Origin of the sequence: Pseudomonas sp. LS1212, from assembly GCF_024741815.1 — a bacterium.
Lineage (GTDB): Bacteria > Pseudomonadota > Gammaproteobacteria > Pseudomonadales > Pseudomonadaceae > Aquipseudomonas.
Genome location: NZ_CP102951.1, coordinates 4,102,046 through 4,213,677 on the forward strand (window position 1 = coordinate 4,102,046; position 111,632 = coordinate 4,213,677).

A 111,632-nucleotide genomic window follows, 5' to 3' on the forward strand; every position below is an offset into this window, starting at 1 on the left:
CGCCGCTTCGAATTCCAGATCACGGGCCAACTGGTACATCTTCTCTTCCAGCTGCTTGATGCGCCTGGCGATCTCGCCAGGCGAACGCAGCTCGTTCTCGTAACGAGCAGCCTCCTCCGCAGCCTTGGCCATGCCCTTGCGCTTCTTGCTGCGCGAACCGGGTACGGTGGCGCCTTCGAGAATATCGGCAACATCCTTGAACACCCCCTTGGGCGTGATGCCGTTGGCCAGGTTGAAGGCAATCTGCTTGTCGCGACGGCGTTCGGTCTCGCCGATCGCCCGCTCCATGGAGCCGGTGATGCGGTCAGCGTAGAGAATCGCCCGGCCACTGAGGTTACGCGCGGCACGGCCAATGGTCTGGATCAGCGAGCGCTCGGAGCGCAGGAAGCCTTCCTTGTCCGCATCGAGGATGGCCACCAGCGACACTTCCGGCATGTCCAGGCCTTCGCGCAGCAGGTTGATCCCCACCAGCACATCGAAAGTCCCCAGGCGCAGATCGCGAATGATTTCGACCCGCTCCACGGTATCGATATCCGAGTGCAGGTAGCGTACCCGCACATCATGGTCGGCAAGGTAGTCCGTGAGGTCTTCGGCCATGCGCTTGGTCAGCGTGGTGACCAGCACGCGCTCCTCGAGCGCAACTTTCTTGCGGATTTCCGAGAGCAGGTCGTCGACCTGGGTAGTGGCCGGGCGGATCTCCACTTGCGGGTCGACCAGACCGGTCGGCCGCACGACCTGCTCGACCACCCGCCCCGCATGCTCGGCTTCGTAAGGCCCGGGCGTTGCCGAGACGAAAATGGTCTGCGGGCTGACGCCTTCCCATTCGTCGAAGCGCATCGGCCGGTTGTCCAGCGCCGACGGCAAGCGGAAGCCGTACTCGACCAGGGTTTCCTTGCGCGAGCGGTCGCCCTTGTACATGGCCCCGACCTGCGGAACGCTGACGTGGGACTCGTCGATCACCAGCAATGCGTCGGCCGGGAGGTAATCGTACAGCGTCGGTGGCGGTGCTCCCGCCGGACGACCGGAGAGATAACGCGAGTAGTTTTCGATGCCGTTGCAATAACCCAGTTCGAGAATCATTTCCAGGTCGAAACGGGTGCGCTGCTCCAGGCGCTGGGCCTCGACCAGCTTGTTGGTGTCGCGCAGGTATTCAAGACGCTCCTTGAGCTCATCCTTGATCCCCTCCACCGCCTCCATCAGGGTTTCCCGCGGCGTGACGTAGTGGCTCTTGGGGTAGAAGGTAAAGCGTGGCAACTTGCGGATGACTTCACCGGTCAGCGGATCGAAGGCCGAGATGTTTTCCACCTCGTCATCGAACAACTCGATGCGGATGGCTTCCAGGTCCGACTCGGCCGGGAAGATATCGATCACATCGCCGCGCACCCGAAAGGTCGCCCGGGCGAAATCCATGTCGTTGCGGGTGTACTGCAGGTCCGCCAGGCGCCGCAGCAGCGCGCGCTGATCGAGCCGGTCGCCGCGATCGACGTGCAGCACCATTTTCAGGTAGGTCTCCGGGCTGCCCAAACCATAGATACAGGAGACCGTGGTAACAATGATCGCGTCCTTGCGCTCGAGCAACGCCTTGGTCGCCGACAATCGCATCTGTTCGATATGGTCGTTGATCGAAGCGTCCTTCTCGATGAAGGTATCGGAAGAAGGTACGTAGGCTTCAGGCTGGTAGTAGTCGTAGTAGGAGACGAAATACTCGACGGCGTTGTTCGGGAAAAACGACTTGAACTCGCCATACAGTTGCGCCGCCAGGGTCTTGTTCGGCGCCAGCACCAGGGTCGGTCGCTGCACCTGGGCAATCACGTTGGCAATGCTGAAAGTCTTGCCCGAGCCAGTCACCCCAAGCAGGGTCTGATGCGCCAACCCCGCGTCGATGCCTTCGACCATCTGGCGTATCGCTTCGGGTTGATCACCGGCCGGCTGGAAACGGGTAACGAGCTGAAACTCGGACATAACGAACCTCTGATTTCATCCTGACCGCCAGCAAGGCAGCACAGCGATGAGAAATTTACCGACGACCCCGGCCGCCTGTATTTATAAACAGTATTTATACCCAGGTAGTGCCATGAAACTCCAGTTTAATGAGCGCTTTGTATACATTGCCCGACCGACTGGTCCGAATAAGACTAACGGTCGAAAAATAATCGCAAAAAGCCCGGTAAAACTTCTCGCCACCTGTCGCCGTAGAAGACTAGCCTCTCTATACTAACTCCCCGTTTGCGCACCGCTCTAGTGCATCCGGCTGGAGCGATGTGACCCTCTCTTCATTCTCCATTCAGAGCCACGGTAAAAATGAGCCTGTTTTCCGCTGTCGAATTGGCACCACGCGATCCTATCCTCGGCCTCAACGAAGCATTCAATGCCGATACCCGCACCAGTAAAGTCAACCTGGGGGTCGGTGTTTACTGCAACGAGGAAGGCCGTATTCCACTGCTGCGTGCAGTGATCGAAGCCGAAACCACTCGCGCCGCCCAGCACGCCTCGCGCGGCTACCTGCCGATCGACGGCATCGTGGCCTACGACCAGGCCGTGCAAAAACTGCTGTTCGGTGCTGATTCGCCACTGCTGGCAGCCGGCCGCGTCATTACCACCCAGGCCGTCGGCGGTACCGGCGCACTGAAGATCGGTGCAGACTTCCTCAAGCAGATCTCGCCAAACGCCGTAGTCGCCATCAGCGACCCGAGCTGGGAAAACCACCGCGCGCTGTTCGAAACCGCCGGCTTCCCGGTACAGAACTATCGCTACTACGATGCCGCCAGCCACGATGTAAACCGCACCGGCATGCTCGAAGACCTGAATGCCTTGCCGTCGGGCTCGATCATCGTCCTGCACGCCTGCTGCCACAACCCGACTGGCGTCGACCTGAGCCCGGCCGACTGGCAGAACGTCCTGGACCTGATCAAGGCCAAGGGCCACATCCCGTTCCTGGACATGGCTTACCAGGGCTTTGGCGATGGCATCGACGAAGACGCTGCCGCCGTGCGCCTGTTCGCCGAATCGGGCTTGAACTTCTTCGTCTCCAGCTCCTTCTCCAAATCCTTCTCGCTGTATGGCGAACGCGTCGGCGCCCTGTCGATCATCACCGACTCGAAGGAAGAAAGCGCTCGCGTGCTGTCGCAAGTCAAGCGCGTGATCCGCACCAACTACTCCAACCCGCCAACCCATGGCGCCAGCATCGTCGCTGCCGTGCTCAACAGCCCGCAATTGCGCGCCATGTGGGAAGCCGAGCTGGCTGAAATGCGCCTGCGCATTCGTGGCATGCGCAACGAGATGGTCGAGCGCCTGGCGCAATTGGCCCCCGACCATGACTTCAGCTTTGTCGGTCGTCAGCGCGGCATGTTCTCCTACTCGGGCCTGACCGCCGAACAGGTTGCCCGCCTGAAGAACGAGTTCGGCATCTATGCGCTGGATACCGGCCGCATCTGTGTAGCCACGCTGAACAAGAGTAATATCGACGTTGTAACCAAAGCCATCGTTCAAGTGCTGTAAGGCTGGCAAGGAGGGGAAGTCAGCCAAGGCTTGACTTCCCCTTACCAATCAGTAACATAGGCAACAGATTCCGCGATAGCTCAGTCGGTAGAGCAAATGACTGTTAATCATTGGGTCCCAGGTTCGAGTCCTGGTCGCGGAGCCACATTCCAAAGCCCCACTTGTTGGGGCTTTGTCGTTTCTGATGATCTGAAAAATCATCCAGCGCTCGCCACTTGAGCTTTCGGCTGCTCCTCCAGCCGCTCCCAACCCAGACAGGCCAACGCCAAGGTTCTGGGGACGACTTCGCGTCCATTGCTGTAACGGCTGATACTGCGAGGTTTTACACCAAGGGCATTTGCCGCCTGATCCAACGTCATGCGATGGCGGGCGCGCCAGGCCATGAAAATCCGGGTGTTTTCATCCTTCGCTGCCTGCACCAATGCGTCAAGATAAAGCGTGTCGACCCCAATCTGGATGTCCAATGCAGGCCACTCGACCGTCCAACCATTGTCGCCCAGCACAACATCGTTAAATGCTGTGCCATTGAGTGGCTTGAGGCCCTGGCACGTTTTCAGGTCATAGCTCATGTCCAGCTCGAATTTCTGACCATCGACAAATGTCAGCTCAAGTTTGGCGTCAGGGAGAGCTTGCACAGCCTGTAGGCGCGGTCGCTTCATCGATGCCATTTCTTCCACTCCTTCAAAAGTTCGGCCTGGTTAGCCTGGACCCAGGCCAAAGCCTCATTCAAGACTGCAGCAGGTGCCCTTCCTGCTACAACCTCGACAACCTCCAGGCTGATCATAACGTCCACTCCTCCGCCCGTCAGATGAACATGCGGAGGAAGATGGTCCTTTTCCCGCAGCTCAATGCGGTATTTTTCCCGGAGACGGTGTTTGGTCGACATTCGGGGATGGTATCGCCAAATTGGCGATACAAACAAGATTCACCCATTTCATAATGTGAACGAGTGAAGCTCCCACCACTCAGAGTCAGGCAGGGTCCAGGCTAATCGGGAAGAATTCACCGCCGCTGCGAACGCCCAGCCAGTGCTGGCCATCGATCTCGCGCACCTCTGCCAGCTCAACCAGCTGGTAGAACACATTGCGGTGAATCAACGCTTCGAGATTGGTGCGCACATGCACGTAAGGCGACGGCTCTTGCGTCTGCGGGTCGATGACGAAACGCATGGGGTGCTCGCCACCCACCTCGACCTCTTCGTCGACATTGGTGGTGAAGCGCAAGCGCTGCCCTTCGCCCTCGCCCTCGACCTGCAGGCTCACAGCAACGAAAGGGGCATCATCGACCTTGATACCAACCTTCTCGACCGGGGTGATCAGAAAGTAGTCGTCACCGTCACGGCGAATGATGGTGGAGAACAATTTGACCATCGGCTTGCGCCCGATCGGCGTCCCCAGGTAATACCAGGTCCCGTCGCGAGCGATGCGCATATCGATATCACCGCAGAATGCCGGGTTCCACAGATGAACGGGCGGCAGCCCCTTTTCCGACTTCGGAATCTGCGCCAGCAAATCATTGGCGTTGCCCGCACCACTCATACCCTTCTCCTTAGCGACTCATACCCAATAGGCTACGAGCGTAATCCTCAAGTGGCGGGCCAAGCAAATCCTCGGGCCGGTCATCGTGAAACGTCAGCAAACCGCCGCGGCTGCGAATTCGAGCCGTATCGATCAAATAACGGGTATTGGTTTCGATCAGCATCAACTGGATCACGCCGCTATCGATGCCCAACCGGTCCACTGCCTGCTGATCGTACCAGTCGTCGCCGTTGCTGATGCGGTCATCGGCCTTGGCGAAACGGGCGTAGAGCAGATAGTGCGCACCGGCATCACGCGCCTCGTTCAGGGCCGCTTCCAGGCCCAATGGCGCCCTGGCGCGACGCACCAGCGGGAAGTATTCGACAAACCCCTTGAACGCTTCCTCGGCCACCACGTTGGGGCGCGGATAAGCACCGCCCGGGGGTGCAAATGCGCCCTGGCCGATGAAAATGAATGAGTCAGGTTGCAGGCGCAACGACATGGCGCGCTGCGTGTCACTGTGATCAAGCAGACCGGCATCGCTCATATGATAACGGGCACCCTCGCCCAGATCGCTGACGTTCATGCAGCCGCCCAGCGACAGCAGTGCCAGCAGCAAAACCAAGCTTCGCATCTTCCCTCCAGAGGCCGGTGACGGAAAACCGGCGAATAGCCCCCGGATGCAGCTTTTGCGCCAGTTAGCCCCCGATGATTTTCATCACCGTCGCGCCGCCCGAAAATGCAACTTCCTGCTTGTCACCGAGCGCCTTGACCAATAGCCCCTGCAACGCGGGCAGGGCCTGATGGCGAGGCTTGTCGAGCAAGTCACCGACATAATGCCGGTTGCTCGAAGAGAGACAGCCATGCAGCCAGCCAGTAGAGGACAGGCGCAGACGCGAGCACGTCCGGCAGAATGGCACGCTTTCATTGGCGATCACGCCGAAGTAACCCTTTCCAGGAATCTGGTAGCGCAACGCGGTAGCGTCGACCGGGGCATCGGCCTGAAGGTACTCATGATGCTCGCCAATGACCTGAAGCAATTGTTGCAGGCCAACGAATTGCTGCAGAAATGCATTCGAATCGCTGGCCAGGTGCCCCATGCGCATCAGTTCGATGAACCGCAATTCGTACCCGCGCTCAAGACAGTAATCAAGCAGTGGCAGCACTTGATCGAGGTTCTGCCCGCGCAGCGGCACCATGTTGACCTTGATCTTGATACCCGCCGCACTCGCCTGCGTCATGCCGTCGAGCACGGTGGCCAGGTCGCCGCCCCGGGCAATGCTGCGAAAGGCCGTGGGATCGAGGGTATCGAGGGAAACATTGAGCCGCGCGATGCCTGCATCCACCAGCACCGGCAGCTTGCGCAGCAACAACTGGCCATTGGTGGTCAGGCTGATATCGTCCAGGCCCAGCACCGAGACTTCCCGCATGAAGGTTTCAAGCTTGGGGCTGACCAGCGGTTCACCGCCGGTAATGCGCAGGCGTTCGATGCCGGCCGCCTCGATCAGGTACGCGACGCCGCGGGCCATGGCCTCGGCCGACAGTTCATCCTGCGCAGCAACCAGGCGCTTGCCATTGGGCACGCAATAGGTACACGCATAGTTGCAGGCGGAGGTCAGGCTGACGCGCAAATTGCGAAAACGCCTGCCTTGTCGATCGACGATCATGGGGGACTCCGGCATGGGAAAAATCGGACATGCAAAACCTGACTCAAAAATCAGGTTTTTGCAAGCCTCATACCTGAGTATATTCCTGAGGGGCCCGACCCCGTAACACTATAGCCGGGCGAAATACTTCAACTGCCGGAGGTATCGGTATCGCGCTTGCGCTTGTTGCCCATGCGCACACCAATGTCCATCAGGAACTGGAAGAAGCCTTCCTGATCTTCCAGCACATTGCTCCAGAACGGCGAGTGGTAAAGCGCCACGGCGCCATGCACCAGCGCCCAGGACGCGCAGTAATGGAAGTACGGCGGCACATCCTCAAGCTTGCCTTCGCTGATCCGCCCCTTGATCAGCTGGGTCAGACGCTCGAAGTTCGATGCGCGGATCTTGTGCAGCTCCTCGACCATCTCCGGCACCTGATTGCCCTTGACCACCTTTTCTTCCAGGCGATCGAACAGGCGATAGCGTTGCGGGTCGCGCATGCGAAACTCGAAGTAGGCGCGCGACAAGGCCTCCTTGTCGCGATCGACATCGGCAGAATGGAGCAATTCGTTCAAGTCGCGCTCATAATCGAGCATCAGGCGCAGGTAGATCTCCGCCTTGGACTTGAAATGCTTGTAGATCGTGCCTTTGCCGATACCGACTGCATCAGCGATCATCTCGACGGTGACGCTGTCTTCACCTTGATCGAGGAACAGCTTGAGTGCGGTATCGAGAATTTCTTGCTCACGGCGACGAAACTCACGGACCTTACGAGGTTCTTTCTGCATAAGAGGGACTGGATCAAAATCGAAGCCGGGTATTATGCCTAACTTGCGCCAAAATGCACGGATCATCCGACCATGTCTATGTTTCACGATGAGTTTGAACAGGCCAGCGGCCTGCGTTATCTGAACCACGCAGCGGTGGCTCCCTGGCCAAAACGCAGCAGCGACGCGGTCCGCCGCTTCGCCGAGGAGAACGTTTTACTGGGCGCCAGGGACTATCCAGACTGGATGGCGATGGAGCAACGACTTCGCGAACGCTTGATGCGGCTGACGAATGCACCGTCGACGGATGACATTGCTCTGGTCAAGAATACATCAGAAGCGCTTTCTTTCGTAGCCTTTGGCCTGGACTGGCAAGCGGGCGACCAGATTGTCATCAGCGATGAAGAATTCCCTTCCAACCGCATCGTTTGGGAAGCCCTTGGCAACCAAGGGGTGAAAGTGGTTCAGGTCAGCCTCAAGGGTGACGATCCGGAAGCCGCGCTGCTCACCGCCTGCGGCCCGCAGACCCGGCTGATGTCGATCAGCTCGGTTCAATACGCCACCGGTCTGCGCCTGGACCTGCCGCGCCTTGGCCAGGGCTGCAAGGAACGCAACGTGATGTTCTGCATCGACGCCATCCAGCAATTGGGCGCCCTGCCCTTCGACGTGCAGCTATATCAATGCGACTTCGCCATGGCCGATGGTCACAAATGGCTGCTGGGGCCGGAGGGGCTGGGGGTGTTCTATTGCCGTAGCGAGGTGCGCGCGCAATTGAAATTGAGCGAGTTCGGCTGGCATATGGTCGAGCACATGGGTGACTACGACCGTACCGAATGGGAACCGGCCCGCAGCGCCCGGCGCTTTGAGTGCGGCAGCCCCAACATGCTGGGCGCCAGTGCGCTGGAAGCCAGCCTGTCGCTGTTCGAAGAGGTCGGTATGGAGAACGTCGCCGCAGCGCTGGGCGAACGGGTTCAATGGCTTTACGACGGCTTGGGCAGCATCCCCGGCGTCATCATTCACAGCCCACTGAATCCTGCACGCCGTGCCGGAATTGTCTCATTCAGTATCGATGGCATTGATAATCGGCAGGTATATGAGCAGCTCAAGCAGGAACAGGTGATTTGTATCCCGCGCGGCCATGGAGTGCGCTTTTCTCCTCATTTCTATACCGATAAGCGCGTGATCGACGAAACTATCGCCATTGTGAAAAAGATTGCAGAGCAATGAGTGCTCAGCAGCGGCGCACGTATTCCAAATCTGTTTAAGAAACGAGCAGCACTGAGTGGAATAGCGCCAATCATGACCAATACTTGAAGTGTTGACGCGCCATACCCCCCAAGTGACGCGTCAACAAAGGTGTCAAAGGACAGCACACCTTTGTTTTACTCCTAATGGTCTTAACCCGGATTCACCCCCCAGAACCCGGGTTTTTTTTGCCTGCGATTCAGCAGGGCCTGGCAACCATCGCTCGCGGCCTCAGATCCGTGCCTGCGGGAACAAGCGCTTGAAGTTGGCCGTGGTCTGTTCGGCGAACCGCTCATAGGGTTCACCCCGCAGCATCGCCAGGAACTCCGCCACTTCACGGACGTACTGCGGCAGGTTCGGCTTGCCCCGGTAGGGAATCGGGGCGAGGTAGGGAGAGTCGGTCTCGACCAGAAGTCGATCGGCAGGTACCTGCCGCGCCACATCACGCAAGGCATCGGCATTGCGGAAAGTCACAATGCCGGACAGGGAAATATAAAATCCCAGGTCCAGTGCCGCCTTGGCCATGTCCCAGTCTTCGGTAAAGCAATGCAGGACACCCGCCTGCACCAGACTGGCCTCGCGCAGCAGCGCCAGGGTATCGGCGCGGGCGCCACGGGTATGGACGATGACTGGCTTGCCGGTCAGGGATGCCGCGTGCAGGTGCAGACGGAAGGATTCCTGCTGCAACTCGGCCGCTTCCGGCTCGTAGTGATAATCCAGGCCGGTTTCACCAATGGCGACGACGTGCGGATGTTCGAGCTCGCGCAGCAACCAATCGAGCGCCGGCGCAGCACCGGGTTGCAGATCGAGCGGATGCACTCCGACCGAACAGTCGACGTCCGCATAGCGCTCGGCCAGCCCCCTGACTGTCGCGGCGTTGTCGGCGCTGACGCCGATGCAGAGAAAGTGACCGACACCGCGCGCGCGTGCGGCATCGAGCGCGGCATCGAGCGAGCCGGCGTGTTCAGTGAGATCGAGACGATCCAGGTGACAATGGGAATCTACAAGCATGGATGGAATGACATCTACATCAGGTGAGAAGGACGATCAGCGCTGACCAGGCAACGCCGACCAGGACACCAGCAAAGCTTCGAGCAAGAGCACGCGATTGAGGTTGGCCTTGGCCAGTACCTTCTGGCGCTGAGCGAGAATCCAGTCCTGGATACTCAACACCTTGTCCAGCTCGCTCTTTTGCGCCAGGTACTGCACCACCTTGCGCATGTCGCTCAAGCCTAACCCCTCCTCATCCTGCGTCAACTGATAGCGCAGCACCAGGTTCGACCAATCGCAAAACCAGTCGAACAGCAACAACAGCGCAATGCTGTTCCAACTCTCGGCCAGCTGACTCGGCGACGCCTGCTGCTTGAGGAGTTTTTTCACCCCGTCGACCACGGCCGCCCGCTGCTCGCGCACGCCCTGGGCCTTAAGGCTGACAGCCGCCAACGGCGAGCCCGCCGCCAGGGTCAGCAACTCGAGGCGCTCCTGCTCGTCGCAGTCGGGCAAGGCACCGGCCAGCCATTGCAGGCTCTGGGCCTGCCCCGGCAAAGGACAGGCCTGCTGCACGCAACGGCTCTTGATCGTCGGCAACAAGCGGCTGGGCTGATGACTGACGAGTAGCAACACGGTATTGCCTGAAGGCTCTTCCAGACTCTTGAGCAGGGCGTTGGCGGCATTGATGTTCATCGATTCGGCCGGCTCGACCAACACCACTTTGCGACCACCCAGCTGCGCCGTCTGGACCACGAAACCGACCAGGTCGCGGACCTGATCGACCTTGATCGCCTTGTCCGCCTCCTCCGGCTCCAGCACGTAGTTATCCGGATGACTGCCCGCGGCCAGCAGCATACAGGACTTGCACCGGCCACAGGCCTGCAGCCCTTGCGGGCTCTGGCACAACAGCAGGGCCATCAGGCGTTCGGCCAGGGCGCGCTTGCCGATCCCCTGCGGACCGTGCAGCAGATACGCATGGGCATGCTGCTTGCGTCCAGCCAGGTGCTGCCAGACGTCAGCCTGCCAGGGATAGGCTTCAGCCACGGTACAACCCCTGGATTTCCGGCAGCAGCGCATCGAGCGACCGCTGGACTTCGGCCAGTGGCAGGGCGGCATCAACCAAGCGGTAGCGGGCGGGGTGCGCTTCGGCACGCTTGAGGTAGGCAGTGCGAACCGCCTCGAAGAACGCTCGCCCTTCCTGCTCGAATCGATCCAGTCGACCGCGAGCCGAGGCACGCGCCAGGCCCACTTCCACCGGCAAGTCGAACACCAGGGTCAGATCAGGGCGCAATTGGCCCTGGACGAAGGCCTCCAGCGTGGCGATGCGCTCTTGAGAGAGACCGCGACCACCGCCCTGGTAGGCATAAGTGGCATCGGTAAATCGATCGCAAAGCACTATCGCGCCACGGGCCAGCGCCGGCCGGATCACTTCGGCCAAATGCTGGGCACGCGCGGCGAACACCAGCAAAAGCTCAGTGTCGGCATTCATCCGCTCGTCGCTGGGGGCCAGCAGCAATTCACGAATCCGCTCCGCCAGTGGCGTACCGCCGGGCTCGCGGGTCAGCACCACATCGATACCGACAGCGCGCAGATGCCCGGCCAGGTATTCGCGATTGGTGCTCTTGCCCGCACCTTCGGGACCTTCCAGAGTAATAAACAAACCGGTCACAGGCAGTCCTTGATCTTGATCATTGCGGGTTCTGTTCGGCGCTTTCAGCCGGTTCGGGGGCAGGTTCGGGCTTTTGTTCAGATTCCGGCGCTTGTTCGGGCGCCAACGTTGGCTCTGCTGCCGGAACCGGAGCCGGAGTCGACTCCGGTGCTGGTGCTGGTGCCGGCTCCAATTCCAGTTCTGGCACCGATTCCGACTCCACCTCTGGCTGCACCCCGGGCTCTGGCTCGGACTGCTGCAGCGGATCCACCTGCCGTGCATCGGGCTCAGTCATCGGCCCGGGACTTGAGCGATAATCGGCGCGGCGCTTGATCTGGAACTCGCGCACGGCTGAATTGTGCTCATCCAGGTCGTCCGAAAAGCTATGCGAGCCGTCACCGCGCGCGACGAAATAGAGCGAACTACCAGGCGCCGGATTCAAGGCAGCATGAATCGCCTCGCGCCCCGCCATCGCAATGGGCGTCGGCGGCAGGCCGGCAATCATGTAGGTATTGTAAGGCGTGAACTCGCGCAGGTCGGCGCGGGTCAGCTTGCCGTTATACCGCTCGCCCATCCCGTAGATCACGGTCGGGTCGGTTTGCAGCAACATGCCGATCTGCATGCGACGCACGAACACACCGGCAATCTGGCGACGCTCCCGAGGGACACCCGTCTCTTTTTCGACCAGCGACGCCATGATCAACGCCTGATACGGCTCGCTGTAAGGGGCGTCAGGCGCCCTGGCACTCCACTCCTTGGCCAGGACTTTCTCGAGGCGCGAGTAAGCCTGCTGGAGCAGGTCGGCATCGGTCATGCCTCGCACGAACCGGTAGGTATCAGGGAAGAACCGACCTTCGGGAAAGACGCCACGGTGGCCAAGCTTGTCCATCACCTCAGTATCACTCAAGCCGCTGAGCGTTTTTTCGATCTTCTCGTGGCCGGCCACGGCCGCGCGAACCTGACGGAAGGTCCAGCCCTCGACCAGAGTCAAGTTGTACTGGACCATTTCGCCGCGCTGCCAGACCCCGATCAGATCCCGCACACTCATTCCCGGCGTCATGCGGTACTCACCCACATGCAAGGGCGTCCCGGCAAGATTGAATCGCCAGTACAGGCGCAGCCAGAATGCGTCATCCAGCACCCCCTGAGCCTCCAGGCGGTAGAACACTCGAGTGGGTGTCGTGCCGCGGGGCACTTCAAGCAGTTGCTCCTGAGGGACAACCAATGTCTGTTCCAGTGCCGAGTGCATTTTCCAGGCTGATAGCCCCAATGCCAGGCCCGCCAGAATCAAACAGGTCTCCAGCAGCACCAAGAATTTACGTCTCACAAATCAAACATCCAAAAGCACGCGGGCAATGCGTTGCAGTTTACGGGTGAGCGGACCCGCCGACCAGTTCAGAGATGTAAATGCTCGCACCGGCCAGATGCCATAAACGCTGTTGCAAACAAAGACTTCATCGGCCTGTTCGAGATCCTGCAACACGCAGTCACCAATTCGTACTGCAATACCTTCGCGGGCTGCGGCCTCCAGCAGCGCCGCACGCATGACGCCAGCCACACCGCAGCGACTCAGGTCGGCCGTGAGCAACGCACCGTCCTTGACCAGAAACAGGTTGCTGTAGACGCCTTCGATCAGCCGCCCCGAGGTATCGAGCATCAGCCCCTCGGCATGCTCGCTGTCGCGCCACTCGGCACGGGCCAGCACCTGTTCAAGTCGATTCAGATGCTTGAGCCCCGCCAGCAACGGCTGCTCGGCAAGCCGAGTGGTGCACGGAAAAAGTTTGATGCCTTCCAGCGCATTGGCCTGTGGATAACTTGCCGCAGGATTGGCCTGGAGGATTCGACGGGCACTGGACAGCGGGTCGACGGCATAGCCGCGCTGACTGTCGCCGCGGGTCAGAATCAGCTTGAGGACACCCTCGCCCATGAGGCCAGCGTAAGCACAAAGCTCACTACGGACCAGGGCCGGGTCCGCAGTGATCGCCAACCGCCTGCAGCCTTCTGCCAGCCGCTGCAGATGCAGCTCCAGCAACAACGGCTGGCCTGCCTTGACGAGGATCGTCTCGAACAGACCATCGCCGTAGGCCAGCCCGCGGCTCTTGAGCGCTATCGCGTCCGCCGGCTGGCCATCGACCCAGCTTTGCATCAACCGGCGAACCGGCGCAATACCAGCGAGCCGTTGGTGCCACCAAAACCGAAGGAGTTCGACAGCACCACATCGATCGACATGTTGCGAGCCTGGTGCGGTACGAAGTCGAGGTCGCAGCCCTCGTCCGGCTCGTCCAGGTTGATGGTCGGCGGAGCGACCTGGCCGTTGATCGCCAGTACGCTGAAGATAGCCTCCACCGCCCCGGCAGCGCCGAGCAGGTGACCGGTCATCGATTTGGTCGAGCTGACCGCCAGCTTGTAGGCATGCTCGCCGAACACCGACTTGATCGCCGACACTTCTGCCAGGTCGCCGGCCGAGGTCGAGGTGCCATGGGCATTGATGTACTGAACCTCGCCAGGGCTCACGCCCGCATCGCGCAAGGCATTGGTCATGCAACGAGCAGCACCGGCACCGTCTTCGGGCGGCGAGGTCATGTGATAGGCATCACCGCTCATGCCAAAGCCGACGAGCTCGGCATAAATGGTCGCACCGCGTGCCTTGGCGTGCTCCAGCTCTTCGAGCACCAGCGCACCGGCACCGTCCGACAGCACAAAGCCATCGCGCCCCTTGTCCCACGGGCGGCTGGCGCGGGTCGGTTCGTCATTGCGCGTCGACAGTGCGCGCGCAGCACCAAAACCGCCCATGCCCAGGCCGCAGGCGGCCATTTCGGCACCACCGGCAATCATGACGTCGGCTTCGCCATAGGCGATATTGCGCGCCGCCATGCCAATGCAGTGAGTACCGGTGGTACAGGCTGTGGCAATGGCGTAGTTAGGCCCCTGAACGCCCAGATGGATGGACAGGAAACCGGAAATCATATTGATGATCGAGCCAGGCACGAAAAACGGCGAAATACGCCGAGGCCCTTGCTCGTGCAAGGTACGGCTGGTTTCCTCGATATTGGTCAGACCGCCAATACCCGAACCCATTGCCACACCGATACGCTCACGGTTGGCATCGGTCACTTCGAGGCCAGCGTTACGCACGGCCTGAAAACCGGCCGCCAGGCCGTACTGAATGAACAGGTCGAGCTTGCGAGCTTCTTTGACCGACAGGTATTCCTCGACCTTGAAGCCCTTCACCGAGCCGCCAAAACGGGTGGTATAGGCAGAAAGGTCCGTATGCTCAATCAGACCAATGCCACTGCGGCCAGCCAGAATGCCCTGCCAACTGCTCGGCACGTCCGTGCCCAGTGGCGACAGCATACCCATACCGGTGACCACGACGCGTCTACGCGACACAGCACTCTCCTTATTCTATGGACGACACTTCACATCTCATCTAAAGAAAAAACCGCACGCCAGCAAAGGCAGTGCGGTTTTTTCCATGACAAGAAGCGACGATTACAAAATCTTACGCCTGGTGGGACGTAACGTAATCGATAGCAGCTTGAACAGTAGTGATCTTCTCAGCTTCTTCGTCAGGGATTTCGGTCTCGAATTCCTCTTCCAGAGCCATCACCAGCTCAACGGTGTCAAGGGAATCGGCACCCAGATCTTCAACGAAGGAAGCGGTGTTGACTACTTCTTCTTCTTTAACGCCCAGTTGCTCGGCGACGATTTTCTTGACGCGTTCTTCGATGGTGCTCATACCTTGTTTTCACTCCTAATGGACATATGTCAGGCAGCTGGCCGGTGTGTAAGTTTATAGAAAGAGTTCGGCATTTCAAGCTGAAAGCGTTGCTCCTTCCTCACACCCGCCCGCTGACTAGAATTTGATTGCAGCTTTATAACGGATTTTAGACAGCTCGTATGACATTTTTTTGAAGCAATCCGTCACATTTGACTACATGTACATCCCACCGTTGACCGGGATTGTAGCGCCGGTCACGTAGGCTGCTCCTTCCGATGCCAGGAAAGCGACCACTTTCGCGATCTCTTCGGCCTGGCCCAGACGGCCCAGCGGAATCTGGACTTGCAAGGCTTCACGCTGAGCCTCGGGCAGTTCACGGGTCATGTCGGTATCGATGAAACCAGGCGCTACCGAGTTGACTGTAATTGCCCGAGAGCCTACTTCACGCGCCAGGGCGCGGCTGAAACCTTCCAGGCCCGCCTTGGCCGCAGCATAGTTTACTTGGCCGACGTTGCCCATGGCACCCACCACCGAGCCGATACTGATGATCCGCCCCCAACGCGCCTTGGTCATGCCGCGCAGCACACCCTTGGACAGGCGGTACAGACTATTGAGGTTGGTATCGATGACATCATTCCACTCGTCATCTTTCATGCGCAGCATCAGGTTATCGCGGGTGATGCCGGCATTATTGACCAGAATGGTCGGCGCGCCGAACAGCTCCTGGATCTTGGCCAGGGCCGCAGTGACCGACTCATCGCTGCATACGTTCAGCTCCAGGCCGGTACCTTCGATGCCATGCTCCTTCAGGGTCGCAGCGATACGCTCCGCACCCGAGGCCGACGTGGCGGTACCCACGACGATGGCGCCCATGCGCCCCAACTCCAGCGCAATGGCTTGACCAATACCGCGGCTCGCACCGGTGACCAGTGCAACTTTACCTTGCAGACTCATGCAAGCTTCTCCTGATTCAGGCCCGCGCTGCACGAGCGGCAGCGAAAGCGTCTGGGGTATTGAGGTTATCTGTCGACACGCCTTCGGCGCAACGCTTGTTCAGACCTGCAAGCACCTTGCCAGGGCCGCACTCGACCAACTGGGTAGCGCCCTTGGCGGCCAGCGCCTGGACCGACTCGACCCAGCGCACAGGTTTGTAGAGTTGTTCAAGCAGGTCGCGCTTGAGGGTTTCCAGATCGGCCGGCACATCAGCACTGACGTTTTGAACTACAGGGATCTGTGGCACCTGCCAGTCGATCGCCGCGATGGACTCGGCGAAACGCTCGGCCGCCGGACGCATCAGTTCACAGTGGGACGGCACGCTGACCGGCAACGGCATGGCACGCTTGGCACCACGAGCCTTGCAGCCTTCGATGGCGCGCTCGACCGCAGCCTTGGCACCGGCGATCACCACCTGGCCCGGCGAGTTGAAATTGACCGCGCTGACCACTTCGCCTTGTGCCGCTTCGGCACAGGCGGCCACGACATCAGCGTCGTCCAGGCCGAGGATGGCAGCCATGCCGCCCTGCCCGGCCGGTACCGCTTCCTGCATCAATTGGCCGCGACGCTCGACCAGCTTGACTGCGTCAGCCAGGCTTACGCTGCCTGCGGCGACCAGCGCGCTGTATTCGCCCAGGCTATGGCCGGCGACAAAGGCTGGGCGCGCACCGCCCTCGGCCAACCACAGACGCCAAAGCGCAATGGAGGCGGTGAGAATGGCCGGCTGGGTTTTATCGGTTTGATTGAGTTGCTCTTCCGGGCCTTGTTGGGTCAATGCCCACAGGTCATAACCCAAGGCCTCGGAGGCTTCTTTGAAGGTTTCGAGAATCAGCGGATGCTGAGCACCCAACTCGGCGAGCATGCCGAGAGATTGCGAACCTTGACCCGGAAAGACGAATGCGAGGGATGCAGACATGTAACAAGCCCCTAATGATCTTGTCGACGGAGAGATGACGAACAGCCAGGCTGAACGCAAGTAATTGAACGTTGGATGGCTATTTTTTCGGGACGGTCACATTTACGCGCCTCAAGCAGGATAGCCTAAAGCAACAGGTCCTCCAGACGGCCGTGCAGGCGTTCGGGCAGGTTTTCCTGAATCTCGATCACGGCCCGCTCGATGGCACTCTGAAAACCCTGCACCCCTGCTGCGCCATGACTCTTCACGACAATGCCCTGCAAGCCGAGAAAGCTCGCGCCATTGTGCCGCGCCGGGGCCAGATCGGCCTTCAACCGCTTGAGCAAGGGCATGGCCATGGCACCGACCATCCGCGCCGCCACACCACTTTTGAACAATGCTTCGATACGCGCCGCGATCATGGTCGCCAGCCCCTCGCTGGACTTGAGCAGAATATTGCCGACGAAGCCATCGCACACCACCACATCCGCCTCGCCACGATAGAGCCCATCACCCTCGACGAAACCGATGTAGTTCATGCCGCGCGCATTCTGCAACAGACTGGCCGCCAGCTTGACCTGCTGATTGCCCTTGATGTCTTCGGTGCCGATGTTCAGCAATGCCACGCGCGGGCGAACGATGCCCAGCGTCTCGGCCGCCACCGACCCCATGACGGCGAACTGGAACAGGTTTTCGGCACTGCAATCGACGTTGGCCCCCAGGTCCAGCAACTGGCAATAGCCGCGCTGAGTGGGGATGGCCGCCACCATGGCCGGCCGATCGATGCCTGGCAGGGTTTTGAGCACGTAACGCGACAGCGCCATCAGCGCACCGGTATTGCCGGCACTGACGCACGCCTGGACCTTGCCATCTCGCAACAACTCCAACGCCACCCGCATAGAGGAGTCCGGCTTGCCGCGCAGGGCCTGGGAGGGTTTTTCGTCCATGCCGATGACTTCTGCGGCCGGCGCAATTTTCAGGCGCGCGCGATCCACAACCGACTGGCTGGCAATCAATTCTTCTAGAAAGGAGGGTTGACCGACGAGGGTCAGGTGCAGCGAGGGCATGGCAGACAGGCAAGCAAGGCTGGCCTGAACAATGCTGCGGGGACCGAAGTCCCCGCCCATTGCGTCAATCGCGATGACTTGAGCAGACAAGGATTACTCGTCAGCGCCCTTGTCGATCACTTTACGACCACGGTATACGCCTTCTGGCGATACGTGGTGACGCAGGTGAACTTCACCGGTGGTCTTTTCCACGGACAGAGTGCTAGCCTCGAGAGCATCGTGGGAACGACGCATGTCACGGGCAGAGCGGGATTTTTTGTTCTGCTGAACAGCCATAATTGATTAACTCCTAAACGTTTGGGTCACGCTTTAACTGCGCCAATACACTGAACGGGTTGGACCGCGTTACCTCGTCCTCGCTCGGCTCGGGCTCTTCAAGGCCCGCCGGCTGCTGGCATTCTTCCGGATGATGAGCAGGCACAATGGGCAAGGCGAGCAACAGCTCCTCCTCGATCAAAGCCTGCAGATCCAAAGGATCCTCGCCCAGTTCCAGCACGTCATAACCTTTCGGTAACGACTGGGTATTCGCACCCTCCTTCACCACAGCGTAACTGCATTCGCTATGGATCGGCAGGGTGACCAGCTCAAGACAACGCTGGCAAACCATTTTGACTTCGACGTCGATGGAGCTGTGGATAACCACGGCGTTACGCTCGTCGCGCTCAAAAACGAATTTAGCCTGCACCGTACCGACGTCGTCGGAAAGCGGGTCGCAGAGTCTCTCCAAATCGGCTAGCAGCACTTCCCCCTGGAGGGTAACGCCACGATCGGCCAATTTGCGCGGGTCAACGTGAGGTGGAATCGGGTCATTCAACATAGGCGCAGCATTCTAGGGATGCCCCCCTCACCTGTCAAAGGAAATTCGGCCCTGTCCGCCATCAGGCACCGCAGCTAGAATCAAAGGACACATTCAGGAGTCGCACATGCTGCCCTTGCTACTGGCTTCCAGCTCACCGTATCGCCGCGAATTGCTGACGCGACTGCGGCTGCCCTTCACCTGCAGTTCGCCCGACATAGATGAACAACGCCTGCCCGACGAGACCGCCGTCGACCTGGTCAAGCGCCTGGCCAAGGAAAAAGCCGAGGCCCTGGCCAGCCGCTATCCGGAGCACCTCATCATCGGTTCCGACCAGGTCGCCGTGCTTGGGGAACAGATCCTGGGCAAGCCGCACACCTTCGACAAGGCCTGCGCACAACTGCTCGAAGCCAGCGGCACGCAAGTCACCTTCCTGACCGGCCTGGCGCTGCTCAACAGCAGCACCGGCCACTGCCAGGTCGATTGCGTCCCGTTCACGGTACAGATGCGCGAACTCGACTTGCCGCGCATCGAGCGCTATCTGCACGCCGAGCAGCCTTATGACTGTGCCGGCAGCTTCAAGGCCGAAGGGTTGGGGGTCAGTTTGTTTCAGAGCACGCATGGGCCGGATGCTACCAGCCTGGTGGGGTTGCCGTTGATTCGGTTGGTGGATATGTTGCTGGCGGAAGGGGTTTGCATACCCTGAGCAAAAAAACCGGCCATTCATGGGCCGGTTGTTTTGAAGCAAGGCTATCGAGCCAATCGCGGGCAAGCCCGCTCCCACAGAGACCTTGAACGCACACCGATCTGGTGGGAGCTGGCTTGCCAGCGATGAGGCCCTCAAGGGCTCAGCGCAAGGAAGGCCCCTGAAACCCCATCCACATGGCCAGATGCTCAGCCACACTGGCGCCCAGACGTTTGGAGAACCGATCGAAAGGCGATTCCTCAATGGTGAAGTCCACAAGCTCTTTCTCGCCAATCACATCGCGAGCCACGTAACCGGCACTGCCCAGCCCATCGACCAACCCCAGCTGCAGGGCCTGCTCACCCGACCAGATCAAACCGGAGAACAGCTCCGGGTGCTCCTTGTCTTTCAGACGATCGCCACGGCCCTGCTTGACGCTGGCAATGAACTGACGGTGCGTCGTATCGAGCACACTCTGCCAGAATGCGGTTTCCTCGGGCTTTTGCGGCTGGAACGGGTCGAGGAACGCCTTGTGCTCACCCGAAGTGTAGGTACGACGCTCGACCCCCAGCTTCTCCATGGTCCCGACGAAACCATAGCCTGCTGCGGTGACTCCGATGGAGCCGACCAGACTGGCCTTGTCCGCGTAGATCTGATCGGCGGCACTGGCGATGTAGTAGGCTCCGGAAGCGCCCAGATCCGAGATCACCGCGTATAACTTGATCGCCGGGTACTGCGCCCGCAGACGACGAATCTCGTCATAGACATAGCCCGACTGCACCGGACTGCCGCCCGGGCTGTTGATGCGCAGAACAACGCCTTTGGTTTTCGAATCCTCGAACGCCGCACGCAGGGCAGTGACGATATTGTCGGCACTGGCCGGCTCCTTGTCGGCAATCACGCCGCGCACCTCGATCAGCGCGGTGTGGCTGGAGCCCCGCACCGCTGCCTTGTCCATGTCCATCAGCGGCGTGAACAGCATCAGCAGCCCGAACAAGTAAACAAAGGTCAGCAACTTGAAGAAGATGCCCCAACGCCGGGAGCGACGCTGCTCCTGGACACCGGCGAGCAGGGTTTTCTCCAGCAGTTGCCAGCTCTTGTCTTCGCTGTTTTTCTGCGCCTCAGGCGCTTTCCACTCATCCGACATGTTCACCTACCCTGGAAAAAATCATTGGCCACGCTGACGGCCCAGCCACGTATGCAACTCGGGGAAACGCTCGATAGTCAATCGCGGCCCGTAGGCACTCAAGGCCTCGAGCGACAATGCTCCATAACCCACCGCCACCGAATCCATGCCGGCATTGCGCGCCATCAACAAATCGAATGACGAATCGCCGACCATCAAGGCCTGCGCCGGCTCGACCCGGCAATGCGCAAGAATTTGCTCAAGCATCAACGGATGCGGCTTGCCCTGAGTCTCGTCGGCCGCACGGGTGATATCGAAGTAATCTTCCCAGCCATGGGCCTTCAACACCCGGTCCAATCCGCGACGCGCCTTGCCAGTCGCCACCGCCAGGCGGTAACCGTCAGCCCGAAAAGCCTCCAGCGACTCAAGCACGCCAGGAAACAGCGGCGACGGCTCAGCCTCGAGGGCGATATAGCTGTCGGCATAATACTGACGAAAGGCTATCAGTCGTTCGTCGGAAATATCCGGATAAAGCGTGCGAATCGCTTCCGGCAACGCCAGGCCGATAATGCCCTTGATGGCGAGATCATCACGCTCGGGGTACCCGCTTTCGCGGGCCGCCACCTTCATTGCCTCGACGATACGCCCGATCGAGTCAGCCAAGGTGCCGTCCCAATCGAATATCAACAGCTTGTAATCAGGTAGCACTCAAACGCTCCACGGTCCTGGCCCACATTTCATCCACCGGCGCCTCGACCTTGAGTTCCCCGCCATCAGGCAGCGGAACGGTCAGGGCATAGGCATGCAGGAACAGGCGCTTGCCACCCAGGTCACGAATTTCCTTGGTGAAGTCCTCGTCACCGTACTTGCTGTCGCCGGCAATACAGTGCCCGGCGTGCAGGGCGTGCACACGAATCTGGTGGGTACGGCCAGTGATGGGGCGTGCCTCGACCATGGTCGCGAATTCGCCGAAGCGCCGCAGCACGCGGAACACTGTCAGCGCCTCCTTGCCCTCCTCGTTCACCTCGACCATGCGCTCGCCGGAACGCAGGTTGCTCTTGAGCAACGGCGCGTTGACCTGCTTCTTGGCCGTAGCCCAATGGCCGCGCACCAGCGCCATGTAGCGCTTGTCGACACCATCGCCGCGCAAGGCCGCATGCAAATGGCGCAGCATGCTGCGTTTTTTGGCAATCATCAGCAGCCCGGAAGTATCACGATCCAGGCGGTGGACCAGCTCCAGCTCCTTGGCATCGGGGCGCAACTGACGGAAGGCTTCGATCACGCCATAGTTCAGGCCGCTGCCACCGTGCACGGCGATCCCGGCCGGCTTGTTCAGCACGATCAGGGCCTTGTCTTCATAGACAATTGCCGCCTCAAGGCGCTGCAACAAGCCCTGGGCCAAAGGCACCGGCTCGTCGCGCTCGGGCACGCGAACGGGCGGCACGCGAATGATGTCACCCGCCTGCAGCTTGTACTCGGGTTTGATCCGGCCCTTGTTCACCCGCACTTCGCCTTTGCGCAAGATGCGATAGATCAAGGTCTTGGGTACACCCTTGAGCGCGGTGAAGAGGAAATTATCGATTCGTTGGCCGGCAAGTTCCGGCGCAACCTCAAGCAGCTGGACGCCGGAGGTCGGGGGGGTATTAGTCGTCATTGATCAATCATAACAATTTTTTATGGATTTGAAGCACTTAATGATTGCTGCTATAGTCGCGAACGCCGCCATAAGCGGCTGGCCAGAGGATCAACGGCATTAGGCCGACCCTGACCGACGCAATTCACGAGGACGCGAGGCCGTCCGACGGGGTTTTCGCCAGTTTACGGAATGCCTGAAATCGTAACCAGCGCGTATGAGAGAAGACCGACAAAAGACAAGAAAAACGGTGTTTCTGCACTCACTTTCAGTTTTTTTTCGATGACCCATCACTCAGCGCAGTCGCTTTCACGCCATTCGGGCGAATGCTTCGGAAACACAAAGCCTTAGCCATAATGCGCGATCTCCCAATCGGAGACCGCGATAAATGCCAACCCGTTGCGGATTCAGCGCGCGGCAGCACCCGAATTATCAGGGATACGTGTAGGGTGGAGATGCACAACCGTCGGACCGTGTAGTACCGCGTCCTGTCGAGAAGCCACTTCTGGCCTCATCGCACAAGGCCCGGACTTGATCAAGACGCCTTGCCTGGCGTCCACGGCCGAAGGCTGATTCCTCCTCCTGACTGAGTGCTTTTGACACCACAGCAAGCAGGACGCGTCGTCGCGACTTCGCCCCACTGGTTCGCCAGGAGCAGGTGAACGTTGCTAGACACTGGAGCGGCAAGCCACTCCTGACGCACCTGACACCGACCGTGAGAAGTCGTGTGTGCCGAACGCCGTTTCCGGCAGCCCGGAAACCGACGGTACTACATGAAAAGAATGCTGATTAACGCGACTCAACCCGAAGAGTTGCGTGTTGCTCTGGTAGACGGCCAACGTCTCTACGACCTGGATATCGAATCCGGCGCTCGCGAGCAGAAAAAGGCCAACATCTACAAAGGCCGGATCACGCGCATCGAACCAAGCCTTGAGGCTGCCTTTGTCGATTTTGGCTCTGAGCGCCATGGCTTCCTTCCCCTGAAGGAAATCTCCCGCGAATACTTCAAGAAATCCCCCGAAGGCCGCGTCAACATCAAGGACGTCCTGAGCGAAGGCCAGGAAGTCATCGTCCAGGTCGAAAAAGAAGAACGTGGCAACAAGGGCGCAGCCCTGACCACCTTCATCAGCCTGGCTGGCCGCTACCTGGTCCTGATGCCGAACAACCCGCGTGCCGGCGGCATCTCGCGCCGCATTGAAGGCGAAGAGCGCAACGAGCTGCGCGAAGCCCTCAATGGCCTGGTCGCCCCTGCCGACATGGGCCTGATCGTGCGCACTGCCGGCCTTGGCCGCAGCAGCGAAGAAATGCAGTGGGACCTGGATTACCTGCTGCAGCTCTGGACCGCGATCAAGGAAGCCTCCCTGGACCGCTCCGCGCCTTTCCTGATCTATCAGGAAAGCAACGTGATCATTCGCGCTATCCGCGACTACCTGCGCCAGGACATCGGCGAAGTGCTGATCGACAGCATCGAAGCCCAGGAAGAAGCCCTGACGTTCATCCGCCAGGTGATGCCGCAGTACGCCAGCAAGATCAAGCTGTATGAAGACAGCGTTCCGCTGTTCAACCGCTTCCAGATCGAAAGCCAGATCGAAACCGCCTTCCAGCGTGTGGTCGAGCTGCCATCGGGCGGTTCGATCGTGATCGACCCGACCGAAGCCCTGGTGTCCATCGACATCAACTCGGCGCGCGCCACCAAAGGCAGCGACATCGAAGAAACCGCCCTGCAGACCAACCTGGAAGCGGCCGAAGAAATCGCTCGCCAGCTGCGCCTGCGTGACATCGGCGGCCTGATCGTGATCGACTTCATCGACATGACTCCGGCCAAGAACCAGCGCGCCGTGGAAGAAAAAGTCCGCGAATGCCTGGAAGCCGACCGTGCCCGCGTTCAAGTGGGTCGCATCTCGCGCTTCGGCCTGCTGGAAATGTCCCGTCAGCGCCTGCGTCCATCGCTGGGCGAAAGCAGCGGCATCGTCTGCCCGCGCTGCAGCGGCACCGGCATCATCCGTGACGTCGAGTCCCTGTCGCTGGCCATCCTGCGCCTGATCGAAGAAGAAGCCCTGAAGGACCGCACTGCCGAAGTCCGTGCCCAGGTGCCGATCCCGGTTGCCGCGTTCCTGCTCAACGAAAAGCGCAACTCGATCACCAAGATCGAACTGCGCACCCGCGCCCGTATCGTCATTCTGCCGAACGACCACCTCGAAACGCCGCACTTCGAAGTGCAACGCCTGCGTGACGACAGCCCGGAAGCCCAGACCAGCCAGTCCAGCTACGAAATCGCTGCCGCTGAAGTCGAGGAAACCCCGCCAGTGGCCGCCACTCGCACCCTGGTTCGCCAGGAAGCGGCAGTCAAGACTGCGCCGGCCCGCACCTCCGCGCCGGTTCCGGCCACGCCAGAACCTACGGTCGCTCCCGCACCCGCCCCTGTTCACGCCGAGCCCAGCCTGTTCAAGGGCCTGGTGAAGTCGCTGGTCAGCCTGTTTGCAGGCAAGCAAGAGCCGGTCGCACCTGTCGTGGTCGAGAAGCCTGCCACCAGCGAGCGTCCACCACGCAACGAAGAGCGTCGCAGCGGTCGTCAGCAGAGCCGTAGCCGCAATGGCCGTCGCGAGGAAGATCGCAAGCCACGCGAAGAACGCGCCCCACGTGAAGAACGTGCACCGCGCGAAGCCCGCGAGGAAGCGCCGGCCCGCGAAGAGCGTGCACCACGTCCGCCACGCGAAGAACGCACACCACGTGCCCCTCGCGAAGAACGCCGCCCACGCGATGAGCGTCCGGTTCGCGAACTGCGCGAGCCTCTGGATGCCGCTGCACCCGTCGAGCGTGAAGAGCGTGCGCCGCGTGAAGAACGCGCACCACGGGAAGAGCGTGCACCGCGTGAAGAACGCGCACCACGCGAAGAACGTGCACCGCGTGAAGAGCGCGCCCCACGGGAAGAGCGTCAGCCACGCCCGCCACGCGAAGAGCGTCAGCCTCGCGCCGAGCAGGCCGCAGTCACTGCCGAAGAAACCCTGCCGAACGAAGAACTGCTGCAGGAAGAGACCGAGGGCGCCGATGGCGAACGTCCACGTCGTCGTTCCCGCGGTCAGCGTCGTCGCAGCAACCGTCGTGAGCGTCAGCGTGATGCCAACGGCAACGTGGTCGAAGGCTCGGAAGAAAGCGGTGAAGAGTTCGCCGCCGACCTGGCTGCCGGCCTTGCGGTAACCGCCGCCGTTGCCAGCAGCACCATCAGCGCGCCTGCCGAAGCCGAGGCCAACCGCCAGGCCGAAGTGGCAACCGCAGCCACCGAGCCAAGCGTTGAGCTGGTTGCACCGGCCGTTGAAGCGGTCAGCGAACCGGCACCGGTCGAAGTCGCGCCAGCGGTCGAAGCAGAACCTGTTCGCCAGCCTGAAGTGCACGCTGAAGTCGCTGTGGCGCCTGTGGTTGAACAGCCGGTCGCACCCGCCGCCGACGTGGTCGAGCCGCTGACTGCCGAGCAAGCCATTGCACCGGTCGTGGAAATCGCTCCGACGCCAATCAAGGCTGCCGTGGTGGAAGAAACCTTGGCACCCGTGGTCGAAGCCGAGCCTGTGGTTCAGGCGCCTGTCGTGGAAGCTGCACCTGCGGTTGAAGCACCGGCCGTAGAACCCGCCCCGGTCGAAGCAGCTCCAGCCATCGTGTTGACCGCGAGTGGTCGCGCACCGAACGACCCACGTGAAGTGCGTCGCCGCCGTCTGGCCAAGGAAGCCGAACTGGCTGCTGCTGCAGCTGCCGCACCGGTTGCCGAAGCCACGGCTGAAAGCCCGGCTGTAGAACAAGCTGCTGCACCAGAAACGGTCGAGCACGCTGCAACTGAAACCTCCGCACCGGTGATCGACGAGAACCTGCGCTCGGTTGAAGAAGTGGCAGAGCAACACCCTGAAGCCCTGGAAGAAAGCAAAGAGCCTAAACCGCTCGCCTGATTTCAACGGCCGATAAAAAGCCCCGCCTGCTGATGCAGGCGGGGCTTTTTTTATATCTGCTATTTCTCGAAATTCAGTGCCGCAGGTGTATCCACATCCCGGATAACGCCGGGGTCTTCGACGCCGATCACCTGCAGATTGCTCGCATCGAACAGATGCCGACCACCACGATCACCCGACAGTGCCGCCAACCTCCTCGCGAACGAACGCCCGAAACCGACCGGATGCCCATACTCACCGGCATAGTCGGCCACGCTGATCTTCTCGTCGGTAATGGAGGCTGCTATTTGAGCGATTGTTTGCGGCGCAATGAACGGCATATCCCCGAGCAACACCAACCAGCCTGCCTGATCGAAGCTCGCCCGCACAGCCGCAGCGATGGAATCCCCCATTCCAGGAGAATCGAGGGTCAACACCTCGCAGCCGTATGCCCGCGCCAACGCGATGACCTCGCTGCGCTCCGGTCGGGTGACCAGCAGCCGCCGCCCGACCACCCCTTGCAGATTGACCAGGACTTGCTCCAGCAACGGTCGCTCCCGGCCATCCAGGCCTCGACAATTCGCCATCAGCTTATCCTGCCCGGCCCCCGCCGCCGCCTGGAATCGACTCCCCTGCCCGGCCGCCAGAATCACCGCACAAATGTCTTCCATCAGTTCTTCACCTCCTGCCGGCCTGTTACGACAACCATCAGACTCAGTACAGGTTCGGCTCCATTTCCAGATGCACGCCAAAGCGCTCGGCGATGTCGGCCTGAATCCGTTGCGCCAGTCGGTGCAACTGCCCGCCGCTGGCATTGCCGTAGTTGACCAGTACCAGCGATTGCAGACAGTGAACGCCGGCATCGCCATCACGATAACCCTTCCAGCCAGCCTGCTCGATAAGCCAGCCAGCAGCCAGTTTCATCTGACCGCCAGCCTGTGGATAAGCCACCAGCCCCGGGTGCTTGAGCTTGATAGCGGCTGCCAGTGCGGCAGCGACCACCGGGTTCTTGAAGAAACTCCCGGCATTGCCCAGCTCGACAGGGTCTGGCAACTTTTCCCGACGAATACTGCAGATGGCCTGGCTGACATCTCGTGGCGAAGGCTGATCGATGCCCTGATCGGTCAATCGCTGGCGCACCGGACCGTAGTCCAGGTGCAGATGGGCCACTCGATCAAGCGAGAAGCGCACCCGCAGGATCAACCAACGACCGGCTTCGCGCTTGAACACGCTGTCGCGGTATTCGAAGGCGCACTCCTCGAGCCCGAACTCGCGCAACTCGCCGGTCTGGCGATCCAGCGCGGTAAGCCCGCTGAACACATCCTTGATCTCGACCCCATAGGCGCCGATATTCTGCATCGGTGCCGCGCCGACGGTGCCAGGAATCAGGCTGAGGTTTTCCAGCCCCGACAACCCGTGTTCCAGGCTCCATTGCACGAAGGGGTGCCACGGTTCACCGGCTTCAGCCTCGACAATCACTCGCGTGCCGTCATCGCTGAGCACATGGATGCCGCGGCTGGCCATGCGCAGCACCAAGGCCTGCACGTCGCCGGTCAACAGCAGGTTGCTGCCGCCGCCGATCACCAGCAAGGGAATCGGCAGCTGCGCCGCATGCGCCAGCGCCTGGCGAACGTCGTCATCGCTATGGGCCTCGGCAAAAAACCTGGCCTTAACGTCGATCCCGAAGGTGTTGTAAGGCTTGAGCGATACCTGCGACTGCACCTGTATGCTCATAAGCGGCCTTGCTGCGACGAATCGTAGCCACGCAATTGCGCGGCCCTGCGGGTCCGGGTGTCCGGCGCTTTGCCGACATGCCAGTCGCCTGTGCCGGCCGAGGCCACCTCGATTCGATCATCCAGGCCCGCCGCCTTCAGCTGATGACGCAACACGCCTTCGGCCGTCGGTGAGCGACAGATATTGCCCAGGCAAACAAACAGAACCCGCATCAAGCCTCCAGCAAGCGCCGCACGCGCTCAAGGTCTTCGGGGGTGTCGACACCGCCCGGAGGCGATTGCACAGCATCGGCGACATGGATACGCACGCCGTGCCAGAGCGCACGCAGCTGCTCCAGCGACTCAGTGTTTTCCAGCCAGCAGGGACCCCAGCTGACGAAGTCATGCAGAAAGCCCGCACGGTAGGCGTAGATGCCAATGTGCCGACGGTAGGGGACGCCAGCCGGCAGCGTCTCGCGGGTTTTCGCGAAGTCATCGCGCGCCCACGGCAATGGTGCACGGCTGAAGGTCAACGCCAGCCCGTCGAGGTCAGCGACAACCTTGACCACGTTCGGATTGAACAGAAATTCAACGTCATCAATGGGTTCGGCCAGGGTCGCAATGCCGGCTACGGCATGGGCGGCCAGGTTGGCGGCGACCTGATCGATCACGACCGGTGGAATCATTGGCTCGTCGCCCTGGACATTGACGACGATTGCATCGGCGGCCAATCCCAGTTGCGCGGCGACTTCGGCCAGGCGGTCGGTGCCGGAGTTATGGTCTTCGCGGGTCATCACCACTTCGGCGCCGAAACCCTGGCAAGCCTCGAAGATCCGTGCATCATCAGTGGCCACGACAACCCGCTCGGCAGCGCTTTTGCGTGCCTGCTCCCAGACATGCTGGACCATCGGCTTGCCCGCGATCAACTTCAACGGTTTGCCGGGGAAGCGGCTGGAACCGAAGCGGGCCGGAATCACAACGGTAAATGCTGCACTCATTTATCCAGGCGCTCATCATCGGTCAGAGTGCGTGCTTCGCTTTCCAGCATGACCGGAATGCCGTCGCGGATCGGGTACGCGAGACCTGCGCCCTTGCTGATCAGCTCGGTTTTATCGGCGCTGAGCTTGAGCGGGCCCTTGGTGATCGGGCAGGCCAGGATATCGAGCAGTTTGGTGTCCATGGAGAAATCCTCAGGCGTAGAGCAATTAAGACAGTTCAGGGCTGCCGACGATCAGGCAGCAGGCGCAACAACTGTGTATCGAACCAGGCCACGAATGCCCGGGAAGGCAAAGCGTCGACGGCCAGGTACCACCAATCGTCGGCGGCGAAGGCTCGGCATTTCACCGCATCCTTCTCGGTCATGATCAACGGCAACGACGGCGTGAAACTCAACGCCTCGGCGCTATAGACCGCGTGATCGGCGAAGGCATGCGGCACTGGCCGCCAGTGTAGCCCCTGCAGGGTATTGAAGAAACGTTGCGGATTACCGATGCCGGCGACCGCATGCACTTGCTGGCCGGGGCCGAAATGATCGAGTGCACGGCGCTCGCCGCTGCGCAGGTTGACCAGTGCGGTCGGCTGCAAGGTGAAGGCAAAGCCATCGGCGCGATCAGCGTCCGCTCCGTTGTAAAGCAGCGCATCGACCGATTGCAGGCGCTCGATCGGCTCACGCAACGGGCCGGCCGGCAGGCAGCGGCCATTGCCCAGCCCGCGGGCGGCGTCGATCAGCACCAGTTCCAGGTCCCGCGCCAGGCGGTAATGCTGTAGACCGTCGTCGGACAGAATCAGGTCAAGCGGTTCGGCTGCCGTCAGCGCCTGAACGGCGCGACTGCGGTCCGGGTCGATCATCAGCGCCACGCCGCTGCGCTGCACGATCAGCAATGGCTCGTCGCCGGCCACTGCCGCGCTTTGCTCGGCCGTGACGCGCCAGGGCAGCTGCGGCGGCTGGGCACCGTAGCCGCGACTGACGACGCCGACTCGCAGCCCGCTGCGGCGGCAGTGTTCGATCAGCCAAAGGATCAACGGAGTCTTGCCGGTGCCACCGACGGTGATGTTCCCTACCACCACCACGGGAACCGGCGCTTGATAGATAGCCCCGACGCCCGCTACAAAGCGCTCGCGCTTGCGCTGTACGATCGTGCGGTACAACCACTCCAGCGGCCGCAACAGGGTCAGCGCCGGATGGCCCTCATACCATGCCGCCAGCAAGCGATCGGAAAGTGCCATCAGGGAGTACCCTGCGCCTCTACGGTGGTCATGCGCAGATGGCTGAAGCCCAGCTTGCCGGCTGCATCCATTGCGGTGACCACGGCCTGGTGCGGGGTCTTGCCATCAGCGCTGATCGACAGCGGCAACTGCGTGTCTCCGGCCGATTCCTTCTGCACGGCTTCCATCAGGGTCGCCAGATCACTCTTGGGCAACAGCTGGTTGTTCACCGAGTAGACCCCTTCGGCGCTGATGGCGATGTCCAGTTGCTTGAGCTCGGTGTCGGGCGCCGGGGTTGCGCTGACCGCCTCCGGCAACTCCACGCGCAACTGGGTCTCACGGGTGAAGGTGGTGGTCACGACGAAGAACAGCAACAGGATGAAAACCACATCAATCAGCGATGCCAGATTGATGTCGATATTTTCACGCGGTTTGCGACGGAACTTCACACCTTGCCCCCAGCCAGTTCGACATCACGGTCGCCCTGCACTACTTCGACCAGCTTGATGGCCTCCTGCTCCATTTCCACCACCAGCTCGTCGATCCGACGCTGCAGGAAACGATGGAAGAATACCGCTGGAATACCCACCATCAAGCCGGCGGCCGTGGTGATCAGGGCCTTGGAAATACCACCGGCGAGCACCGCTGCGTTGGTGCCCATGCCCGCGCCCATGAATGCACTGAAGATATCGATCATACCCAGCACGGTGCCGAGCAGGCCGAGCAACGGCGCCATGGCGGCAATCGTACCCAGCGTGTTGATGTAGCGCTCCAGATCATGAATGACGCGGGCAGCAGCCTCTTCGATGCACTCTTTCATGATCTCGCGACCATGCCTGGAGTTGGCCAGGCCCGCTGCAAGGACCTCGCCCAGCGGCGAATGGGCGCGCAGCTCCTTGAGCTTTTCCGTGTTCAGTTGTTTGTCCTTGATCCAGCGCCAGACCTGACCAAGCAAATGCGGAGGGGTCACGCGGCTGGCTCGCAACGTCCACAGGCGCTCGGCGACGATGCCCACCGCTGCTATGGAGCTCAGAATGATCGGCAGCATCATCCAGCCGCCGGACTTGACCAATTCCCACACAGTAACGATCCCCCTGAAAAAGTCCGCCACTCTAACATAGGGGACCCCTGCGCCGAAGGCCGTCATGTCGGGTCACGCGCCAGGCACAATGGCATCACGCCAGAAGCGCCGTTGCGCGCGCAACCCCTCGGGGACGCCGAAACGCCCCAGCTGCAGGCGCAAGGCGCCATGCTCGACGCTGTCGTAGGCGATGATGCCCAGCGCACGATAACGCGCCATGACCTCCGGGTGCGGATGGCCAAAAGCATTGTGGCGTCCACGCGAAATCAGCACGCCCCTGGGCGCGGTCGCCTCAAGAAAGGCCCGCGACGATGAACTGCGGCTGCCGTGATGAGGCGCTTGCAGCCAGTGCACGTCGGTCGCGTCCGGGCCTTGCAGCCAGGCGCGCTCACTGCGGGCGTCCATGTCGCCGGTGAGCAACAGCCGCTCGCCTCGCGCCTCCACCATCAGCACGCAGGAGTCCTGGTTGCTGTCGCCTGCCTGGGCCCATTGCCACAAAGAAAAGCTGACGGTGTCCCACTCCCAGCGCTCACCACTGACGCAAGGCTCGGCCTGCAGAACGGCCGGCAGCGCCGCCGCTTCGCCACTGAGCACGCGTGCCACCGGCATTCCCCGCATCACTGCCGGAGCACCGCCGGCATGGTCGGCGTCGGCATGGCTGAGCAACATCAGGTCCAGCTCGCGCACACCCAACCTGCGCAACACCGGCAAGACCACTCGCTCGCCAAGGTCTGCGCCACCCAGCGCCGGCCCGGCGTCGTAAAGCATCGTATGCTGGCGAGTGCGCAGAATGAACGCCAGCCCCTGCCCCACATCCAACTGCCAGACTTCCACTTCGCCCTCAGGGATTTTCGTCTGCGGGACCAATACCGCCAGCAATAACAATGGCCAACCCAGCAAACGCACCGGCACGCCTTTGGGCAACAGCAACATGAAGGCCCCCAGGCAGCTGAGCAACCAGGCCCAGGCGGGTACGGCCGGCGGCAACCAGGCGGACCGCCAACCGGCGATTCGGGCGAGAAATCCGAACAAGGCATCGAGCAGGCCACCTGCCAGCCACAGAAGGCTTTCACCGACTATCGGTACCGGCAACGTGAGCGTCCCCAACAACGCCAGGGGCAGCACGCCGAAACTGACCCACGGCACCGCCACCAGATTGGCCAGTGGCGCACTGATACTGATGGGCAGCCCCAGGACCAGCAGCACCGGCAACAACCCGATGGCGACCAGCCACTGAGCGCGGGTCCAGGCCTGCCATGCCCGCCAGCCGCCCAGGCGACCGCTGAACGCCAGGATCAATACCGCCACAGCAGCGAATGACAGCCAGAATCCTGGCTGCAGGCTCGCCAGCGGCTCGAGGAGCAGCACCCCAACAAGCGCCAGCAGCAAAGGCCAACCGACGCCCAGATGGCGGTAGCGCAAGCGCCACAGCAGGACCAGCCCGAGCATGATGCAGGCCCGACGAACGGGTACCTGGAAACCTGCCAGCAAGCCGTATCCCAGCGCCGCCGAAAAGGCCAATGCACAGGCCCAGGGCAACCAGGGCAGCGTTCGTGGCCAGCAACCAAACCGCGCCAGCCCTGCAACGATGGCGTACACAAGCCCTGCCAGCATGCCGACATGCTGCCCCGAGATCACCAGCAGATGCACGGTGCCGGTATCCTGTAAAATTCGCCAATCGCCGGCATCAAGGCTGTCGCCATCACCGAGCACCAGCGCCGCCAATCCGCCTTCACGCCCCAGGGCATCAACGCCCAGCAGACGCTGACGAACACCATCGCGCCAGGCGGCCCGGGCTGGCGCCAGCAACTCCCCGGCCTTGACACTGCCGGTGGCGCCGATGCGTCTGGCCAGCAAGGCAGCCTCCTGATCGGAGAGATGCGGATTGACCAGCCCGGACGGGCGCTTGAGGTTCACCGCCAATCGCCAGCGTTCGCCGCTGTTGACCGGCGGCCCGCCGTACCAGCTCAAGCGCATGAGTGGTGGCAGCTCGGCACGTCGCGACGTTGCATCGGCCAGTTCAAAGCGTATGACCCGAGCCGCCTGGTTCGGCAGCCCGACCACCCGCCCTTCTACCCAAAGGGTGCGTCCGTCCAGTTCGGGCGCCAGGCGCTTATCCAGCGCCCATTGCGCCGACATGCAGGCCCAACTGAAACCGAGCAGAAAAAAACCGAGGGGGTAGCTGCGAAATGGCAGGAGCATCAGCCCAACCACGACCAGCGCGACCAACGACCAGACCGGCGGCAGCGCCGGTAAAAACCGCAGGCACAACAGCCCTAGCGCGAGCGCAACCATCCCTGTGCGCATGAAAACAGCCTCTGGCAATATCCGTTTCTGAGGCTTAGACCATGGACAAAGTGTCCAGCTTTATTAATTGTCACAAAGTCTGAATTTGCCGTTCCCGGAAACTGTGCATACTTGCCCCACCCGATCGACCGAGAACCGAGATGCCGCGTCGTCTTTTCAAACGCTACATGCCTGACCCGACCAGCATCAAGGAACACAAGTCCTTACGCTTTCTCGGGCGGCTGCTGCATGACCCCAACCTCTGGCACCTCAATCGCCACTCCGTGGCCAGGGCCATGGCCGTAGGCCTGTTTGCCGCTTTTATCCCGATCCCGCTGCAAATGCTGCTGGCCGCCAGCCTGGCGATCCCGCTGCGCGGCAACATGCCGATCGCCGTCAGCCTGGTCTGGCTGACCAACCCGATCACCATGCCACCGGTGTTTTTCTGTACCTATCAGATGGGCGCCTGGCTGATGCATGTGCCGCCCAGGAGCTTGCCGGACGAACTGACCTGGGAATGGATCAGCGGCCAGCTATCGACACTCTGGCAACCCTTTCTGCTGGGTTCGGTGGTCTGCGGCCTGCTGTTGGGCGCGCTTGGCTATTGCCTGACCATGCTTTACTGGCGCTGGTGGGTGGGCAGGCAATGGCGCCGGCGCAAAAGCAGATCGCAACCTTGATCCCCCTCTCCTCGTTCACACGCTCTGCGTCACTAGTGTCCGGTTAAAAATGCAGGGGGTGCTTTTTACCCCTTGCGTTGCCTGGGTTTGAGCCATGATCGGTTCGTTGCGACTTGGTTTTGTGGGCAGATCCAGATGCTGTAGCGGCCTTGCTGGCCCCTTCCGCCCTTACGGCGGGTTACTTTTGTTGGGGCAAAAGTAACCAAAACCCCTGGTCCCTGCATACGGCCCTGCGCTGCGCTCCGGGTTCCCTCGTTCCGTCATTGCTCCCGTGTGGACGCGCCGACGGGCCGTCCCTGGCCCTTCGGCGCTTGCTCGGCTTCCTGCCTCGCACCCCACTGCGCAATGACTCCACTCGGCCTCCTGAAGGGACAATCGGTGTCGCCTGCGTGTGCGCGCATCTAGAAGCAAAGGCAAAAGCAAAAGCAAAAAGCAAAAAACCGGATCTGCTTTTGCTTTGAATGCTTTTGATTGCCGCGATCGTCCAGACACCACCGAACGTCCCTTCAGGAGGCTGAACGGAGGCATTGCGAAGCTGGGTGCGAGGCAGGAGCCGAGCAAGCACCGAAGGGCCAGGGACGGCCCGTCGGTGCGCCCCGGCGGGAGCAATGCCGGAGTGAAGGGACCCGAAGCGCAGCGTAGGGCCGGATGCAGGGACAGGGGTTTTGGTTACTTTTGCCCAGTCAAAAGTGACCCGCCGTAAGGGCGGAACGGGCCAGCAAGGCCGCTACAGTATCTGGATATGCTCACCCCTTCGCGAGCCAACCATCACATTCCCAGCCTCCCCATTTTTTACCGGACACTAGTGACGCTATGCGTGGGAACGAGATCCTGCGAGATCTCAGGTACGCATCCCACGGCCGCTGACCAGCAACCGCGCACATCCGAAATACAGCACGGCCGTGGCAACCAGCATAAAGGTGATGGCCACGCCGATACGGATATCGGACACCCCGAGAATCCCGTAACGGAACGAGTTGACCATGTGCAGCACCGGGTTTGCCAGCGACACGGTCTGCCAGAACGGTGGTAGCAGGTTGATCGAATAGAACACCCCGCCCAGATATGTCAGGGGCGTCAGCACGAACGTCGGGATAATCGAGATATCGTCGAAGTTGCGTGCAAATACCGCATTGATGAAACCCAGCAACGAGAAAATAGTCGCCGTCAGGAACACCACCAGCATGGTCACGCCAAGGTGATGAACCTGCAGGTCGGTGAAGAATAGCGACAACATTGTCACGATCACCCCCACCGCCAAACCGCGCAATACGCCACCCAGGGTGTAACCGATCAGAATCGTGTGCGGCGAGACCGGCGAAACCATCAGTTCTTCGATCGAACGCTGGAACTTGCTGCCGAAGAAGCTGGACACCACGTTGCCGTAGGAATTGGTGATCACCGACATCATGATCAGGCCAGGCACGATGTACTCCATGTAGGTGAAACCACCCATATCGCCAATCTGCCGGCCAATCAGGTTACCGAAGATGACGAAATACAGAACCATGGTAATTGCCGGAGGCAGCAGCGTCTGTGGCCAGATCCGGGTAAAACGGCGAATTTCACGGTAGACGATGGTATTGAGGGCGACCAGGTTGGCACTCAGCTCCGAACTCATACCGCCACCTTCGCCAGGTTTTTTTCCACCAAAGACACGAACAACTCCTCAAGGCGATTGGTCTTGTTGCGCAGGCTCTGCACTTCGATGTTCTGCAGGGCCAACTGAGCGAACAATGCGGTGATGCCGGCAGACTTATCCACCTGGACTTCCAGGGTATGCCGGTCGACCAGGCGGCACGGGTAACCCTGCAACTGTGGTGCGGTCTGCAGATCCTGCTTGAGATCGAGCAGAAAGGTTTCGACATGCAGCGTGCTCAACAATTTGCGCATGCTGGTGTTCTCGACGATCGTGCCGTGGTCGATGATGCCGATGTTGCGGCACAACTGTTCAGCCTCTTCCAGATAGTGGGTGGTGAGGATGATGGTGATGCCTTTGCGGTTCAGCTCGGTGAGAAAGGTCCACATCGAACGACGCAGTTCGATGTCCACCCCGGCGGTCGGCTCATCGAGAATCAGCAGGCGCGGCTCATGGATCAACGCCCGCGCGATCATCAAGCGGCGCTTCATGCCGCCGGACAGCGAGCGCGAAGGCACATCGCGCTTGTCCCACAACCCCAGCTGGGTGAGGTATTGCTCGGCGCGCTCCTTGGCGATCTTTGACGGGATGCCGTAGTAGCCCGCCTGGGTCACGACGATATCGAAGGTCTTCTCGAACTGGTTGAAGTTGAACTCCTGCGGCACGACGCCGATGCAGCGCTTGAGCGCTGCCGGCTGACGATCCAGGTCATGACCAAAGATATTCACCGTGCCGCTGGTCTTGTTCACCAGCGTCGAAAGAATGCCGATTGTCGTGGATTTGCCGGCGCCGTTAGGGCCGAGCAGTGCAAAGAAGTCGCCTTCGGCCACGTCCAGGTCAATACCATGCAAGGCCTGGAAACCGTTGCCGTAGGTTTTGGTCAGTTGCCGGATGGTGAGAGCAGAACTCATAAAGGATGTATGCACCAAGATGGAATTAGTTCATGAGTAAGGGCGCGGCACATGAATTACAACCGCAGCGAATATGACCAATGTTGCGGGTCAAAATCGCGCAAGTACAGTGACGCGCATTGATAATGACTATTACGTCAACGCGGTCATGACGGCTGCCTGATAGGCCGGCCGCTCTTGCAGGCGCTCGTACCATGCCCTGAGATGGCGCATCTCGGGCCTTTCGATGGGCATTTCAAACCAGGCATAGGCAAAGCTGCCCAGCGGAATATCGCCCATCCCCGGCGCATCGCCTGAAAGAAATGGCTGATGCGCCAGCGTTTCGTCGGCAATTGACAGTAATTGCGCGCAGGCCTTGTGCGCGGCATTGATCGCGACCCAATCCTGCTGCTCGGGCACAGTCCGCAGAATGCCCCAGAACAGATGCCGGAAGGGCTCGGCCAGGGACGTCGACGTCCAGTCCATCCACTTGTCAGCCTTGGCCCTGATCAGAGGATCGGCCGGGTACCAGTTCGAATCCGGCGCATAGCGGGCTGCCAGGTAACGCACGATGGCATTGGACTCCCAGAGCACGAGATCTTCATCCTGGATCACAGGGATCCGCCCGTTGGGATTCATCGCCCGGTATTGCGGCTCATCGACCAGACCGAAAGCACCGCCGGCGTCGATCGACTCGTAGGGCAATTCCAGCTCCTGGGCACACCACAATACTTTCCTGACATTGGTCGAGTTTTTCCTGCCCCAGATCTTGAGCATGGCCATCTCCATTAATCCATGTGGGCCGCCAGTCTACTCCTGACGCCCACGAACTCCAGCCACCAGAGGGGGTCCCAATCGCGTACCGGCTCTTTAGCGGATGCGGTCTAAGCTCTTGTGATCGGTTATGTCCTGTCTTCACGGAGGAATGAATATGCTGCTGTTGTGGTTACTGGTTCTGATCGTCGGCATCGCCTGGCTGGCTCATCGTCGCATCGCTGTCTTTCCCGCTCTCGGCATCGTCGCCGTCTACTTGCTGGCAATGGGCATCTCCGGCCATGTACCCGGCTGGTTACTGGGGATTTTCTGGCTGTTGCTGATTGCCACGGCATTGCCCTTGATGCTGCCGGACCTGCGCCGCAAACTCCTGACCGCGCCGCTGTTCGCCTGGCTCCAGCGAACTCTGCCGCCCATGTCGGTGACCGAGCGCGAAGCCATCGAAGCCGGGACGGTCTGGTGGGACGGTGAGTTGTTCAGTGGCCGGCCAGACTGGAAAACCTTGCTGGCCTACCCCAAGGCGCAATTGAGCGAAGAAGAGCAGGCCTTTATCGACGGCCCGACCGAAGCACTCTGCGCCATGGTCAGCGACTGGCAGATCGGCCAGAACATGGACCTGCCCGCCCCCGCCTGGGAACACATCAAGCAACACGGCTTCTTTGCCTTGATCATCCCCAAGCAATACGGCGGTAAAGGCTTCTCCGCCTACGCTCACTCGCAAGTGGCGATGAAACTGGCCACCCGCAGCGGCGACCTGGCCTCGACCGTCATGGTGCCCAATTCCCTGGGCCCTGCCGAGCTGCTGTTGCATTACGGCACCGAAGAACAACGTGACCATTACCTGCCGCGCCTGGCCCGTGGCGACGAGATTCCCTGTTTCGCCCTCACCGGCCCCCTGGCGGGCTCCGATGCAGGTGCGATGCCTGACACCGGAGTCATCTGCAAAGGCCAGTGGCAGGGCGAGGAAACACTCGGGCTGCGCCTGAACTGGGAAAAGCGCTATATCACCCTGGGGCCGGTCGCTACCTTGCTCGGACTTGCCTTCAAGGCCTACGACCCCGAGCACTTGCTGGGCGATGAGGTAGACCTGGGGATAAGTCTGGCACTGGTCCCGACCGACACCCCCGGTGTCGATATCGGCCGCCGGCACCTGCCGCTGGGTGCCGCGTTCATGAACGGGCCCAATGCCGGCAAAGACGTATTCATCCCCCTGGACTACCTGATCGGCGGCCAGGAGATGCTCGGCAAGGGCTGGATGATGCTGATGAACTGCCTGTCGGTGGGCCGTTCCATCTCCCTGCCGGCGGTTGGCACCGGTGCGGCCAAGTACACCAGCCTGGTCACCGGCCAATATGCGCAAGTTCGCGAACAGTTCAACGTGCCCCTGGCCGATTTCGAAGGGATCCAGGAGTCACTGGCACGTATTGGCGGCAATGCCTGGCTGATGGACAGTGCTCGCTTGTTGACGGCCAGCGCCGTGGACCTGGGGGAAAAGCCGTCGGTATTGTCGGCAATCCTGAAATACCACCTGACCGAGCGCGGTCGCGAGTGCATCCGCCACGCCATGGATGTGCATGGCGGCAAGGCCATCATCATGGGCCCGAACAACTACCTGGGGCGCAACTGGCTGGGAGCACCGATCTTCATTACCGTCGAAGGCGCCAATATCCTTTCGCGCAACCTGATGATCTTTGGCCAAGGCGCGATCCGCTGCCACCCCTTCGTCCTCAAGGAAATGGCCTTGGCCGCGCGCGAAGACCGCGAACAGGCGCTGGAAGAGTTCGACGGCCTGCTGCTCGAGCATATCGGCTTCGCCATCAGCAATGCCGCCAGTACGCTGGTCCTGAACCTGGGCAGCTTCGAAAAAGAACCGGGCGACTCGCTCAGCCAAGGCTATTTCCGCGCCCTGAATCGCCAGGCCGCCGCCTTCGCCATGCTTGCCGACCTGTCCATGATGCTGCTGGGCGGCGAACTCAAGCGCCGCGAACGCCTCTCCGCCCGTTTGGGCGATGTGCTCAGCAACCTCTATCTGGGGTCGGCCGCGCTCAAGCGGTATCACGATCTGGGCTCACCCGAACACATGCGCCCACTGTTGCGCTGGGCCATGGAAGAAAGCCTCGGCCAGGCCGAACATGCCCTCGATGCGCTGCTCCGCAATTTCCCCAGCCGTATCCTTGGCTGCCTGCTTCGCGGGGTGGTATTTCCCTTCGGGCGTCGCCATACCGGCCCGTCCGATGCGCTGGATGCCGAAATCGCCGCCGTGATCGGTCGCGGCAAGGGCGACCCGACCCTCGAAGAACTGCTGCAAGGCTGCTATCGCCCGCAATCGCCAGAGGATGCGGTCGGCGCGCTGCAACATGCCAGCGAGTTGCTGGCGGCCAGCCAACCCTTGCAGAAAAAACTGCAGATGGCGCTCAAGAGTGGCCAGGTCGAACCAGAGCCAGGCGAACACGCCATCGATGCAGCCTTGCACGCCGGCGTGCTCCAGGCTGGCGAAGCCGAAACCCTGCGCCAGGCGGCAGCCGCCAGCCGCAAAGTCATCGACGTGGATGATTTCAGCAAGGAGGAACTGCAACTGGCCCCAGGCAAGATTCGCTGAACGGCAGTGACAATAACTCGCGGCCTGAGACATCGGGCGCGGAGAGCCGTATACTCTCGCGCCCGTTTTGCTCAAGAGGACCTATCATGGCCAACTCCCATCTCGACCACCACCTCGTCCTGCTCGACCATCTGCGCAGCATCCTGGTCGCCCTGGGTGAAGCCGAGCAAGTGCCGGAAGAAAGCCATGAGCTGTTTCTGGAGCGCTTCGACGAACTTCTCAAGCAACTGCCCGTGGACCCGATCGAAAGCCAGTATCTGGGGCAGGACATCATGTGCCAGGTCATCACGCGCTACCCGCAGATCGCTCACCTGGTGCCGCGCGACCTGCTGTGGTTCTTTGCCGGCGACTGCCTGCATTACATGCCCGATGATGAGATCGACCTGTATCAGGCATTGGAAGAGCGCCGGTATGAGGCCGAGCAGAACGACGAGCCTTTCGACTGGAACCAGGAGAAGCAGTTGCTGGCGTTATCCGCCCAGGACAGCAGCAAGCACTGATCACTCGAGCGTTATAAAAAAGCCCGCCTGGTTGAACCAGGCGGGCTTTTTTATCGGCTACAGGCACACGACCTGAGTGCGACACAAACAAAAAAGCCGCTCAGAGAGCGGCGTTTTTGTATAAATGGAGCGGGAAACGAGACTCGAACTCGCGACCCCGACCTTGGCAAGGTCGTGCTCTACCAACTGAGCTATTCCCGCAAATGGCGTCCCCTAGGGGACTCGAACCCCTGTTACCGCCGTGAAAGGGCGGTGTCCTAGGCCACTAGACGAAGGGGACACGCTACCCGGAACACATGGTGTGTGTTCCAGTGCCCAGATCCGCATCGTAAGATTTGGTTCTGGTTTCACTCAGCCCTGCCCAATAGCAAAGCTGTTTAAAATTGGAGCGGGAAACGAGACTCGAACTCGCGACCCCGACCTTGGCAAGGTCGTGCTCTACCAACTGAGCTATTCCCGCATTGGCGTCCCCTAGGGGACTCGAACCCCTGTTACCGCCGTGAAAGGGCGGTGTCCTAGGCCACTAGACGAAGGGGACACGCTACAACATTCACTCCCTGCTTCGTTTCGCTGTGTGCTTTACGCTGCAAGTGGCGCGCATTCTATGGGTGCTTTGAGAAGTCGTCAACCCCCTGATATAAATTTATTTAAATCAATGACTTCACTCCCCTTTCAGGGCCCGGCAAGGCCATCCTCACGCCTGACTCTTGACGTTTATTTTCTGACATCGGAAAAGACGCAAACCCCGCTGGCACGGCAGGTACAGATCAAAGTGCCACTATGGCGCCCATTGAAGTGACCCAAGGGCTCTATCCGCCCAAATGCTTAGCCACTACACTCGAATGGAAATCTTCCTGATGAGGCCTTAACGGTGACGCCACTCATGATCACCCTCTTCATAGTAGCCGGGATCGCTCTGTTGATCGCCATCGGCTATATGAACAACGTGTTGGAAAACAACAAGCTGGAAAAAGCGCGCCTGAAGATAGACTTGGGCGAGCGTATACGTCGCTGTGGCGAAATTACCGAGAGCTTTCCCGGGCAATTGATGACGCCTGCTTTAAAGGTGCTTCTGGCGCGCCTGGAACTGAATCTCAACCAGCGCCTGTTGGCCCAGGATAAAAAGAATCCCGATCTGACTGCGCGCATAGGTGAACTGCAGGCATTGATTGCCAAGGGTGAAGCGATCCCGATCAACAATTCGACCAGCCCGATCCTGACCGAAGCACGCGCCAAGGATGTACGACACCTGCTCGAAGCCCTGCACAGCCAGATCACCCGCGCCGCCCAGGAAGGCTTCCTGCCCGCCAGCGAGGCCAAGCACTGGGTCAGGGAGGTCCGGCATATTCTGGTGCAGCTGCACATCGAGTTCTTCAATAACCTGGGCCAGCATGCCTTGCAGCAGAATCAGCCGGGCCAGGCCCGCCTGGCGTTCGAGCGCGGCGTGCAGTACCTGCGCAAGCAGCCTGAGCCGGCGGTCTACCAGGAACAGCTCAACTACCTCGAGAAGTTGCTGGCCCGCGCCAACTCCATGGTGCTGACCAACATCGCGCCGACCGAAAACGAGGTCAATCCGTTGACCGAAGGGCTGAAGACCGACGAAACGGATAGCTGGAAGAAGAAAGCCATCTACGACTGATTATGCACTGTCTCGTGGGAGCAGCCCTGGCCGCGAACAGCCCCATGCCGCAATCGGCTCAGGCTCATTCGCGGCCAGGGCCGCTCCCACGGATTCCCCCTGGCAATCGGTCAGCCGCAAGAATATCGCCGCCAAATGCTCCAGCCCTGCCTGATCCTGCTCGGTAAACCGCGCAAGCTTCGGGCTGTCCAGGTCGAGCACGCCTATCAGGCGCCCTTCCTTTACCAGCGGAATCACCACTTCACTATTGGAGGCACTGTCGCAGGCAATGTGCCCGGGGAAGGCATGCACATCCTCTACCCGCTGGGTCTGGCGGGTCTGGGCCGCCGTTCCGCAGACGCCACGCCCAAAGGCAATGCGTACGCATGCGATTTGCCCCTGGAACGGGCCCAGCACCAACTCCTCGTTGCGATTGAGATAAAAGCCCGCCCAGTTCAGGTCCTCGACCTGGGTGTAAAGGAACGCGGAAAACTGTGCAGCATTGGCAATGAAGTCGCGCTCATCAGCCAACAGCGACTCCAACTGCGCGGCCAGCAGTTCATAGCCACCGAGGCCTTCGCCGGCACTTTGCAAATCGATCATGCTTTTTGCTCCAATAACTTGAGCCCAACCCAGTAACGGGCGAATTGATAGGCGCAACGGCCGTTGCGGTTACCGCGCCCGGTGGCCCAACGAATCGCCAGCTTGTCCAGCTCCTCGCTGCGCTCCCAGACCAGCCCGGCGCGTCGCGCCAGCTCGCCGATCCAGTGTTCGACCACACTGAGGAAGTGATCCTGAGTAAAGGGATAGAACGAAAGCCACAGACCAAAACGGTCGGACAAGGCGATCTTGTCCTCCACCGCTTCGTTGGGATGCACCTCGCCATCGACAAGTTGCCAATGTTCGTTGTCGCTCTGCTTCTCCGGCACCAGGTGACGACGGTTGGACGTGGCATAGAGCAATACGTTGTCCGGCGCCTGCTCCAGCGAGCCATCGAGAACGCTTTTGAGCACGCGGTAATCACTCTCCCCGGCCTCGAACGAAAGATCATCGCAGAACAGCACGAAACGCTGGGGCAACTTGTGCAACTGCTCCACGACCCGCGGCAGGTCGGACAGGTGGTCGCGCTCGATCTCGATCAGGCGCAGCCCGCCCTTGGCGTGCTCAGCCAGCAAGGCCCGGATCAGCGACGACTTGCCAGTGCCACGCGAGCCCCACAGCAAGGCATGGTTGGCCGGCAAACCATCGAGGAACTGCCGGGTGTTGCGGGCCAGTTGATCGCGCTGCTGATCGACACCGATCAAGTCCGACAGGCGCATGTCCAGACTGACGTCCAGCGGTAGCAGAAAACCACTGCGGCCATCGCGCTGCCAACGGGCGGCCAGGCACTGTTCCCAGTCGATGACCGCGCGCGGCACCGGTAACAAGGGCTCCAGGCGCGCCAGAACGGCATCGGCACGCTCAAGAAAAGCATTCAAACTAGAGTCCACGACTTCTCCTCAAGGCAGGTTCAGGGTAAAAAGCAAAAACACGACGCGCCGCTGGCTAGCTTCGGTTAAGCTTGCCCGCGCACGGAACGAGGAGTTGGCCCAGCGCCCATGGATATAAGGTTCACCAATCGCCTGTCTTACAAGCAAGCTCGGCTGACGGTGCTGGTCGGCTTCATTCTTGGAACCTTGCTCAGCCTCATCCAGATCAGCCTCGATTATGCCAGCGAAGACGCCTCCATCAATCGGGAGATGTTGTCCCAGCTCGAAATCAGTCACAACCCGGCCTCGCGGATCGCCTACAACATCGATGCCGGGCTTGCCAAAGAGCTGACCCTGGGCCTGCTGCGCTCGCCCGCCATCAGTGCCGCACGGCTGACCGACAATAACGGCACGGTCCTGGCCCGCGTCGAACGCCCGCGGCTGGAAAGTCGTTATCGGATGATCAGCGACTTTCTGTTCGGCGAGAGTCGTCAGTTCGAAGACGCCCTTTTTCTCAGCCACCTGCCCGATGAGCCGCTGGGTACCCTGCAACTGAGCGCGGACACCTATGTCTACGGCGAGCGCTTTCTGCGCCGCGCTGAAATCACCCTGCTCAGCGGTTGCGTCCGCAGCCTGATCCTGACCGGTATCCTGCTCATGCTGTTCTACGTGATGCTGACCAAGCCGCTGGTCAGGGTCATCGGCGCGCTGAGCAGTCGCGACCCCCATAGCCCGAACCAGGCCAGGCTGGCTTGCCCACCCGATCATGAGCACGATGAAATCGGTGTACTGGTCAAAGTGGCCAATCAACAGTTCATCAGCATGGCCACCGAGATTCAGCAGCGACGCAACGCCGAGAACCGCCTGACCGATTACCTCAACGAGCTGGAAAACATCGTTTCGGCCAGGACCACTGAACTCAAGGCCAGCAATACCCGGCTCAGCCTGTCCAACGAAGAACTGGAAAGCGCGCGCCGCACGGCCCTGGACATGGCCCAGGCACGGGCAGCATTTCTGGCCAATATAAGCCATGAAATACGCACGCCGCTCAACGGCCTGCTGGGAATGATCGCCTTGTCGCTGGACAGCCCGCTCAATGCCGAGCAGCGCCAGCAACTGTCCATCGCCCATGACTCGGGCAAGGTTCTGGTCGAATTGCTCAATGACATTCTCGATCTGTCCAAATTCGACGCAGGGCAATTGGAACTTGAGCGCATCCCCTTCGATCTTGGCGCACTGGCCGAAGACACCGCCAACCTGCTCTCGCAGAATGCGGCTCCCAGCGTCGAACTGGCCTGCCTGATCGACCCACAGTTTCCCTCGACTGTCCTGGGCGACCCGACCCGGGTCCGCCAGATCGTCAGCAACTTGCTGTCGAACGCGCTCAAGTTCACCCGTTTCGGGCGTGTCGATGTGCGCCTGAGCAGCTACCCGGGCGGAGTACGGATCGAGGTGTGCGACACTGGCATCGGCATTCCCCGCGATGCCCAGGTCAAAATCTTCCAGCCGTTCACCCAGGCCGGCGCCGGCATCACTCGTCAATACGGCGGCACCGGCCTGGGCCTGGCGTTGACCAACAATCTGTGTGAAGCCATGCAGGGACGCTTGAGTATCAGCTCCGAGGCCGGTTTCGGCAGTCAGTTCAGCGCCGACCTGCCCTTGCCCACCCATACCCCGGCGATCCCGCCCGCCCCGCTCAAGGGGCGGGTGATCGCGGTCAGCCCGGCCAGCAGCGGCCTGGCCGAATTGCTGGCAAGCCTGCTGCCGGCCTGGGGAGTCGAGTACAGCCGCTATAGCGTTGACGACAGCCTGGCTGGCCTGCGCCCCGACCTGCTGATCACTGACTGCCCGGAATGCCTGTTTGGCCTGCGCCCGGCCATCACCGCACCGATTCTGCTGGTGACCGCCTACGGCAATTTCCTTCCCGGCGAGCAGGCGACGGCGCTGGCGCCACTGCAGCAACAGGCCCGGCCGCTGGCCCGCAATGCGCTCTACCAGACCTTGCGTCGCACCTTGCATGCCGAGGACAGCCTCAGCCATGCCCCACGCCACAACGGCGCCGAGGTCGAGCGCCGGGCGCGCATCCTGCTGGTCGAGGACAACCCGGTCAATCAACTGGTCGCCAAAGGCATGCTGGGTAAACTGGGCTGCGAAGTGACCGTTGCCGCCCACGGCGGCGAGGCGCTAGCGCACCTGGAGGACCGCACCTTCGATCTGGTGCTGATGGACTGCAACATGCCGGTGATGGACGGCTACGAAGCCAGCCGTCGGATCCGCCAGAGCGCCCGCTGGCCGCAACTGCCGATCATCGCCCTGACCGCCAACGCCATGCCCGAAGAGCGCGAACGCTGCCGGGCGGCGGGCATGAGCGACTACCTGGCCAAGCCGTTTCGCCGCGAAGAACTGATCACCTTGATCGACCACTGGGTGCCGCTGGCACCCGCCTGGTGACTTGACCCTGGATTTACCAGCCGATCATTTGAGCAATGCTTCAATCTCGGCAGTCAAGTCTTCGGGCTTGGTCACCGGCGCGAAGCGTTTTATCGTCTTGCCGTCTTGCCCGATCAGGAATTTGGTGAAATTCCATTTGATTCGCTCGGACCCCAACACACCGGGCGCACGCTTCTTCAATTGCACGAACAAGGGGTGGGCATCGCTGCCGTTCACATCGATTTTCTTGAACAGCGGGAAGGTCACGCCAAAATTCAGCTCGCAGAACTGCGAAATGGCGGCTTCATCGCCGGGCTCTTGCTTGCCGAATTGATTACATGGGAAACCCGCGATCACCAGGCCGCGATCCTTGTATTTCTGCCAAAGCTGTTCCAGGCCCTTGTACTGCGGGGTAAAGCCACATTGGCTGGCGGTATTGACCACCAGCAAGGCCTTGCCGGAAAAATCGCCCAGGGTTTTCTTCTCTCCGGTAATGGTGGTGCAGGGAATGCTCAATAGCTTGTCACTCATGACGCTACCTCCATGAAAGTCAGGGCTGAAAGGAAAATCTTCGAGCAATCGAATGCAATCCCTATCCATTGCTCGAATACCGTGCAATCAGGATCGCGGCTGCAGATCCAGGCACACCGAGTTGATGCAGTAGCGCAAGCCGGTCGGCGGCGGGCCGTCGGGGAAGACATGCCCCAGATGAGCATCACACATGGAGCAGGTCACTTCAGTGCGGATCATGCCATGGGTCGTATCCCTGATCTCAATCATGGCACTTTCGGCAATCGGCTCATAGAAGCTTGGCCAGCCGCAGCCGGAATCGAACTTGGCCCTGGAGTCGAACAACGCCGCATTACAACATACGCAGTGATAGACCCCGTCGGTCCTGGTGCTGTTGTACTTGCCGGTGAACGGCCCTTCGGTGGCCTTCAGGCGACAGACGTTGTACTGCTCTGGGTCGAGCATCGCGCGCCATTCTTCAAGGGTTTTCTCAAGCTTTTCCATGGGTAGGCCTCGGCAACTGAAAAAGCCCGATCCGTATCTTTTCCGCAGATCGGGCGGCACGTATGATTGCGCCTCATCAGACGTCAGTCTGGCACCCGCGTTACTCGCATTTCAAACTGATTTTCACAGCGCAAAGCGCGGCGATCTTTTCTAATCGGGATCACATCATGCAGTTCAGCAAATCGAACAAGCTCGCCAATGTCTGCTATGACATCCGCGGCCCGGTGCTCAAGCACGCCAAACGCCTGGAAGAGGAAGGCCATCGCATCCTCAAGCTGAACATCGGCAACCCTGCGCCATTTGGCTTCGAAGCGCCGGACGAAATCCTCCAGGACGTGATCCGCAACCTGCCGACGGCGCAGGGCTACAGTGACTCCAAGGGCCTGTTCAGCGCCCGCAAGGCGGTCATGCAGTACTACCAGCAGAAGCAGGTCGAAGGTGTCGGCATCGAAGACATCTACCTGGGCAACGGTGTATCCGAGCTGATCGTGATGTCGATGCAGGCCCTGCTCAACAACGGCGACGAAGTCCTGATCCCGGCGCCCGACTACCCCCTGTGGACCGCCGCGGTGACCCTGGCCGGCGGTAACCCGGTGCACTACCTGTGCGACGAGCAAGCCAACTGGTGGCCGGACCTGAACGATATCAAGTCCAAGATCACCCCGAACACCAAGGCCATGGTCATCATCAACCCGAACAACCCGACGGGCGCGGTGTATTCCAGGGAAGTGTTGCTGGGCATGCTTGAACTGGCCCGCCAGCACAACCTGGTGGTGTTCTCCGACGAGATCTACGACAAGATCCTCTACGACGACGCCGTCCACGTCTGCACCGCCTCGCTGGCGCCGGACCTGCTGTGCCTGACCTTCAACGGTTTGTCCAAATCCTACCGCGTGGCCGGTTTCCGTTCCGGCTGGGTGGCGATTTCCGGGCCCAAGCACAACGCCCAGAGCTACATCGAAGGCATCGATATGCTCGCCAACATGCGCCTGTGTGCCAACGTGCCCAGCCAGCACGCGATCCAGACCGCACTGGGCGGCTACCAGAGCATCAACGACCTGGTCCTGCCGGCAGGCCGCCTGCTGGAGCAGCGCAACCGGACCTGGGAACTGCTCAATGATATTCCAGGTGTCAGCTGCGTGAAACCCATGGGTGCACTCTATGCCTTCCCACGGATCGACCCGAAAGTCTGCCCGATCCACAATGACGAGAAATTCGTCCTGGACCTGCTGCTTTCGGAAAAACTGCTGGTCGTGCAAGGCACCGCCTTCAACTGGCCATGGCCGGATCACTTCCGCGTCGTCACCCTGCCACGGGTAGACGATCTGGACCAGGCTATCGGCCGGATCGGAAATTTCCTCAAGTCGTATCGCCAATAAGCGAAGAACACGACAGAACCTGGGCGCGCCACCTCGAAACGCGCTCAGGCCCGGCCTGCGGACCGCTCCAGCCTGCTGGCAGCCGGCCACTTCGTGCCTGCGCGCAACCCGAGTGCGTCTAGAATCGAAGTGGCGACACAGTTTGAAATAGTCCCTCGGTTGAATAGCGGGGGGCGGCACCTTATATACCCCGCATACGCTACATATTTACACGTCAGGAGAACGTTAAAACCATGATGCGCATCTTGCTGTTCCTGGCCACCAACCTTGCGGTCGTGCTGATTGCCAGCATTACCTTGAGCCTGTTTGGCTTCAATGGGTTCATGGCGGCCAATGGGGTTGATCTCAACCTCAATCAGCTGCTTGTCTTCTGTGCCGTGTTTGGTTTTGCAGGGTCGCTGTTCTCGCTGTTCATCTCCAAGTGGATGGCGAAGATGAGCACCAGCACCCAAATCATCAGCCAGCCGCGCACTCGCCACGAACAATGGCTGCTGCAGACCGTTGAACAATTGTCTCGCGAAGCCGGTATCAAAATGCCCGAAGTGGGTATCTTCCCTGCCTACGAGGCCAATGCCTTCGCCACCGGCTGGAACAAGAACGACGCACTGGTGGCCGTCAGCCAGGGCCTGCTCGAGCGCTTCTCGCCGGATGAAGTGAAGGCCGTGCTGGCCCACGAGATCGGCCACGTCGCCAACGGCGACATGGTGACCCTGGCGCTGGTGCAGGGCGTAGTGAACACCTTCGTGATGTTCTTTGCGCGGATCATCGGCAACTTCGTCGACAAGGTCATCTTCAAGAACGAAGAAGGCCAGGGCATCGCCTATTACATCGCCACCATCTTCGCCGAGCTGGTCCTGGGCATCCTGGCCAGTACCATCGTGATGTGGTTCTCGCGCAAGCGCGAATTCCGGGCAGACGAAGCCGGTGCCCAGCTGGCCGGTACCAACGCCATGATCGGCGCCCTGCAGCGCCTGCGCTCCGAACAGGGCGTACCGGTGCACATGCCCGATACCTTGACCGCCTTTGGCATCAACGGTGGCCTGAAGCACGGCCTGGCGGGCTTGTTCATGAGCCACCCGCCGCTGGAAGACCGTATCGAGGCCTTGCGCCGCCGCGGCTGATCAAGCCGGTGAAAGAAAGGGCGACTTCGGTCGCCCTTTTTGTTGCCTCATGAATCACGCTTCAGTCGATAGACGCGCTCTTGCAAACGACTTACCCCGGCCTGCAGGAATTTCGGGCTCTGGGCGAGGATGTCCCGTGACTCGAGCGTCTGCAGCTGCCAATGCGCCGCCAGCCGATCCTGCACTTCATCATCGGACACCGAGAAAGGCGGCCCGGCCATGGCGGCTTGATCGTATTCCAGGGTAACCAACAATCCCCTGCACTCACGCGGCAGGATGCCTTCGAGATGGGCGCAGTAGCGCACGCGCATTTCCGGCGGCAGGGCTATCAGCGCCGCCCTGTCGTAAAGGCCGACACAATCGGTCACATCTGCCGCACTCAAGGTAAAGATATCGCCACACCACAGTTCGATCCCGTCGCACTCGTAAACCGTAAAGGCACCACGGCGGGAAATTTGCGGTTGCAATTGCTGCTCTCGGCAAAAATCCTCCACTGCCTTGGACGACAACTCGACCCCCAGCACGCGCAAGCCCTGCCCCGCCAGCCATACCATATCCAGGCTCTTGCCGCACAGCGGCACCAGCACCCGCGCACCCGCAGCAAGCCCCAGCCCTGGCCAGTATCGCTGCAGGCCTGGGTTGACGTCCTCCTGGTGGAAACCGATCTGGTTTTGCTGCCAACGCTTGTGCCAAAACTCCGGCTGCATGATCACCTCAAGAAATTCGATTGAAAGACACTAAAACTTATATTGGAATCAGATCAATGATCTGACTGAAGATGATCCCATCTTAACGCTCAGGACCTATTCCATGCTCCCCAGCCTCTTCATATCACATGGTTCACCCATGCTTGCCCTGCAACCGGGAGCCAGCGGGCCGGCATTGCTCAAGTTGGCCGCCGAGCTGCCCAGGCCCAAGGCTATCGTAATTGTCTCCGCCCACTGGGAAAGCCATGAGCTATTGGTGGCCAGCAACCCAGCCCCAGAAACCTGGCATGACTTCGGCGGTTTTCCAGCCGAACTGTTCGCGGTGCAGTATCCGGCACCTGGCGAGCCGCAGCTGGCTGCGCAAGTCGCCGGGCTGTTGAACCAGGCCGGGCTCCCAGCCGGCCTGAACCCGCAACGCCCCTTCGATCATGGCGTCTGGGTGCCGCTTTCGCTGATGTATCCACAGGCAGACATTCCCGTGGTACAGGTGTCCCTGCCCAGCCATCTGGGACCTGAAATGCAAAGCCGGGTCGGCAAGGCCCTCGCTGGCCTGCGCGAACAGGGCATCCTGCTGATCGGCTCAGGCAGCATCACCCACAACCTGCGCGAACTGGACTGGCACGCCGGCCCGGAAAGCGTCGAGCCGTGGGCATTGGCATTTCGTGACTGGATGATCGAAAAGCTCGCCAGCAATGACGAAGCTGCGTTACATGACTATCGGCGGCAAGCGCCTTTTGCGGTGCGTAGCCATCCGACCGATGAACACTTGCTGCCGCTGTATTTTGCCCGGGGCGCGGGTGGCGACTTCAGCATTGCGCATCAGGGCTTCACCATGGGTGCGCTTGGGATGGATATCTATCGGTTTGGCTGATTGACACCCGAGATGAGAGCGACTCGATCGGCGTAGCCGCTGCCGCAGGCTGCGCTGGAGTCCCGCAGGGGCTCCCCGGCGATCTTGAAGATCTTGCGCGTGCTGCGCACGCGAGCGCAGCCTGCGGCAGCGGCTACAGGGTCCGCGCAAGATGCTCACATTGCCAGACAAAAAAAATCCCCGAACCAGTCGGGGATTTTTTTTATTCAGCGCAGATCAATCTTCGCGATAACGACGCAGCTTCAGCTGCTTGCCGGCAACGCGAGTATCCTTGAGCTTGGTCAGCAGACGCTCGAGGCCTTCTTCCGGCAGCTCGACCAGGCTGAAGCTGTCACGCACCTGGATGCGACCGATGGCTTCGCGGGCCAGGCCGCCTTCGTTGAGGATGGCACCCAGCAGGTTCTTCGCGGCGATACCATCGCGAGCACCCAGGGCGGTACGGCAACGGGCACGGCCTTCAGCCAGCGGCATCGGTGCACGACGCTCACGATCGCCGCGGTCCGGACGGTCGCCACTGCGCTCGGTACGCTCACGCGGCGCGCTGGTCGGAACCAGCGGCTGCTCACGCTCTACCGCTTCCAGGGTCAGGGCCTGGGCATTGGTCGCCTTGCGCAGCAGGGCTGCGGCCAGGGCACGTGGGCTGCAACCGATATCGGCGGTCAGGCGATCGAGCAGATCACCGTGAGTCGCTTCGGCATCGCCAACCAGCGGCGACAGGCTGTTGGTCAGTTTCTTGATGCGCGCATCGAGAACAGCCTGGGCGTTCGGCAGGCGAACTTCGGCAACTTTCTGCCCGGTTACGCGCTCGATCACTTGCAGCATGCGGCGTTCACGCGGGGTGACCAGCAGCAGCGCACGACCTTCGCGACCGGCACGGCCGGTACGGCCGATACGGTGAACGTAGGACTCTGGATCGTACGGCATGTCCACGTTGAATACGTGGGTGATGCGCGGCACGTCGAGACCACGGGCAGCCACGTCGGTCGCCACGACGATGTCCAGACGGCCATCCTTGAGCGAGTCGATCACGCGCTCACGCTGGTTCTGGGCAATGTCGCCGTTCAGGGCGGCAGCCTTGTAGCCTTTGGCTTCCAGGGCGCTCGCCAGGTCCAGGGTCGCTTGTTTGGTACGCACGAATGCGATCAGGGCGTCGAATTCCTCGACTTCCAGCAGACGCAGGACGGCAGAGGTCTTCTGGTCGGCGTGAACCAGCAGGTGAGCCTGCTCGATCGCGGTGACGGTCTGGGTCTTGCTCTGGATCTTGACGTGTTTCGGGTCACGCAGGTGACGCTCGGCGATCGCACGGATCGACTGCGGCAGCGTGGCCGAGAACAGCACGGTCTGACGGGTTTCAGGCATGGCCTTGAAGATAACTTCCAGGTCGTCCATGAAGCCCAGCTTGAGCATTTCGTCGGCTTCGTCGAGAACCAGATGGTTCACGGTCGCCAGGACCTTCTCGTCACGACGCAGGTGGTCGCACAGACGGCCCGGGGTGGCGACAACGATCTGCGCGCCGTTACGGATAGCTTTCAACTGTGGGCCCATCGGGGCACCACCATAAACAGCCACCACGGTTACGCCTGGCATCTGCTTGGCGTAGGTTTCGAAAGCGGTGGCTACTTGCAGCGCCAACTCACGGGTTGGCGCAAGGATCAGGGCTTGCGGCTCGCGCTTGCTCGGGTCGATACGATGCAGGATAGGCAGGGCGAAGGCAGCGGTTTTACCGGTACCGGTCTGCGCCTGACCAATCATGTCGTGACCGGCGAGGATAATCGGGATCGATTGCTGCTGAATGGCCGAAGGCTCTTCGTAGCCGGTAGCGACTACTGCAGCAACAATACTTGGATGAAGTTCGAGAGCGGCGAAGCCGCCGAGTTCCTGGGTCATGGGTCTGCCTCTAAGTGCATCCGCAAAGACCCATGCTCCAAAGCTGCGCATGCCTTGTAAGACTCGAAAGTCACCCTGGCAGCTTTGTCGGCGGGGATTTGCGAAAACGATTGAATGAAAGGATCGTCAAGGAGAGTCCGCAGGGCGGACGCGCAGCCGAAGCTGTCTTCGGGGGATTGCACTACCTAAACGTGGTCTGATCAAAGACCGGCGCGCACTATACCTGAATTCGCTCCCCACGTGAGAGTTTTTTATCAGAAACCTGTGGCTGCAGGCCTCAGTGCCACAGGCGTTGGGCAGAATCGGGGCAGCGCCGGTTTTGCAAGGAGCCGGTTGCGCAGGCATTGCTGCTAAAACGGTTCACGTGCCCTGCCCCTGCTGCTCAGGTCGCAGGACGGATCTGCTCGATCAACGACCGCAGCGAATAGCCCAGTTTCGGGGCTAGCGCTTCGGCCCGCGCGTTCAACCCCGGCATGTCCAGGCCTTGCTCCAGATCGGCGGGTACCATCAGGATGACGTTGCCCTCCTTGACCGGCAATTCCCAGTAATGCCGGTGATAGAGCCCCCGCAGCAGCGCCGCGCCCAACGGCTTGCCGTCATCCCCGGCCCACTGATTGATGATCAGCCAACCACCGGGATTGAGTCGCTTCTGACAGTTTTCCAGGAAGCGCCAGGCCAGATGGCCGACGCCCGGGCCGTGATCGGTATAAAGGTCGACGAAGATCAGATCGGCAGGCTCGGTACTGTCGAGCAGTTCAATCGCATCGCCAACGCGAATATAGAGCCTCGGGTCGTCATCCAACCCCATATACTCGATCGCCAGGCGTGGCACGTCCGGACGCAACTCAATGGCTTCGACATCTTCCAGCGGCAGGAACTTGAGGCACGCCTGGGTCAGGGTGCCGGCGCCCAGCCCCAGGAACAATGCGCTTTCCGGCGCCTCATGGCACAGCGCACCGATCAGCATGGCGCGGGTGTAGTCGTACTCCAGCCAACTGGGATCGGCGGTGAATACACAGCTTTGTTCGATGGCATCGCCGAACTCGAGAAAGCGATAGTCCTCGACCTCCAGCACCCTGATCATGCCGAACTGATCGTGCACTTCAGCGAGCAGACGCTCTACGCGCTCTCTCGGGATTTCATCTTCTTGCTTTTCCATCACACCGTTCGTCACTAGGGGGCGTCAAAGGGACTGCGATTGTCGGCGACTGGGTTGGGCAGGTCACGTATTAATTGACAGCGATAGCAATGATAAGGCCACACGGAAACCCGAACTGATAACATGGCATATCTCCCCAAGAATACCGAGCCCGTGATGAGCCAACCCTGGAGCCCCGACAGCTGGCGCGCCCTGCCGATCCAGCAGCAACCCGTCTACCCCGACGCCACCCGCCTGCTGGAGGTCGAGCAAAGCCTGGCCAGCTATCCACCGTTGGTGTTCGCCGGTGAAGCGCGCGAATTGCGTCGACAGTTTTCCGAGGTAACCCAGGGGCGCGCCTTTCTGCTGCAGGGCGGTGATTGTGCGGAAAGCTTCGCCGAATTCTCGGCTGCAAAAATCCGCGACACCTTCAAGGTGCTGCTGCAAATGGCCATCGTCATGACCTTCGCCGCGGGCTGCCCGGTGGTCAAGGTTGGACGCATGGCCGGTCAGTTCGCCAAGCCGCGCTCGGCCAACGACGAAACCATCGCCGGCGTTACCCTGCCAGCCTACCGTGGCGACATCGTCAACGGCATCGGCTTCGACGAAAAGAGCCGCGTGCCAGACCCCCAGCGCCTGCTCCAGGCCTACCACCAGGCCACGGCCACGCTGAACCTGCTGCGCGCCTTTGCCCAGGGCGGTTTCGCCGACCTGCACCAGGTGCACAAGTGGAACCTGGATTTCATTGCCAACTCGGCACTGGCGGAAAAGTACAGCCTGCTGGCCGATCGCATCGACGAAACCCTGGCCTTCATGCGCGCCTGCGGCATGGACAGTTCCCCGCAATTGCGCGAAACCAGCTTCTTTACCGCCCACGAAGCCTTGCTGCTCAACTACGAAGAAGCCTTCGTACGGCGTGACAGCCTTACCAACGATTATTACGACTGCTCGGCCCACATGCTCTGGATCGGTGACCGCACCCGCCAGCTCGATGGCGCCCACGTGGAGTTCCTGCGCGGGGTCAACAACCCGATCGGCGTCAAGGTCGGCCCGAGCATGAACACCGAGGAATTGATCCGGCTGATCGATATCCTCAACCCGGACAACGATCCCGGCCGCCTCAATCTGATCGTGCGCATGGGTGCAGACAAGGTCGGCGATCACTTGCCGGCACTGATCCGCACCGTCGAAAGCGAAGGCCGCAAGGTGCTCTGGAGCTCCGACCCGATGCACGGCAACACCATCAAGGCCAGCAGCGGCTACAAGACCCGGGATTTCGCGCAGATCCTCAGCGAGGTCAAACAGTTCTTCCAGGTGCACCAGGCCGAAGGCAGTTATGCCGGGGGTATCCACATCGAAATGACCGGGCAGAATGTCACCGAATGCATCGGCGGCGCCCGGCCGATAACCGAAGACAGCCTGTCGGATCGCTACCACACCCATTGCGACCCGCGCATGAATGCCGATCAATCGCTTGAACTGGCCTTCCTGATCGCCGAAACCCTCAAACAGGTTCGCCGCTGAGGTCTGCGGCCAGCGCCGTTCGCAAACGCTCGGCGCTGGCCCTTGGACAGTTCAGTTGAATCCGTTCCAGCCCCAGCCATTGGGCCAACCGCCGCAGGTTGGCAGCCAGTGCCAGCATCCCCGCTTCATCCAGCCCCGTCACCTCTTCATGCACCGCATGCACCGCCAGCCGCCCCTGGGCACGCTCGGCGCGCAGGTCGACTCGCGCGGCAATCCGCTCGCCATACAAAAAGGGCAACACGTAGTAACCGTAAACCCGCTTGTGCGCAGGCGTGTAGATTTCCAGCCGATAGCGGAAATCGAACAGCCGCTCGGTGCGGCCACGCTCCCAGATCAGCGAGTCAAAGGGTGAAAGCAAGGCGCTGGCCGAGACCTGGCGGGGGATTCGCGCTTGCGGCAGGCAATAGGCCGGCTGGCGCCAGCCCTCCACCTGACAGGCCTGCAATTGTCGATCTTCCACCAGCTCACGCAAGCGCGCCTGGCTGTCGGTCGGGGCCAGCCGGAAATAGTCGCGCAGGTCCCTCTCCGTGGCCACGCCCAGCGCTGCAGCCGCATGCATCACAAGCTGGCGCTGCGCATGAACCCGGTCAGGTACCGGTTGCTCGCGGATCCTTGCCGGGATGACCCGCTCCGACAAATCGTACAGGCGCTCGAAGCCCCGTCGTCCTGCCACCGTGACCTGACCTGCGGCGAACAACCATTCCAGCGCATGTTTCTCGACGCTCCAGTCCCACCACGGCCCTGCTCGCTCCTGGCGAGTCGACAGGCTGCCTGCGCCCAGCGCCCCTTGTTCGACTACCGCGTTGAGAACACGCTGAATCGTCGGCTGTTGCTCCCGGCCAAAACGCGCCAACTGCTGATAAATGCCTTGCCCCCTTGCTGCCTGCTCCATTCGCCAACGCATCGCCGGGTATAAGGTAAGTGGCATCAACGAGGCCTCGTGCCCCCAGTACTCGAACAACTTGCGCTGCCGGCCCTTGCCCCAGGCCAGTTGATCGAGCAACTCATGGGAGTACTGGCCCAGCCGAGAGAACAGCGGCAGGTAGTGCGAACGCACCAGGGCATTGACCGAGTCGATCTGAATGACGCCCAGGCGCTCGGTGAGTTGCGCCAGATGGCTGGCAGCAATCGGGGCAGTACGCTGGCGTGCGGCGAACCCCTGGGCGGCAAGGCTCAGTCGACGGGCCTGCGCGATAGAAAGGGATAAGGGGCTGGGCATATACATCTCCTTCAGGCCTGCCCCCTTACCTTAACGGGTGGAACTCCTTGCCACCACGGATCATTTCTTCAGTGGATCGTCCCAGAACGGGCGCTCGCTTTCTTCAAAAATATCGGCACGGCTCAGGCCGATGTCCTTCAAGGCCGCGTCATTGAGTTGCATCAGTTCAACTCGTTGGCGGTGTAGTTCATACCAACGCAAAATCTGCTGCAGCACCGAGGCGAAAACCGCCTTGAGCGAAACGCCATGCAATGGCAGTTTGCTGATCAGTACATATCCTTTTTGACCTTTCATCATCTCGCCCTCCAATTGGGGATGGCTCAAGTCTGCCGTCGGCAGTATGATCAATCCAACAAATGTTTCTTATGCCATGCATCTTGGAGATTGATGTATGTCCCACTATCAAAGCATTGACTCCGAAGTCCTGCGTACCTTCGTCGCCATTGCCGATCAAGGTGGCTTCACGCGCGCCGGAGAAGTCGTCAACCGCACCCAGTCGGCGGTGAGCATGCAGATGAAGCGCCTGGAAGAGGACATCCTCCAGCGTCAGCTGTTCGAGCGCGATGGACGCCAGGTTCGGCTGACTGCAGAAGGCCAGGTGCTGCTTGGCTATGCCCGGCGCATCCTCAAGCTGCACAGCGAGGTTTTCAACACCCTGCGTGAACCGCAAATGGTCGGCGTGGTGCGCATCGGTACGCCTGATGACTATGCCATGCGCTTTTTGCCGGGCATTCTTTCGCGCTTTGCCCAGGCCTACCCGCTGATTCAGGTTGAAGTGCACTGCGAAAGCTCGAAACAGCTGCTGCTGCGCCAGGACCTGGACCTGACCATCGTCACCCGCGAACCGGGCCATGAAATCGGCCAGATGCTGCGCCATGAACGTTTCGTCTGGGCCGAGGCCCAGGGCCATTGCCCGCACGAGCAGAACCCGATCCCCCTGGCAATGTTCAACAGTGACTGCTTCTGCCGGATTTGGGCCTGCCATGCACTGGAAGCCATGCAGAAGGACTATCGGGTGGCTTACACCAGCCCCAGCCTGGCGGCGATCATGGCTGTAGTCAGTGCCGGACTGGCCGTCACTGCGCAGCTGCAGAGCCTGATCACCCCGGACCTGCGCATCCTTGGCGAAGCGGAGGGGTTGCCGCAGCTGCCCATGGCCAGCGTGATGCTGCTGCGCAACAGCAGCACCCAGTCACCGATGACCGAATGCCTGGCCGAATACATTGCCGAAGGTTTCAAGCTTTAAAGGCGAGCATCACCGCACAGAGCACCAGAAAGCCGCAGAACAGCGAGCGCAGAACTTTTTCCGGCAAGGCATGCGCCAGCTTCACGCCCCAGCTGATGCTCAACAGACCACCGACGGCCAGCGGGATGCCCATGGCCCAGTTCACGTGCTGGTGCACGCCATACGTCACCAGCGTAACGGCCGTACTCGGTGCGGCCAGCGCCAGTGAAAGGCCCTGGGCCACCACCTGCGTGGTGCCGAACACACTGGTCAGCACCGGGGTTGCCAGCACTGCGCCACCCACGCCGAACAAACCGCCGAGCACGCCGGAGCCCGCCCCCAACACACCCAGCCAGGGCCATGGCTGGCGCATTTCGCTGGAAGGTTCGACCTTGCGCATGAACATTCGCGCCAGGTTGTAGGTGGCCAGTGCAATCAGAAACAACACGAAGCCCTGGCGCATGGCGCGAGCGTCCAGGCCTACCGCCCAGACCGAACCCAGCCAGGCAAAAGCGAAGGCGGCCAGGGCCAGGGGCATGGCATGGCGCATTTCGATGCGGTTGCGTTGGTGATAACGCCACAGGGCAAGCAGCACGTTGGGCACGACCATGACCAGCGCCGTGCCTTGGGCGAGTTGTTGATCCAGGCCGAACAGCACACCCAGCGCCGGAATCGCGATCAGCCCTCCGCCGATGCCAAACAGGCCGCCCACTGTACCCAGCGCGGCACCCAAGGCCATGTACATCACCAACTCGATCATCACCGCCCCTCTGTGTCCAATGGAGGCATGCTAACCAGTCAGGGCTGGTACGGAAATGCATAGCAACGCACAATGGCTGTGCTAATTACGCACAAGCAGCTTACCCCATGAATCCCGACGCCCTGACAGAACAACTCGGCCTGTTTCTCGATGTGCTTGAAACCGGCAGCTTTTCCGCGGCTGCGAGGCGTCACCCACTGACGCCTTCGGCCGTGGCCAGACGCATCGATAGCCTCGAATCGGCCGTGGGCAGCCAACTGTTTTCCCGCAGCACCCATGCCGTGCGCCCCACCCCGGCCGGTTTAGCGTTCGCCGAGCGGGCGCGAAAAATTGTTGAAGAATTGCGCCTGGCTCGCGCCGAGGCCGTCTCCCTGAGCAGTGCTCCCGAAGGGCTGATCCGCATTGATGCACCCGCCGCTTTCGGTCGCCGCCACCTGGCGCCCGCCATTGCCGACTTCCTCGTCGCCTACCCGGGCCTGGACGTGCAACTGCGCCTGATCGACAGCTTCGTCGATCTGCACGGCGCGCATCTGGGCGAGGTGGATCTGGTCCTGCGCGCAGGCCCCTTGGCCGATACCCGGCTGGTCGCGACGCCGCTGGCCTATATGGTGCGGATCGCCTGTGCCAGCCCCGGTTATCTGCAAAATCGCGGGGTACCCTCTAGCCCGACCGAACTGGTCGAACACGACGGGCTGGATTGGGATGGACTCGCGCCCCCCTTTGCCTGGCGCTTCGAGCAGGACGGGCAACTGCGCCTGCAGCGCCCACGGCGCATGCGCATGAGCGCCAACAATGCGGAAACACTGTTGTTCGGCGCGCTGGCAGGTCTGGGCATCGCGCACTTGCCGACCTGGTTGATCAGCGAGTACCTCTTGCGGGGGGAATTGCTGCCGCTGTTCTGCGAAAACGGTTTGCCACCTGCCGAATCCAGCGGCATCTATGCGCTTCGCCTGGAACATCAAACGAACTCTCGCAGCCGTTTGCTGCTCGAATTCCTCAAGAGCCGCTTCAGTCCAATCCCTCCGTGGGACCTTGCCCTGCAAAGCGACCTGAACTGGCATTAGCGCATCAATGATTAGAGCGCTAAATTAAATGGCACCATTGAAACAAAGGATGCGCATGAACGCCGACAACGAAATCTCTACCCCAACTTCGGAGCCGTGCGACGATCTGCAGCTCGACAGCCAGGTGTGCTTTGCCCTTTACTCGACCTCGCTGTTGATGACCAAAGTCTACAAGCCGCTGCTCCAGGCACTGGGCCTGACTTACCCGCAGTTCCTGACCATGATTGTCCTGTGGGAACAGGATGGCTTGACTGTCGGGGGCAACGTCGATGTACGGCTGCACGTCAGCGTCTGATCAAACGCGACCCACAAAAAAACCCGACACACTGGTCGGGTTTTTTTGTACTGCGCCAAACGCCAGTTTTACTTGGCGCGGCCCTTGTAGGAACCACCTTCGCGGGTATCGATTTCGATCATGTCGCCGATTTCGATGAAGTCGGCAACGCTCAGCTCGGTACCGTTTTTCAGCTTGGCAGGTTTCATCACCTTGCCCGAAGTGTCACCGCGAGCGGAACCTTCGGTGTAGTCGACCTGACGCACGATGGTGGTCGGCAGCTCTACGGAAACCAGACGCTCTTCGAAGAATACGGCTTCGCAAACGTCGGTCATGCCCTCTTCGACGAAAGGCAGAACGCTTTCGATGTCTTCGGCGTTCAGTTCGTACATGGTGTAGTCAGTGGTGTCCATGAACGTGTAGGTGTCGCCGTTGATGAAGGACAGGGTCGCTTCTTTGCGGTCCAGGATCACGTCGTCCAGCTTGTCGTCTGCACTGTACACGGTTTCAGTCTTGTAACCGGTCAGCAGGTTTTTCAGCTTGGTTTTCATGATCGCGCTGTTGCGACCGGACTTGGTGAATTCGGCTTTCTGCACCAACCAAGGATCGTTGTCGATACGGATGACGGTGCCGGGTTTCAGTTCTTTACCAGTTTTCATTACGAATATCCGAATTTGGATGGTGATATACAGAATCTAGGCCGCATATCATATCCAATTTAGGTAAAACTGCACCAGCGTCGTGGCAAGATCAGGCTGAGCGGCTTGCTGGCGGCACCAGCGCTCGGCATGTTCGGCCAGTTCCGATTCATGCTGCAGAACCTGCCGCCAACCCTCGCCCATGTCCCGGTCCATGTTCCAGGCCCGCCACAAACCGACCAGCGCCTGGCTGGCGGCCGGTGTCAAACCCTGTGTATAGAGCGTCAGGAATGCCTCGAGCTTTTCCCAGTGGGCATACTCTTCCTGCACATAGATATGCCACAGCAACGGACGCCCGGCCCATTGCGCCCGGACGAACGAGTCTTCGCCGCGCACGGCATTGAAATCGCAACACCAGAGCAGGCGATCGTACTGGCCCTGACTGATGAACGGCAGCACCTGCACGGTCAAGGCGCCCCGCACTTCGATCGCCCCCACGGCTAATTCGCCGACGCCCAGCCATGCCTGCAGATCCCCCAGAATGCGCCCCTCCGGTACCAGCAGATGGTTGGGCCGGGTATCGACCGCCAACGCCTCCAACCAACTGGCCAGCCCCGAATTCTCGTAGGCGAACAGTGAAGTCAGTCGGGCATTGGTTGCGGGCACAATACCCAGCGCCTGCAAAAAATGCGCTTTGGCGGCGGGGTTCTGTTGAAAAGCCTGACGCGACTCAATCAGCCCTGCTTCGCGCAGCAAACCACCGGTCTCGTCTTGAAAGCCCGGGAAGAAGAAAAACTTGCGCAGGCCATTGGGCTGCGGCGACGGCAAGCCATGACAGCCCTGGACCCAGTCTTCGGCGCTGAGGTAATCCAGGTTCAGCCACAGGGGCGCCTTGTCACGCGCAGCCATGGCCTCGACGTAATCCCTTGGCAATTGGCAGGCGAAGGCACCGATCACGACGTCCGCAACGGGGGTTGGCTGCCAGCCTGCCGACCATTGACACACCAGTACGCCATGGCTCTGTTGCTGCAACGCCTGGCCATCGGCCTCGGGGCACAGCCGCACGAATGCACGCAGGTCATCGACCCACAGGCGCACCGCCACTCCATGTTCGGCGACCAGTTGCCGAGCCAGCCGCCAGGTCACGCCAATGTCGCCGTAGTTGTCGACGACACTGCAGAAAATATCCCAGGAGGCTTTCATATCAGGCACCAATTACTACAGGCTGTGAAAAACCGCTGATTGTCCGGATAAATGATCGCAGACAAAAGGCCCTTCGCCGATAAAAAGCCGGCAACGACGTGCGACAATCGCCAGCATCCCGATCCAGCCAGGAGGCCGCCATGCCCTATCGCCCGCGTCGTCGCGAGATGTATATCACGCTCAACCCGCTGCACCTGACCGGCTGCATTGCCCTGGGCCTGTGGCTGGGTTTCGTCGCCATCGTTCTTACCTGTTGGCTGGCCTATAAATTCCTGTTCAATGCGCCCTTGCCCTTGAGCGATGCCGCAGGCTCGCTGGGCAGCCCGGCCATCAGCCAACCGGCGCCGGAAAACCCGATGTTCGAGCAGTACAAAGACAACCTGCGCAAACAGGAACTGCAACAAGCCCAAGACCAGGCGCGCAGCAACGAACGCAACCTGTCCAACCCCAAATGCCAGTTCTGGCTGCAACAAAACCAGACCGCACCCACTGACAAAAGCCGGGCCAATGTCCTCAAGTTCTGCGATTGATATGAATAAACAGCGTTTGCTTGAATTGATCATCGACAAGTTGACCGTCGACCTGGATGTCGCGCAGCGGGCGGCACAAACCGCCTATGAAACAGCGACCCATGAAGAAAATGTCGCCGAAAACAAATACGACACCCTAGGCCTGGAAGCTTCCTACCTGGCGACGGGCCAGGCCCGACGCATGGAAGAGATTCGCCAGGCCCAGGTGCTTTTTCAGAACCTGACCCTGCGCACCTACGACGAGCAGTCGGGCATTCAGGTCAGTATGCTGGTAACCCTGGAAGCCGAGAACGGCAGCCAGCAATACCTGTTCCTGGGGCCGGAAGCGGCAGGCTTGAAAATTGCCTGCGAAGGTCGCCAGGTCACCGTCATCACCCCTCGCTCGCCCCTGGGCCAAAGCCTGCTGGGCAAGTTTGAAGGTGATGAGGTGCAGATCAAGGTTGGCGGCGTCAGTCAGCGCTACGAAGTGCTGGAAGTCGCGTAGCGCAGGCCGCCTCGGAATCGCTCATGGTCATGCGGGGTTTCAGGTTCAACGGGCTGTGGTCCCGGGCACGGTTGCTCAGCGGCCAGGAACGCACACGCCCGGTCTGCGGTGAATGAATCAGGATGCCATTGGCCATCAGCAGGTCTTCGGGGTGTTCGATCGGCGGGCGCTCGGCCACGGGTGAGTTTGCCGAGATGCTGGTCGGGCTGATGGCAGTGGGTCGCTACGGCAAGGCCGACGAGATCGCCAGTTTCGTCGCCTACCTGGCAGGCCCGGAAGCTGGCTACATTACCGGTACGAGCCTGATGATCGATGGCGGTTTCTCGGCCTGAGTTCGATCTGAAACCGTGCGACCGCTATCGCGGTCGCACGGTTTCAGATGCAGTAAAAAACCCGGCAAGGACCACTGCACAACTCTGGCTGCGGCCTACACTGCACTTCGTCGCAAAAGCATTGACTCAGCGCCCGATGAGGCGCTGATTGAGATCCCTCCCCCTCTTCCAAACCGGTATTTCCCATGACAAGACTCACCGTTCAAGCGGGCGATTTCTTGCAAGGTGAAGGCGAGTACAGCAATGGATCGCTCATACTCAAGACCAACACAAACCCCAACGCCGGGGAAAAGATCGCCCTGACCCGCATCAAGGAAATGACAATCGCCAACCAGGAAAGCAGCAAGAGCCTGGGCAGTGCCATTGGCTGGGGCATGGCGGGCGCATTGGTGGCCGGCCCGATAGGATTGATCGCCGGGTTGTGGCTGGGCGGCAAGGAAGAAGAAATAACCTTTGTGGCCACCCTCAAGGATGGTCGGAAACTGATGGCCATTACCGACGTCAAGACCTATACGAAAATGGCCGGGAACTGGCAACGACGGATGTCAAAAACACAAAACCCCTGACTTCGCGAGGAAATCAGGGGTTTTGTATGGAATATGGCGGTGAAGAAGGGATTCGAACCCTTGATACAGTTTCCTGTATACACACTTTCCAGGCGTGCTCCTTCAGCCACTCGGACACTTCACCGTTTCTCTTCAAACCATTCGGTCTGTCGAGGCGCGCTAATGTAGTCGAAAGTTCCAGTGATGGCAAAGGTTTTTTTCAGAATTTTCATGTGCTTAAACACTTAACCGGAAAATCGTCCCTGTGCCGCCTTGCGGGCCATGGCAAAGCGGCCAATCTCTGGTGGCGTTTTACACGCCTCGACCGCGAGCCCCAAGGATACGCCTGCCTTTTCGCGGTTCCAGGCGCTGAAAGGCTGACTCACCGGTCAGTCACGGTGCTTTACCTTGGCGTGAGTGCTGGGTAACGTCTGCCCCACTTCTCTACAAGGAACCGAGTCATGAGTGAGCTGATTTCCTACCACCTCGAAGACGGCATCGCGACCCTGACCTTGAGCAATGGCAAGGTCAATGCCATTTCCCCTGACGTGATTGCCGCCTTCAATACCGCGCTGGATCAAGCCGAGAAAGATCGCGCCGTGGTGATCATTACCGGTCAGCCGGGAATCCTCTCCGGGGGTTACGACCTCAAGGTGATGACCTCCGGCCCGCAGCATGCCGTCAACCTGGTGACAGCCGGCTCTACCCTGGCCCGACGCCTCCTGTCACACCCCTTCCCCGTCATCGTGGCCTGCCCTGGCCACGCCGTCGCCAAGGGTGCCTTTATCCTGTTGTCGGCAGACTACCGGATTGGTGTCGAAGGCCCGTTCAGCATCGGCCTTAATGAAGTGCAGATCGGCATGACCATGCACCATGCCGGTATCGAACTGGCCCGTGATCGCCTGCGCCGTTCGGCTTTCCACCGCTCGGTCATCAACGGTGAGATGTTCGACCCGATCAGCGCCGTGGACGCAGGCTTCCTCGACAAGGTGGTGAAAGCCGAAGAGCTGACCGAGGCAGCCCTGACCGTCGCCCGGCAGCTGAAGAAGATCAACATGACCGCGCACAAGAACACCAAGCTGAAAGTGCGCAAGGCCCTGCTGGAAACTCTGGACGACGCGATCATTCGCGACCAGGAACACTTGATCTAGTTACCCGCGAACATGCCCGGCCGCCTGCTGGGCTTTGTGGCTCGATTGTCCATTTGCCGAAGATAGTGCACATCCGTACACTGCGCCGCCTTTGCCCCGATGAGTTGCGCAATGCTTTACCTCGTACGCATGTTGCTGTTGAGTCTGCACTTTTTCCTGGCCGGCGTGCTGGGCGTGCTGATCGGTTTGTGCCGGCCGTTCAACCCGGACAACAGCCGACTATATGCCCGGCTTTATGGCTGGGCGGCGACGTGGATCCTGCGCCTGAAGATCCAGTCCGAGGTCGGCCCGCTGTTCGACCAGCCGCCGGGCTGCGTGATCATCGCCAACCATCAATCCAACTATGACCTGTTCGTGCTCGGCCCTGTCGTGCCGCGGCGTACCGTATGCATTGGCAAGAAGAGCCTGAAATGGGTACCGCTGTTCGGCCAGCTGTTCTGGCTGGGCGGCAATGTCCTGATCGAGCGCGGCAATGCCCATCAGGCGCGCAGGGCCATGCTCACCACGACGCGTACGCTGCAAAAGGAAAACACGTCGATCTGGGTGTTCCCGGAAGGCACGCGCAACGCCGAGGCCGATCTTTTGTCCTTCAAGAAAGGCGCTTTCCAGATGGCGATCGAGGCCGGGGTGCCCATCGTTCCCGTCTGCGTCAGCCGCTATGCGCGAAGGATGCGGCTCAATCGCTGGAACAGTGGCCACATCATTATCCGCTCGCTGGCCCCCATTCCCACCGCAGGTCTTGGCCAACAGGACATGCCCGCCCTGATCGAGCGTTGTCGCGAGCAAATGCAGCAATGCATCCAGAACATGGAGCGGGAGTTGCAATACGCCTGACCAAGGCGGCGAACACCTGGGTACTTGCCGAGTCTCAACTGAGAGAACAAGCTAAGCGCATGCTGCTTTTCTCTGCCATTTGAATCAGAAGCGAACAACCATGGGTCGAGTCGTTGCTGCCGCGGTGTATAGCGCCGGTAAAAGAGTTACCAATATCAACCTCGATGAAGGCAGCCAATGGGCGAGCACACCCGGTCATTTCGTCTGGATCGGCCTGGAGGAACCCAGCGTCGAGCAACTGACCACCCTGCAACGGCAGTTCAACCTGCATGAACTGGCCATCGAAGACGCCCTGGAGAAGCACAGTCGGCCCAAGCTGGAAACCTTCGGCGATGCGCTGTTTATCGTGACCTACTCACCGATCCGGCACGAGGGCAAGTTGCAGTTCATCGAAACGCATATCTTTGCCGGCAATGGCTACATCATCACTGCCCGCAACGGCAGTTCGGCCTCCTACGCGCGGGTGCGCTCACGCTGCGAAGCGCGCCCCCTGCTGCTCGAACATGGCGAAGACTTCGTGCTGTATGCCCTGCTCGACTTCGTTACCGAGAACTACCAGCCGGTCAGCGAAGCGATCCATGACGAGATCGAGGAGCTCGAGCGCAACGTACTCAGCGGCTCGCTCAAGGAAGGTGACATCCGCCTGCTCCATAACCTGCGCCGTGACATTCTGCGCCTGCATCGCTATGTAGCGCCGATGGTCGAGGTCAGCGAGGAACTGCAGCGCCTGGACTTCCCATTCATCGACAAGAACATGCGCCCGTATTTTCGCGATGTGCAAATCCACGTCACGCGGCAGATGGAGGACTTGATGGGCATCCGCGACATTGCCAGCCAGACCATTGAAATCGGCATGCTGCTGGAGTCATCGCGGCAAAGCATCACCCAGCGCAAATTCGCCGCCTGGGCAGCGATCCTGGCCTTTCCCACGGCCGTTGCAGGGATTTACGGAATGAACTTCGAGAACATGCCGGAGCTGGCCTGGCAATATGGCTACTTCGGTGTGCTGGGGGTGATTTCCGTGGGCTGTGTGACGTTGTACGCAAGCTTCAAGCGGTCCGGGTGGCTGTAAACGCGGAGCGTCGCAGGAGGCATTCCCACGCCAGAGCGTGGGAATGAGAGGTAAGACTCGTCAGGAGATCGAGGCGGCCTGGGGTTTATGCGCCACGAAACGCATCATCCACTCGGCCACGGTAGTGCCCTGGTGTTCCTGGGCCAGGCTGGCCATGCCGGTCTTGTAGACCTGCTCGCCCAGTTTGTCCTGGCGCGCGTCGAGCAAGGCCCGGGAATAGTCGTGAACGAATTCCGGATGCCCCTGGAAGCACAATACCTGATCGTTGATCTGATAGGCCGCGATCGGGCAGAACTCGCTGGAAGCCACCACGGTAGCGTTTTCCGGTAGTCGGGTGACCTGGTCCTGGTGGCTGATCAACAAGGTCAAGTCTTCAACCGCAGGGCTCATCCACGGCGCCTGGTGCGCCAGGGTGTAGCGATGGGTGCCCACGCCCCAGCCTTGGGTCGAGCGCTCGCTCTTGCCACCCAGCAGCAATGCCAGCAACTGATGACCGAAACACACGCCCAACAGTTTGTCGCCACGCTCGTAGCGCTGCAGCAGGAAGGTCTTGAGCGTTTCGATCCAGGGGTCTGTGCCGAATGAGTCGGCCTTGCTGCCAGTGACCAGATACGCATCGAACTGCAGATCTTCGCCCGGATAATCGCCATGCATGACGTTGTACACGCTGAACTGGGCGGCAATCGGCTGGCGGGCAAACAGTTGCTCGAACATCCGTCCGTAGCCCTGGTACTGTTCGACGAGTTCAGGCCGCAGAACATCGGTTTCGAGGATGCAGATGCGTAACGACATAAAAAGTACCCTGGCACGACAAAGGCGATAGTGCCTCTAGCCTGCCTTGAATTCTGGCCTGAAGGCAAGTGCGAGTCATGACCTGTTCGGGCAGGTTGGACACTCGGACGAACGGTAGCCGGCTAATGGATCCACTTGCATGAGGACGCACGCGTCTAGCAAACGGCCTTCGACAAGCTGGCAAAACGCCTCATACCTAAAACAACCAATAATTAACGTTATTCATACAAAAGCGTTCTAAACCATGAGTGACGTGGGCCCTAAGGTTAGAAATGTATCCATTGCTGCCGGGTTTTGCCGGGCATGGATGCGGAACTATCTGTTTTACGCCAGGCCAGATAAGGCGGCGCTCAGGAATAACAACAAAAAAGGCGGTCAGCCATGATCAAGCAAACCAAAGTACGTCAGGCCGGTCTTATTGTCTTCGCCACCACATTACTGCTGATTCTACCGAACCTCAGTCGTCTGTTCGGTTGACCGGCATCTTGCCCCCATTCGTTGATACGTCGGCCTCGGTTGCTTCCGGGGTCGGCGCAGGTGTGCCAATCTTCCTCCCTGAATTGAAGGAGATTGGCCCATGCGCTATTGGATTGCCCTGCTACCCGCACTGCTGCACGCCCCCCTGTTTGCGGCACAACTGACGCTCGACCTGGGTTCCTCCAGCCGCACCTGGCAGACCGAGGCCCTGCTCAAACACCCGCAAGCGCAGACGATCACGATCGAAGACGACGTATCCTACAAAAAGACCATGCAATACCGCGCCGTGCCCATCAGTGCCCTACTGGGTGGCGTAAGCGCGCAAGATCACTTGCAAGCAGTGGCATCAGACGGTTTCGCGGCGGAAATGCCGGCGGCCCCTTTATTGAGCAGCGGCCCGGCTCGCGCCTGGCTGGCGGTGGAAGATCCGGCGCAGCCATGGCCACCCCTGGCCAAGGGCAAAGCCAGCGCCGGGCCTTTCTATCTGGTCTGGACCGCCCCCCAGGCCGGGCATATCAGCCCCGAACAATGGCCCTTCAATGTCGCCAGCATTCGCCGCCTGGCCCCAGTCGCCGAGCGTTTCCCGGCCATGCGTCCCGACCCGCGGCTGGCCGCTGAAGATCCGGTGAACCTGGGTTTTGCCCTGTTTCAAAAAAACTGCCTGGCCTGCCACCGTCTCAACGGTGCAGGTGACGCGCAGATGGGGCCCGATCTGAATATTCCCTATAGTCCGACCGAGTATTTAAGCGGGGATTTCTTGCGGCGTTATATACGCGACCCGCAGAGCCTGCGGCAGTGGCCGCAGGCGAAGATGCCGGGGTTCAATCAGACCGTGTTGCCGGATGCGGAGTTGGACAAGTTGATTGGTTATCTACGGCACATGGCCGGGCGAAAACAGTGACCCAATCGCGGGCAAGCCCGCTCCCACAGGATCACCGCGGTCCTTGTGGGAGCGGGCTTGCCCGCGATGCAGCGCTAGCTGCCAATGGCATCACTCACTGTTGCTGCACGCTCAACGTCGGCGTAACCAGCACCTTGGCATGCATCTGCTCGAACCCGCCGCCACGGCGCATGCCGCGAACCGGGCAGGCATCGAGGTAATCCAGGCCCACGGCCAGCTTCAAATGACGCTCTGGCCGCGCCAGCTGGTTGGTCACATCGAAACTGTACCAGGCGTCATCCAGCCAGGCCTCCGCCCAAGCATGGCTGGCCAGGTGCTCGCTTTCGGCACTGAACAGATACCCCGACACATACCGCGCCGGAACGCCCAGGCTGCGTGCGCAGGCCAGGAAGGCATGGGTATGGTCCTGACACACGCCTACACGCCCGGCGAAGGCCTCGGCGGCGCTGGTGTCCACTTCGGTGGTGCCCGGTTTATAAGCCATGTGCTGGTTGAGCGCCTGCATCAGGTCGATCAGTGCCGAGCGATTCTTGCGTTTGCGGCACTCTTTGGCGGCAAAACTGCGCAGCGCCTCGTCGGCCTCGGTCAGCCGGGTAAAGCGCAGGAACGGCAAGGCCGACTGACTCTCATGTTCAGCCTCTTGCGTTTCGTCGATTTCCACCTGGCCGCGCGCACCGATAATGATCGCGTCATGGGGCTCATCCAGAGTGAGCACATGCAGGATATTGCCGAACGGGTCCAACTGCGCCCGCACCGGGCGCGGCAGATCGAGCTGCCAACTGAGCACCTGCTGACGATCGCTGTCATGGGGGGGCAGGCGCAGATACTGGATGCTTGCGCGTACCTGATCTTCATAGTGGTAGGCGGTTTCGTGGCGAATGGTCAGTCTCATGCTGCCTCCAGGTAAGCGCTGTGAATGGCATTGCCCAGCTGGCGTACCAGCGGGATATATTCGGTCAACCAGGCGTGCAGACCTTCACCGAGGATTTCATCAATGGCGGTGTAGCGCAGTCGGGCATCGATTTCCACCGCCAGGCGTTGTGCCGGACGACCGTTGGCACCTGGCAGGCTCGCCAGGATCTGGTCGATTTCTTCGGTGCAGGCCCGCAGCGAACGCGGCACATCGGCGCGCAGCAACAGCAGCTCGGCCACATGCCTTGCCCCCGGCGCGTCACGGTAAATCTCGGTGTACGCCTCGAACGACGACAACGCCCGCAACAAGGCACTCCATTGGTAATAACCACGGGCTGAACTGTCGCTGACCGCTTCGGCCTCGTCGCCGAGCATCTCGTAGCGGGCGTCGAGCAGGCGCAAGGTGTTGTCGGCCCGTTCGATAAAGGTTCCCAGGCGAATGAAACGAAAGGCATCGTTGCGCATGATGGTGCCGTAGCTGGCGCCTCGGAACAGGTGTGAACGCTCCTTGATCCACTCGCAGAATCGGCTCATGCCGTAACGGCTCAGCCCCTGCTCGGCGATTCCGCGAATCTCCAGCCAGGTGGCGTTGATGTTTTCCCACATGTCGGCGGTAATCCGCCCACGTACTGCATGGGCACTGGCCCGTGCCGCGCCCAGGCAGCTGTAGATGCTCGCCGGGTTCGCCGCATCCAGTGCAAAGAAGTGCAGCAAGCGTTCGGCGTGGAGCTGGCCATGACGTTCCAGGTAATCATCCAGGGTGCCGGTTATCAGCAGCGGCATGGCCATTTCATCGAGGCCATCGCCTCGGCCGTCCTGTGGCATCAACGACAACGAGTAACTGACATCGAGCATCCGCGCGAGATTTTCCGCTCGTTCCAGATAACGCGACATCCAATACAAATCCGAGGCAGTTCTACTTAACATTGGCAGGCATCCTTAATCCTCTACCACCCAGGTGTCCTTGGTTCCACCGCCCTGGGAGGAGTTGACCACCAGAGAACCCTCACGCAGTGCGACACGGGTCAGGCCACCTGGCACAACCCGGGTCTCGCGGCCGGCCAGCACAAACGGGCGCAGGTCGATATGACGTGGGGCGATACCGTTCTCGACGAACGTCGGGCACGTCGACAGCGACAAGGTCGGCTGGGCGATGTAGGCATTTGGCCTGGCCTTGATCCGGGCGGCAAAGGCCTCGAGCTCGGCGCGCGTGGCGGCAGGCCCGACCAGCATGCCGTAGCCGCCGGAGCCCTGGGTTTCCTTGACCACCAGTTCCGGCAAATGCGCCAGCACATGGGACAGCTCCTCGGGCTTGCGGCATTGCCAGGTCGGCACGTTCTTGAGGATCGGCTCTTCATCCAGGTAGAAGCGAATCATGTCGGTGACATAGGGGTATACCGATTTGTCATCGGCCACCCCGGTGCCGATGGCGTTGGCCAACACCACGTTGCCGGACCGATAGGCCGACAGCAGCCCCGGCACGCCGAGCATTGATTGCGGGTTGAATGCCAGCGGATCGAGGAAGGCATCGTCCAGGCGCCGGTAAATCACATCCACCGGCTTGGGCCCGTCCGTGGTGCGCATGAACACGTGGTCGTCACGCACGAACAGGTCGGCGCCCTCCACCAGCTCCACGCCCATTTCCCGCGCCAGGAAGGCATGCTCGAAAAAGGCACTGTTGAACCGCCCGGGGGTCAGCACCACGACGCTCGGGTTTTCCAGGGGGCTCGAGCTTTTGAGGGTATCGAGCAACAGGTTCGGGTAGTGGTCGATCGGCGCGATGCGCTGGGCAGCGAACAGCTCGGGAAACAGCCGCATCATCATCTTGCGGTCTTCAAGCATGTAGCTGACACCGCTGGGCGTGCGCAGGTTGTCTTCCAGCACGTAGTAAGTGCCATCGCCATCACGCACCAGATCGACCCCGGAGATGTGCGAATAGATATCGCGGTGCAGGTTCAAGCCCTGCATGGCCAACTGGTACTGATCGTTGGCCAGCACCTGCTCGGCCGGAATGATCCCGGCCTTGATGATCCGTTGATCGTGGTAAAGGTCCGCGAGAAACAGGTTCAAGGCCTTGACCCGCTGAATACAGCCGCGCTCGACCACCCGCCACTCACTGGCCGGAATACTGCGCGGGATTGTATCGAACGGGATCAATCGCTCGGTGCCCTGCTCGTCACCGTAGAGCGTGAAAGTGATACCGGCGCGATGAAACAACAAATCGGCCTCTCGTCGCCGTTGTGCCAGAAGCTCCTGAGGCGTCTCGGCCAACCAACGGGCGAACTCCCGATAGTGCGGACGGACCTGGCCGTCGGCAGCATACATTTCATCAAAATAGGTGCGGATCATGCCGTACTCCTTGTCACCCGGACACCAAGGCCTTCGCAAGGCCCGTGCCAGCGGCATAAGCGCTTTAAATTCAAGCAGTTGACGATGGTTCCCAAAAGCGCCGCACCATTGCCGTGCGGTAACTGCGTCAACTGATCATCGAGCGCTCCATTGCGAAGCGTGTAACTACCGGCGTATTGCTATGACCAGCATAGACAGAGTTCATTGGGCTGCCCACGAGATATCGCCGATAATTCATGCACGCCAAGGATCAAACTCCTACGGCAACTCCATTCCGTACTCTTCCCTTTCGGCCACCACTTCGGTGGCCATTTTTTTTTCAAGGCCCGAAAACGACATCGGCCGACCCGAGGTCAGCCGATGCAAGCCGGTGAATCCAATCATGCCAATGGGCGCCTGACCTCCTGCTTGACACCCCAACCTTCGATCTCTCCGCCCAGGGGGGCGATGACGGCTTCGAAGTTCTGCTCGAACTCACCAATACCGCCATAGGTGGCGTACATCACCTTGCTCAATTCAAGGCTCCAGCCGCCGTCATCCCGTTCACTGACTTGCGCACTCAATGACTCTCCACGAAATTTGCCCGCAGCCCTGCGCGCCCGTTCCTCATCCGGGAATATGGCGTAGAACTCGATGGGGTGAATACGTGCAAAGTCGAAACCGCCTTCTTTCATGCGGCGCAGCACACTGCTGCTGATGTCTTCTTGATAGGCTGTGCTCATGAATCGTCCTCCTCAATACCGATGGATAGACTTTCAAACTTCCAGGTCCGGCCCTGAACAGGGCAATTGCCGATCAAAAACCTGGAGCAAGCATGGAGCTGACAAGATCAGATCGTAGCGAGTGATTCGCTGATCTCGATTGCAGAGTAGCGTGAAGCAAGCGCCGGTGCCAAGAGGGCCTGGTTCAGACCAGGGTTTCAAGGCACTTCAACGATGGAAAGGATTTTTACGCCGCTGTTCTCTGCCAGCCATGTCTCGGTCGGCGACGCGGTCCGGTCCTGATAGTCATTGAGATCGATCTCATCCATGACCGGAAACAAATGCGAACGAATCAGCCGCGCGGCTTCTTCGGCGCTCGGGCGTTGATCGGAGGTCGTTTGCAGGCTGGCTGGAGCACCGCTGTTGTCGGTGTAAGTGATTTCCCATTCTTTCATTGGTATCTCCTCAGCAAAGAGAAGCGATGCTGCGTGATACAGGTATACACATTCTTGACCCTGCAAGCCGAACATTCGTTCCACGGGCCATAAGTAAAAAAAAAGAGGCCCGCCCGCGAGGGGCCTCTTCCATTTCAACAGCAGAGGATCAGTCCGGCATACCGCCCACAACACCGGCAGTGTTGTCGATCAGGCTCTTGGTCGCGGTCTGCAGGAAGGACTCCAGCTTGCGCTTGAGCTCAGCCTTATCGGACTCACTGTGGATCAACTCGGACTTCGGATTGGCACCCAGCTCATAGCGGTAGACCCGCGCCGCCATTTCCTTGGGCTCGACCAGGATCCGATTACCGGTGATCAGTGCCACGGTCTGATCGCTGCCCGAGGGCTTGATCACGCCGAAGCCCTTGTCCCCTTCGGGCAAGTTCAGCAGGTCACGGCCCCAGCATTGATGACGCACTTCACCCCCCAGGCGGCCCATGATGGTCGGGACGATGTCGATCTGGGTGCCGACAGTGCTGTTACGCGCGCCGAACTTTTCCTGGATGCCAGGGCCGATCAGCAGCAGCGGCACGTTGAAACGGCCCAGGTCCATTTCGGTGATCTGCTTGTTGTTGCCAAAGCCGTGGTCGCCGACGACCACAAACAGGGTTTCCTTGAAGTAAGGCGCCTTGCGCGCTTTCTCGAAGAACTGACCCAATGCCCAGTCCGAATAGCGCATGGCCGTCAGGTGCAGGTCGAGGGTGCCATGACCGGTCACAGGCTCCACCGGCAAGTCCTTGGGCAGTGCATACGGGGTATGGTTGGACAGGGTCTGCAGCAAGGCATAGAACGGCTTCCCGTTCTTGCCGAAGTTGTCCTCCAGTTCCTGCGCACCACGGTCGAACATGTCCTGGTCGGAAACGCCCCAGGTCGGATCGGAGAAGACCGGGTTGACGTAGTCCTCGCGGCCGATGAAGTTGGTCATGCCCTGGTTGCTGAAGAAGCCCGACTGGTTGTCCCAGGCAAAATTGCCGTTATAGACATACACGTCATCGTAGCCGCGGGGGCTGAGCAACGCTGGCAGGCCCGACAGCTTGTGGCTGCCTTCGGGCGTCTGCATCAGGTATTCAAAACCAGGCAGGTTGGGGAAGCAGGCCATGGTGGCGAACATGCCCTGGTGAGTATGGGTACCATTGGAGAAGAAATGGTCGAACAGCAGGCCCTCTTTGGCCAGCTTGTCGAAGTACGGCGTGATGTTCGCCTCGCTACCCAGGGCGCCGACCGAGTGACCGGCAAAGCTCTCCATCAGAATCACCACCACGTTGCGAATCGGCAGGGTGTTTTCCGCCGGCGGCAGGTAATCACGACGGATGGCGGCCGTTTCGCCGTCTACCAGATTGTCGTTCGACGTCAGCAACAGGTCGCGGACCGTCTGCTGCGCTTCAGGCTGCGGCAACGTGGCCTTCCAGAGGTTGTCGTGGTCTTCGGACAGGCGGCTCTTGCCCGCTTCCACCAGGCTGAGGGTACCGTTGAGGCCCAGCTGGTTGGCAAAGTTCGAGTCAGTGGTATAGGCATCGCCCCAGCGCAGTGGCGGGCCTTGACGCAAGGTGCCGCGGGCGGCGACGACGGCGATCAGCAGGATGACCACGAATACGCCGACGCGGGTATACCAGGGGGCCGCACCACGCGAACCGGCCATGGCCGAGCCGTACTCGTCGCTGGGGCGGGTCAGGCGGTCGATGCCCTTGAAAACCAGGCTCAACAGCCAAGTCACGAAGGCCCAGGCCAGCAGGTAACGCACCACCGGGAAGCCGTACCAGAGCATGCTCAGGACGGTCTTGGGGTCTTCCTTCACGTACTGGAAGACCAGGCCGTTGAGGCGCTGGTGGAATTCGCGATAGAAGTCCATCTCCATCAGCCCGAGGAACAGCGCCAGGCTCGAAACGATGGTCAACCAGACTCGGAAGAATCCGCGAGCGGCCATGACGCGGGCACCGAGAACCGCCAGCAGCATTGGAATGCAGAGATAAACCACCAGACGCAGGTCGAAGCGCAGACCATTGAGGAACGCTTCGACAAAGGTCATGGCCGGCGTATTGCCGATCATCTCGCGGTTGTAAACCAGCAACGCAAGACGCAGCAGGCTGAGCATCACCATGATGGCCAGTGCGCTGAGCAGCGTGTAGGCCAGATGCGATTTGATAGTCGGTTGCAGCAAGCGCGACGAAGCCCGCTGCTGACTCAAGGCGTCCGTAGTAGCCATGTGGTTTGAGGATCCATAGGAAAACGGGTTGAAATTCGAATCGACTTTGCGAAGTGGCAATGCTGCACCATTGCCATATAGATGCACAGCCACTCATCGAGCAGGAAGTACGCGCGCGAATTGTCTTCGATGAAATGTGAAAATTTCGTTGATAGCGCGCTTTTGAAACAAAAATGCGCAGCACCTTGTGGGAGCGGCCCAGGCCGCGAGAGCCTTCCCACAAAGTCTGTGCTGGAAATGGATCAGTCGTTGCTTGGCTTGTTCACTGCCTGCAGCACATATTGTGGCAAGGCGAACGCCCCGATGTGAATCTCGGGGTTGTAGTAGCGCGTCACGATCCCGCTGCCGGCAAAGCGCTGACGCAGGGTTTCCAGCGGCAACTTGCGGTAGGCGGTGTCGGTCGCGCCCCAGGCGAACGTCATGGCCCCGCCGATGTAGGTTGGAACCGCCGCCTGGTAGAAGTGCCAATCGGGGAACAGGCTGCGCATGCGGCCGGCCGTGGTTTGCACTTCACTGAGTTGCATGAAGGGGGTGCCGTTCTGGGTCACCAGAATGCCGCCTTCGTTCAGGCAGCGATGGCAGGCCTGGTAGAAGTTTTCGGAGAACAACACCTCGCCCGGGCCGATCGGGTCGGTGGAGTCGGAGATGATGACATCGAACTTCTCCTGGGTGGTCGAGACGAAACGCATGCCGTCATCGATCACCAGGTTCAGGCGTGGATCCTCAAAAGCGCCCTTGGAGTGGTCGGGCAGGAACTCCTTGCACATATCCACCACGGTACCGTCGATTTCGACCATGGTGATGTGCTCGATGCTGCGGTGCTTGGCCACTTCACGCAGCATGCCGCCATCGCCGCCGCCGATGATCAGCACGCGCCTGGCGGTGCCATGGGCCAGAATCGGCACATGGGTGAGCATCTCGTGGTAGATGAACTCGTCGGCTTCGGTGGTCTGGATAACCCCGTCCAGAGCCATGACTCGCCCCATGCGCGCGTTCTGGAAGATCACCAGGTGCTGGTGTTCAGTGCGCACTTCGTGCAGGAGTTTTTCCATGCTGAAACGCTGGCCGTAGCCTTCGTACAATGTCTCGAGGTATTCGCTCATGGGCAGGTCCCTGGTGAATGCTGGCAACGGACGGTGGCCCGTCCCTGAAGAAAGGCGCGCATTTTACGTCGCCAGACATGACAGGTCGAACACTTGCGCGGCGTTCGCGGTATCTTTATTTATCCACACCCCAGGAAAGTACCAGCATGTACTACCGCTATCACCCAAGCCCCATCGGCCAACTGTTGCTCGCTGGAGATGAAGCGGGACTGCGCCTGGTGCATATGGACGCCGCGCAACCCTGGGAACTGGCTGACGACTGGTACCCGGCGAGCAATCAGCTCGATGCGGCCTGTCGCCAGCTCGATGAGTATTTCGCAGGCCGCCGTGAGCGTTTCGAGCTGCAACTGGCACCCCGTGGCACGCCGTTCCAGCAACAGGTCTGGCAGGCACTGCTGGCCATTCCCTACGGCCGCACCTGCAGTTATGCACAACTGGCCCAGACCATCGAGCGCCCCAGGGCGATTCGCGCCGTGGGCACCGCCAATGGTGCCAACCCGATCGCCGTGATCGTTCCCTGCCATCGCGTCATCGGCAGCAATGGCACGCTGACCGGCTACGCCGGCGGCCTGGAGCGCAAGCAACAACTGCTGCAGCTCGAAGGCGCCTGGCTGATCTGACCGCTAGAGCCTGACGTTGCCGTGCGGGCCGGCAATGGCCCAGATATCCAGCGCCAGGATGATCAGGCCAACCAGGCTATTGAAAGTGGAACCCATGTGATGCTCCCGAGTGATGATATGCATCCTCAGGGTAGTCGGGCGTGCCTTAAACGTGCACGGCAACCCGCAGCGCTTCGAGAGCCGGCGCTGCGGCGATGCCCACTTCGGCGCAGAGCTCCAGCACCCGGGCCACGTCATTGCCGTAGACCAGCACCATTTGCAGTTCATCGTCGAGCAGTTGGCTGAAGTTCATCAGCACATAGCCGCCGGCCTCCTTGTTCATGCTGCCCATTTGCACCTGAATGCGATTGAGCGCCGTCAGCGCTTCGACCTTGGCCAGCTGCCTGGGCTTGATATTGAACGCCACATCCTTGCCGAACGAATCAACGATCTGCGCGAACAGATCCTGATAGCTGTCGGCCTGGAACAGGACCGTGTCCGGCAGGCTGCCGACCACGACCCACTCACCCAGCGGAATCGGGAAACTATCGTCGTAATTGATGTCCGGGTTGGCCACCAGGAACGCCTGCGGGTCGGCGTAGGCCTGGGCGGCCTCGCCGGCAATGCGTTCGATTTCTTCGTCCGGCAGGCAACCCGAGCTGATTTTGCCAATGAGTTCGACGAGCTGGTTTTTCATGCGAGTAGCCTGCAACAAACAAAAAAGGGCGCAAAGGATAGCCGCAAAACCAGCCTCAGGGTTAGTCGGGCAGCTTCTCCAGTTGGCCTGGCAGGGATACCCTGCAAAATGCAGTGTCCGGATCGTCCAGTCATGCAAAATGCACGGAGGATTTCGCGACGCTATTTCATAACAAGTTGATTTAAAAGGATTTTGTAAAAAAGTCATGCTGGCACAATCACTGCACCTATCACTCCAAGCTTGCCCATCAAGCGCCAAGGAGTTGATATGGACCTCATCCAGCAAAAATTCGCTTCATTGTTCTCTGCGTATGAAGTCACTACCCAGGCACGCCCGGATGGCGCTGTACTGTTGACGCTGCGCAGTGCGGACGGCAAACAGATCAAGCGATCCATTTCTTATGCCCAGCTGCACGCGCCGGAACAATTGTCCTGGTTTATCAGTGCACTGCGCCGTGACTTGGCGGAACAGGCCAGTGAGTTGCCGGCCATCTCCATGCTGCAGAGCCAGAATCGCTTTGCGTTGCCGACTTATCATTCGACGTAGGCTTTAAAAGCCACGGCCCCGTTGGGCCCGAGCGCAGCCTGCGGCAGCGGCTACAGGGTTCGGCGTAAACCCGCACATGTAGCCGCTGCCGCAGGCTGCGCTCGGGCCCGAAGGGGCCGCAATAAACTCAAATCGCCGCCACGTCGATCACGGCAAAGCTGGCCACATTAGGGTGCCCGGCCAGCTCCCCACCGTTACGCACCACCCCACACGTGGCCATCCCCGCCTCCTGCGCAGCATCCAGTTCTTCGACGATATCCGAAAGAAACAAGATCTCTTCAGCCGGCAAACCGATCGCCTGGCTGATGTTGCGGTACGACTGCGCCTCGCGCTTGCCGCCCGAGGTGGTATCAAAGTAGTCGGTAAACAGCGGCGTCAGGTCGCCGGCCTCCGAGCAACCGAAAATCAACTTCTGGGCCTGAATCGAGCCCGACGAATACACATACAGCCGATACCCTTCCTGATGCCAGCGCTTCAACGCTTCAACGGCATCCGGGTAGACATGCCCCTTGAGCTGCCCGGCCTTGTAACCCTCGGCCCAGACCATGCCTTGCAACGCCTTGAGTGCCGTGGCCTTGCGGTCCTCGGCGATCCAGCCGAGCAGGATCTCGATGACCCGCTCGACATCGGCGTCCGGCTTGTCCTGGCGTACGGCATCCAGCTGCTGCGCGACCGCAGGCTCGGTGGCATGCTCACGCACGAAATCGGGCAAATGCCGGGCGGCAAACGGGAACAGCACATCGAACACGAAGCTCACCGCACTGGTAGTCCCTTCGATATCGGTGAGGATGGCTTTGATCGTCATGAATGCTCCAGGTCAGTCTTCGAGCCGCGGGAAGCGGTCGGCGATGTCTTGGCCGGTGAAATTGGCGACCCAGCCCTCGGGGTTGTTGAACAGGCGGATGGCAACGAAGTGCGGATGCTCGCCCATGTCGAACCAGTGCGGGGTACCGGCCGGTACCGAGATCAGATCACCCTTCTCGCACAGAACCGCGTACACATAATCGTCGATATGCAGGGTGAACAAGCCACGCCCGGCCACGAAGAAACGCACTTCGTCTTCAGCATGCCGGTGTTCATCGAGGAACTTGGCACGCAGTTCAGCTTTTTGCGGGTGATCGCTGTTCAGGCTGACCACATCGACCGTGACGTAACCGCATTCGGTCATCAGCTTGTCGATCTGCACCTGATAGGCGGCAATCACTTGCTCCTGGGTTGCCCCGGGCTGGATCGGCGCGGCGGCTTCCCAGCGCTCGAAGCGCACGCCATGCTCGCCCAGGGTCGAGGCGATGTCTTCAAGGTGGGTCAGGACCTTGTTCGGGATATCCGGTGTGGACTGGTGGTAGACGCTCAGGCTGCTCATCAGGGGCAACTCCTTTTTCTAGCGACCGGTGACCGATCGCACTTTCAATTCACATTCAAACAGAAACTCGAAGGCCTCGACCTGGCGCAGGGCATCGCTCATGCGCGCGCCCCAGGTATACAGGCCATGGCCACGTATCAGGTAACCGACGCAATCGGGGTGCTGCTGGAGCCAGGGCTGAACCTTGCTGGCCAGGCGTGCGATGTCCTGATCGTTATCGAAAATCGGCACGCACACCCGGGATTCGTGGGTCGACACGCCGCTGAAGGCCTTCTGCAGTTCATAGTCCTCGAACACCAGATGATCGGCATCGGTCAGGCGCGAGAGCACCGTGGCATTGACCGAATGGGTATGCAGCACCGCACCGATCTGCGGGTTCCAGCGGTACAACTGGGTGTGCAGCAAGGTCTCGGCCGAGGGCTTCTTGCCCGCTTCCAGGCTGTTGCCATCCAGGTCGGTGGCCAGCACGTCATCGAGGCCCAGCTGGCCTTTATGTTTACCGGATACGGTCAACAAGGCCTCATCGGCCGACAGACGGGTCGAATAGTTGCTGCTGGTCGCCGGCGACCAGCCACGACCATAAAGAAAACGCCCGGCGTCGATAATTTCCCGGGCCAGTTGTTCACGGGTAAGGCTCATGCCCTGTCCTCTTTCATTCGAGTAGCAATCATAACGGCTGCAGCCAAGGCTGCGACGCTGGCAATACTAAAAGTGGTGGCGGGGCCCAAGGCATTCCAGCTATAGCCCGAATACAACGCGCCCAGGGCGCCGCCGGTTCCGGCCAGTGCCGCATAAAGCGCCTGGCCCTGGCCCTGCTGGCGCGCACCGAAGCTACGTTGGACGAAATGAATGGCAGCAGCGTGAAAACTGCCAAACGTGGCCGCGTGCAGTACCTGCGCCAACAACAGCACCCACAGATGTTCGGCGAAACTGCCCAGCAGCAGCCAGCGCAGCGCCGCCAGCAGGAAACTCGCCAGAAGCACCTTGCGCACCGATACCCGCGCCAGGATCCAGCTCATGGCCAGGAACACCAGCACTTCGGCCACCACGCCCAGGGCCCAGAGCATACCGATCACGCCCCGGCTGTAGCCCAGGTGCTCCAGGTGCAGGGTCAGGAAGGTGTAATACGGCCCGTGGCTCAACTGCATCAGCCCCACACAGCCGCAGAAGGCCAGGACACCGGGGCTGGCCAATTGCTTGAGAAACCCCTCGCCCGCCGGGCGATTGTCCGTGGCCGGCGGCTGGGCATTGGGCACCCACAGGCTGCTGACCACGATGCCGGCCATGATGACCACCAGGGCCACGGGATAGATATCCAGGCTCAACCATTCAAACAGCCGGCCCAGGCCGACCACCGTGAGGATGAAGCCGATCGAACCCCAGAGGCGAATCTGGCTATAGCGCGCGGTTTGCCCCTGCAGGTGAGCCAGGGTAATGACCTCGAACTGTGGCAACACCGCATGCCAGAAAAACGCGTGCAGGGCCATGACCATGGCGAGCCAGGCGTAGCTCTTGCTGATGAAGATCAGGGAAAAGGTGAACAGCGTGCAGACCGCGCCGAAGCGCACAATGGCCAGGCGCCGCCCGGTGTAATCGCCCAGCCAGCCCCACAGGTTCGGCGCCACGCAACGCATCAGCATGGGGATGGCCACCAGCTCGCCAATGCGCGCGCTGGAAAAACCCAGGTAGTCGAAATACAACGCCAGAAACGGCGCGGTCGACCCGAGCAAGGCGAAATAGAAGAGGTAGAAACTGGACAAGCGCCAGTAAGGGATCGGCGCCACGGCGGTCATACCGCCGCAGCGTGGTTGCCGCCATCACCCATTACAGTTGACCCAGGACCGGTGTGGTCACGCGTACGTCGGCGTTCTGGCCACGGTGGCGCAGCAGGTGATCCATCAGGACGATGGCCATCATCGCTTCGGCGATCGGGGTAGCCCGGATACCGACGCAAGGGTCGTGACGGCCCTTGGTGATGACTTCGACCGGATTGCCATGCACATCGATCGAGCGCCCGGGCGTGGTGATGCTCGAGGTCGGCTTGAGCGCCAGGTGAGCAACGATCGGCTGGCCGGAAGAAATCCCGCCGAGGATGCCGCCGGCGTTGTTACTGAGGAAGCCTTCGGGGGTCATCTCGTCGCGATGCTCGGTGCCACGCTGGGCGACACTGGCGAAACCCGCACCGATTTCCACGCCCTTGACCGCATTGATGCTCATCAAGGCATGGGCCAGTTCGGCATCCAGGCGGTCGAAAATCGGCTCGCCCAACCCCGGCATCACCCCTTCGGCAACCACGGTGATCTTCGCCCCGACCGAGTCCTGGTCGCGGCGCAGTTGGTCCATATAGGCTTCCAGCTCCGGGACCTTGTCCGGGTCGGGGCTGAAGAATGCATTCTGCTCCACCGACTCCCAGGTCTTGAACGGAATCTCGATCGGGCCCAGCTGGCTCATGTAGCCACGGATGCGGATGTCCTGGCTGGCCAGGTATTTCTTGGCGATGGCACCGGCGGCCACGCGCATGGCGGTTTCGCGCGCCGAGCTGCGGCCACCGCCACGGTAGTCGCGCTCACCGTACTTGTGGTGATAGGTGTAATCGGCGTGGGCCGGGCGGAACAGGTCCTTGATTGCCGAGTAATCCTTGGACTTCTGGTCGGTGTTGCGGATCAACAGGCCAATGGCGCAGCCCGTGGTGCGCCCTTCGAAAACGCCAGAGAGGATTTCCACCTCGTCGGCTTCCTGGCGCTGGGTGGTATGGCGACTGGTACCGGGCTTGCGCCGGTCCAGGTCATGCTGCAGGTCCTGCAGCGACAGTTCGAGCCCCGGCGGGCAGCCGTCGACAATGGCGACCAACGCCGGGCCATGGCTTTCGCCAGCGGTGGTGACAGTGAACAGCTTGCCATAGGTATTGCCGGACATGCAGGACGCTCCGCGAAATCAGCCTAATTTAACCAAGGCCGCCAGTATACGCAGGCTAACCGGTCAGTTCATCCCTTGCTCCAGCGAACCTTCCTCCGATTGCCGAGTCCTATGGTCACTCTGACGAATGATGGCTTGATGATGTTGCGGATTGTTACCCTTGCCCTTTTGTTGTGCTGCGGCCTGGCCCAGGCTGCCAGCCCCAGCGTGCTGCAGCGGCCGATCAGCCTCGACACCGGCAGCGGCGTGCTCAAGGGCAGCTTGCTGTTGCCGCGCTCGAATAGCCCGGTCCCGGTGGTGTTGATCATTGCCGGCTCCGGCCCGACCGACCGTGACGGCAACAACCCGGCCGGTGGGCGTAACGACAACCTCAAGCGCCTGGCCCTGCTGTTGGCCAAGAACCAGATCGCCAGCGTTCGCTACGACAAGCGCGGGGTCGCCGAGAGTTTTGCTGCCCAACCCGACGAGCGCAAACTCAGCGTGGACGGTTACGTCGCCGATGCCGTGGCCTGGAGCCGCAAGCTCAAGGCCGACCCACGGCTGGGCCCGCTGATTCTGCTGGGCCACAGCGAAGGCGCACTGATCGCAAGCCTGGCTGCCGCACAGGTCGACGCCAAAGCCGTCATCTCCCTGGCCGGCAGTGCGCGGCCAATCGACCAGGTGTTGCGCGAGCAATTGCAGGCGCGCCTGCCGCGCCCGCTGCTGCCACGCGCACTTCAGCTGATCGACAGCCTCAAGGCCGGCCAGACCGACGCCAATGTCCCGGCACAATTGAACGTGATCTTTCGCCCCAGCGTGCAACCTTACCTGATCTCGCTGTTTCGCCAGGACCCGGCAGCCGCCTTCGCTCGCCTGAAAATGCCAGCGCTGATTGTCCAGGGGCGCAACGACATCCAGGTCGACGTCAAGGACGCCCAATTGCTCAAGGCTGCCAAACCCGATGCGGAACTTGCCGTGATCGATGGCATGAATCACACGCTGCGCATTGTCCCCGCTGATCTGAAAAAGCAGCTGGACTCGTACGACGATCCCGCCTTGCCCCTGGCCTCTGAAATGAGCCGGCGTGTCATTGGCTTTATCCAGGCGTTGCCGGCAACTTGAGCGTATTGGCGCAGAAAACGCCCTCCAGTCCTGGGAATTTTGGCCGATAAGCCAATGCTGGCACTCAGTTCGTTGCCGGCTTGCTGCGCGAAAGAGGATCGCCGTGATGACTGACGCCCACCCCCAGGACACCGCTGATATCGCTGCCGAGCCCACGGAGCCGCTGGCATTGCCCTGGGCTGACGTTGTGCCCGAGCAATTCCATATGCTGCGCCTGGCACCGTTGCCGACCGACCGCAGCACCGGCGGGCGCCCGCTGCGCTTCGTTCAATATGGCCACGCCGAACGTCACAACAAGGATCACAGCCTGCTGCGCCTTGCTGTCCAGCTACCGGGGCAGCGGGTTCGCAAGGAACAGAACCATCTGGATATCTGGGTCGACCATCAGACCCACCGCGTCCGTTTCGGCCCGGACAGCGGCCTGCAGATGGAGCCGCTCAACCGCGGGCTGGGACGTTTCCTGATCGCCCAAGGCGTTATCTGGGCGCAGAAAAAATGGTCGCACTATCGCTTCGATGGCGCTGCCTTGCCGAGCAAGGATGGCTTGAACGAGGATACCCGCCTGCGCCGCGACCACGTCTTGAGCAGCCACGGCCTGACCGTGGAGTACGCTGACCCGCAACACCTCAAGGCACGTTTTGAACACGTTCAGGTCGGCGAGCTGGCCGCGAACTGGAACAGCGAGAAGGTGCAGTTGGTGGAAATCCTCGACGCCGCGAACATGCTGCAACAGGCCGACCAGAACCTGTTGGAGCAAGAGATAAAACTGCGCGAGCAGGAAGAACGGGTCAACCAGTACAAGCGTGAAGACACCGGGCTGCGTTTCACCATCACCTGCCTGGTGGCCTTTGCGGTGTTTCAGGCGGGGTTGTTGATCTGGATTGCGACGCAGCGTTGAATCAAGGGGGCCATTTAGGGCCTAATCGCTGGCAAGCCAGCTCCCACAAGGTATGTGCACCACCGGACATTGTGGGAGCTGGCTTGCCAGCGATAGGGCCCTAAAGCCAACCAATCAAACCCGCGAAGCAAACACCCCCTGATGCTGCCGGCACTGCTCGGCCGTCAACATGAACACCCCATGCCCCCCGCGCGCGAACTCCAGCCAGGCGAAGTCCACTTCCGGGTAGAGCTCCTGGACATGCACCTGGCTATTGCCGACCTCGACGATCAGCAAGCCCTTCTCGTTAAGATGGTCGGCAGCTTCGGCAAGCATCCGCCGCACCAGGTCCAGGCCATCGTCGCCGCAGGCCAGGCCCAGTTCCGGCTCGTGATGATACTCCTCGGGCATGTCGGCAAAGTCTTCGGCATCGACATACGGCGGGTTGGACACGATCAGGTCGAACCGCTGGCCCGGCAGCCCGCTGAAACCGTCGCCCTGTACGCCGTAGACCCGTTCCTCCAGACCATGTCGCTCGATGTTCTGGTTGGCGACTTCCAGGGCCTCGAACGACAGGTCGGCCAGCACCACTTCGGCATTGGGAAAAACATCGGCACAGGCAATCCCGATACAACCGGAACCGGTGCACAGGTCGAGAATGCGCGCCGGCTCGGCGGGCAGCCAGGGCTCGAAGCGCTTTTCAATCAGCTCGCCGATCGGTGAACGCGGAATCAGTACCCGCTCATCGACGATGAACGACATCCCGCAAAACCAGGCCTCGCCCAGCAGATACGGCGTGGGGACACGCTCTTCGATGCGGCGCTTGATCAGCGACTGCAGACGGGCGATTTCATCGTCTTCCAGACGGCAGTCCAAATAGCTGTCGGCGATTTCCCAAGGCAGGTGGACGGCTCCCAGCACCAACAGCCGCGCCTCGTCCCAGGCGTTATCGGTTCCATGACCGAAAAACAGTTCCTCCTCATGGAAACGGCTGACTGCCCAACGGATGTGGTCGCGCAGGGTGCGCAGGCGGGAAGTGTTCACGGTAGACTCCTTGAAATACGACCTGCAATTCTAACAGCCAAATGCAGGATTTGATCCCCTGAAGCACTGTTTCGGCGTCCTGGCGAGTGGCTACAGGCCAGTAACCACGCTGCCTGCAACCGAAGCGGTTCACATAAGTGCTCCGGCAGTGGACAATGTCACAAAAGCCCCACTCAAAGGAGCCCCCGATGCCCGTTCCAAAGACGATGTTCCAACTCAGCGGCCGAGGTTATCCACCGGCCACTCTGAAAAACCATGCCACCCTGGTGATTATCGACGCGCAAAAGGAATACCTCAGCGGTCCCCTGGCGCTGTCCGGCATGGACGAGGCGGTTGCCAACATCGCTCAGTTGCTGGCTGCCGCCCGCGCTGCTGGTCGTCCCGTGGTGCATGTTCGCCACCTGGGAACCGTGGGAGGCCTGTTCGACCCTCAAGGCGAGCGCGGCACTTTCATTCCCGAGCTGCAGCCACTGAGCGATGAGCCGATCGTGGAGAAACGCCTGCCGAACGCCTTCAATGGCACCACCCTGCAAACTCTGCTGGAAAAGGTCGGCCACCTGGACATCATCGTCTGCGGTTTCATGAGCCACTCCAGCGTCAGCACCACCGTGCGCGCAGCCAAGGACTACGGCTATCGCTGCACCCTGGTTGAAGATGCCTGCGCCACCCGCGACCTGCCATTCAAGGATGGCGTGATCAGCGCCCTGCAGGTACAGCAGACCGAAATGGCGATCATGGCGGACAACTTCGCCAGCGTGGCACTGACCAAAGATTTGATTTGATTCGCTGAGGACCGGTGGCACAGGACGGCCGCCCATCCGATTAGCCCCCGGCTACAGGGGTAAATCACCTGATCGCCGGAACCACCTTGCTCCGTTTCGGTCAAAGGCCCGATATCCATAGAGGAAATCGGAATGAAGTTATCCGATGGTTTCGACGCCAGACGACTGCGCCCGCGTGAACCGCGTAACTGGCGCATGCGATTGGGCGCGGCATTTTCTGCCCTGCTGGCAACCCTTGGCGTACTGCTGGCCATGGCCGGCGCCGCCAGCCTGCTTGGGCGCCCGCCGGCGTTGGGCGATCTCAATGCGAGCCCCGTGGGCGCGGCGCTGATCCTCGTGCTGGGCTTGTTGCTGCTGTATTTCGGGATCTGGTTGTGGCGAGTCTGCAGACGCCGCATGCGACGCAATCAGGAGCTCAACCTGGCGCCGCACCTGATGAAAAAACATGACTGAGACGGGACTGTCCGTAGAGCGAGTCGCGTAAACTGGACCTCCTAGCGGAGGCTTACATGCAAGACGACGATTTTTCCCTGTTCAAAAGCCAGATGCATGGTGTGAAGCCGATCAAGCATGATCGCGCCGACACCGGCAAACCCAAGGCTGATCGCAAACAGCTGGCCACGTTGCGCCAGGCAGCAACCATTCGCAGCAACGCCACCAACGTTGATGGCCTGTCCGATCAGTTCGTGATCGATGTAGGCCCCGAAGACGAGCTGCACTGGTCGCGCGATGGCGTCCAGGAAAGCCAGATGCGCAAGCTCAAGCTGGGCCAGATAGGTTTCGAAGGCAGCCTGGACCTGCACGGCATGAGCGTCGAAAAGGCCAGGGAGACTCTCTGGGCCTTTCTCGCCGAGGCCACCCGCTTCGAAATTCGCTGCGTACGCGTCACCCACGGCAAAGCCGTGCGCCTGGACGGCAAACGTCCTATGATCAAGAGTCACGTCAACACATGGCTGCGGCAACATCCGCAGGTGCTCGGCTTCACCTCATGCCAACCCCGTCATGGCGGCGCTGGCGCGGTGTATGTGATGCTCAAGCGAACCATGCTCGAAGGTCGTGACGAATAGCTTGTGCTTGCAGCGCCGTCACAGCCGCCGTACCCTTCGCGTTTGCGAAAAAAAACCCCACAGGTAGATCCATGTCCCTGGAACAGCATTACACCGCAATTCTCGGCCAAATCGGCGAGGATGTATCCCGTGAAGGCCTGCTCGACACGCCCAAGCGTGCCGCCAAAGCCATGCAGTACCTTTGCCGCGGTTATGAACAAACCCTGGAAGATGTCACCAATGGTGCCCTGTTCAGCTCCGATAACAGCGAAATGGTCCTGGTCCGGGACATCGAGCTGTATTCGCTGTGCGAACACCATCTGCTGCCTTTCATCGGCAAGGCGCACGTCGCCTACATCCCCAATGGCAAAGTGCTGGGCCTGTCGAAAGTCGCGCGGATCGTCGATATGTACGCCCGCCGCCTACAGATCCAGGAAAACCTCAGCCGCCAGATCGCCGATGCCGTCCAGCAGGTGACCGGTGCACTGGGTGTTGCGGTGGTGATCGAAGCCAAGCACATGTGCATGATGATGCGCGGTGTGGAGAAACAGAACTCGGCGATGATTACTTCGGTAATGCTCGGTGATTTCCGCGATAACGCGGCGACTCGCAGTGAGTTCCTCAGCCTGATCAAGTAATCGGCTATTCGAAGAAACCGGCCTGCCCAGGTCGGTTTTTTTATTGTTTGGAGATTTCCAGCCATGATTGTCAAAGCACTGCGAGTTGGCCTGGGCCAGCTCATTGTCTTCATCGACTTCATTACCCGCCCGCGCAAGCAGCAGCGCAGCGCTGCGGCCCAGCAGCAGGTCGAACAGGCCGCCAAGGGCCTGACCCTGTATCAGTTCCACGCCTGCCCGTTTTGCGTGAAGACCCGCCGTACCTTGCATCGCCTGAATGTGCCGGTGACGTTGCGCGACGCCAGGAACAGCGAACAGGACCGCCAGACGCTGCTCAGCGAAGGCGGCAAGATCAAGGTGCCGTGCCTGCGCATCGAAGAGAATGGCCAGACCACCTGGATGTATGAATCCAAGGTGATCATCGATTATCTGCAGAAGCGTTTCGCGGCGGCGTAAAAATCTGTAGCCGCTGCCGAAGGCTGCGCTCGCCTGCGCAGCAGGCGTAGGATCTCAAGATCGCCAGGGAGCCCCTGCGGGACTCCAGCTGGTGCGCCACTGCGACAGCCTGGCGGCAGCGGCTACAGGTGTCCGTGTCAGCATTTCGGCGTGTCAGCGCGGGCAATCCTCGCTGCGGCACTGGGTATAGTTCTTCAACTGCTGCGCCCGCAGTCGTGTGTGCTCCGCCAGACACTTGGCCTGGATCAACGGCCAGATCGTACCCGAATCCTCGGCTTTCCCGACCTGATACAGGCAATCGGCATCGCGAAAGGCGATCCATTTGCGCTGAGAGTCCTTCAAGGCCTGCTGACGGGTCTTGCCCTGTAGAAAGCCCATCTGTTCCTTGTAGTACTTATTCAGGTCGGCATCGGCCTTGGCCAGGTCATTGCTGGCGCATTGGTTCATGGCCATCTGAGTGGCGTCGCAATCGTCTGCGGCATGCGCAGCCAAAGGCAACAACGCAGCCAGCGCCAGGCACGGGAAGAGGAAACGCATAAGTGCTCCTTGCAGGTTTCGTACAGTCAAAAACAAACCGGCCACAAGGGCCGGTTCATGGCGCAGTCTAGATCAATCCAGCATCCCGACGTGCCGCGGATGGCTTTCAACACGTTTCAACCAGGTCTGAATCGCCGGATACTCGCCGAGATCAAACCCACCCTCATGGGCCACGTGGGTGTAAGCGTAAAGCGCGACATCGGCTATCGAGTACTGCTCGCCGACCAGAAAAGGCGTCAACTGCAGCTGTTTCTCCATGACCCGCAGGGCTTTGTGGCCACGCTTGTGCAGGCCTTCGTACTCGGCCCGGCGCTCTTGCGGCAGGCCAAGGTACAGTTGGATGAAACGAGCCACCGCCACATAAGGCTCATGGCTGTACTGCTCGAAAAACTGCCACTGCAGCACTTGCGTACGCAGGCGCGGCTCTTTGGGCAAGAACTCGCTGCCCTCTGCCAGGAAGTTCAGGATCGCGTTGGACTCCCACAGGCACATGCCGTCTTCAAGCTCCAGCACCGGAATCTTGCCGTTGGGGTTCTTGGCCAGAAACGCCGAGGTCTCGGTTTCGCCATTGAGAATATCCACCGCATGCCACTGGTGCGGGATGCCGAGCAGGCTCAGCATCAACTTCACCTTGTAGCAGTTGCCCGACTGATAATCGCCATAGACTTTGTACATACCCCCTCCCCTTAGGCCACCTTGGCCGCTTGCGCCTGACGAACAACCGCAGCCAGGCGCTCGAGCCCTCCGCTCAAGCGCTCAGGTGCGATGTGACTGAAGTTCAACCGCAGGTAACCCGGATTGGCATCCGGCTCGGCAAAGAAGGGCTCGCCGGGCATGAAGGCAATGTTCTGCTCCAGTGCCGGCTTGAGCAGGGTGCGGGTGTCCAGCGGCTGCTTGAGTGTCAGCCAGAAGAATAGGCCGCCCTGAGGCACGTGCCAGTCGGCCAGGTCGCCGAAATGCTGCTCCAGCGCCACCTGCATGGCGTCGCGACGGACCCGGTAGAAGTCACGCAGCTCGACCAGGTGCCCCTTGAACTTCTCCGTGCCGACCCACTGCAAGGCCTGCCATTGGCCGATTCGGTTGGTGTGCAGGTCAGCCGACTGCTTCAGGCGCAGCAGGTGCGGGAACAAATCGGGGCTGGCGATCAGGTAACCGACGCGCAGGCCAGGCAGCAGGGTCTTGGACACGGTGCCGGTGTAGATCCAGCTGGCCTTCTTCAGGCGACTGACGATGGGCTGCGCCTTGCCACCGTCGAAATTCAGCTCGCGGTAAGGTTCGTCTTCGATCAGGGTGACGTCGAATTCATCGAGCATTGCCGCGACCGCATCACGGCGCGCTTCGCTGTAACGCACACCCGACGGGTTCTGGAAGGTCGGGATCAAGTAGGCAAACGCGGGCTTGTGCTGCTGCAGACGCTCGCGCAGCGCACCGAGACCAGGGCCGTCGGCTTGCAGCGGGACGGTCAGGCAGTCGGCACCGAACAACTGGAAGATCTGCAGCGCGGCCAGGTAGGTCGGCGCTTCGAGCAGAATCTCGGTGCCCTTGTCGATGTACAGCTTGGCGGCCAGGTCCAGGGTCTGTTGCGAGCCGCTGACGATCAATACCTGGCTCGCTTCACAGTCCACCCCCAGGGCGCGCGCTTCGGCCGCCAGTGCTTCACGCAGGGCAGGCTCGCCTTCGCTCATGCCGTATTGGCCCATCGCAGCGGGCATCTGCGCCCATTCCACTTTCGGCAGCATGGCTTCGGCGGGCAGGCCACCGGCAAATGACATCACTTCCGGACGCTGGGCCGCGGCCAGAATTTCACGAATCAAAGAGCTTTTCAGGCGGGAAACACGTTCGGAGAAGGCCATGGAAATCACCGTAGCGCAAGGGCAGAAAAATACGTCAAACTAGTTGACCGAAATTACGACGCCGGGCATGGATACGTCAATATGCTTGACCTTAAAAACCAGATTTCTCAACAAGTCGCCATGGAAGCCTTCTTCTTCGGCTATCAGGCGTTCACCGCAAAGGCCGACGCGATGCTTGCGCGCCGCGGCCTGAGTCGGGTGCATCAACGCATCGTGTTTTTCATCGCGCGCTACCCGGGCCTGAGCATCAAAGAGCTGCTGGGCAAACTCGGCGTCAGCAAGCAGGCGCTGAACACGCCGCTGCGCCAACTGATGGAAATGAACCTGGTGCAAAGCGTTGCCCCCGAGGCCGACAAGCGCAAGCGCTTGCTGGGCCTTACCGGCGAAGGGCTGCGCTTCGAGCAGTCGCTGCGCCGCGAGCAGGTCAAACTGTTGCAACGAGCCTTCGCCCAGGCCGGCGATGCGGCGGTGGACGGCTGGCTGGCCGTGAACAAGGCGCTCGGCGAGGCCGCCCAGCAGGGGTGACTGTACGGCTAAATGCGATTCTCGCTGTATCGCAACAGTCCCCGGGCCGCGCGGTAGTCTGAAAAACTGCCTTCACCTGCTTAAAGGATTGCCCGCATGACCGACGCCACCCCTGCGCAATTGCGCCCGTTGGCCGACTCTTCTGCTTCTGCCATCGTCGCCGGTTTCATTGCGATGATGACCGGCTACACCAGCTCCCTGGTGCTGATGTTCCAGGCCGGCCAGGCTGCCGGGCTGACCAGCGCGCAGATCTCCTCGTGGATCTGGGCCCTGTCGATCGGCATGGCGGTGTGCAGCATTGGACTGTCGTTGCGTTATCGCACCCCCATTACCGTGGCCTGGTCGACACCGGGGGCGGCCCTGCTGATTACCAGCCTGTCGGGCGTGAGTTATGGCGAAGCCATCGGTGCTTACATTACCTGCGCCGTGCTGGTGCTGATCTGCGGCCTGACCGGCAGCTTCGAGCGCCTGGTCAGGCGCCTGCCCTCCTCCCTGGCCGCAGCACTGCTGGCCGGCATCCTGTTCAAGATCGGCAGTGAGATCTTTGTCGCCGCGCAACACCGTACCGGCCTGGTCCTGGGCATGTTCTTCACCTACCTGCTGATGAAACGGCTGTCGCCGCGCTATGCGGTGCTGGCTGCCCTGCTGATCGGCACGGCCTTGTCCGGCTTCATGGGGCTGCTGGATTTCAGCGGCTTCAGCCTGGAAGTGGCAACCCCGGTCTGGACCACACCCTCGTTTTCCCTGGCCGCGACCATCAGCATCGGCATTCCGTTGTTCGTGGTGGCCATGACCTCGCAGAACATGCCCGGCATCGCCGTGCTGCGTGCCGACGGCTATAACGTCCCGGCGTCGCCACTGATCTCGGTAACCGGCTTCGCCTCGCTGCTGCTGGCGCCCTTCGGCTCCCATGGCATCAACCTGGCCGCTATCAGCGCAGCCATCTGCACGGGGCCGCATGCCCATGAAGACCGCAACAAGCGCTATACCGCGGCAGTCTGGTGCGGGATTTTCTACGGCATCGCCGGAGTCTTCGGGGCAACCCTTGCCGCGCTGTTCGCCGCCCTGCCCAAGGAACTGGTGCTATCGATCGCAGCCCTGGCGCTGTTCGGCTCGATCATGAATGGGCTGACGATCGCGATGAACGAAACCAGGGAGCGCGAGGCGGCGCTGATCACCTTTATGGTCACCGCGTCGGGGCTGACGCTGTTTTCGATCGGTTCGGCGTTCTGGGGGATTGTTGCCGGGGTGGTGACGTTGCTGATTCTCAACTGGCGTAATGCCTGAGCCCCTTGAAATCAGTGCCTGACATGCCAATCGCACGCACTGAAATCCCCGTGGGAGCTGGCTTGCCAGCGATGGGGGTGACGCGGTGTGTCTGCACCACCGCAGTGAAGCCATCGCTGGCAAGCCAGCTCCCACAAGAGACAAGATCAGAGCCGGAAATGCCCCACCATCCCCTTCAACTCATGCCCCAGTTGCGCCAGCTCGATACTCGACGCCGCATTGCCCTGCATCGCCAGCGCCGACTGATCGGCGCTGCTGCGGATGCTGGTGACGCTGCGGTTGATCTCCTCGGCCACCGAGCTTTGCTGCTCGGCTGCCGCGGCGATTTGCTGGTTCATCTGCTGTATCAGTGACACCGCAGCGGCAATGCTGCCCAGCGCACTTTCAGTCTGCAAGCCGTCGCTCACCGCCAGCTTCACCAACTCGCCACTGCTCTGGATCTGCGCCACCGACGATTGCGCTCCGCTGCGCAAGGCACTGACCAGGCGTTCGATCTCTTCGGTGGATTGTTGCGTACGCTTGGCCAGCGCTCGCACCTCATCGGCAACCACGGCAAAGCCCCGTCCCTGTTCGCCAGCCCTGGCCGCCTCGATCGCGGCGTTGAGCGCCAGCAGGTTGGTCTGTTCTGCCACGCTCTTGATAACCCCGAGCACCGTGCCGATGTTCTGGATCTCGGCACTCAGGTTCTCGATGCCTTGGCTGGCCGATGCCGCGGAGCTGGCAAGTTGCTCGATCCGTTGCAAGCTCTGGCGCACCACCTGCTGACCGCTTTCGACCTTGTCATCAGCCGATTGGGCAGCCTGTGCCGCCTCTTCTGCATTGCGCGCCACGTCGTGCACAGTGGCAGTCATTTGGTTCATGGCGGTAGCGACCTGCTCGGTTTCCTCCTTCTGGCTGCTGACCTCGAGGTTGGTCTGCTCGGTCACCGCCGAAAGCGATTGAGCGGAACTGGCCAGTTGTTCGATCCCGGCCTGCAAGCCGCTGACAATCGCACTCAAGCCCGCGCCCATCTGCTGCATGGCTTGCATCAACTGGCCGATTTCATCGCGGCGACTCACTTCGATCGTACCGCTCAAATCGCCCGCGGCAATCTGCTGGGCCCGTGCAATGACGCTGCGCAGAGGCCCGACGATCAACCGCGTGATGATCCACGCCGCCACCAGGCCGACCAGCAACGCCAGTACCGAGGAGGCGATGATCAGCAGCGTATTGCTCTTCAGTTCAGCCTGCATTGCGTCGTCCTGGGCCATATAGGCCTGATCGACTCGCGCCACCACTTGGTCGGCGCGCTCATGCAGCTGAAGGTAGACCTGCTTTTCCTTGGCCAGCAGATCGGTGTACTCGGTCAGTTTTTCGCTGAAACTGGTGATATGGGTGATGACCTCGCCCAATACGGTCTGATAGCCCGCGTCCTGTACCTTGCCCTTGAGTTCATTGGCCAGCGCCAGGGCCTGGTCGGCCTGCTCGATCTTGCCTTGGGCAGCGCTGTCGTCCGTGCCCTTGCGACTCTGTTCCAGGCGCACCCGGGCTTCATCCATCGCCTGTAGCATCAAGCGGGCAACCTGGCTGACCTGATTGGCCTGCTCGATGAATTCGGAGCCTTTCTGGCCCTGCGAGTCCTTCAGGGTATAGCTGCCATCGTCGGCCAGACCGGCCTGCAATACGTCCAGGTTGTTGGCCACACTCGACACCGACCAACTGGCCATGTCCAGCGCCAGATCCTTGGCCTGGCTCAACTCCACGAACTGATCGAAGGCCTGGCGATAGGCAGTGAGTGCCTGCTCGACTTCATTCATGACCGGCACGTTGGCCGCCGACAACGTCTTCAACTGCGCGGCTTGCGCCAGCAGGCTATCGAGCCCTGCACGCAAGGCGTCGACCGCCTTGACGTCCGAATGCAAGGCGAACTCCTGCTCCTGCAGGCGCACCTTGAGCAAGCCGCTATTGAGCGCGGACATCTGCTTGAGCCCCTCGAAGCGCTGGCTGATGGTCTGCAACGAGATAATGCCAATTGCCGCGACCAGCGCGGTCAACAGCAGCACCAACGCAAAACCCACGCCCATTTTCTTTGCCATGCCCAGGTTGGCAAAGCGTCCACTCACGGCCCCATTCATTGCATGCAGTCCCCGTCCGATACTCAATGACGACAAGCCCATTGATGATCAGCGCAGAGTGGCAATGGCGCAGGCACCAGCACAAGACGAAAACGTCGCAATAATGGCAAAAAGCTACGACCTCGTCGCATTCAGAATGGTCGAGGTCGGCCTGAGGATCAAATAGCGGTGGCGCCCCCATCCACGGCCAGCGCATGGCCGGTGGTAAACGCAGCGCCATCACAGCAGAGGTAAAGCACGGCACTGGCGATACAGGGCCGGTTAAAGGACTATGCGTTGCCGTGATACGAAACCCCGGGGCCTTATCAACCGCATCGATCAAGGCCTATTCGCCAATCTGAAAGCCTTGCTCACGGCCTGTTGAAGGTCTATCTACAGAGCATGATTCCTTCCATGAGTGCCTGAGATGACCGCCCAAACCAACCGTCAATTTCTCCTCGCCCAACGCCCGGTCGGTGCCGTCACCCGTGAGAACTTCACGTTCCGCGAAGAAGCTGTCGGTACGCCGGCAGACGGCCAGATACTGGTCAAGATCGAATACCTGTCGCTGGACCCGGCCATGCGCGGCTGGATGAACGAAGGCAAATCCTATATCCCACCGGTCGCCATCGGCCAGGTCATGCGCGCCTTGGGCGTGGGCAAGGTCGTGGCGTCGGAGCACCCGAATTTTGCCGTCGGTGACTACGTCAATGGCGGGCTCGGCGTGCAGGATTACTTCCTTGGCGAGCCTACCGGTTTCTACAAGGTCGACCCGACACTGGCACCGCTGCCGCGCTATCTGTCGGCATTGGGCATGACCGGCATGACCGCCTATTTCGCCCTGCTCGATGTCGGCGCGCCCAAAGCCGGTGACACCGTGGTGATCTCGGGTGCCGCCGGAGCGGTTGGCAGCATTGCCGGGCAAATCGCCAGGCTCAAGGGCTGCCGCGTGGTCGGGATTGCCGGCGGCAGGGAGAAATGCCAGTTCCTGATCGATGAACTGGGCTTCGATGGCGCCATCGACTACAAAAGCGAAGACGTGATAGCCGGCCTCAAACGCGAATGCCCGAAAGGCGTGGACGTGTATTTCGACAACGTCGGCGGCGACATCCTCGATGCCGTGCTCAGCCGCCTGGCCTTCAAGGCCCGCGTGGTGATCTGCGGCGCCATCAGCCAGTACAACAACAAGGAAGCGGTCAAAGGGCCGGCCAACTACCTGGCCCTGCTGGTCAACCGGGCGCGCATGGAAGGCTTCGTGGTGATGGACTACGCCGCGCAGTTCGGGGCTGCCGGGCAGGAAATGGCCGGTTGGCTGGCCGAGGGGCGGTTGAAGAGCAAGGAAGATATCGTCGAAGGTCTGGAGACGTTTCCGGAGACCTTGTTGAAACTGTTCAGCGGGGAGAACTTTGGGAAGTTGGTGTTGAAGGTTTAAATCGCTGGCGAGTGCTTTCGCACTCGATCGCTGGCAAGCCAGCTCCCACAGGTACGTGCATTGCCTGACTTTGTGGGAGTCAGCTCCCACAGGTACGTGCATTGCCTGACTTTGTGGGAGTCAGCTCCCACAGGTACGTGCATTGCCTGACTTTGTGGGAGTCAGCTCCCACAGGTATGTGCATTGCCTGACTTTGTGGGAGCTGGCTTGCCAGCGATCGACCGCACAGCGGTCGCAGAAGCTTGCGATCAGCCAGCCAGCTCAGCCACCACCGCCGCCAACGCCTTCGCCGGATCCGCCGCCTGACTGATCGGGCGCCCAATCACCAGATAATCGGAACCGGCATCCAGCGCCTGACGCGGCGTGAGTATGCGCCGCTGGTCATCCTGCGCACTCCCTGCCGGACGAATCCCCGGGGTCACCAGCTGCAGCGACGGATGCGCCGCCTTCAGCGCCCGCGCCTCCAGCGCCGAACACACCAGGCCATCCATACCGGCCTTCTCCGCCAACGCCGCCAGACGCAGCACCTGCTCCTGGGGCTCGATATCCAGACCGATGCCGGCCAGGTCCTCACGCTCCATGCTGGTCAGCACCGTCACGCCAATCAGCAATGGCTTGGGGCCGCTACGCTGATCCAGCACTTCACGGCAAGCCGCCATCATGCGCAGGCCACCGGAACAGTGCACGTTGACCATCCACACGCCCATTTCCGCCGCGGCCTTGACAGCCATGGCCGTGGTGTTGGGAATGTCGTGGAACTTGAGGTCCAGGAACACTTCGAAGCCTTTGTCGCGCAGCGTCTCGACAATATCCGAGGCGCAACTGGTGAACAGTTCCTTGCCGACCTTGACCCGGCAGAGCTTGGGGTCCAGCTGATCGGCCAGTTTCAGTGCGGCGTCACGGGTAGGGAAATCCAGGGCGACGATGATGGGAGTCTGGCAGGCGGACATGGATGGGCTCTCAGGGCAAGTCGAAATCGGCGCGCATTGTAGCGGATGCAGCGCCTGTCCGGGACCCGGTGATCGGTAAAATCCACCGGCGCTTTCACCAGAGTGGAGCACGCCGGCGAACCAAAGCAAGCCCAGACACCGGTCAAAGCACGGGAAGTATCGTCCATGCGACACGTAACTACGCGCTGAGGCCCGCCGCAGAGCAATCCGGCCAACCAGAGCATATAATTGAACCACCACCCTGAGAAATCACTCAAAGTGGTATAAGCGCAGATTGACCGGGATCCCGCCCGGCACTGCCTGACCTTCAAGGAGGTCCACATGCCCTGGTATGCCTGGTTGATCCTGGTGATTGCAATCGGCTTGATCGTTGGCGGCCTGATGGTATTGCGCGACACTGCGAAAAAGCTGCCTTTGACCGAAGAGCAGCTCAAACGCATTCACGAACGCAATGCCGAGATGGATGCCAAGGACGCGCAAGACCGCTGACGCCGTGATCGTTCCCGTGCCCCGCGGGAACGATCCTTTAACGTACTGAAAGTATGCGGGCATTGCTGCGGCCAGAACCGTGCCGGTGTAAAATGATGATCAACATTTGATCAGCCATGCCACGGAGCCCCGACCATGCGCTATTCGCAAGATCACAAAGCCCAGACCCACCAACGTATCGTCAAGGAAGCCTCTGCCCGCTTTCGCCGCGACGGCATTGGCGCAACCGGCCTGCAGCCGCTGATGAAAGCGCTCGGCCTGACCCATGGCGGCTTCTATGCCCACTTCAAATCCAAGGACGACCTGGTCGAGATCGCCCTGCGCGATGCCTCGGATGAACTCAACGAACACTGCGAAAAGATCTTTGCCAAGGACAATCCGCTACCGGCCTTTATCGACAGCTACCTGAGCAAGAGCCACCGGCAAAACCCGGAACATGGCTGCCCGCTGCCAACCATGGCCGCCGAAATGGGCCAGCGCGGAGCCGCCAGCCCGATCACCGACGAAACCGTTCGCCTGCGCCTGGAGATGCTGGGCAAAGCCCTGGGCGAAACCGAAGGCGATGAACAGAGCATCGTCATGCTGTCGACGCTGGTCGGAGCACTGCTGCTGTCACGCAGCGTCCAGGACAGTGAGTTTTCCGATCACATCCTCGACACCGTACGCGCGCATTTGAAGCAACAAGCGGTCAACCCTGCCAGCGCTTGAACACCACACTGGCATTGACCCCACCAAACCCGAAACCATTGCTCATGGCGTATTCAATGGGCATGGGCCGGGCTTTGCCACTGACGATATCCACACCTTCGGCGTCCTCATCCGGCACCTCCAGATTGAGCGTCGCCGGCGCAATCTGATCGCGAATCGCCAGAATCGTGAAAATCGCCTCCAGGCCACCGGCTGCACCAAGCAAATGCCCCGTCGCGGACTTGGTCGAAGTCACCGCCACAGCGTTACTAGCGCCAAACACCGCCTTGATGGCCGCCAACTCACCCTTGTCACCAACCGGCGTCGAAGTCGCGTGGGCATTGAGATGCTGGATCTGCGCGGCCGAAATGCCCGCCTGCTCAATGGCCAACTGCATAGCACGCCTGGCCCCACTGCCATCCTCCGGCCCGGCCGTCAGATGATAAGCGTCCGCCGTGGTGCCGTAACCGACCACCTCGGCAATCGGCGTCGCGCCACGCGCAAGCGCATGCTCCAGCGACTCGATAACCAACAGACCAGCCCCCTCCCCCATGACAAAGCCATCACGGCTACTGTCGAAAGGCCGAGAAGCACGCTGCGGCGTGTCATTAAAACCACTCGACAACGCCCGGGCAGCAGCAAAGCCGGCCAGACTCACCCGATCAATGCACGCCTCCGCCCCACCGCAAAGCGCGATATCCGCCTCCCCGCTACGAATCAACCGCGCCGCATCACCAATCGCCTGCACCCCCGCCGCACACGCCGTCACCGGCGCACCTAGCGGGCCCTTGAAACCGTACTCGATAGACACATGCCCAGCCGCCAGATTGACCAGGAATGACGGAATGGTAAACGGCGACAAACGCCGCGGGCCGCGGGTATCGGTGATCCTGACTGCTTCAGCGATTGCCCCAAAGCCACCGACCCCGGAACCGATGATGGTTGCGGTACGAGTCTGGCCTTGCTCGTCCTGTGGTGCCCACTTGGCTTGAGCCAGCGCCTCTTTGGCGGCTGCCAGGGCGAACTGGATGAAGCGGTCCATCTTTTTCTGCTCTTTGGGCGCGACGGCGGCGTCGGGATCGAAGCCGGCTCTAGGATCATCGGCAATCGATGGTACGGCACCGCCGACCTTGGCCGGTAAATCTTCGACCACCGCATCCGGCAGGCGCCTGAGGCCCGATTGACTAGCCAAAAGTCGCTCCCAGACGGGGTCCAGACCACAACCCAGCGGAGAAACCAGGCCCATTCCCGTCACTACGACTCTACGTACACTCATGCAGTCCATACCTCGATGATGGGTTTAACCACTGTTTGTAGCGAACGGCCACATCTGCAACGAAGGAACCTTGGAATTTTGGCCCTATCCAGGCCCGAACGTTCCCGCACCTCGGTTAGTAATATTATAATTACAATTTAAACTGTCAAATCATCCCCCCCCGGAAATCGAGTAGGAGGCGGATTTACATCCGCTGTCCTCTCACACCACCGTACGTACGGTTCCGTATACGGCGGTTCAGGTTAAGCGGCTAAGCCGGGTTATCGTGTCCAGTATTGAGACCAGCCCGAGTCGATCCCATAGTTTCTTCGGCAGCGCCTGATTCATATGGGGTGCTCCCGAGTTCCACCAAGGGCCTCGACCATTGAATGCTGAGTTACAAGCACGAGCTTCGTTGAGCCCTAGACGCATCAAGTTGCGCGCCCTCGTAGAGGGCTGCTTCCATTGGCGCCAGATGATACAGCGAAGTTTGTGACGCACCCAGCCATCAAGATCCTCAAGTGGCCGCTTGCTCTGACTCAGCTTGAAGTAGCCAGCCCAGCCGCGCAGCACGGGGTTTATCCGCTCGATGACGCTCGCCATCTTGTGGCTTCGCGTTGTGCGCAGCAGGCTTCGAAGTCGGTCGCGTAAGCGATCCAGACTCATCGTCGCCACTCTTAGTCTCGGCTGCTGATGCCAGCTCATCCCGTAGCCCAAGTAATCACATACCCAAGAACCGACGACTCGGCTCTTTTCCCGATTCAGCACCAGTTTCAATCGCTGGTTCAGGAAACGCTCGACGCCGGCTATCACTCGTTCGCCGGCACGGCGACTGCGCACATAAATGTTCGCGTCATCGGCATAACGCACGAAGCGATGGCCCCGCCGTTCCAGTTCGCGGTCAAGTTCGTTGAGCAGGATGTTCGACAGCAACGGCGAGAGCGGGCCGCCTTGTGGCGTCCCTTCCTGCCGTCGGCTGACGAGTCCGCCTGACATCGTTCCCGCTTCGAGATAGCGACGGATCAACGTGAGCGCACGTTTATCTTCGATTTGACGCTCGATGTAGGCCATCAATACATCGTGGTTGACCCGATCAAAGAACTTCATCAGATCGAGCTCCACGCACCAACGGTGTCCCGCTGCTACATGGGCGCGAGCTGTTTCGATGGCTTGGTGAGCGCTTCTGCCTGGACGAAAGCCGTAGCTGTAGTCCGAGAACAGCGGATCGAAGATCGGCGTGAGCTGTTGCAGCAGCGCCTGCTGGATCAGGCGATCCACGACGCTGGGAATGCCCAGTTGTCTTGTCCCGCCCTTGGGTTTGGGGATGTCGACGGCGCGTACACCTTGCGGGTGATATTCGCCGGTCAGCAATCGGTTCTTGAGAATCGGCCAATACTGTTTCACGTAGCCCGCCAACTCGTCGACCGTCATGCCATCGGCACCCGGTGCGCCCTTGTTGCTGACTACGCGTTGATACGCACGCTTGAGGTTGGCGGGTGCAAGCACCCGCGCCATCAGCGTGTCCGGCTCCGCGTTCGTCCACGTCACAGACGCCGTCGATGCTTGCGCCCTGTCAGCCGTCATCCTCGGATACCGTCCGGGACTTGGGGTAACAGTTTTCTCTTGGAGAATATTCTGCGTTTCAGCATTCGATGAGACTCTGACGCCTACTGGCGGCATAACCTGTTCGGCCCTTGGTGGCGGGGTTAATCGCCACTTACTACGGCCTCGGCTGACTTCTGCACGCTCATCCCGTCGCCTCGCGGCGCTCGGTAGCACACTGGCAAACGTGCAGATATCCCAGGGTAATTCGCGCGACCTTCCTGCTTATGCCTGTCGGATCTACGTCACAGCGTTCCGTGCAAGTATCGGGCTTTGAAGATGCTTGCCTTCTTACCCCGCTGCGCCGCCTCTATCCGTTTCCTGTTCGTCAGGCCAGCAATTTGCCTCGGGCTTCCTTCAGATTCGCAGTCACCCGCGACACCCTTGCCTCTGGCTAACACTTCCCCTTGCCGGGTGTGTAGAGGACTTTCACCTCCAAGTCACCAGCGAGGCCACCACAGCCAAGCTGGTTGCGCTAACGCGCAACGCGCCATGCCTGGCGCACAAGCAAAAGGCCGGTCATTGACCGGCCTCGTATGGGGAGAACCTGGATTAGTTGATCATGACCATGTCACGATTCTTGTCGAGCAATGCCTTGCCGATGCCCTTGACCTCGAGCAATTCGTCAACGGAAGTGAATGCACCGTTGGCTTCCCGATAGGCGACAATGGCTTCAGCCTTGGCGCGGCCGATGCCCGACAGTTCCTGCTGCAGAGTCTGAGCATCTGCAGTGTTGAGATTGACCTTGGCGGTGGTCGCCGTTTGGGCGGAGACCGGCTTGTCAACTGGTGCAGCAGAAGGGGGCGCTGCATAGACGGACAAAGACGCATTAGCCAGCAATGCAAACAGGAGGGAGGAAAGATAGGTTTTGTTCATAGGGAAGGGCTCCGTAGCAAAAAAATTCAAGGGCAGCATTTCCATCGCTGCCAGTGAACCTTAGTAACCACGAGCTGACTGTCAAACTTCGATCGCCGAACTCAAGGCTAAAATATGAAAGAGGATAATTCTTCAAACCCTTGAATGCTTGGAGATTTTTGTGCGGCTGCATGATGTTGGAGCCATGCATTGAAGGTACAGTGCGGATTCCACGCCATCCGGCCACTCATTCCACGCTTATCCGGCCGGGTAATCCACGCACATCCGGCCACCTGTTCCACGGCCATCCGGCCGGGCAGTCGGAGCGCAGCGACGCAGGGTGGGTATTGTTAATCCGATTGCCCTGGTGTCGTCAATTTCCGAGTCCTTTTACGCATCGACTCACCCTGGAATTGGATACGATAGGCGTTATGCACCAAGCGGTCGAGGATGGCGTCGGCCAGGGTCGGGTCACCGATCAGTGCATGCCAGTTGTCCACCGGCATCTGGCTGGTCACCAGCGTCGAGCGCTGGCCGTAACGGTCGTCCAACAGCTCGAGCATGTCGCGCCGTTGTTCAGCGCTAAACGGTGCCAAGCCCCAGTCGTCCAGTGATGTTGAGCTCAACATTACTGGACTTTTGTTACGCACCCCGTTATGTGGAGTTGAGCAGGAAACATGGCGCGCTGCGCCGACTCCAACCGCCCGAACTCCACATAACCACTCACAGCCGTTTCAGCCAATCGACCACATCGACCGCAGCCGGCGACAGATGGCCGGCACGTGGCGACGCCAACACTTCGGGAAACACCTGGGCAAGCGCTTGGCGTTTGATGTCCAAATCCACCCGGGCATAGACCATGGTCGTGTTCAGCGTCGCATGGCCCAGCCACTGGCTAATTGTGGCGAAGTCAACGCCAGCCTTGAGCAAATGAACCACTGTGGCGTGTCGAAGCGAATGCGGATGAAGTCGCTTCTCTCGCATGGTGTTGGCCACCGGTGTGCCCGCTGCCACATATTTCTTGAGTAGGTAGCGAACACCGAACCGCGTGAGCTTGGCACCGTGGCGGTTGGTGAACAGAAACGCCTCCGGCGCTATGGTCTGTGCCGACTGCTGAGCCAGTTCCCGCAGCAGCACCGCGGTATGCGGCCAGATGGGGCATAAACGAATCTTCCCGCCCTTGCCACGCAGACGTACTTGGTGCGGCGGCTCGGTTCTCACGTCGCGTACCTGCAGATCGAGTACCTCCTGCACGCGAGCACCGGTATTGAACATCAGCGCAAACAATGCATAGTCGCGCCGCCCCGAGTCGGTAGTGCGATCAATGCTATTGAGCACCGCGTCGACTTCGTCAGGCTCGAAATACGCCATTGGTGCGCTGCGGGCGCCGCGCTTGAACGGCAGCCCAAGCACCCGCTGTAACTCGGCTAGATGCTCCGGGCGTTCGCTGGCCAGGAATCGGGCAAAGGTGTGGATAGCAGCCAGCCGTGCATTGCGCGTCGCGACACCATTGTGACGCTCCTGTTCCAGATGCGTCAGGAATTGGCTGACCTGCTCTGCCGTAAAATCGTCGAGTTCCAAATCCTCGACGCCCCGTTCGCTGCGAGCCGAGGCAAATCGCAAGAACAGCACGACGGCATCGCGATAACTGCGAATCGTGTGCAGGCTTATGCCACGGAGCTCGGGCAGATACTCCCGGAAGAAGTGCGTGATGCAATTGCCAAGCGAGTTGGGCCGAGCGGGCTTCATGGCGCACCTCCAGCAATCAAATGGCCGAAGTGGGCCTGGAAGCGATCACTGGCCGCTGCCGCAATATCCGGCATCCAACGCAGGTAATAAGCGGTAGAGACGATCGACACGTGCCCCATATACAGCGCTAGTTTCGGCAGGTTGGATTGCACATCGGCGCCTTGCCGATACCAACTCAGCAGTGCCTGGACGGCAAAGCTATGCCGAAAGTCATGAATCCGCGGCCGTCGGCCATCGCTACTGTGAACATCTGCAGCTTGGAATAGCGTTTGTATGCCACCGCTTGTTCCTGTCCCCGTATAGCCGCGCAAGCCTCTGGCGCAGTTGCACAGCAAGGGAGAATTCGGCGTGATGCTGAAGGGCGGCGCCAGCCGCTGCTTGAGATAGGCGCGCAGCTCACGATGGGCGTCCTGCGACAGATAGTGGAACGAAGCGGGATTTGTGGAACTTCGATTCGCGGATATGCAATACGCCTTGCGCCGAATCGGCATCGGCCAGGGTCAGCCGTAGCAGTTCGCCGCGACGTAGTCCCGCGGTATAGAGGAGCACGACGGCCAGCCGCAGGACCGCTGGCCGAAGAGGCGAGGTAGGCACCGGACTCAATTGCTCGGCAGCCGCGAGCATACTCGCGACCTCGCTCGAACCGAAGATGACGGGGGTGACGGCGGGACAGGGTCGCGGGAAGTGGTTGGGGTCGGGCACAAAGCACTGCGGTTCGGTGCGCTGTCGATATAGACAAAAGTTGCGCACGATGCGCTGCCGGTTGCGTCGCACCGTGGCGCTAAGCCCGGCGAGGGTGTTGCACCACCCAAGGAAGCGATCGTAGTCAAGATCCGTACATGTCGCCTCCACTAGGAACTGACGGACCGACGCGAGGACACGCTCTTCATTTCCATAAGCTCGACCAAGCGATCGCCGAAGTTGCAGATAGCGCGCAATGGTCAAGTCGAGTGAGTCTCGGTCTCAGTGGGAAACATGGAGGTCTCCCTTCTATGCCAGCATGGAAGGGGCAGTGCCACGTCACGTAACGACTCGGTTTGCAGCCGAAGGTAAACGCAGGTGCTTTCCAGCGAGCGATGCCCAAGCAAATCGCCGATCGCCTTGATGCCCACACCGCGCTCAAGCAATCGCATGGCGAAGGCGTGGCGCAGGCAATAGGAAGAGCTGCCATCGAGCGGCAGTCCGCTTTGCCGCGCGCGCTTCTCGTAGAGTTTGCAGACCGCGTAATGCTGTATCGGAGCCAGCGGTGTTCTTACACGCAGGAACAGTTCCGGCCAAGTGCTGCCAGGCCGACCGCAATGCAAATACCGCTTGAGCAGGCGCAGCGTTTGATCGGATAGCGGCAGGATCAAGTTCGAGCTGGTCTTGCTCTGATCGACACGCAATGTCCGGGCTCTCCAATCTATCGATGCCACGGTGAGCGCCACGATCTCCGATGGCCGCAATCCGTAGTAAGCCATCAAGTGCAGGATGGTGTAGTCGCGCCAACCGGCTTTGCTGTCGCGATCGACTGACTGCAATAGTTGCTGCACCAAACGCCAGGCAAGGGCACGCGGCGGAGCTTCGCCGCGATAGGTGCGCGGCGTGTCGATCGTATAGAGGCGCTCCCGGATATGGCCGTGGTCGAAGCAGTAGCGGAGAAAGGCACGCAATCTGGCGATGGAATGCTGCAGGCTCTGGCGCTTGATCAGTTGGTCCTTGGTAATGACAAACTGTTCTACGGCCGGCGCCGACAGATCCAGAAGCGCCGCCTCGTGTGGCACGGACTGAGTCAGAAAGTCGGCAATGGTCGAGATATGCTGGCTGACTGTCGGCGGCGTCAAGCCGCGAACCTCAATGAGGTGATGGCGGGCTTGCAAAAGCGCCGTGTTCGGCCCGGTAGGCGACGATCGCTTCGGCCTTGGCCTTGCCGATGCCCAGCAAATGGCTTTGCAAGGACACAGCATCGGCCGTATTTACATTGAGCCTGGCGGGCTGGGCCATTTCGACATTGGCCATGAGTGGCGAAGGGTCGCCGGTGCCTGGCGCTGCGCTCATAGAGAAAGACAGGGAAGTGAAGAGAGGCAGTAACAGGTAGCTGAGCAAAGAATTGCGCATGAGAAGGTTCCTTGGTCATAACGTTGCAGAGGCAGCGTTTCCATCGCTGCCTTCGAACGTTAGCCCCCTGAAACGACGAGGGCAAACCGCGGAACCACCAAAGATGTTGCGAGAAAAAACCGGTGAACCACGCGAGTATCTATTTCCTACTGGCGTTATGGATCGAGCCTGCGCTGCTGGTAAATCCAGTCGACGATCTCGCCATCTGGCGAATACCCGCTCACCGTTTCCCGCAGCAGTTGGCGAACCCGTGCATACTCATCGTCGGCCAGCGCACCGAGCAAGGCAGACAGCTGCTCCTTGAGCATATCCCAAGGCACGTAGTCCTCCTGGGCACTCATGATCATGGGATGCCGCGTGGCAATCACATTGTCGCCAATCAGCAACTCCTCATACAGCTTCTCGCCTGGCCGCAAGCCAGTGAACTCGATCTCGATGTCTCCATGGGGGTTGCGCTCCGAGCGCACGCTCAGGCCCGAGAGGTGAATCATCTTCTCGGCCAGTTCGACGATGCGCACCGGCTCGCCCATGTCCAGGACGAACACATCGCCGCCCTGCCCCATCGATCCCGCCTGGATGACTAGCTGCGCGGCCTCGGGGATGGTCATGAAATAGCGGGTGATCTTCGGGTGGGTGACGGTCAGCGGCCCACCCGCCTTTATCTGCTTGTGGAACAACGGAATGACCGAGCCAGACGAACCAAGCACATTGCCGAAGCGGACCATGGTGAAGCGGGTCTTGTTGACTTGCGAAACGTTGCTCGAATCACCGAACAATACAGGCGCCAGTTCCCGGCTCAGGGCTTGCAAGCTCATTTCCGCAAGGCGCTTGGTGCTGCCCATGACATTGGTCGGGCGGACCGCCTTGTCGGTGGAAATGAGCACGAAGTTCTCAACGCCAGCCTGCAATGCCGCCTGCGCGGTGTAGAGCGTGCCGATCACGTTGTTGAGAACGCCTTCGGCGATATTGTGCTCGACCATGGGGACATGCTTGTAGGCCGCGGCATGGTAGACGGTCTCGACCTTCCAAGTCTTCATGATGTCGAGCAATTGCGCCGGGTTGCGCACCGAACCAAGGATGGGCAGCAGCCGGGTTGGCAGCGACTCTAGGTCAATCCGTTGTTCGAGCTCGGACAGAATGCTGTATAGGTTGTACTCGCTGTGCTCTAAGAGGATCAAAGTCCTGGGCCCCAGCCCCAGGATCTGTCGGCACAATTCCGAGCCGATAGAGCCGCCCGCGCCGGTGACCATTACCGCTTGGCCGGTAATGCACCGCTCCAGCAGGTCCTCCTGTGCCGGAACCGCGTCGCGTCCCAGCAGGTCGGCAATGTCCACTTCCTGGATGTCATCGACCTTGACCCGACCGCTGGCCAGGTCCATGAACCCTGGCACACTGCGCACATGCAGGGGAAACCCCTCGAGAAAACCGAGGATTTCCCGGCGACGACTGCGCGATGCCGAGGGGATCGCCAGCAGGATCTCCTGGGCACCGGTGACATCTATCAATTGCTCGATATCCCGAGGCTTGTATACCTGGAGCCCGGAGATGACCCGGTCAGCAATGCTGTTGTCGTCATCGATGAAGGCGACCGGCCGCATGACCCTGCCCATCCTCAGCGCGGTCATCAGCTGGTTGCCTGCCGAGCCGGCGCCATAAATCGCCACTTTCGGCAGCCCGTCATCGCGGTTGGCGAATGGGACATGCTGGGCAGCGGAAAACCAGTCCCCGAGAAAGTACTGGCGCATTGCCAGGCGCAGACCGCCGACCATCGTCAGGCTGAGCCACCAGTAGTTGAAAATGACTGAGCGGGGGACGACATTGCGGCTGCTGTACCAATACACCACCAGGGCGAGGATCAGCGAAGACAGGCTGACCGCCTTGATGATGGTGATCAGCGCGTCATTGCCAAAATAACGCATGACGGCGCGGTACAAGCCAAACCGGATGAACAGGGGAATGGCCACCACCGGGGCACACATGAAAAGCCACAGGTGGTCCTTGATGGGGTCGGCCATGTCCTCGATGCCCAGGCGAACCAGAAACGCCAGCCACAGCGCTGCCCAGACGAGAATCACGTCGGTGACGACCTGCAGCAAGCGTTTCTGACGACGCGGCAATGACAATAAAACAGTCCGCAGTCTATCCATCAGCCCTTCGTGCACCTTTACTGCTCCCATGTTCAACCTGCTTCCTGCCCATACCTGAGTGCTGCTAGATCATTGCGCAAACGATGCCCTCAGCGCTTCTCCAAAGCCCCTGCCTGATATCGGGCCGCCAGAACGACCAAAGGGATGTACGCAATGATCAAGCCCACCACCCCATCCAACCCAAGCAGCATGACGCACGCGGCAATTGGCAACAACCAGAAAAGATTCAAGGCGGCCACCGCCAGGGTCACGGGCAAGTGCTTGCCATGACGGCGCGATGCAAACTGGTAGGCATGGCTGCGGTGGGCTTCGTAGACTTTCTCACCACGAGCCAGGCGCCTCAGCAGTGTGTAGGTCGCATCCACGATGAACACACCGAGCAGGATCAGCCAGCACCAGAACAGTTGGGTCGAGGCCCAGGCAGCCTGGAGCGACAGCACGCCGAGCACGATGCCGAGGAATCCACTGCCGGCATCCCCCATGAATATCCGCGCAGGCGGGAAGTTCCAGAACAGGAAACCGGCCACTGCCATGGCCAGCAGCAACGGGGGCAGGATCAGCTGCTCGAAGCCGGCCCCCCAGCAGATCAGGCATATGCCCAGGCAGGCACAGATGGCTTCGACGCTTGCGATGCCGTCGATACCATCCATGAAGTTGTAGAGATTGAGGAGCCAGACCAAGTAGAAAGCCGCCAGGATAGCGCCCAACCAGCCGAGATCGACCGAGTAGCCAGCCACGTCGACCGCGGGAAAGCCACCAAGCCAGAACAATGCCCAGGCCGCAGCACCGAAGTGCCCCAGGAGCCGCCAGCGCGCGGCGATATGACCATGGTCATCCATGAAGCCGATGAGCGCGACGATGCCGCCCGAACCGGCCAGGGCAATCAGGGCCGCGCTGTCAATTCGCGCGCTGTAGCCGAGGACCGCAATCGACGCGAGGAACGCCAGCACGATCGCCACACCGCCGCCCCTTGGCGTGGGGACGACATGCGAACTGCGCGCATTGGGAATGTCGAGCATGCTTTTGGCCAAAGCGTAACGCCGCAATACTGCTGTCATCAGCAGCGACATCAGAATTACACATGGCACAAGCCACCAGTGAGTCATGTCTACGGATTTTCCTTGAAGTGGCGAGCGGTCTGGGCCAGGGCGTCATCGACAGCTACAGGTGGCTCCCAGCCCAGCAACGTGCGGGTTTTCTCTATATCGACCTGCAACGAACCGTTCAAGCGCTGCGACAGGGCCCGCTTCCCCAGCAGCCTGGCGGCCAGTTCGAGCAGCCAGGAGGGAACAGGCAACAGTCGCGCCGGCTTGCCCAGCGCAACGGCCATCCTTTTCAACAAACTGGTGGTGGAAAGGTCTTCGCCGTCGCTGACCAGGAACGTCTGGTTCGCGGCAGCAGGGTGCGTCACGCAGACCAGGACCAAGTCAACCAAATTGTCCAGGGCCACCAGGCTACGTCGGTTATCAATGGCGCCCAAAGGTAACGGCACGCCCTTGTCGAGCCATTTCATCATGGCGAGGAAGTTGGCTTTCACACCCGGGCCATACACCAGCACCGGCCGTATGATCACCACTTCGAGCGAGGTCGACCTTGCCAGCGCCATCAGGCCCTCCTCGGCTTCCTTCTTGGAGATGCCATAAGGGTCTGCGGGTGCCGGCGCATCGTCGGCACGGTAGGCTTGTCCCTTCCGGGTCCCTTCGCCATTGACCTTGATGGAACTGATGAAGATGAATCGCCTCACACCCGCACCCGCAGCCTGGCGAGCCAGGTTCAGCGTGCCTTCGACATTCACCTTGCGAAAAGCAGCGAGCGGGTCGGCCTCGGTATCGTGCATAACATGGACCCGGGCAGCCGAGTGAATCACCACCTCGACGCCTTTCAGGCTGTCTTGCCACGCCGTACTGCCATCAAGGGCATCAACACGCACGACCTTGGCCGGCAGGTCCTGCGTGTTCAGGGGTGTGCGGGATACCGCGGTCACCGGGTAGCCTTGCTGGCAAAGCCTCTTGAGAATGGCTCCGCCAACAAAACCCGTGGCACCTGTCAATAATGTGGAAGGGGTCATACAGTGCCAGCCTTGTCATGCCTGCAGGCGCGTGGGAAACACATCCAGTTGCGCCAAGTGTACTTACACGGTGATTTCAAGATAAATCAGTACTGGACGGTCTGATCAACGAATGTCGCATGCTGGCGAACAAAGGTCGGTCGTAAGTGAAAGGCATCCTTATACATAGGCTCTCCCTCGGCGTCCAGCGAGTCACAACGCGCGTCGCAAAGGAACTCAATGGGGTCTATCACGCGAGCTCCGGCATCAACGGCGACACGCGCAAGATCGGTTTGGATCATGCCATATTTCGCCACCAACACAGACGTATCCACACCTCCGTCCCGCATTTGAAATACTGACGGAAAGTTCTCAAGCCTGCGCTGCGCGATAAACTTTGGATCAAGAGCTTCCCCAGTAGGGATATTCAGCACCACATACACACTCTTCTTGAGCGCAACAAGCTCTCGAATATATGAGGAAAGATTGGCCAGGGAAATCTTGTAACGTTCACTGCCATATTCGACCGTGTCGACCAAACCATAACCTGTCGATAAATAGCCATTCCACTGACCGCCGATGACAACATTTTCTACACCAGGTTTGCCTCTGGCCAACTCCAACGCTTGGGACATCAGGGCTCCGCAGTGGCTATGCGCTTGATCATAACTCATACCGGGCACAGGGAAGCACCCACCGCCCGTTTTGAAAATAGCCCCGCGGGTAGATCCAGGCGAGTTCTTGATGAACTCTTCCACACGGGGATAGTACTGCTCAATATTGGAATCCCCGACAAAGAGCGTACTGCTTTGCCCCTGAGAGGGTTGCACAAGATAGTCAATCCCATTATAGGACTCATGAGTGAGGCGCCCTGGGTAGCCCCATTCCCCGGCGGCCTTCGATACCTTGGCAAAACGCTCCAATCCACGAACAAAACCATCGTGACGGAATGTATAGTAGCCGATTACGCCAACAACCAATGACAACACGACCAGCATGACCGTCTTTATACGAGACTGCCCCCCGAAGCGAATTGGCTTTTCCACCAGACGGTA

The 111,632-nt window shown here is 60.5% G+C and carries 110 protein-coding genes, 6 tRNA genes and 10 pseudogenes (2 of these 126 running past the window's edge); 39 read left to right on the forward strand and 87 right to left on the reverse strand.

Annotated elements, in window-relative coordinates; all coding sequences use genetic code 11:
- Positions 1-1,962: the 5' portion of an excinuclease ABC subunit UvrB gene (gene uvrB, locus NVV94_RS19000; protein WP_258443925.1), read on the reverse strand. Its footprint begins 54 nt before the window's first position; the window shows 1,962 of its 2,016 coding nt (coding positions 1-1,962); its start codon is at positions 1,960-1,962; the stop codon falls past the left edge of the window.
- Between the two features lie 339 nt (positions 1,963-2,301).
- Here uvrB and NVV94_RS19005 point away from each other — a divergent pair, with 339 nt between their 5' ends.
- Both NVV94_RS19005 and NVV94_RS19010 read left to right on the forward strand, forming a co-directional pair.
- On the forward strand, positions 2,302-3,498 hold the full coding sequence (locus tag NVV94_RS19005) for an amino acid aminotransferase (protein WP_258443926.1): 1,197 nt from the start codon (positions 2,302-2,304) through the stop codon (positions 3,496-3,498).
- 69 nt (positions 3,499-3,567) lie between these two features.
- Positions 3,568-3,643, forward strand: a tRNA-Asn gene (locus NVV94_RS19010).
- A 52-nt stretch (positions 3,644-3,695) separates the two neighbouring features.
- Here the strand turns inward: NVV94_RS19010 and NVV94_RS19015 are convergent.
- The 6 genes from NVV94_RS19015 to NVV94_RS19040 form a co-directional block, all read right to left on the reverse strand.
- Entirely contained in the window at positions 3,696-4,166 is a 471-nt protein-coding gene (locus NVV94_RS19015; protein WP_258443927.1) for a DUF2442 domain-containing protein, read from the reverse strand.
- Complete coding sequence (locus NVV94_RS19020; protein WP_258443928.1) at positions 4,154-4,384, reverse strand: DUF4160 domain-containing protein; 231 nt, start codon at positions 4,382-4,384, stop codon at positions 4,154-4,156. Before NVV94_RS19020 ends, NVV94_RS19015 begins: the two co-directional genes overlap by 13 nt.
- A gap of 85 nt (positions 4,385-4,469) precedes the next feature.
- Positions 4,470-5,036, reverse strand: coding sequence for a DUF1285 domain-containing protein (locus tag NVV94_RS19025; protein ID WP_258443929.1), 567 nt, complete (start codon positions 5,034-5,036; stop codon positions 4,470-4,472).
- Positions 5,037-5,046: 10 nt separating this feature from the next.
- Complete coding sequence (locus NVV94_RS19030; protein ID WP_258443930.1) at positions 5,047-5,649, reverse strand: DUF4823 domain-containing protein; 603 nt, start codon at positions 5,647-5,649, stop codon at positions 5,047-5,049.
- A gap of 64 nt (positions 5,650-5,713) precedes the next feature.
- Positions 5,714-6,682 (reverse strand): GTP 3',8-cyclase MoaA, encoded by a 969-nt coding sequence (locus NVV94_RS19035; RefSeq protein WP_258443932.1) that lies wholly within the window; start codon positions 6,680-6,682, stop codon positions 5,714-5,716.
- 128 nt (positions 6,683-6,810) lie between these two features.
- Complete coding sequence (locus NVV94_RS19040) at positions 6,811-7,449, reverse strand: TetR/AcrR family transcriptional regulator (protein ID WP_258443933.1); 639 nt, start codon at positions 7,447-7,449, stop codon at positions 6,811-6,813.
- A 72-nt stretch (positions 7,450-7,521) separates the two neighbouring features.
- Here NVV94_RS19040 and NVV94_RS19045 point away from each other — a divergent pair, with 72 nt between their 5' ends.
- Positions 7,522-8,655 carry an aminotransferase class V-fold PLP-dependent enzyme gene (locus NVV94_RS19045; protein WP_258443934.1) on the forward strand — a complete coding sequence of 378 codons (1,134 nt, stop codon included), beginning with the start codon at positions 7,522-7,524 and terminating at the stop codon, positions 8,653-8,655.
- 249 nt (positions 8,656-8,904) lie between these two features.
- Here the strand turns inward: NVV94_RS19045 and NVV94_RS19050 are convergent, their stop codons facing one another.
- From NVV94_RS19050 to NVV94_RS19105, 12 genes are all read right to left on the reverse strand, one after another.
- Positions 8,905-9,684: a TatD family hydrolase gene (locus NVV94_RS19050; protein WP_258443935.1), complete on the reverse strand. Its 780-nt coding sequence runs from the start codon at positions 9,682-9,684 to the stop codon at positions 8,905-8,907.
- A 36-nt stretch (positions 9,685-9,720) separates the two neighbouring features.
- Positions 9,721-10,707 carry a DNA polymerase III subunit delta' gene (locus NVV94_RS19055; protein WP_258443936.1) on the reverse strand — a complete coding sequence of 329 codons (987 nt, stop codon included), beginning with the start codon at positions 10,705-10,707 and terminating at the stop codon, positions 9,721-9,723.
- Positions 10,700-11,332 (reverse strand): dTMP kinase, encoded by a 633-nt coding sequence (gene tmk, locus NVV94_RS19060; RefSeq protein ID WP_258443938.1) that lies wholly within the window; start codon positions 11,330-11,332, stop codon positions 10,700-10,702. The genes NVV94_RS19055 and tmk overlap by 8 nt, the downstream gene beginning before the upstream one ends.
- A 19-nt stretch (positions 11,333-11,351) precedes the next feature.
- Positions 11,352-12,638, reverse strand: a complete 1,287-nt coding sequence (gene mltG, locus NVV94_RS19065; protein ID WP_258443939.1) for an endolytic transglycosylase MltG — start codon at positions 12,636-12,638, stop codon at positions 11,352-11,354.
- 3 nt (positions 12,639-12,641) lie between these two features.
- Positions 12,642-13,457: an aminodeoxychorismate lyase gene (pabC, locus tag NVV94_RS19070; protein ID WP_258443940.1), complete on the reverse strand. Its 816-nt coding sequence runs from the start codon at positions 13,455-13,457 to the stop codon at positions 12,642-12,644.
- Positions 13,457-14,701, reverse strand: a complete 1,245-nt coding sequence (gene fabF / locus NVV94_RS19075) for a beta-ketoacyl-ACP synthase II (protein ID WP_258443941.1) — start codon at positions 14,699-14,701, stop codon at positions 13,457-13,459. Before fabF (NVV94_RS19075) ends, pabC begins: the two co-directional genes overlap by 1 nt.
- Before the next feature lie 112 nt (positions 14,702-14,813).
- Positions 14,814-15,050, reverse strand: coding sequence for an acyl carrier protein (acpP, locus tag NVV94_RS19080; RefSeq protein ID WP_003175607.1), 237 nt, complete (start codon positions 15,048-15,050; stop codon positions 14,814-14,816).
- Between the two features lie 195 nt (positions 15,051-15,245).
- Complete coding sequence (fabG, locus tag NVV94_RS19085; RefSeq protein WP_258443942.1) at positions 15,246-15,986, reverse strand: 3-oxoacyl-ACP reductase FabG; 741 nt, start codon at positions 15,984-15,986, stop codon at positions 15,246-15,248.
- 16 nt (positions 15,987-16,002) lie between these two features.
- Positions 16,003-16,941 carry an ACP S-malonyltransferase gene (gene fabD / locus NVV94_RS19090; protein ID WP_258443943.1) on the reverse strand — a complete coding sequence of 313 codons (939 nt, stop codon included), beginning with the start codon at positions 16,939-16,941 and terminating at the stop codon, positions 16,003-16,005.
- Positions 16,942-17,066: 125 nt separating this feature from the next.
- Positions 17,067-18,077, reverse strand: a complete 1,011-nt coding sequence (plsX, locus tag NVV94_RS19095) for a phosphate acyltransferase PlsX (RefSeq protein ID WP_408733420.1) — start codon at positions 18,075-18,077, stop codon at positions 17,067-17,069.
- Positions 18,078-18,080: 3 nt separating this feature from the next.
- Complete coding sequence (gene rpmF, locus NVV94_RS19100; protein WP_003179396.1) at positions 18,081-18,263, reverse strand: 50S ribosomal protein L32; 183 nt, start codon at positions 18,261-18,263, stop codon at positions 18,081-18,083.
- A 13-nt stretch (positions 18,264-18,276) separates the two neighbouring features.
- Positions 18,277-18,804 (reverse strand): YceD family protein, encoded by a 528-nt coding sequence (locus NVV94_RS19105; RefSeq protein WP_258443944.1) that lies wholly within the window; start codon positions 18,802-18,804, stop codon positions 18,277-18,279.
- 106 nt (positions 18,805-18,910) lie between these two features.
- On the opposite strand from NVV94_RS19105, the gene NVV94_RS19110 reads away from it, so the two are divergent.
- Positions 18,911-19,489 carry a nucleoside triphosphate pyrophosphatase gene (locus NVV94_RS19110; RefSeq protein ID WP_258443945.1) on the forward strand — a complete coding sequence of 193 codons (579 nt, stop codon included), beginning with the start codon at positions 18,911-18,913 and terminating at the stop codon, positions 19,487-19,489.
- 142 nt (positions 19,490-19,631) lie between these two features.
- On the opposite strand, the gene sppA is transcribed toward NVV94_RS19110, so the two are convergent.
- Genes sppA through rluC form a run of 3 tightly spaced genes read right to left on the reverse strand, consistent with a single transcriptional unit; the run spans position 19,632 to position 22,248 of the window.
- Positions 19,632-20,615, reverse strand: a complete 984-nt coding sequence (gene sppA, locus NVV94_RS19115; protein WP_258443946.1) for a signal peptide peptidase SppA — start codon at positions 20,613-20,615, stop codon at positions 19,632-19,634.
- 21 nt (positions 20,616-20,636) lie between these two features.
- Complete coding sequence (locus NVV94_RS19120; protein WP_258443947.1) at positions 20,637-21,302, reverse strand: HAD-IA family hydrolase; 666 nt, start codon at positions 21,300-21,302, stop codon at positions 20,637-20,639.
- Positions 21,292-22,248 (reverse strand): 23S rRNA pseudouridine(955/2504/2580) synthase RluC, encoded by a 957-nt coding sequence (gene rluC, locus NVV94_RS19125; RefSeq protein WP_258443948.1) that lies wholly within the window; start codon positions 22,246-22,248, stop codon positions 21,292-21,294. Before rluC ends, NVV94_RS19120 begins: the two co-directional genes overlap by 11 nt.
- 752 nt (positions 22,249-23,000) lie before the next feature.
- Here rluC and rne point away from each other — a divergent pair.
- Positions 23,001-26,162, forward strand: a complete 3,162-nt coding sequence (gene rne / locus NVV94_RS19130) for a ribonuclease E (RefSeq protein WP_258443949.1) — start codon at positions 23,001-23,003, stop codon at positions 26,160-26,162.
- Positions 26,163-26,221: 59 nt separating this feature from the next.
- Here rne and NVV94_RS19135 read toward each other — a convergent pair whose 3' ends face one another.
- The 9 genes and pseudogenes from NVV94_RS19135 to NVV94_RS19175 form a co-directional block, all read right to left on the reverse strand.
- Positions 26,222-26,812 carry an NTP transferase domain-containing protein gene (locus tag NVV94_RS19135; protein WP_258443950.1) on the reverse strand — a complete coding sequence of 197 codons (591 nt, stop codon included), beginning with the start codon at positions 26,810-26,812 and terminating at the stop codon, positions 26,222-26,224.
- 43 nt (positions 26,813-26,855) lie between these two features.
- Positions 26,856-27,875 (reverse strand): UDP-N-acetylmuramate dehydrogenase, encoded by a 1,020-nt coding sequence (gene murB, locus NVV94_RS19140; RefSeq protein ID WP_258443951.1) that lies wholly within the window; start codon positions 27,873-27,875, stop codon positions 26,856-26,858.
- 8 nt (positions 27,876-27,883) lie between these two features.
- Positions 27,884-28,087 (reverse strand): annotated as a pseudogene (locus NVV94_RS19145) (low molecular weight phosphotyrosine protein phosphatase); the annotation flags it as partial.
- On the reverse strand, positions 28,087-28,851 hold the full coding sequence (kdsB, locus tag NVV94_RS19150; RefSeq protein ID WP_258443952.1) for a 3-deoxy-manno-octulosonate cytidylyltransferase: 765 nt from the start codon (positions 28,849-28,851) through the stop codon (positions 28,087-28,089). The pseudogene NVV94_RS19145 and the gene kdsB, both read right to left, overlap by 1 nt.
- On the reverse strand, positions 28,848-29,033 hold the full coding sequence (locus NVV94_RS19155) for a Trm112 family protein (protein ID WP_003247142.1): 186 nt from the start codon (positions 29,031-29,033) through the stop codon (positions 28,848-28,850). Before NVV94_RS19155 ends, kdsB begins: the two co-directional genes overlap by 4 nt.
- A gap of 35 nt (positions 29,034-29,068) precedes the next feature.
- Positions 29,069-30,079, reverse strand: coding sequence for a tetraacyldisaccharide 4'-kinase (gene lpxK, locus NVV94_RS19160; RefSeq protein WP_258443954.1), 1,011 nt, complete (start codon positions 30,077-30,079; stop codon positions 29,069-29,071).
- Positions 30,079-30,507 (reverse strand): biopolymer transporter ExbD, encoded by a 429-nt coding sequence (locus NVV94_RS19165; protein WP_258443955.1) that lies wholly within the window; start codon positions 30,505-30,507, stop codon positions 30,079-30,081. The genes lpxK and NVV94_RS19165 overlap by 1 nt, the downstream gene beginning before the upstream one ends.
- Positions 30,504-31,139 (reverse strand): MotA/TolQ/ExbB proton channel family protein, encoded by a 636-nt coding sequence (locus NVV94_RS19170; RefSeq protein ID WP_258443956.1) that lies wholly within the window; start codon positions 31,137-31,139, stop codon positions 30,504-30,506. The genes NVV94_RS19165 and NVV94_RS19170 overlap by 4 nt, the downstream gene beginning before the upstream one ends.
- A gap of 72 nt (positions 31,140-31,211) precedes the next feature.
- Positions 31,212-33,446 (reverse strand): DNA internalization-related competence protein ComEC/Rec2, encoded by a 2,235-nt coding sequence (locus tag NVV94_RS19175; protein WP_258443958.1) that lies wholly within the window; start codon positions 33,444-33,446, stop codon positions 31,212-31,214.
- A 140-nt stretch (positions 33,447-33,586) separates the two neighbouring features.
- Between NVV94_RS19175 and NVV94_RS19180 the strand changes: the two genes are divergently transcribed.
- Entirely contained in the window at positions 33,587-34,105 is a 519-nt protein-coding gene (locus tag NVV94_RS19180) for a DUF2062 domain-containing protein (protein WP_258443959.1), read from the forward strand.
- A gap of 841 nt (positions 34,106-34,946) precedes the next feature.
- Here the strand turns inward: NVV94_RS19180 and NVV94_RS19185 are convergent.
- The 3 genes from NVV94_RS19185 to NVV94_RS19195 form a co-directional block, all read right to left on the reverse strand.
- Positions 34,947-35,726 carry an ABC transporter permease gene (locus NVV94_RS19185; protein ID WP_258443960.1) on the reverse strand — a complete coding sequence of 260 codons (780 nt, stop codon included), beginning with the start codon at positions 35,724-35,726 and terminating at the stop codon, positions 34,947-34,949.
- Positions 35,723-36,655 (reverse strand): ABC transporter ATP-binding protein, encoded by a 933-nt coding sequence (locus NVV94_RS19190; protein WP_258443961.1) that lies wholly within the window; start codon positions 36,653-36,655, stop codon positions 35,723-35,725. The genes NVV94_RS19185 and NVV94_RS19190 overlap by 4 nt, the downstream gene beginning before the upstream one ends.
- Before the next feature lie 132 nt (positions 36,656-36,787).
- Positions 36,788-37,411 (reverse strand): glutathione S-transferase family protein, encoded by a 624-nt coding sequence (locus NVV94_RS19195; RefSeq protein ID WP_258443962.1) that lies wholly within the window; start codon positions 37,409-37,411, stop codon positions 36,788-36,790.
- 154 nt (positions 37,412-37,565) lie between these two features.
- Here NVV94_RS19195 and NVV94_RS19200 point away from each other — a divergent pair, with 154 nt between their 5' ends.
- Both NVV94_RS19200 and NVV94_RS19205 read left to right on the forward strand, forming a co-directional pair.
- Positions 37,566-40,007, forward strand: a complete 2,442-nt coding sequence (locus tag NVV94_RS19200; protein WP_258443963.1) for an acyl-CoA dehydrogenase — start codon at positions 37,566-37,568, stop codon at positions 40,005-40,007.
- Positions 40,008-40,093: 86 nt separating this feature from the next.
- Positions 40,094-40,507, forward strand: a complete 414-nt coding sequence (locus NVV94_RS19205; RefSeq protein ID WP_258443964.1) for a PA2817 family protein — start codon at positions 40,094-40,096, stop codon at positions 40,505-40,507.
- A gap of 125 nt (positions 40,508-40,632) precedes the next feature.
- On the opposite strand, the gene NVV94_RS19210 is transcribed toward NVV94_RS19205, so the two are convergent.
- The 4 genes from NVV94_RS19210 to NVV94_RS19225 all read right to left on the reverse strand — a co-directional run bounded on the left by NVV94_RS19210 (position 40,633) and on the right by NVV94_RS19225 (position 41,045).
- Positions 40,633-40,708, reverse strand: a tRNA-Gly gene (locus NVV94_RS19210).
- 3 nt (positions 40,709-40,711) lie between these two features.
- Positions 40,712-40,787: transfer RNA gene (locus NVV94_RS19215), tRNA-Glu, on the reverse strand.
- Positions 40,788-40,891: 104 nt separating this feature from the next.
- A tRNA-Gly gene (locus NVV94_RS19220) sits at positions 40,892-40,967 on the reverse strand.
- Positions 40,968-40,969: 2 nt separating this feature from the next.
- Positions 40,970-41,045: transfer RNA gene (locus NVV94_RS19225), tRNA-Glu, on the reverse strand.
- A gap of 333 nt (positions 41,046-41,378) precedes the next feature.
- On the opposite strand from NVV94_RS19225, the gene NVV94_RS19230 reads away from it, so the two are divergent.
- Entirely contained in the window at positions 41,379-42,146 is a 768-nt protein-coding gene (locus NVV94_RS19230; protein ID WP_258443965.1) for a hypothetical protein, read from the forward strand.
- 102 nt (positions 42,147-42,248) lie between these two features.
- Here NVV94_RS19230 and NVV94_RS19235 read toward each other — a convergent pair.
- Positions 42,249-42,728, reverse strand: a pseudogene (locus NVV94_RS19235) (GAF domain-containing protein); the annotation flags it as partial.
- Entirely contained in the window at positions 42,725-43,615 is an 891-nt protein-coding gene (locus NVV94_RS19240) for an ATP-binding protein (protein WP_258443967.1), read from the reverse strand. The pseudogene NVV94_RS19235 and the gene NVV94_RS19240, both read right to left, overlap by 4 nt.
- Positions 43,616-43,723: 108 nt before the next feature.
- Here NVV94_RS19240 and NVV94_RS19245 point away from each other — a divergent pair, with 108 nt between their 5' ends.
- Positions 43,724-46,045, forward strand: a complete 2,322-nt coding sequence (locus tag NVV94_RS19245; RefSeq protein WP_258443968.1) for a response regulator — start codon at positions 43,724-43,726, stop codon at positions 46,043-46,045.
- A 24-nt stretch (positions 46,046-46,069) separates the two neighbouring features.
- On the opposite strand, the gene NVV94_RS19250 is transcribed toward NVV94_RS19245, so the two are convergent.
- Entirely contained in the window at positions 46,070-46,555 is a 486-nt protein-coding gene (locus NVV94_RS19250; protein ID WP_258443969.1) for a glutathione peroxidase, read from the reverse strand.
- A gap of 87 nt (positions 46,556-46,642) precedes the next feature.
- Positions 46,643-47,038, reverse strand: coding sequence for a peptide-methionine (R)-S-oxide reductase MsrB (gene msrB, locus NVV94_RS19255; protein WP_258443970.1), 396 nt, complete (start codon positions 47,036-47,038; stop codon positions 46,643-46,645).
- A 167-nt stretch (positions 47,039-47,205) separates the two neighbouring features.
- Here msrB and NVV94_RS19260 point away from each other — a divergent pair, with 167 nt between their 5' ends.
- Complete coding sequence (locus tag NVV94_RS19260; protein ID WP_258443971.1) at positions 47,206-48,417, forward strand: pyridoxal phosphate-dependent aminotransferase; 1,212 nt, start codon at positions 47,206-47,208, stop codon at positions 48,415-48,417.
- Positions 48,418-48,650: 233 nt separating this feature from the next.
- Complete coding sequence (gene htpX, locus NVV94_RS19265) at positions 48,651-49,538, forward strand: protease HtpX (protein WP_258443972.1); 888 nt, start codon at positions 48,651-48,653, stop codon at positions 49,536-49,538.
- A 47-nt stretch (positions 49,539-49,585) separates the two neighbouring features.
- Here htpX and NVV94_RS19270 read toward each other — a convergent pair whose 3' ends face one another.
- Positions 49,586-50,245, reverse strand: a complete 660-nt coding sequence (locus NVV94_RS19270) for a thiopurine S-methyltransferase (RefSeq protein WP_258443973.1) — start codon at positions 50,243-50,245, stop codon at positions 49,586-49,588.
- Positions 50,246-50,348: 103 nt separating this feature from the next.
- Between NVV94_RS19270 and NVV94_RS19275 the strand changes: the two genes are divergently transcribed.
- Positions 50,349-51,116 (forward strand): class III extradiol ring-cleavage dioxygenase, encoded by a 768-nt coding sequence (locus NVV94_RS19275; RefSeq protein WP_258443974.1) that lies wholly within the window; start codon positions 50,349-50,351, stop codon positions 51,114-51,116.
- Between the two features lie 216 nt (positions 51,117-51,332).
- Here the strand turns inward: NVV94_RS19275 and NVV94_RS19280 are convergent.
- Positions 51,333-53,037: pseudogene (locus NVV94_RS19280) on the reverse strand (DEAD/DEAH box helicase).
- A gap of 348 nt (positions 53,038-53,385) precedes the next feature.
- Complete coding sequence (locus tag NVV94_RS19285) at positions 53,386-54,162, reverse strand: spermidine synthase (protein ID WP_408733421.1); 777 nt, start codon at positions 54,160-54,162, stop codon at positions 53,386-53,388.
- A 156-nt stretch (positions 54,163-54,318) separates the two neighbouring features.
- Here NVV94_RS19285 and NVV94_RS19290 point away from each other — a divergent pair, with 156 nt between their 5' ends.
- Positions 54,319-55,665, forward strand: coding sequence for a class II 3-deoxy-7-phosphoheptulonate synthase (locus tag NVV94_RS19290; RefSeq protein ID WP_258443975.1), 1,347 nt, complete (start codon positions 54,319-54,321; stop codon positions 55,663-55,665).
- On the opposite strand, the gene NVV94_RS19295 is transcribed toward NVV94_RS19290, so the two are convergent.
- Positions 55,646-56,884: a winged helix-turn-helix domain-containing protein gene (locus tag NVV94_RS19295; RefSeq protein ID WP_258443976.1), complete on the reverse strand. Its 1,239-nt coding sequence runs from the start codon at positions 56,882-56,884 to the stop codon at positions 55,646-55,648. The two genes, NVV94_RS19290 and NVV94_RS19295, sit on opposite strands and share 20 nt — an antisense overlap.
- Before the next feature lie 60 nt (positions 56,885-56,944).
- Complete coding sequence (locus tag NVV94_RS19300; RefSeq protein WP_408733514.1) at positions 56,945-57,178, reverse strand: DUF1127 domain-containing protein; 234 nt, start codon at positions 57,176-57,178, stop codon at positions 56,945-56,947.
- A 97-nt stretch (positions 57,179-57,275) separates the two neighbouring features.
- Between NVV94_RS19300 and NVV94_RS19305 the strand changes: the two genes are divergently transcribed.
- On the forward strand, positions 57,276-58,130 hold the full coding sequence (locus tag NVV94_RS19305; RefSeq protein ID WP_258443977.1) for a LysR substrate-binding domain-containing protein: 855 nt from the start codon (positions 57,276-57,278) through the stop codon (positions 58,128-58,130).
- On the opposite strand, the gene NVV94_RS19310 is transcribed toward NVV94_RS19305, so the two are convergent.
- Positions 58,120-58,869 (reverse strand): sulfite exporter TauE/SafE family protein, encoded by a 750-nt coding sequence (locus NVV94_RS19310; RefSeq protein ID WP_258443978.1) that lies wholly within the window; start codon positions 58,867-58,869, stop codon positions 58,120-58,122. The two genes, NVV94_RS19305 and NVV94_RS19310, sit on opposite strands and share 11 nt — an antisense overlap.
- 107 nt (positions 58,870-58,976) lie before the next feature.
- Here NVV94_RS19310 and NVV94_RS19315 point away from each other — a divergent pair, with 107 nt between their 5' ends.
- Both NVV94_RS19315 and NVV94_RS19320 read left to right on the forward strand, forming a co-directional pair.
- Positions 58,977-59,933: a LysR family transcriptional regulator gene (locus tag NVV94_RS19315; protein WP_258443979.1), complete on the forward strand. Its 957-nt coding sequence runs from the start codon at positions 58,977-58,979 to the stop codon at positions 59,931-59,933.
- 55 nt (positions 59,934-59,988) lie between these two features.
- Positions 59,989-60,192 (forward strand): annotated as a pseudogene (locus NVV94_RS19320) (MarR family winged helix-turn-helix transcriptional regulator); the annotation flags it as partial.
- Positions 60,193-60,296: 104 nt separating this feature from the next.
- Here NVV94_RS19320 and NVV94_RS19325 read toward each other — a convergent pair.
- Together NVV94_RS19325 and earP are read right to left on the reverse strand one after the other, a co-directional pair.
- A complete protein-coding gene (locus NVV94_RS19325) occupies positions 60,297-60,866 on the reverse strand; it encodes an elongation factor P (protein WP_258443980.1) in 570 nt (189 codons plus the stop codon).
- 48 nt (positions 60,867-60,914) lie between these two features.
- Positions 60,915-62,048, reverse strand: a complete 1,134-nt coding sequence (gene earP / locus NVV94_RS19330) for an elongation factor P maturation arginine rhamnosyltransferase EarP (protein ID WP_258443981.1) — start codon at positions 62,046-62,048, stop codon at positions 60,915-60,917.
- A gap of 140 nt (positions 62,049-62,188) precedes the next feature.
- On the opposite strand from earP, the gene NVV94_RS19335 reads away from it, so the two are divergent.
- Both NVV94_RS19335 and NVV94_RS19340 read left to right on the forward strand, forming a co-directional pair.
- Positions 62,189-62,578 (forward strand): hypothetical protein, encoded by a 390-nt coding sequence (locus NVV94_RS19335; protein WP_258443982.1) that lies wholly within the window; start codon positions 62,189-62,191, stop codon positions 62,576-62,578.
- A 1-nt stretch (position 62,579) separates the two neighbouring features.
- Positions 62,580-63,062: a GreA/GreB family elongation factor gene (locus NVV94_RS19340; RefSeq protein WP_258443983.1), complete on the forward strand. Its 483-nt coding sequence runs from the start codon at positions 62,580-62,582 to the stop codon at positions 63,060-63,062.
- Here NVV94_RS19340 and NVV94_RS19345 read toward each other — a convergent pair.
- Positions 63,043-63,240, reverse strand: a pseudogene (locus tag NVV94_RS19345) (LysR family transcriptional regulator); the annotation flags it as partial. The gene NVV94_RS19340 and the pseudogene NVV94_RS19345 sit on opposite strands and share 20 nt — an antisense overlap.
- A 1-nt stretch (position 63,241) precedes the next feature.
- Between NVV94_RS19345 and NVV94_RS19350 the strand changes: the two are divergent.
- Together NVV94_RS19350 and NVV94_RS19355 are read left to right on the forward strand one after the other, a co-directional pair.
- Positions 63,242-63,394 (forward strand): annotated as a pseudogene (locus NVV94_RS19350) (SDR family oxidoreductase); the annotation flags it as partial.
- Positions 63,395-63,579: 185 nt separating this feature from the next.
- Complete coding sequence (locus NVV94_RS19355; protein WP_258443984.1) at positions 63,580-63,960, forward strand: hypothetical protein; 381 nt, start codon at positions 63,580-63,582, stop codon at positions 63,958-63,960.
- Between the two features lie 34 nt (positions 63,961-63,994).
- Here the strand turns inward: NVV94_RS19355 and NVV94_RS19360 are convergent.
- Positions 63,995-64,084: transfer RNA gene (locus NVV94_RS19360), tRNA-Ser, on the reverse strand.
- A 316-nt stretch (positions 64,085-64,400) separates the two neighbouring features.
- Between NVV94_RS19360 and NVV94_RS19365 the strand changes: the two genes are divergently transcribed.
- From NVV94_RS19365 to NVV94_RS19375, 3 genes are all read left to right on the forward strand, one after another.
- On the forward strand, positions 64,401-65,090 hold the full coding sequence (locus NVV94_RS19365; protein ID WP_258443985.1) for a crotonase/enoyl-CoA hydratase family protein: 690 nt from the start codon (positions 64,401-64,403) through the stop codon (positions 65,088-65,090).
- A gap of 111 nt (positions 65,091-65,201) precedes the next feature.
- Entirely contained in the window at positions 65,202-65,924 is a 723-nt protein-coding gene (locus NVV94_RS19370; RefSeq protein WP_258443986.1) for a 1-acyl-sn-glycerol-3-phosphate acyltransferase, read from the forward strand.
- A gap of 100 nt (positions 65,925-66,024) precedes the next feature.
- Positions 66,025-66,996 (forward strand): magnesium and cobalt transport protein CorA, encoded by a 972-nt coding sequence (locus tag NVV94_RS19375; protein WP_258443987.1) that lies wholly within the window; start codon positions 66,025-66,027, stop codon positions 66,994-66,996.
- A gap of 60 nt (positions 66,997-67,056) precedes the next feature.
- Here the strand turns inward: NVV94_RS19375 and NVV94_RS19380 are convergent, their stop codons facing one another.
- Positions 67,057-67,788, reverse strand: a complete 732-nt coding sequence (locus NVV94_RS19380; RefSeq protein ID WP_258443988.1) for an amidotransferase — start codon at positions 67,786-67,788, stop codon at positions 67,057-67,059.
- Between the two features lie 577 nt (positions 67,789-68,365).
- Here NVV94_RS19380 and NVV94_RS19385 point away from each other — a divergent pair.
- Entirely contained in the window at positions 68,366-69,166 is an 801-nt protein-coding gene (locus NVV94_RS19385; RefSeq protein ID WP_258443989.1) for a cytochrome c, read from the forward strand.
- Positions 69,167-69,260: 94 nt separating this feature from the next.
- Here NVV94_RS19385 and NVV94_RS19390 read toward each other — a convergent pair whose 3' ends face one another.
- The 7 genes from NVV94_RS19390 to speE form a co-directional block, all read right to left on the reverse strand.
- Entirely contained in the window at positions 69,261-70,058 is a 798-nt protein-coding gene (locus NVV94_RS19390; protein ID WP_258443990.1) for a transglutaminase family protein, read from the reverse strand.
- Positions 70,055-71,005, reverse strand: coding sequence for an alpha-E domain-containing protein (locus NVV94_RS19395; RefSeq protein ID WP_258443991.1), 951 nt, complete (start codon positions 71,003-71,005; stop codon positions 70,055-70,057). Before NVV94_RS19395 ends, NVV94_RS19390 begins: the two co-directional genes overlap by 4 nt.
- 12 nt (positions 71,006-71,017) lie before the next feature.
- Entirely contained in the window at positions 71,018-72,427 is a 1,410-nt protein-coding gene (locus tag NVV94_RS19400) for a circularly permuted type 2 ATP-grasp protein (protein ID WP_258443992.1), read from the reverse strand.
- 380 nt (positions 72,428-72,807) lie between these two features.
- A complete protein-coding gene (locus NVV94_RS19405; RefSeq protein WP_258443993.1) occupies positions 72,808-73,149 on the reverse strand; it encodes a ribonuclease E inhibitor RraB in 342 nt (113 codons plus the stop codon).
- Between the two features lie 197 nt (positions 73,150-73,346).
- Positions 73,347-73,583, reverse strand: a complete 237-nt coding sequence (locus NVV94_RS19410; protein WP_258443994.1) for a hypothetical protein — start codon at positions 73,581-73,583, stop codon at positions 73,347-73,349.
- Between the two features lie 148 nt (positions 73,584-73,731).
- Complete coding sequence (locus NVV94_RS19415; protein ID WP_258443995.1) at positions 73,732-75,825, reverse strand: LTA synthase family protein; 2,094 nt, start codon at positions 75,823-75,825, stop codon at positions 73,732-73,734.
- Between the two features lie 242 nt (positions 75,826-76,067).
- Positions 76,068-76,928 (reverse strand): polyamine aminopropyltransferase, encoded by an 861-nt coding sequence (speE, locus tag NVV94_RS19420; RefSeq protein ID WP_258443996.1) that lies wholly within the window; start codon positions 76,926-76,928, stop codon positions 76,068-76,070.
- Between the two features lie 146 nt (positions 76,929-77,074).
- Between speE and NVV94_RS19425 the strand changes: the two genes are divergently transcribed.
- Complete coding sequence (locus NVV94_RS19425; RefSeq protein WP_258443997.1) at positions 77,075-77,548, forward strand: methylated-DNA--[protein]-cysteine S-methyltransferase; 474 nt, start codon at positions 77,075-77,077, stop codon at positions 77,546-77,548.
- Between the two features lie 145 nt (positions 77,549-77,693).
- On the opposite strand, the gene NVV94_RS19430 is transcribed toward NVV94_RS19425, so the two are convergent.
- Positions 77,694-78,224: a hypothetical protein gene (locus NVV94_RS19430; RefSeq protein WP_258443998.1), complete on the reverse strand. Its 531-nt coding sequence runs from the start codon at positions 78,222-78,224 to the stop codon at positions 77,694-77,696.
- Positions 78,225-78,491: 267 nt separating this feature from the next.
- Here NVV94_RS19430 and NVV94_RS19435 point away from each other — a divergent pair, with 267 nt between their 5' ends.
- Positions 78,492-78,770 (forward strand): DUF3509 domain-containing protein, encoded by a 279-nt coding sequence (locus NVV94_RS19435; protein WP_258443999.1) that lies wholly within the window; start codon positions 78,492-78,494, stop codon positions 78,768-78,770.
- Between the two features lie 127 nt (positions 78,771-78,897).
- Here the strand turns inward: NVV94_RS19435 and mtnC are convergent, their stop codons facing one another.
- Genes mtnC through aroC form a run of 5 tightly spaced genes read right to left on the reverse strand, consistent with a single transcriptional unit; the run spans position 78,898 to position 83,049 of the window.
- Positions 78,898-79,575, reverse strand: a complete 678-nt coding sequence (mtnC, locus tag NVV94_RS19440; protein WP_258444001.1) for an acireductone synthase — start codon at positions 79,573-79,575, stop codon at positions 78,898-78,900.
- A 12-nt stretch (positions 79,576-79,587) separates the two neighbouring features.
- Entirely contained in the window at positions 79,588-80,133 is a 546-nt protein-coding gene (locus tag NVV94_RS19445; protein ID WP_258444002.1) for an acireductone dioxygenase, read from the reverse strand.
- Positions 80,134-80,151: 18 nt separating this feature from the next.
- Entirely contained in the window at positions 80,152-80,772 is a 621-nt protein-coding gene (locus NVV94_RS19450; protein ID WP_258444003.1) for a methylthioribulose 1-phosphate dehydratase, read from the reverse strand.
- Complete coding sequence (locus tag NVV94_RS19455) at positions 80,769-81,926, reverse strand: MFS transporter (RefSeq protein WP_258444004.1); 1,158 nt, start codon at positions 81,924-81,926, stop codon at positions 80,769-80,771. The genes NVV94_RS19450 and NVV94_RS19455 overlap by 4 nt, the downstream gene beginning before the upstream one ends.
- Before the next feature lie 31 nt (positions 81,927-81,957).
- Entirely contained in the window at positions 81,958-83,049 is a 1,092-nt protein-coding gene (gene aroC, locus NVV94_RS19460) for a chorismate synthase (RefSeq protein ID WP_258444005.1), read from the reverse strand.
- 138 nt (positions 83,050-83,187) lie between these two features.
- Between aroC and NVV94_RS19465 the strand changes: the two genes are divergently transcribed.
- Together NVV94_RS19465 and NVV94_RS19470 are read left to right on the forward strand one after the other, a co-directional pair.
- On the forward strand, positions 83,188-84,150 hold the full coding sequence (locus tag NVV94_RS19465) for an alpha/beta hydrolase (RefSeq protein WP_258444006.1): 963 nt from the start codon (positions 83,188-83,190) through the stop codon (positions 84,148-84,150).
- 106 nt (positions 84,151-84,256) lie between these two features.
- Complete coding sequence (locus tag NVV94_RS19470; protein WP_258444007.1) at positions 84,257-85,048, forward strand: hypothetical protein; 792 nt, start codon at positions 84,257-84,259, stop codon at positions 85,046-85,048.
- Between the two features lie 114 nt (positions 85,049-85,162).
- Here NVV94_RS19470 and prmB read toward each other — a convergent pair whose 3' ends face one another.
- Complete coding sequence (prmB, locus tag NVV94_RS19475; RefSeq protein ID WP_258444008.1) at positions 85,163-86,071, reverse strand: 50S ribosomal protein L3 N(5)-glutamine methyltransferase; 909 nt, start codon at positions 86,069-86,071, stop codon at positions 85,163-85,165.
- Positions 86,072-86,259: 188 nt separating this feature from the next.
- Here prmB and NVV94_RS19480 point away from each other — a divergent pair, with 188 nt between their 5' ends.
- The 5 genes from NVV94_RS19480 to NVV94_RS19500 all read left to right on the forward strand — a co-directional run bounded on the left by NVV94_RS19480 (position 86,260) and on the right by NVV94_RS19500 (position 88,972).
- The gene (locus tag NVV94_RS19480) at positions 86,260-86,853 is read left to right on the forward strand and encodes a cysteine hydrolase family protein (protein WP_258444009.1); all 594 of its coding nucleotides are present in this window, start codon (positions 86,260-86,262) and stop codon (positions 86,851-86,853) included.
- Between the two features lie 132 nt (positions 86,854-86,985).
- Complete coding sequence (locus NVV94_RS19485) at positions 86,986-87,306, forward strand: hypothetical protein (protein WP_258444010.1); 321 nt, start codon at positions 86,986-86,988, stop codon at positions 87,304-87,306.
- Positions 87,307-87,362: 56 nt separating this feature from the next.
- A complete protein-coding gene (locus NVV94_RS19490) occupies positions 87,363-87,920 on the forward strand; it encodes a Smr/MutS family protein (RefSeq protein WP_258444011.1) in 558 nt (185 codons plus the stop codon).
- Between the two features lie 71 nt (positions 87,921-87,991).
- Entirely contained in the window at positions 87,992-88,537 is a 546-nt protein-coding gene (gene folE, locus NVV94_RS19495; protein ID WP_258444012.1) for a GTP cyclohydrolase I FolE, read from the forward strand.
- Between the two features lie 63 nt (positions 88,538-88,600).
- Positions 88,601-88,972, forward strand: a complete 372-nt coding sequence (locus NVV94_RS19500) for a glutathione S-transferase N-terminal domain-containing protein (protein ID WP_258444013.1) — start codon at positions 88,601-88,603, stop codon at positions 88,970-88,972.
- 153 nt (positions 88,973-89,125) lie between these two features.
- Here NVV94_RS19500 and NVV94_RS19505 read toward each other — a convergent pair whose 3' ends face one another.
- From NVV94_RS19505 to NVV94_RS19515, 3 genes are all read right to left on the reverse strand, one after another.
- Positions 89,126-89,509: a lysozyme inhibitor LprI family protein gene (locus NVV94_RS19505; RefSeq protein ID WP_258444014.1), complete on the reverse strand. Its 384-nt coding sequence runs from the start codon at positions 89,507-89,509 to the stop codon at positions 89,126-89,128.
- Positions 89,510-89,581: 72 nt separating this feature from the next.
- On the reverse strand, positions 89,582-90,184 hold the full coding sequence (locus NVV94_RS19510) for a glutathione S-transferase family protein (protein ID WP_258444015.1): 603 nt from the start codon (positions 90,182-90,184) through the stop codon (positions 89,582-89,584).
- Positions 90,185-90,195: 11 nt separating this feature from the next.
- Positions 90,196-91,362, reverse strand: a complete 1,167-nt coding sequence (locus NVV94_RS19515; protein ID WP_258444016.1) for a PLP-dependent aminotransferase family protein — start codon at positions 91,360-91,362, stop codon at positions 90,196-90,198.
- 81 nt (positions 91,363-91,443) lie between these two features.
- Here NVV94_RS19515 and NVV94_RS19520 point away from each other — a divergent pair, with 81 nt between their 5' ends.
- Positions 91,444-91,887 carry a MarR family winged helix-turn-helix transcriptional regulator gene (locus NVV94_RS19520; protein WP_258444017.1) on the forward strand — a complete coding sequence of 148 codons (444 nt, stop codon included), beginning with the start codon at positions 91,444-91,446 and terminating at the stop codon, positions 91,885-91,887.
- 96 nt (positions 91,888-91,983) lie between these two features.
- Positions 91,984-93,174, forward strand: a complete 1,191-nt coding sequence (locus tag NVV94_RS19525; RefSeq protein ID WP_258444018.1) for a benzoate/H(+) symporter BenE family transporter — start codon at positions 91,984-91,986, stop codon at positions 93,172-93,174.
- Positions 93,175-93,320: 146 nt separating this feature from the next.
- On the opposite strand, the gene NVV94_RS26985 is transcribed toward NVV94_RS19525, so the two are convergent.
- From NVV94_RS26985 to NVV94_RS19535, 3 genes and pseudogenes are all read right to left on the reverse strand, one after another.
- Entirely contained in the window at positions 93,321-94,202 is an 882-nt protein-coding gene (locus NVV94_RS26985; RefSeq protein ID WP_408733515.1) for a methyl-accepting chemotaxis protein, read from the reverse strand.
- 27 nt (positions 94,203-94,229) lie between these two features.
- Positions 94,230-95,330: pseudogene (locus tag NVV94_RS26990) on the reverse strand (methyl-accepting chemotaxis protein); the annotation flags it as partial.
- A gap of 116 nt (positions 95,331-95,446) precedes the next feature.
- Positions 95,447-95,539, reverse strand: a pseudogene (locus NVV94_RS19535) (short chain dehydrogenase); the annotation flags it as partial.
- A 155-nt stretch (positions 95,540-95,694) separates the two neighbouring features.
- Here NVV94_RS19535 and NVV94_RS19540 point away from each other — a divergent pair.
- Positions 95,695-96,699 carry an NADP-dependent oxidoreductase gene (locus NVV94_RS19540; protein WP_258444020.1) on the forward strand — a complete coding sequence of 335 codons (1,005 nt, stop codon included), beginning with the start codon at positions 95,695-95,697 and terminating at the stop codon, positions 96,697-96,699.
- A 248-nt stretch (positions 96,700-96,947) separates the two neighbouring features.
- Here NVV94_RS19540 and pyrF read toward each other — a convergent pair whose 3' ends face one another.
- A complete protein-coding gene (gene pyrF / locus NVV94_RS19545; protein ID WP_258444021.1) occupies positions 96,948-97,649 on the reverse strand; it encodes an orotidine-5'-phosphate decarboxylase in 702 nt (233 codons plus the stop codon).
- Positions 97,650-97,970: 321 nt separating this feature from the next.
- On the opposite strand from pyrF, the gene NVV94_RS19550 reads away from it, so the two are divergent.
- A complete protein-coding gene (locus NVV94_RS19550) occupies positions 97,971-98,138 on the forward strand; it encodes a DUF2897 family protein (RefSeq protein WP_258444022.1) in 168 nt (55 codons plus the stop codon).
- Positions 98,139-98,273: 135 nt separating this feature from the next.
- Entirely contained in the window at positions 98,274-98,846 is a 573-nt protein-coding gene (locus NVV94_RS19555) for a TetR/AcrR family transcriptional regulator (protein ID WP_258444023.1), read from the forward strand.
- Here the strand turns inward: NVV94_RS19555 and fabF (NVV94_RS19560) are convergent.
- The 13 genes and pseudogenes from fabF (NVV94_RS19560) to NVV94_RS19615 form a co-directional block, all read right to left on the reverse strand.
- Entirely contained in the window at positions 98,827-100,101 is a 1,275-nt protein-coding gene (fabF, locus tag NVV94_RS19560) for a beta-ketoacyl-ACP synthase II (protein WP_258444024.1), read from the reverse strand. The genes NVV94_RS19555 and fabF (NVV94_RS19560) overlap by 20 nt on opposite strands.
- Before the next feature lie 237 nt (positions 100,102-100,338).
- A complete protein-coding gene (gene ltrA / locus NVV94_RS19565) occupies positions 100,339-101,760 on the reverse strand; it encodes a group II intron reverse transcriptase/maturase (RefSeq protein ID WP_258444026.1) in 1,422 nt (473 codons plus the stop codon).
- A gap of 474 nt (positions 101,761-102,234) precedes the next feature.
- On the reverse strand, positions 102,235-102,558 hold the full coding sequence (locus tag NVV94_RS19570) for a helix-hairpin-helix domain-containing protein (RefSeq protein ID WP_258444027.1): 324 nt from the start codon (positions 102,556-102,558) through the stop codon (positions 102,235-102,237).
- 329 nt (positions 102,559-102,887) lie between these two features.
- Positions 102,888-103,148: pseudogene (locus NVV94_RS19575) on the reverse strand (ATP-binding protein); the annotation flags it as partial.
- Between the two features lie 112 nt (positions 103,149-103,260).
- On the reverse strand, positions 103,261-104,286 hold the full coding sequence (locus tag NVV94_RS19580) for a site-specific integrase (RefSeq protein ID WP_258444029.1): 1,026 nt from the start codon (positions 104,284-104,286) through the stop codon (positions 103,261-103,263).
- A complete protein-coding gene (locus NVV94_RS19585; RefSeq protein WP_258444030.1) occupies positions 104,283-104,777 on the reverse strand; it encodes a hypothetical protein in 495 nt (164 codons plus the stop codon). Before NVV94_RS19585 ends, NVV94_RS19580 begins: the two co-directional genes overlap by 4 nt.
- On the reverse strand, positions 104,683-104,910 hold the full coding sequence (locus NVV94_RS26995; RefSeq protein ID WP_408733516.1) for a tyrosine-type recombinase/integrase: 228 nt from the start codon (positions 104,908-104,910) through the stop codon (positions 104,683-104,685). The genes NVV94_RS19585 and NVV94_RS26995 overlap by 95 nt, the downstream gene beginning before the upstream one ends.
- Positions 104,911-105,227: 317 nt before the next feature.
- Positions 105,228-106,109 carry a tyrosine-type recombinase/integrase gene (locus NVV94_RS19590; protein ID WP_258444031.1) on the reverse strand — a complete coding sequence of 294 codons (882 nt, stop codon included), beginning with the start codon at positions 106,107-106,109 and terminating at the stop codon, positions 105,228-105,230.
- Between the two features lie 28 nt (positions 106,110-106,137).
- Positions 106,138-106,383 (reverse strand): annotated as a pseudogene (locus tag NVV94_RS19595) (ComEA family DNA-binding protein); the annotation flags it as partial.
- Positions 106,384-106,538: 155 nt separating this feature from the next.
- Positions 106,539-108,533: a nucleoside-diphosphate sugar epimerase/dehydratase gene (locus tag NVV94_RS19600; RefSeq protein WP_258447755.1), complete on the reverse strand. Its 1,995-nt coding sequence runs from the start codon at positions 108,531-108,533 to the stop codon at positions 106,539-106,541.
- Between the two features lie 86 nt (positions 108,534-108,619).
- Positions 108,620-109,636 carry a glycosyltransferase family 4 protein gene (locus tag NVV94_RS19605; RefSeq protein WP_258444032.1) on the reverse strand — a complete coding sequence of 339 codons (1,017 nt, stop codon included), beginning with the start codon at positions 109,634-109,636 and terminating at the stop codon, positions 108,620-108,622.
- Between the two features lie 2 nt (positions 109,637-109,638).
- Positions 109,639-110,598 (reverse strand): SDR family oxidoreductase, encoded by a 960-nt coding sequence (locus NVV94_RS19610; protein ID WP_258444033.1) that lies wholly within the window; start codon positions 110,596-110,598, stop codon positions 109,639-109,641.
- An 86-nt stretch (positions 110,599-110,684) separates the two neighbouring features.
- On the reverse strand, positions 110,685-111,632 hold the final stretch of the coding sequence (locus NVV94_RS19615; protein ID WP_258444034.1) for an acyltransferase family protein. It continues 1,089 nt past the right edge of the window; only the last 948 of its 2,037 coding nucleotides appear in the window; its start codon lies off the right edge, out of view — the gene reads right to left on this strand; the stop codon is at positions 110,685-110,687.

Bases quoted from the DNA above. Each gene is read 5' to 3' on its own strand.
- NVV94_RS19005 (WP_258443926.1), top strand. From the start codon at position 2,302: ATGAGCCTGTTTTCCGCTGTCGAATTGGCACCACGCGATCCTATCCTC.
- NVV94_RS19015 (WP_258443927.1), bottom strand. From the start codon at position 4,166: ATGGCATCGATGAAGCGACCGCGCCTACAGGCTGTGCAAGCTCTCCCT.
- NVV94_RS19020 (WP_258443928.1), bottom strand. From the start codon at position 4,384: ATGTCGACCAAACACCGTCTCCGGGAAAAATACCGCATTGAGCTGCGG.
- NVV94_RS19025 (WP_258443929.1), bottom strand. From the start codon at position 5,036: ATGAGTGGTGCGGGCAACGCCAATGATTTGCTGGCGCAGATTCCGAAG.
- NVV94_RS19030 (WP_258443930.1), bottom strand. From the start codon at position 5,649: ATGCGAAGCTTGGTTTTGCTGCTGGCACTGCTGTCGCTGGGCGGCTGC.
- NVV94_RS19035 (WP_258443932.1), bottom strand. From the start codon at position 6,682: ATGATCGTCGATCGACAAGGCAGGCGTTTTCGCAATTTGCGCGTCAGC.
- NVV94_RS19040 (WP_258443933.1), bottom strand. From the start codon at position 7,449: ATGCAGAAAGAACCTCGTAAGGTCCGTGAGTTTCGTCGCCGTGAGCAA.
- NVV94_RS19045 (WP_258443934.1), top strand. From the start codon at position 7,522: ATGTCTATGTTTCACGATGAGTTTGAACAGGCCAGCGGCCTGCGTTAT.
- NVV94_RS19050 (WP_258443935.1), bottom strand. From the start codon at position 9,684: ATGCTTGTAGATTCCCATTGTCACCTGGATCGTCTCGATCTCACTGAA.
- pabC (WP_258443940.1), bottom strand. From the start codon at position 13,457: ATGCAAAGCTGGGTCGATGGCCAGCCGGCGGACGCGATAGCGCTCAAG.
- acpP (WP_003175607.1), bottom strand. From the start codon at position 15,050: ATGAGCACCATCGAAGAACGCGTCAAGAAAATCGTCGCCGAGCAACTG.
- fabG (WP_258443942.1), bottom strand. From the start codon at position 15,986: ATGAGTCTGCAAGGTAAAGTTGCACTGGTCACCGGTGCGAGCCGCGGT.
- fabD (WP_258443943.1), bottom strand. From the start codon at position 16,941: ATGTCTGCATCCCTCGCATTCGTCTTTCCGGGTCAAGGTTCGCAATCT.
- rpmF (WP_003179396.1), bottom strand. From the start codon at position 18,263: ATGGCTGTTCAGCAGAACAAAAAATCCCGCTCTGCCCGTGACATGCGT.
- NVV94_RS19105 (WP_258443944.1), bottom strand. From the start codon at position 18,804: ATGTTGAATGACCCGATTCCACCTCACGTTGACCCGCGCAAATTGGCC.
- NVV94_RS19110 (WP_258443945.1), top strand. From the start codon at position 18,911: ATGCTGCCCTTGCTACTGGCTTCCAGCTCACCGTATCGCCGCGAATTG.
- sppA (WP_258443946.1), bottom strand. From the start codon at position 20,615: ATGTCGGATGAGTGGAAAGCGCCTGAGGCGCAGAAAAACAGCGAAGAC.
- rluC (WP_258443948.1), bottom strand. From the start codon at position 22,248: ATGACGACTAATACCCCCCCGACCTCCGGCGTCCAGCTGCTTGAGGTT.
- rne (WP_258443949.1), top strand. From the start codon at position 23,001: ATGAAAAGAATGCTGATTAACGCGACTCAACCCGAAGAGTTGCGTGTT.
- NVV94_RS19135 (WP_258443950.1), bottom strand. From the start codon at position 26,812: ATGGAAGACATTTGTGCGGTGATTCTGGCGGCCGGGCAGGGGAGTCGA.
- murB (WP_258443951.1), bottom strand. From the start codon at position 27,875: ATGAGCATACAGGTGCAGTCGCAGGTATCGCTCAAGCCTTACAACACC.
- kdsB (WP_258443952.1), bottom strand. From the start codon at position 28,851: ATGAGTGCAGCATTTACCGTTGTGATTCCGGCCCGCTTCGGTTCCAGC.
- NVV94_RS19155 (WP_003247142.1), bottom strand. From the start codon at position 29,033: ATGGACACCAAACTGCTCGATATCCTGGCCTGCCCGATCACCAAGGGC.
- lpxK (WP_258443954.1), bottom strand. From the start codon at position 30,079: ATGGCACTTTCCGATCGCTTGCTGGCGGCATGGTATGAGGGCCATCCG.
- NVV94_RS19175 (WP_258443958.1), bottom strand. From the start codon at position 33,446: ATGCGCACAGGGATGGTTGCGCTCGCGCTAGGGCTGTTGTGCCTGCGG.
- NVV94_RS19180 (WP_258443959.1), top strand. From the start codon at position 33,587: ATGCCGCGTCGTCTTTTCAAACGCTACATGCCTGACCCGACCAGCATC.
- NVV94_RS19185 (WP_258443960.1), bottom strand. From the start codon at position 35,726: ATGAGTTCGGAGCTGAGTGCCAACCTGGTCGCCCTCAATACCATCGTC.
- NVV94_RS19190 (WP_258443961.1), bottom strand. From the start codon at position 36,655: ATGAGTTCTGCTCTCACCATCCGGCAACTGACCAAAACCTACGGCAAC.
- NVV94_RS19195 (WP_258443962.1), bottom strand. From the start codon at position 37,411: ATGCTCAAGATCTGGGGCAGGAAAAACTCGACCAATGTCAGGAAAGTA.
- NVV94_RS19200 (WP_258443963.1), top strand. From the start codon at position 37,566: ATGCTGCTGTTGTGGTTACTGGTTCTGATCGTCGGCATCGCCTGGCTG.
- NVV94_RS19205 (WP_258443964.1), top strand. From the start codon at position 40,094: ATGGCCAACTCCCATCTCGACCACCACCTCGTCCTGCTCGACCATCTG.
- NVV94_RS19245 (WP_258443968.1), top strand. From the start codon at position 43,724: ATGGATATAAGGTTCACCAATCGCCTGTCTTACAAGCAAGCTCGGCTG.
- NVV94_RS19250 (WP_258443969.1), bottom strand. From the start codon at position 46,555: ATGAGTGACAAGCTATTGAGCATTCCCTGCACCACCATTACCGGAGAG.
- msrB (WP_258443970.1), bottom strand. From the start codon at position 47,038: ATGGAAAAGCTTGAGAAAACCCTTGAAGAATGGCGCGCGATGCTCGAC.
- NVV94_RS19260 (WP_258443971.1), top strand. From the start codon at position 47,206: ATGCAGTTCAGCAAATCGAACAAGCTCGCCAATGTCTGCTATGACATC.
- htpX (WP_258443972.1), top strand. From the start codon at position 48,651: ATGATGCGCATCTTGCTGTTCCTGGCCACCAACCTTGCGGTCGTGCTG.
- NVV94_RS19270 (WP_258443973.1), bottom strand. From the start codon at position 50,245: ATGCAGCCGGAGTTTTGGCACAAGCGTTGGCAGCAAAACCAGATCGGT.
- NVV94_RS19275 (WP_258443974.1), top strand. From the start codon at position 50,349: ATGCTCCCCAGCCTCTTCATATCACATGGTTCACCCATGCTTGCCCTG.
- NVV94_RS19285 (WP_408733421.1), bottom strand. From the start codon at position 54,162: ATGGAAAAGCAAGAAGATGAAATCCCGAGAGAGCGCGTAGAGCGTCTG.
- NVV94_RS19290 (WP_258443975.1), top strand. From the start codon at position 54,319: ATGAGCCAACCCTGGAGCCCCGACAGCTGGCGCGCCCTGCCGATCCAG.
- NVV94_RS19295 (WP_258443976.1), bottom strand. From the start codon at position 56,884: ATGCCCAGCCCCTTATCCCTTTCTATCGCGCAGGCCCGTCGACTGAGC.
- NVV94_RS19300 (WP_408733514.1), bottom strand. From the start codon at position 57,178: ATGAAAGGTCAAAAAGGATATGTACTGATCAGCAAACTGCCATTGCAT.
- NVV94_RS19305 (WP_258443977.1), top strand. From the start codon at position 57,276: ATGTCCCACTATCAAAGCATTGACTCCGAAGTCCTGCGTACCTTCGTC.
- NVV94_RS19310 (WP_258443978.1), bottom strand. From the start codon at position 58,869: ATGATCGAGTTGGTGATGTACATGGCCTTGGGTGCCGCGCTGGGTACA.
- NVV94_RS19315 (WP_258443979.1), top strand. From the start codon at position 58,977: ATGAATCCCGACGCCCTGACAGAACAACTCGGCCTGTTTCTCGATGTG.
- NVV94_RS19325 (WP_258443980.1), bottom strand. From the start codon at position 60,866: ATGAAAACTGGTAAAGAACTGAAACCCGGCACCGTCATCCGTATCGAC.
- earP (WP_258443981.1), bottom strand. From the start codon at position 62,048: ATGAAAGCCTCCTGGGATATTTTCTGCAGTGTCGTCGACAACTACGGC.
- NVV94_RS19335 (WP_258443982.1), top strand. From the start codon at position 62,189: ATGCCCTATCGCCCGCGTCGTCGCGAGATGTATATCACGCTCAACCCG.
- NVV94_RS19340 (WP_258443983.1), top strand. From the start codon at position 62,580: ATGAATAAACAGCGTTTGCTTGAATTGATCATCGACAAGTTGACCGTC.
- NVV94_RS19355 (WP_258443984.1), top strand. From the start codon at position 63,580: ATGACAAGACTCACCGTTCAAGCGGGCGATTTCTTGCAAGGTGAAGGC.
- NVV94_RS19365 (WP_258443985.1), top strand. From the start codon at position 64,401: ATGAGTGAGCTGATTTCCTACCACCTCGAAGACGGCATCGCGACCCTG.
- NVV94_RS19370 (WP_258443986.1), top strand. From the start codon at position 65,202: ATGCTTTACCTCGTACGCATGTTGCTGTTGAGTCTGCACTTTTTCCTG.
- NVV94_RS19375 (WP_258443987.1), top strand. From the start codon at position 66,025: ATGGGTCGAGTCGTTGCTGCCGCGGTGTATAGCGCCGGTAAAAGAGTT.
- NVV94_RS19380 (WP_258443988.1), bottom strand. From the start codon at position 67,788: ATGTCGTTACGCATCTGCATCCTCGAAACCGATGTTCTGCGGCCTGAA.
- NVV94_RS19385 (WP_258443989.1), top strand. From the start codon at position 68,366: ATGCGCTATTGGATTGCCCTGCTACCCGCACTGCTGCACGCCCCCCTG.
- NVV94_RS19390 (WP_258443990.1), bottom strand. From the start codon at position 70,058: ATGAGACTGACCATTCGCCACGAAACCGCCTACCACTATGAAGATCAG.
- NVV94_RS19395 (WP_258443991.1), bottom strand. From the start codon at position 71,005: ATGTTAAGTAGAACTGCCTCGGATTTGTATTGGATGTCGCGTTATCTG.
- NVV94_RS19400 (WP_258443992.1), bottom strand. From the start codon at position 72,427: ATGATCCGCACCTATTTTGATGAAATGTATGCTGCCGACGGCCAGGTC.
- NVV94_RS19405 (WP_258443993.1), bottom strand. From the start codon at position 73,149: ATGAGCACAGCCTATCAAGAAGACATCAGCAGCAGTGTGCTGCGCCGC.
- NVV94_RS19410 (WP_258443994.1), bottom strand. From the start codon at position 73,583: ATGAAAGAATGGGAAATCACTTACACCGACAACAGCGGTGCTCCAGCC.
- NVV94_RS19415 (WP_258443995.1), bottom strand. From the start codon at position 75,825: ATGGCTACTACGGACGCCTTGAGTCAGCAGCGGGCTTCGTCGCGCTTG.
- speE (WP_258443996.1), bottom strand. From the start codon at position 76,928: ATGAGCGAATACCTCGAGACATTGTACGAAGGCTACGGCCAGCGTTTC.
- NVV94_RS19425 (WP_258443997.1), top strand. From the start codon at position 77,075: ATGTACTACCGCTATCACCCAAGCCCCATCGGCCAACTGTTGCTCGCT.
- NVV94_RS19430 (WP_258443998.1), bottom strand. From the start codon at position 78,224: ATGAAAAACCAGCTCGTCGAACTCATTGGCAAAATCAGCTCGGGTTGC.
- NVV94_RS19435 (WP_258443999.1), top strand. From the start codon at position 78,492: ATGGACCTCATCCAGCAAAAATTCGCTTCATTGTTCTCTGCGTATGAA.
- mtnC (WP_258444001.1), bottom strand. From the start codon at position 79,575: ATGACGATCAAAGCCATCCTCACCGATATCGAAGGGACTACCAGTGCG.
- NVV94_RS19445 (WP_258444002.1), bottom strand. From the start codon at position 80,133: ATGAGCAGCCTGAGCGTCTACCACCAGTCCACACCGGATATCCCGAAC.
- NVV94_RS19450 (WP_258444003.1), bottom strand. From the start codon at position 80,772: ATGAGCCTTACCCGTGAACAACTGGCCCGGGAAATTATCGACGCCGGG.
- NVV94_RS19455 (WP_258444004.1), bottom strand. From the start codon at position 81,926: ATGACCGCCGTGGCGCCGATCCCTTACTGGCGCTTGTCCAGTTTCTAC.
- aroC (WP_258444005.1), bottom strand. From the start codon at position 83,049: ATGTCCGGCAATACCTATGGCAAGCTGTTCACTGTCACCACCGCTGGC.
- NVV94_RS19465 (WP_258444006.1), top strand. From the start codon at position 83,188: ATGATGTTGCGGATTGTTACCCTTGCCCTTTTGTTGTGCTGCGGCCTG.
- NVV94_RS19470 (WP_258444007.1), top strand. From the start codon at position 84,257: ATGACTGACGCCCACCCCCAGGACACCGCTGATATCGCTGCCGAGCCC.
- NVV94_RS19480 (WP_258444009.1), top strand. From the start codon at position 86,260: ATGCCCGTTCCAAAGACGATGTTCCAACTCAGCGGCCGAGGTTATCCA.
- NVV94_RS19485 (WP_258444010.1), top strand. From the start codon at position 86,986: ATGAAGTTATCCGATGGTTTCGACGCCAGACGACTGCGCCCGCGTGAA.
- NVV94_RS19490 (WP_258444011.1), top strand. From the start codon at position 87,363: ATGCAAGACGACGATTTTTCCCTGTTCAAAAGCCAGATGCATGGTGTG.
- folE (WP_258444012.1), top strand. From the start codon at position 87,992: ATGTCCCTGGAACAGCATTACACCGCAATTCTCGGCCAAATCGGCGAG.
- NVV94_RS19500 (WP_258444013.1), top strand. From the start codon at position 88,601: ATGATTGTCAAAGCACTGCGAGTTGGCCTGGGCCAGCTCATTGTCTTC.
- NVV94_RS19505 (WP_258444014.1), bottom strand. From the start codon at position 89,509: ATGCGTTTCCTCTTCCCGTGCCTGGCGCTGGCTGCGTTGTTGCCTTTG.
- NVV94_RS19510 (WP_258444015.1), bottom strand. From the start codon at position 90,184: ATGTACAAAGTCTATGGCGATTATCAGTCGGGCAACTGCTACAAGGTG.
- NVV94_RS19515 (WP_258444016.1), bottom strand. From the start codon at position 91,362: ATGGCCTTCTCCGAACGTGTTTCCCGCCTGAAAAGCTCTTTGATTCGT.
- NVV94_RS19520 (WP_258444017.1), top strand. From the start codon at position 91,444: ATGCTTGACCTTAAAAACCAGATTTCTCAACAAGTCGCCATGGAAGCC.
- NVV94_RS19525 (WP_258444018.1), top strand. From the start codon at position 91,984: ATGACCGACGCCACCCCTGCGCAATTGCGCCCGTTGGCCGACTCTTCT.
- NVV94_RS26985 (WP_408733515.1), bottom strand. From the start codon at position 94,202: ATGCAAGCCATGCAGCAGATGGGCGCGGGCTTGAGTGCGATTGTCAGC.
- NVV94_RS19540 (WP_258444020.1), top strand. From the start codon at position 95,695: ATGACCGCCCAAACCAACCGTCAATTTCTCCTCGCCCAACGCCCGGTC.
- pyrF (WP_258444021.1), bottom strand. From the start codon at position 97,649: ATGTCCGCCTGCCAGACTCCCATCATCGTCGCCCTGGATTTCCCTACC.
- NVV94_RS19550 (WP_258444022.1), top strand. From the start codon at position 97,971: ATGCCCTGGTATGCCTGGTTGATCCTGGTGATTGCAATCGGCTTGATC.
- NVV94_RS19555 (WP_258444023.1), top strand. From the start codon at position 98,274: ATGCGCTATTCGCAAGATCACAAAGCCCAGACCCACCAACGTATCGTC.
- fabF (WP_258444024.1), bottom strand. From the start codon at position 100,101: ATGAGTGTACGTAGAGTCGTAGTGACGGGAATGGGCCTGGTTTCTCCG.
- ltrA (WP_258444026.1), bottom strand. From the start codon at position 101,760: ATGCCGCCAGTAGGCGTCAGAGTCTCATCGAATGCTGAAACGCAGAAT.
- NVV94_RS19570 (WP_258444027.1), bottom strand. From the start codon at position 102,558: ATGAACAAAACCTATCTTTCCTCCCTCCTGTTTGCATTGCTGGCTAAT.
- NVV94_RS19580 (WP_258444029.1), bottom strand. From the start codon at position 104,286: ATGAAGCCCGCTCGGCCCAACTCGCTTGGCAATTGCATCACGCACTTC.
- NVV94_RS19585 (WP_258444030.1), bottom strand. From the start codon at position 104,777: ATGCCGATTCGGCGCAAGGCGTATTGCATATCCGCGAATCGAAGTTCC.
- NVV94_RS26995 (WP_408733516.1), bottom strand. From the start codon at position 104,910: ATGCTCGCGGCTGCCGAGCAATTGAGTCCGGTGCCTACCTCGCCTCTT.
- NVV94_RS19605 (WP_258444032.1), bottom strand. From the start codon at position 109,636: ATGACTCACTGGTGGCTTGTGCCATGTGTAATTCTGATGTCGCTGCTG.
- NVV94_RS19610 (WP_258444033.1), bottom strand. From the start codon at position 110,598: ATGACCCCTTCCACATTATTGACAGGTGCCACGGGTTTTGTTGGCGGA.